The sequence below is a fragment of the Candidatus Villigracilis proximus genome, from assembly GCF_016717045.1.
GTDB lineage: Bacteria > Chloroflexota > Anaerolineae > Anaerolineales > Villigracilaceae > Villigracilis > Villigracilis proximus.
The window spans coordinates 1-115,343 of the sequence record NZ_JADJUO010000002.1; the positions used below are offsets into that span (position 1 = coordinate 1).

The window sequence follows — 115,343 nt, forward strand, 5'->3', positions numbered from 1 at the left end:
CCTCTCCCCACGACAAACAAGGAACACAATGATCCCCAATCAATGGTACGGCATTCTCGAATCGAACGAAGTCAAAAAAGGGAAACCTATCGGCTTCACGCGCATGGGCGAAAAAATGGTCGCCTGGCGGAATCGCAGTGGACAGGACAGTGATGAGCGATCTGTGTCCGCATCGCGGCGTGGCATTGAGTGCGGGAAAACTGGTGGATGATTGCATCCAGTGTCCCTTCCACGGTTTTGAATATGATACTTCGGAGATTGCCGATTCATTCCAGCGAATGGAAAAAACGCAGAGCCGCCCAAAGCCATGCACGTCAAGCCCTATGTGACCCGCGAAGCTCACGATATTATTTTCCTCTGGTGGGGCGAGCCGCGCGCGAACGAAAATTATCCGCCTTTGCCGTGGTTCGAGAACATCAGCGCGGACATGGTCTACTCGACCATTCGCAACCATTGGAAGAATCATTACGCGCGAGCCATCGAGAATCAACTCGATGTAGTTCACCTGCCTTTTGTCCACTACAACACCATCGGCAGCGGAAACCGCGCACTGGTCAATGGTCCCGTTGCGAAGGAAATACAATTCGCCGCTGGCAGTTACCGTCTTGACGTGTGGGTGGATAATAAATCTGATCACGGTCAAAAGCCGATCAAGCCGTCTGACATGCCAGAACCTACACGGCGCCCGCTGATCCAGTTCTACTTTCCTAATCTATGGCAAAACTGGCTCTCAAATGATTTCCTTGTTTTCCTGATCTTCGTCCCGATCGATAACGAAAACACCATGATGTACCTGCGTCAATATCACAAAATGCGGATTCCCATTTTGCGCCAGTTATTTGAATTTTTCGGCGGACTTGGAAACCTGTATATTCTCAATCAAGACAAACGCGTGGTCATCACCCAGCGTCCATCGCGTCCTGATCTGGATATCGGTGAAATCCTGATCCCGGGCGATCATCCCATCGTGATGTATCGCAAACGCAGAAGAACGCTCATTGAGGAAGCACAGGCCAGATAAGAACAAGAAAACAAAACCAAAAAAGAAAACCTCGAAAGGGGGGTTGGGGAAGAAAGGGGGGGGGGGAGAGACGGGTTAGGGGGGAGGAAGAAAATGGGGGGGGGGGGGGGGTGGGGGGGTTTAGTCCCCAGGCCCCCCCCCCCCCCGGGCATACGCCCGCGTTGGGGGAGGGGGGTGGGGTGCAACCCCCCCCCCAACACCGAACGGCCACCCCGAAAACCCCTTTTTCCGCGGCCGCCGGGGGTTGGTGGGCCCCCCGGCCCCCCCCCCCCCCCGCGCCCACCGGGACCCCGGCGCCGGGGGGGGCGGGGGGGGGGGCGCGGGCGCGGGCGGGCGGGGGCGGGGGCCGGGGGGGGGTTTGGTGTTGTGTGGCGGGGGGGGGGGGGGGGGGCGGGGGGGGGGGGGCGCCGGGGCGGCCGGGCGTCTGCCCCCCGCGCCGCCGGGGGGGTGTTTTGGGGGGGGGGGGGGGGGGGGGCCCCGACCCGGTGGCCCGGGGCGGCCCCCGCGGGTTTTTTTTTTCGGGGGGGGGGTGGGGGGGGGGGGCGGGGCCGGCCGCGGGGGCGGCCCCTGGGGTGTTTCCGCGGGGGGGGGCGGGGCGGCTTTTTGGCTTTCGCGGCGGGTTATGTTTGGAGCATAGCCTTCTAGGTTGCGGACTTCGCTCCGATTTATGTTTGCCATGCAAAAATATTCACGACAACTTTTTACAGGCATTAAGTGTTATAAGCATGGTTGTCTAAACTTATCGTTGTTCCCATGGAGAAGCTATGTTATCGAATACATCGCGTTTACTGACTTATCTCTGCGCTGCCCTGTATGGAATTCTGGGAATGCTTTTATTTTTATTCCCCGAACAACTCGCGCCCGTCTTCGCCTGGAAGGTCACCGGCTTTATGACCATCACCATCGGCGGCTGGTGCTTGGGCAATGCCTGGCTGGCGTATATCGCCGCCCGCCGCTGGGACTGGCAGCGAGTCTATACTCAACTCATTTATTTATGGCTGTTCGGCATCGGGGAATTGCTTGTATTGTTTTTCTTCCGCGATAAGTTAAGACTCGAACATCCCATTGCATGGTTGTATTTCATCACACTCATCGTCAACACACTCGCCGCGTTCATTGGCATCTTTGATTATCTTCGCATTCGTCCATCCAATCAGTTGATCGGCGCAGGCCTCACAAAAGCTCAAAGTATGTTTGCCGTTGCATTTGTGATCTTCGTCGGCTTTCTCGGCTTGTATGGATTAATCGCACAGATCGGCGCACCCGGCACAAACGCGGGCATCTTTCCTGAAGTCATGTCTCTGTTCACCTTGCGCAGTTTCGGCGTTTTCTATTTTTCACTCGCGCTGGCGACCATCCCCTATTTTTGGGATAGAAGCCTGAACTCCATTCTGAGTCACGCCTTTGCCGCCTATGCATTAATTTTCTTCATTACCACCGCCGCTTTTATTTACATCGACCTCTTCAATTTTTCCGAGCGCCCGGGCGGGCTGGCTTATTTCGGCGCATATCTGGTCGTGGGCATCCCGTTACTTTTTGTCTTCTATAAATACGGCACAGGCAAATAATTTCAAGAACAGCCTTTGAGGAAAACTCGGAGGCTGTTTTATTATCGGCTAAAATGGATATATGACTCGCTGGCTTGACCCTCATCCTGTAGAAATCCCCGCTTCATTCTCAACCCTCAACCTGCCTCCGTTTATCGCGCAGATCCTGCTCCGACGGGGAATCAGCACACCCGAAGCAGCCGAAGCGTTCTTACATCCCGATGCGATTCCTTCCACGCCCTTTCCGAATATAGAACCCGCAGTGGAACGCATCCAATTGGCGATCCACAATCAGGAAAAAATTTGCGTCTGGGGTGATTTCGATGTGGACGGACAGACTTCCACGGCGCTGTTGGTGCAGGCATTCCAAGCGCTCGGCGCGGACGTTGTCTATTACATTCCAATTCGCGGCAAAGAGAGTCACGGCGTGCATGTCGACTCGCTCAAGCCGATCCTCGATCACGGCGCGACGTTGATCGTCACCTGTGACACAGGCATCACCGCCCACGAAGCCGTGGACTATGCCAACTCGCGCGGCGTGGACGTGGTCATCACCGATCATCATGATCTGGGCGAAACACTTCCAAATGCAGTTGCGATCATCAATCCCAAATTATTGCCAAAGGATCATCTGCTCGCAAATCTGGCGGGCGTTGGGGTGGCGTATAAATTAGCAGAAACTTTGTTGGACCGTAGACCATTGACCGTGGACCATGAAGCACCGTCCGCCGTCCACGGTCTACGGTCAGATGCGTTACTCGATCTCGTCGCTCTCGGTCTTATCGCCGATATTGCCTTGCTGAAAGGTGAAACCCGTTCGCTGGCACAAAAAGGGATTCAAGCCTTACGCGAAACCAAACGGCTTGGCATAAAAGTGATCGCTGAGTTATCGTCCACGCAACTCGAAACGCTGACCGAGGAAACGATCGGTTTTACCTTTGCGCCGCGCTTAAATGCGCTTGGCAGATTGGGCGATGCAAATCCGGCGGTTGAATTATTACTCACTCAAGATCCGGCGCGCGCGCGCCTGCTGGCCGCGCAAATTGAAGGATTGAATTCGCAGCGCAGATTATTGACAAGCAATGTTTATCTGGCCGCAGAAGCACAATTGAAAGCCAACCCCGATCTGTTGACTGAACCCGTGATCGTATTGTCACATCCCAACTGGCCGGGCGGCGTGGTGGGCATTGTCGCCAACAAACTCGTTGACCGCTATCACAAACCGGCGATCCTTAAAACGAATCCGAAGACGGGATTATGCGCGGGTCGGCGCGTTCCATTGAAGGGCTGCACATCACAGAAGCCATCGCCACCCAAAAAGAACTCCTGCGCGGATTCGGCGGACATCCCATGGCGGCCGGCATGTCTTTTGATGCCGATAAATTAATTGAATTCCGCAGAGGACTTGGAAAAGCGATCGAAAAACAGATGGGTACGATCGTGCGCGAAGAAGCCGCTTTGCAAATTGATGCATGGCTTGACTTAAACGAACTCAATCTTGAACTGGCAAATTCGCTGGAAATGCTCGCGCCTTTCGGGGCGGGAAACCCCGCGTTGACATTGGCCACGCGCAATGTGAGCTTAAAGTCTATTTCAACCATTGGAAAGACAAAAGAACATCTGCGTTTGACAATCGAAGATGAAGGCGGGAATGTTCAAAGCATTTTATGGTGGGGCGGCGCGGGCGAGGAAAAACCCGAAGAGGGCAGCAAGTTCGATATTTCCTATTCATTGCGAGCCAGTTCCTATCGCGGACAAAAGCAAGTCACAGTGCAATTTGAAGAATTCAGGATCGTTGAAGAAAAGCCTGTTGAAGTTCGGAAATCAAAAATCGAAATTAAAGATATGCGTTTGGAGTCAGCCAGCTTGCTGGCGAAACTACAGAAGCAAGCTCCTGCACTCCAAATTTGGGCCGAAGGCGCGGAGAAATCAAAAGGCAGATCACGTTTTGATCTACAACAAGTGGATGATTTTTTAATTTATACAACTCCCCCATCGCCGGTTGAATTGCGAAGGGCGTTGGAGATCGTTAAGCCAAAAACAATTTCAGTGTTTGCCATTCCGCCTGCGGAGGAAAAACCCGAAGAGTATCTTAATCGTCTGGCGGGTTTGTGCAAATATACGCTCAATAATTATGAAGGAAGAACGACGCTTGGCAAACTCGCGGCGGCCATGGCTTCACGCGAGAGCGCCATTGAATTTGGCCTGCAATGGCTTGCAGCCGCCGGACATGCATCTGTCAGCGTGGAAGATGATGCCGTGATTCTCTCTGCCGAAAAGCCGGAGGCGAACCCGTATTTACAGAAGGAGTTATATCTGGCCTTGCGCGGTATCCTCAACGAAATATCAGCTTATCGCAAATATTTTGCGACCGTGGAGGATGTGGCTGGTTTATTTGAGGTGCATTAAAAAAAGGAGAAGAGGGCATGACGAAGCCTGAGATCATTTCCTGGTTACTCGAAGGCGACCCTTCGATCCGCTGGCAGGTGCAACGGGATTTATTAAATGCCCGCCCTGCAAAGTATGAATTGGAGCGCAGGAAAATTGCAAAGGAAGGCTGGGGGAAGCGTCTGCTTGACCTGCAAGACTCCAGCGGACTTTGGGGCGGCGGGATCTATGGCCCGAAGTGGATATCCACCACGTATACCATGCTGACCTTGCGCCTGCTCGGGTTGCAGACGAATCATCCACAGGCTAAACAGGCGTGCAAAATTTTTCTTGATGAAGGTTTTTATACAGACGGGGGAATCAATTTCTTTTCATATTCATTGAAATACAGTGAAACTTGTGTCACGAGCATGATCCTCGCGTTGCTGGCCTATTTCCGATATCCCGATGAGCGCATCCATGCGATTGCTTCATTTGTGGTCGGCGAACAAATGTCCGACGGCGGCTGGAACTGCGAATCACCCAAGGGCGCGACACATTCATCATTCCATACAACGATCCAGCGCTGGAGGGATTATATGAATATGAGTGTCTCTTCCCGGAAAAGAAAAAGCAAATCAGCAAAGTCCGCGCCCGTGGACATGAATTCCTGCTGGCGCATCGCCTGTACAAATCGCACCGCACAGGCAAGGTCTTCGACTCAAAGATGACGACCATGCCCTTCCCGCCGCGCTGGAAATATGACTTCATCCGCGCACTGGATTACCTCCGCAGTTGTGACGCGCCGCGCGACGAACGCATGTCCGACGCAATTGAATTACTGCAAATGAAACAAAAAAAGATGGAACCTGGCCGATGAACAGCGGCATGACGGGAGTAAAATATTTCGATCTTGAAAAAGCTGGTCAACCCAGCAGGTGGAATACGTTAAGGGCGTTGCGGATTCTAAATTGGTGGGATAAAAAAATACCAGTTGAGATGGCCGCACCTATTTCTCGAAGTCAATAAAATCATCCACACCAAACTGGCCTTCATAATAGGTCAATAGTGTTTCGGTTTTGCGCAAAAACTCAGAGTCGCGCCCTTCTGGTTCTGTTCCCTTAGACTCCAAAATCTCTTTATGGGTAATCAAACGCTCACGAAAGCTAAGCGCAGACGAAGCCGGCAAAAGCGGCTAGATCTCGCGGATTAAACTCAGAGTCTCCCGAATTGTGGATAATGCTTCGGGCAATGCAATATCATTATCAAGAAGTCGTTTTAGCACAACACACTTGTAATTCCTGCAAGTACGCGGATAGTTTGGAGATGTATACACCGTGCATATTCCATTCCAAAGCGGGCATGGCTGCGTGAATCCGCGCTGACGGGGGTCATCTCGAATGACAGTCAAGCCGAGAGATTCAGCGGGGTCTAATGCCTGGACGTTAAGTCTCACGGACGCAAAAAGATGACCCGAACAACACAATCCGCAGGACTTGCAGAGAATATTAGAGGGAGATCCGTTAGTATTGGCAGGGTTGGGCATAAGTTTCAGATCCGTTTTTTTATGGTTCGTATCCCTGCAAGGCGAGCGCGACGGCTGCATTCATATGTATTTTTGCACCCTCTTCCCACGCAGACTCGAACTCCTCCGTGCTCATTTTGCTTTTGAGCAGTTCAATGTGCTTATCATAATCGGGGCGGTCAACGGGAGGAATAACTATTCCAAATTTCTTACGCAGGGCATCGGAACAGCCAAACCAGCGCGCAGATTGTACAAAATCATTTTGCAGCAGGAATAATTTGGCAAGGTTGTCAAAGATTTCGGAGAAATGGATATATTCTTGGAGTTTGTTTCTCAGAAACAGCGATCTTTGATAATGCCGGGTCGCGGCGGGGAAGTTGCCTGCCACGCGTTCCACCTCTGCCAACCCATACCAGGAGACGCCTGTATTGTTTTGTCCTCCCACCTTCTCCATTTGGGCGATGCTCTTCTCAAAATAGTTGCGCGCCTCTTCGATTTGTCCTGAATGGAATAACACCAATCCATATCTCCCCATTGTAAACCCGGCAAACTCATCCCATTGCATTTCTTTGAGAGCCTTGAAAAGTGCTTCATAGGTCTGGCGGGATTTTTCCAGTTCTCCTGTTATCAAGGCAAGCCAACCATCATGGACCTGAATATAAATATTCTCCTGAGCCTGATTGCCGCTTTTTGACGAATAGTCATTGGCTTCTTGATAATATTTTTTTGCCAAGTCATACTCTCCCTGCAGGATGGCAATATCCGCCAGATGCCAGAGCGTGTATTTCGCTCTAGGTTCATCCATCAGTTCCCGGTAGGCATACAGATTTGCCTCAAAGTTTTTTTGCGCCCTAACTAAATTTCCGCGGGACAAATCCCTGTAGGACAGGGCACCTGAATGCTGTAAGGCGAATCGGTCATAGCCAAGCTTGAAAAAAATGTCCCGCGCCTGCGAATCCATCTCGTCGCATTTTTCCAGATTGCCGTTATTCATATTTAAATCTGCCAACGCGCTGAGCGCCCAAGCGACGTCCGCTTCATTGCCAGCCGCTCGCGCTCCATCCAACAGTTTCACCGCGTTCTCTTCGGCAGCCTTGGGGTTGTTACCTGTCATGAACAGTCCGGTTAGCAAACCAAATGCGTGCCATGATCCCGCCGGAAAATTGAGTTCCTGCAATAATCTGGTTGCTTTGTGGCATATCTCCATTGCGAAAGGCTCGGTAAGAAAATTTAATTTTACGCCACCCATCAATTCAATCTTTAGCGCAAGCAGTAAGCCATATCCAGCTGTTCGGCACAGGATTTCATCCTTTTCCACCAGCAGTACGACTTCGTTGAGATAATTGACTGCCTCGGAGGCTAGTCCGCGGTGTAACCAGTAAAAGTTCAGCGCGTTGCAGATGCGCATGGCACAATTGCCATCGCCAATCTCGACCGCCCACCACAATGCCGCACGGATATTCTCTTGCTCAGCATCCAGCCTCCTAAGCCAAGTCTCCCCGTTGTTCTTGAACAGTTCAGGCTCAACCTGTTCCACCAATTTGACAAACGCCTTACAGTGACGATTGCGCATTTCCACGCCATCACCAGATTCAAACAGCTTCTCACGCGCATATTGGCGGATGGTTTCGAGGATACGATAACGTGTATTCCCATTTTCTTCTTCAACTGCGACCAGTGACTTATCAACCAGATGACCAAGCATATCGAGAATATCCAGCGCATCCAGTTTTTCATCGCCGCAGATTTGCTCTGCCAGTTCAAGAGTCCAGCCGCCGGAGAAGACCGCCAGGCGACGCAGCAATAATTTTTCAAGATCTGTCAGCAAGTCATAAGACCAGTCGATCAGTGCGCGGAGAGTCTGCTGGCGGGGTAAGGCAGTGCGGCTGCCACCGGTCAACAAGCGGAAGCGATCATCGAGGCGGGACATGATCTGCTCGACCGACATGCTCTTGGCGCGCGCAGCGGCGAGTTCCAACGCCAGAGGAATCCCATCGAGGCGGTAGCAGACTTGAGCGATGGCAGATGCGTTTTCCTTTGTCACGGCGAAACGTGGAGAGACCAGCAATACGCGGTCAATGAAAAGTCTCACAGATTCGTATTGGGTCAGTTGGTTGAATTCAGGCAGGTTCTTTGGATTCGGCGCTGAAAGGGAAGGCACGTGCCATGAGACTTCTCTGCTCACACCCAATGATTCGCGGCTGCTTGCCAGTATCTTTACGTTCGGCACTGACTTCAAAATCGCTTGCGATATTTTCGCACATGCTTCGATCAGGTGTTCGCAGTTGTCCAAAATAAGGAGTAGATTCTTTGCACGCAGATATTCTTCCAATGTTTCCTGCGCGGTTTTGCCTTTTTGTTCGCTAACAGACATGGCGGAAAGGATTGTTTGCGGCACGAGCTCAGGATCGGAGAGGGAGGCAAGTTCAATGAACCAAACACCATGCGGATACGCATCCAGCACATCGGCCGCCAGTTGCAATGAGAGCCGTGATTTGCCCGTTCCTCCGGGACCGACGAGAGTCACAAGACGATGTGAATTGAGTTCCTCTTTAACTTCAGCAATTTCCTTTTCGCGCCCGATGAAGCTGGTCAACTGTGCGGGTAAGTTGTTGGGAATGGCGCTCAATGTTTTCAAAGGCGGGAAATCACGCATCAGGCCGGGCACTTCCACCTGCCAGAGATGTTCCGTGTTGAGCAATCCCTTCAAGCGTTGTTCGCCCATATCACGCAAGGTAACGGCTGGCGGAAGTTCGCCGCGCGTCAATTCTGCGCTGGCGTTGGAGAGCAATATCTGGCCGCCATGCCCCGCCGACATGACGCGATTGACACGCGCCAGAGCCGAGTATCCGGTATAACCACCTGATGCATCATCAACATTCCCAACCTGGGCCGCTCCGGTGTTGATCCCCATGCGGACTTTGATCGGCGCAGGATCCCATGCTTCGGCTTGCAGCATTTGCTGAGCAGAAAACGCCGCTTTCAGAGCATCGGGCGCGGTATGGAATGCGGCGCAAAACTCATCGCCCACGATCTGAAAGACATAGCCATTATTAGATTCAATAGCACTGCGCAAAATTTCATGGTGACGATTGCGCAAGGTTTCCCACTGATCTGGATAGGCTTGTGCGATTCCAGTGCTGCCTTCGATATCAGTGAACATAAAGGTTACAGTGCCGGTTGGAAGAGTATTCATATGATTTCCACTGCCTATAATGAGTGATATAAAAAATCGAAACCGCTAAAAATATCTACCCTGATTGTGACAAGAGTACACATATTTATAAAAAGACCCTGACGGTTTTTAAAAACCTTCAAGGTCTGACAGCAATTACATTGGCAACCCCAACTCCATCAACTTCTCTTTCGTCGGCCAGCCCTTCTCATCCCAACCGCGGACTTTGTAAAACTCGGGCAGCATCTTATCGAGCTCCACGACCTTGCCTTTGGCGGGGCCATCGGGCAGCGGCTCGTGCAACATACGGTGCGGAAGTGTATCTTCGGTGGAGCCAGCCTTGAGCAGGAACATGCGCTCCAGGTTATACACGCGCTCGGCGGCTTTCAATGCTTCTTCGGGTGTATATCCCGCGCCCGTGGATAAGTTCATCATCTCGGCGAGTCTTTCGGGAAGAATCATGCGGTCTTTGTTGAAGGCGTAACGAATGGCAACGAAGACACACAAACCAGACGAGTCCATCAACGCAAACGAATCTTCAAAATGTTTGACGAGTTCAGGCTTGCCTTCGGTGGTCAGCGGATTCTCTTTGACAGGCACACCGAAGACTTCTTCGTACGCCACGTCACCTTCCATGTGTGACGCGCCTTTATTCGATGTGGCATACAGCAAGCCCATGCCCTGCGAGCCGCGCGGATCGTAGCCGGGGAATTCCTGCTTGCGTGTGGTGACTGCAATTTCAGGATGACCATATTTTTCCGCGAGGCGGTAACTGCCCTGCGCGAGGTCTTTTCCAAAGCCTTTGTTATACGCCATCAACTTGATCATTTCGATCATCGCATCATGGTCGCCAAACTTCAACGGCATGCCAATGATCTCTTCAGAAATATATCCCTTCTCATACATTTCCATCGCGGCGGCGATCGTCATGCCGGTTGTGATGGTGTCCATGCCATATTCGTTGCACAGATAATTCGCTTTGAGCAGCGCGGCGAGGTCGCTCACACCGCAGCCCGTTCCCAGCGACGAAATCGTTTCATACTCGGGGCCTTCGCCCTTGCCCTTATATTTTCCGTCGGGCACTTCGGTCAAACGTCCGCACGAAAGCGGACAGCGATAACAAGGCGTGTGGCGGATCAAATATTGATTCTTGAGCGCATCGCCATCAATATTATTCACATGCTCAAACGTGCCTTGCAAAAAATTCCGTGTCGGCAAAATACCAAGCGTGTTGGTCACCTGCGGCACATACGACGTTCCGTAAATGCGCATGTTCGAACCCTTCTTCACATCCGCGCCCACATTCTTGGACGTATCCACGCTCAACGCGCATCCCTTCGGGGTTGTACAGCGGCGGGTTTTTATTTCCCATCGCCACAACCGCTTTGAGATTCTTGCTGCCCATCACCGCACCAACTCCAGAACGAGCCGCCGCGCGATGTTTGTCATTCATGATCGCCGCCATCAACGCGAGGTTCTCCCCCGCAGGGCCAATACATGCGACTCTCGCATCAGCAGATGTTTCTGCCTTTAGGATATCTGTGGTCTCATGCGTATCCTTCCCCCAAACATGCGCCGCAGACCTAACCTCAACCTGATCCTCGTTTACGTAGAGATATACCGGCTCTGACGATTTTCCCTCAAAGATGAACATGTCGAATCCCGTGCGTTTCATCCATGTCGGGAATTCACCGCCCGAATTGGAATGCGCCAATGCACCCGTTAACGGGGACTTGGTGACGACCATATAGCGGTTCCCCGTCGGCGCGGGAGTCGCGGTCAATGGGCCAGTGGCGAAGATCAACTTATTCTCCGGCGAAAGCGGATCAGTCATCGGGTCCATTTCTTTGTACAAATAATGGATCGCCCATCCGCGCCCGCCGAGGTAATCACGCGCGATCTTCGGGTCAACATCTTCAGTAGTGACTTTATGGGTGGTGAGGTTTACTCGTAAAATTCTGAGGTGCCAGCCGTACATGGGAAACTCCTGTTGGGGAAAGGATGAATTAGGAATGATGAAGGATGAAAGAAGAAAGAGGAAAGAATTCCTTTGTGTTCCTTCGTTCCTTTGTGGTGAAAAAGATTATCCGCCAGCGATCGCGGAAAATGCTGTGACCATGTCACCTTCAATGAGCGGCGTATTCATATCCACAGTCAGGCCGTTCAACACAATCACGCTTTCATCGTTAAGGGGAATGTCAAAACGCGAGATCGCCTCATAGACTGTTGTCCCAGCGGGGACATCCAACTCCACCACACCGTGCTTTGCTTCGGGCGGCAGGACTTCACGATAGTTGGCGATCAGTTTAACGTGGATCATCATTTGTGGATTCTAGCACGAAAGGAGATAAAATAATAATTATGAAAAGACAACTCCCCTATCATGGCTCATGTTTCGTCTGCGGAACGGATAACCCGCACGGTATTGGCATCACCATGTTCATAGATGACGATGGTATTCTCACTTCTGAGTTTACATTGAATGAAGCGCATCAAGGTCCGCCGGGATATTCACACGGCGGCGCGTCTGCAGCGATTTTAGATGAAGCTATGGGACTCGTCGTTTGGGCCGCAGGGCACAAAGTGGTGGCAGTTAATCTGGAGATCAACTACCGCAAACCGCTTCCACTGATGCAGCCGCTGATCGTCGAAACACGTATCACCAAAATCGATGGGCGGAAAATATTCTCGACAGGCGAAATCAAACTCGCAGATTCAACTGTCGCCGTGAGTGGAAGCGGAATCTACGTCTCCGCGCCGCATCTATTTGAACAAGTCAGATTGAAAAGGGAGACTTCATGAAAACCATCGGACTGATCGGCGGGATGAGCTGGGAATCATCCATCGAGTATTATCGCATCATCAATGAAACAGCGAAGGAAAAGCTGGGCGGGCTGCATTCTGCAAAAAGTTTAATGGTCACTGTTGATTTTGCTGAGATCGAAAAATTACAACACGAAGACCGCTGGGATGAAGCCGCGCAGATTCTAATAAAGTGCGCGCAAGACCTCGAACGCGGCGGCGCAGATTTTATTGTGCTGTGTACCAACACCATGCACAAACTCGCAGACCAGATCATTGCCAATGTCAATATTCCATTTTTGCACATTGCAGATGCAACCGCGCAAAAAATTACAGCGGCAGGCATCAAGAAAATTGGCCTACTTGGCACGCGCTTTACAATGGAACATGATTTTTACAAAGGCCGTTTGATCCAAAATTTCGGACTGAATGTACTGATTCCAAACGAAGCAGACCGCGAGATTGTCCATCGTGTGATCTATGATGAGCTGGTTCAAGGCAGAATCGTGGATAGTTCACGCGAAGAATATAAACGCATTATAAAATCGCTCATCACACAGGGCGCACAGGGAATTATTCTTGGATGCACTGAAATTGAATTGCTCGTCAAACAGGAAGACAGCACAGCGCCGCTCTTTCCAACCACAAGCATTCACGCAATCGCCGCCGTTGAATATGCATTGAAGCAAACATGAAAATAAATATTTTTATATTTCTTGGGTTGCTATTAAGTGCCTGTATTACCTCGCCTACATCAGTACCAACGGTCACCGCCAGCGCGCCATTTGTGCTCAAGTCGGCAGATAACCCATACGCCCCCAAAACGGAAGATGCCAATCTGCAAATTGGCGGCGTGGAATTAACTTCACTCAACCTTTCGGAACAGGTGGAAAACACTCCTGTCCGCGTGGAATTAAGATTCACAGGCTCCCTGCCGCGCGCCTGCAATGAATTACGCATTGACGTAGGCACACCAAACGACGAATATCAAATCCTTGTCACAGTCTATAGTCTGGTGGATATAAAAATAGAATGTGAAAATGTATTCCAGCAATTTGAAGCATCTGTGTTATTGGGCGTCTACTCGGCAGGCAGATATACAGTTTGGGTCAATGGCGGTCTGGTCGGGGATTTTGTAACTTATTAGTTCTTCGGGAACTTTCCCGTCATCCATTCGTTATCTATATATGGGCTGCACAGCCTTTAATTTCAACTTACGCAAAAATATAAATGGGACTGCGGGCTTCAAGTCCGCGATCAAAAAAATTAACCTTCTCGAAGAAAATTGCGTAAGGCGGGTTAATCATTCATTCTTTTGGAGAAATACATGAAACAGATGTCCTTCATCGCACTGACCCTTCTGCTGATCCTCACAGCCTGTACGCCCACCGCAACCGAAGTCCCCACGCCTGCCGCGGTAAACACAAACCCCGAGCGCGGTAACGCCTATCTTGATTCAGCTGAGCTGCTCATCATGGAAAGTTTCCCGCTTCAATTTACCCTCGCGCTGAAAGGTAATCTTCCAACATCCTGTCATGAGTTAAAAGTGGATGTCAGCCTGCCTGACACCGAAAACAAAATTTTAGTGGATGTGTATTCACTCACACAGCCTGATCTGATCTGCGCACAAATGCTGGCTCCATTTGAAAAAAATATCCCACTCGGAAGTTTCCCCGCCGGGCATTACTTTCTCTGGGTCAACGGAGAACTGCTCACCGAATTCGACGCCTAACAAAATTGGACGCAGATCACTTCGCGCAGAAAACGCTGATCTCAGTTTTTATCTGCGTGAATCAGCGTTCATCTGCGTCCACCAAAAAAGATTCATTCTTCCCTGCTGACCGCGCCCACTCTGGCATTTGTCAACTTCACCAGATCATCCACCCGTAATTGAATATCCAGTCCGCGCTGACCGCCTGAGATATAAATTTTCTCAAACCGCTGCGCGGCAGAATCGATCACCACTTGAAATCCTTTATGGATCAATGCCAGCGGAGAAATTCCCCCCGCCTGCAAACCGGTCAACTGCTCGGCTTCACGCTCAGTCGGCAAATGCACTTTCTTTTCACCTAAAAACGCCGCCAGCAGCTTCAAGTCCACCTCACGCGGGCCGGGCACAAGCGCCAGCACAGGCTTCTTTTTTTCGCGTACGATCACGATCGTCTTAAAAACCTCTTCGGCAGAAACGCCCATAAAATCAGCAGCTTCCACAGCGCCAAGTTTTTCAAACGGCAGCTCATGCGCGGCATAAAACACCTTGTGCGCATCTAAAAATCTGGTTACATTATTTGTGACAGTCATCTTTTATAAAATCCTGTACAATTATAAACACAAAGCGGATAAAGTACCGCGCTTCATTCTTAACTTCAACCTGTTCCCCGTCAAAAGAAATGCTCCACACCCAGACAATCACCACCCAATCCCCACCCAAGCACAGGAGGCTGTAAATGATAAGCACAGACGTACTCTCGCAATTTGGACTATTTCAAGGACTGCCCGAATCGCTGATGACAGAGATCGCCGCCATCAGCAGCGAAGTTTCTGCCAAACAAGGTGACTTTATTTTTCGCGAAGGTGAAAAGCAGACAAACTTCATTTCCTCTTAAACGGAAGTATTGCCTTGCGCGTCAAATTAACCTCACGCCCCGACACAGTCACCGTTTCATTTATCTCAACCCCCTTTCAAAGTTTCGGGTGGTCAGGCGTGGTTCCACCTTATCACTACACCTCCAGCGCCGAATGTGACGAAGATTCAAAACTATTTATTATTCCCTCCGAACCATTCATGAAGCTTCTTGAGAAAAATCCTGAATCCGGATTCAAGATCATGCAGCGCATCACAATCATCATCGCAGACCGGCTGCGAAACAGCCATCAAGCACTTCTGAAAACCATCTAAACACAAAATTACCGCAGAGACTGTGGAAGTCCAGCAGCTCTGCGGTAATCTTTTAAGACAAAGCACTGCCAGGCATCGGGAAATAAATCAGCATCACACCCTCCCTCGCAATTTGCACAACAAGCGGTAAAATAAATCATGAAATCAACAAACACCGCCATCCCTCTCGAAAAGCTATTTGAACAACTGCCAGAAAACTACACCGTCGCAGACCGCGAATTGGTGCAGCGTGCCTATCGAGTGGCGGAGGAAGCGCATCGCGAACAAAAGCGTCACTCAGGGGAACCTTATATCAATCACTGCATCTCCGTGGCCGGCATATTATCCGAGCTAAAAGTACCGCCGGAGGTCATCGCCGCTGGACTGCTGCACGACACAGTCGAAGATACCACCGTCACCCTGGCCGATATCCGCCGCGACTTCGGCGACACCGTAAAAATTCTCGTGGACGGCGTAACAAAACTCACCCATCTGCCGCGTGTCTCACGCGGAGATTCTCACGCTGAAAACGGCACAAACGGACAGGAAACCGAAGACATCGTCATCGCGCCCGCCCTGCTCGGACGCAAGGAAGATATCGTCTCAGAAACATTGCGCAAGACCTTCCTGGCCATGGGTGAAGATGTACGCGTGATCTTCATCAAACTGGCCGACCGGCTGCACAATATGCGCACGCTCAGTCACATGCCGGAGCATAAACGCAAACGCATCGCGCAGGAAACCCTCGATATTTTCGCCCCGCTCGCAAACAGACTCGGCATCTGGCAGATCAAATGGGAGTTGGAAGACCTCGGCTTTCGCTACGTCAACCCTGAAAAATATAAAGAGATCGCAGAGTTATTAACCGAAAAAAGACCAGACCGTGAAGCCCAGCTTGAAGCCATTAAAGAAAATCTAGTAAAACTGCTCGAAAAAAATAACATCAAAGCTGAAGTCAGCGGCCGCCCCAAACACATCTACTCAATTTATAAAAAAATGCAAAAGAAGGATAAGCCCTTCGACATGGTGCGTGATGTGCGTGCCGTACGCTTGATCGTGCCGGATGTCCCATCCTGCTACGCGGCATTGGGAGTCATCCACACCACATGGCGCCCCATTCCCGGCGAATTTGATGATTACATCGCCGCGCCAAAAGATAACTTTTACCAATCCCTGCATACTGCGGTCATCTACGATGATAAACGCCCGGTCGAAGTACAGATCCGCACCCATGAAATGCACCTCAATGCCGAATATGGAATTGCCGCGCACTGGCGTTATAAAGAAGGCACAAAACATTCAGACAAGAATTACGAGAGCCGTATCAACTCACTGCGTTCGATGATGGAATGGCGGTCAGATGTAAACGACGCGGCGGAATTTGTCGAATCGATGCAAAGCGATGTATTCAAAGACCGCGTCTACATCTTCACCCCGCGTGGTGACATCATCGACCTGCCAGCCGGCTCCACCCCGATCGACTTCGCCTATCACGTCCACACAGACATTGGACATTGCTGCCGGGGCGCGCGCGTGAATGGAAAACTTGTCCCATTGTATCAAGAGTTGAAGACCGGCGATCAAGTTGAAGTATTGACAGCGAAGCGTGGCGCACCCAGCCGCGACTGGCTAAATCTAAATCTTGTGTTGGTACGCACACAGCGTGCCCGTTCAAAGATCAAGGTCTGGTTCAAGAAACAGGAAGATGAGCAGAACCTCTCACAGGGTCGCAGCACACTTGAACGCGAACTTCAGCGGCTCGGACTGACTGATATCAATTTTGAAAATATGGCGCGTGATCTCGAATTCAAAACACCGGATGAAATGTTCATTGCGCTTGGCAATGGCGATCTTTCCGTCAGCAAGATCATCAAGCAATTCTCACAACAGGAGGAAGCCAGCGATATTTTTGAGGTCAATCCATCTGCCGCGCCGGCCACTTCAACAAACGCCATCGAGGTGGTGGGGCTTAAAGGAATGCTCTCCACCATGGCACGCTGCTGCAACCCCATGCCCGGCGACCAGGTGGTCGGTTTCATCACCCGTGGACGCGGCGCAACCATTCACCGCCAGGATTGCCCCAACATCCTGCAAACCAAAGACCGCGAACGTCTGCTGCAAGTGGGCTGGGGACATGTGGAACGCACCTATCCCGTGCCGATCAAGATCAAAGCATACGACCGTCAGGGGCTGGTCAGCGATATTTCAAATTTACTTTCAGATGAAAGCATCAACATCGCCGATGTAAAAGTGAACGTCAACCGCAGCATGGCAGACCTGAGACTCATTATCGAAGTCAAAGACCTCACCCAGCTCAGCCGCATTCTGACCCGCATTGAAAATCTACCCAACGTGATGGAAGCACACAGAACCAATCCCGGTTAATTCCGTTGCGGCAAAATTAATCTCCAACATAACTAAGGTATAATCTCGGCGCTTCAGCCATGTTATCTGTCACCGAAGCGCGCGAGCGCATCCTCTCTGTTTTTCAAACGACCGCATCAGAAACCATTTCACTGATCGAAAGTTCTGGCCGCATATTGGCAGTGGACATTGCCGCGGCAAACGACCTCCCCCTTTTCAACAACTCAGCCATGGATGGATTCGCCATCCGCAGCGTGGACTCATCCAACGCCGCGCCCGCATCTCCCTTAACCTTGAGCGTGGTCGCAGACATCCCCGCCGGATCAGCCGGCGCGCATTATGACAGGCGCACAAGTCCCGCAGGCGCTGACGCTGTCATCCCCGTCGAACATACCGATTTTAATGAACGCTCAGCAGGGCAGCCCGCGCCGCAACATGTGACATTCACCCGCATTGTAAAAACTGGCGAGAACATCCGTTTGCGCGGAACAGATCTACCAGCGGGAAATATGGTTTTGAAAAAAGGACATTTCCTTAAGCCGCAGGATTTGGGATTGCTCGCCATGCTTGGCATTGCGAATATACAAGTTTATAAAAAACCACGCATTGCCTTGCTTTCCACCGGTGACGAATTGTTAAAAGTAGACGAGCCATTAACTGCCGGCAAGATCCACGACTCAAACTCCTATGCACTGGCCGCTTTGATCGAAAGCGCAAACGCAGAAGTTATCTATCTGGGCATCGCAAATGACACCCGCGAATCTGTTAAGTCATTATTACAAAAAGCCATCGCTGAAAATGTCGATTTGATCGTCTCTTCAGCAGGTGTAAGTGTGTGCGCATTTGACTTTGTACAAGACCTCATTGAATCCAACGGCAGCTTGAATTTTTGGCGTGTCAATATGCGACCCGGAAAACCGCTTGCGTTTGGTGAATACAACGGCAAGCCATTCATTGGATTGCCGGGTAACCCTGTTTCAGCCTTTGTTGGGTTTGAGGTCTTTGTGCGTCCCGTGCTTGAAAAGCTGAGCGGCCGATCAGACAGAAGCAAACCCACAGTTAAAGTAAGATGCGGCGAAGAAATCGAGTCTGATGGTCGTGAAAGTTATCTGCGGGCAAAAATTCGCAATGAGAATGGCATCCACACTGCAACATTAACCGGCAATCAAGGCTCAGGAAATTTACTCTCGTTGGTGCAGGCGGATGCTTTACTAATCATCCCCGCTGGTGTAAAATGCGTGCCTGTTGGCCAGGAAGTGGATGCAATACTATTATGAGGAAAAATGGATAAGTGGCTCTATCGCGCATCAATTGCGCTTGTGATCGTAGGTTTGCTTGTTTCAATTTACATGACCATCTACAAAGTCACATCCAACAACTCGATGTGCCTTGGTTCTGGTGATTGCTCCACAGTAAATGCCAGCATCTATTCTGAAGTGAATGGAATTCCAGTGGCTGTGATCGGTGTGCTGGGGTATCTGGCAATTCTTGTCGTTCACTATTTTGAGAATCGAAACCGGTTCTTCAAAGAAAACAGCACGTTAATGATCTTCGGCATGGCGCTGACAGGATTTCTTTTCACCGTCTGGCTGATCTATGTTGAGATCGCACTACTGAAAGCGCTCTGTCCGTTTTGTCTTACATCACAGGCCGCAATGACCCTTATTTTTATCATTGCTGTCATTCGCCTGATAAAACAACCCAACTCTTAGGAGGAAGCCAAATGCCCCGTATTAAATGTCACTATGCAGATTGTGTGTTCGTTGATGAAGGTTATTGTTCCGCCGCGGCCGTGGAGATCGACCCAGATACCGGATGCGCCACCTATTCCCCCACCGATGATGCCGCCGCGAAAGTGGACGAGTTCGACGACGAAGATGAAACCGAAGAATGGGATGAAGAAGAAGGCGACGAAGAAGACGATGACTGGCTTGATGACGAAGACGAGTTTTAGCATCCCGCTTCTTTTTAACTAAAAATTGAATCTAAAAACTAAAAGCCTTCTCTGCGCGAGAAGGCTTTTTTTAATCTAAATCCACTTATTTCAAAAGGATCAACTCGTGATTTGATATAACAACACACCCGCCGCGACAGCCAAATTAAGCGAGCTGACCCGTCCCTGCATGGGCAGGGATACAGTCACATCACAGGCGGCAGTTTGTTCGGGGGATAATCCCTTTTGTTCGTTGCCGAGCATTAATATCCACGGGGTTTGCGGGACGAGGGTTTTATAATTCACATCGGCTTTGGCAGATGTGCCGATCAATTGATACTTTCCCGCACGTGACCATTCAATAAATTTATCAAAGGAAGTTTGAATCACTGGCTTCCAAAATAATGTACCCATGCTGGCGCGGATCACGCTGGGATGATACAACTCCACGCCGCCATCCAGCAGGAAAAGCGCATCCGCACCGACTGCGTCCATTGAGCGCAGAATGGTGCCCACATTGCCCGGGTCTTGCGGAGCGACCAACGCCACCGCGCGCGTTACCGGCTTTGCATCTTTAAGCAACCCCTTCTTTTGATGCACCATAGCGATAATCCCCTGCGGATTTTCCTTATCAGCCAGAGTTTCCATCACTTGCGCAGTGACAGGCTGAGGCTTGAAAGAGAAGCGGGTAATCAGATCATGCGCAAAGGGACTGGTCAACACGCCGGATGAATACAGGATGGTTTCAACGTCCCAACCGGCTTCCACGGCCTCACCGACATGATGAATCCCTTCCACAAGAAATAGGCCGGTTTCATTTCGTATTTTCTTCTGGCGCAAAGCGCGCGCCTGTTTAATTAATGGGTTACTCGGACTGGTTATTAATGGCTTTTGCATATCCCCATTGTAAATGATTATTGCTGAATCTCGTCAACCAGCCAAAAGATTTTAACCGTCCACAGAGAGCACGGAGAAAAGAAAATCTTTGGCAAGAATTTTTCCAGCCAATACTTTTATCCATTTTCTACACGTGATAAGATGAACTTATTCCGCTTAGTTTAATAGGTATCAATCATAAGGAACAACCATGAGCACACTTACACAAAAAACATCACGGATTAATTACTGGAAATTCGCGCTTTGGCTGGCGATCTTTACTGTGTTCTACAATATCGCCGAAGGATTAATTTCCATCTTCTTTGGCATCAGCGATGAAGCCTTGACCCTCTTCGGCTTCGGCGTGGACTCGTTCATTGAGGTGATGTCTGGCATTGGGATTCTCGCCATGGTCATCCGTATTCAGCGCAATCCTGATGCGCCACGCTCAGGTTTTGAGATCACAGCCTTGCGTGTGACCGGCACCTCTTTTTATCTTCTAGGCATTGGGCTTGGTGCAAGCGCCATCTATAATTTATTCACCGCCCATAAACCAGAAACGACACTGCCCGGTCTGATCATTTCCATCATTTCGATCGGGGTGATGTGGCTGTTGGTGGCAGGCAAGCGCAAAGTGGGGCGTGCGCTTAACTCCGTTCCGATTCTTGCAGATGCAAATTGCACACTGGTCTGTATTTACATGTCTGTCATTCTGCTAATTTCCAGCCTCGTCTATGAATTGACAGGATTTGGTTTCGTAGACAGCATTGGCGCATTAGGCTTGATCTATTTCTCGGTCAAAGAAGGGCGCGAGGCTTTTGATAAAGCCAAAGGCATTGAGTGTGACTGCGAAGACGAGAATTGCAAAGACTAAATAACTCTGTCCTTCGACTTCGCCTCGCATTGTCCCGATGCAGTTGCGGGAGGATGCCTACTTGCTGCAGATCGGCCTTCGCTCGCATTGTCCCTGATGCAGTTGCGAGAGGATGTCCTTCGACTACGCCGCGAAGATCGCGCGGCTCCGCTCACACTGTCCCGATGCAGTTGCGGGAGGATGCATAGGCGAGGGTCGTTTATAATTACTTCATGAAATATTTTCAAAGATTGACGTATATACTTTTTCTTTTTCTAACTGCATGTCAATCGTTCACTTCTTCGATCACGATCATGGACGGAGATCAAACATATCAAGTCGATTCCAGCAACAAGGATTTGATTCCTTTACTAACACAAGCCAGTGTCATCCTTGGGATCAATGACCGGATATTGGTCAACGGAATTGAAACACCGCTCGATCAAACCGCCCCGACTGCTGATTCGCTTACGATCCAAATTCGCCGCGCTGTGACATTAACTCTCGACACGCCTGGCGGATCGCAAACGATCTCAACCTCCGCGCTGACAGTGGGACAGGCATTAAGCGAAGCAGGTTTTACGTTAACTCAAAATGATCTGGTCGCTCCATCTGCTGAGACACCCATTACACAGGCAATGACAGTCACATTTAGACCCGCGCGCGACCTGACAATTCTTGTCGGTGAGAACGCGGTGAATATCCGCTCGGCTGCGGAGACGGTTGGCGAGGCACTTGCCGAAGCTGGGATTCCGCTCATTGGTTTTGACACCAGCTCCCCGCTTGAGAGCGAAGCGCTTCCGTCTGATGGTCAGATCCGCGTGGTACGAGTCTATGAATCCGTGAGCGTGGCATTGGAGCCCATCCCATTTCAAGTGGAAGTTACTGATTCAGTGGATGTCGCATTTGGAGAAGAGGAAATCATTCAGCCCGGCGTGGAAGGCATCGCGATGGTGCGCACGCGCATCCGCTATGAAGATGGAAAAGAAGTAAGCCGCACGACCGAAGGTGAAACTGTGATGCGCCAACCGCGAAATCGCATTGTGGCAAGCGGATCAAAAATTGTGCTGGCTCCAGTTGGCGGTGACATTCCATACGAATATTGGTACGCGACAGAAATGTACGCTTCGGTGTATTCGCCCTGCGCTTCGGGCACAGGCGGCTGCTCTTATGGAACTGCAAGCGGTGCGCGTGCAGGTCAGGGCATTGTAGCTGTGGATTATTCGATCTATAGTTATCTGGCAGGTATGCAAGTTTATGTTCCGGGCTATGGGATTGCCACCATCGGCGACACAGGCGGCGGACCGATCATCGAAACCGCTTTCGGCGTACCGCGCACAAAATGGATCGATCTAGGATTCAACGAAGGCGAGCTGCGAAACATGACCGGCTGGGTTACTGTTTATTTTCTTGCCCCCGCACCGGCTGAGATTCCTTATTTTTTGAAATAATCATTCAAAAAAAACTTCTGAAAGATTATTTTATTTCCAAAAGATTTCAGAAGTTTGAGACAATGTATGACACCATCACAAAAAAAGATCATCACCACACTTTCAATCATAGCCTTCGTGCTTTTTCTCGCAGTAGGACTTTACGCATTCCAAAATTATCAAGTCTTTGCCAAACAGCCACTTGGTCCCGGTCTTCCATTTTCAGAATTACAACTCCCGCCTACATGGACTCCCACTGTTGGCACTCCCGCCGGCATGGTCACGCTTGTTCCCACGATCTCGATTCCAGCCACCAACACCCCCCAACCCATGTGCGGCGGACCGTACATTATGAACATCGTTGCAGTTGGCGCAGACTCTCGTTCGGTTAATTATCAATACGGACTGAGCGATGCGATCCGTCTGGTGCGCGTTGATTTTGTAACTCCCAAAATAACCGTGCTCGAATTTCCGCGTGACTTATGGGTAAAGATTCCGCATATCTCCGATAATCTAAATGGCATAGACGAAGGAAAATTAAATCAGGCTTATTTATTCGGCCAACCCGGTGACGGCTTTCATTATTGGGATGACCCGAGCGCCGGCCCGGGCTTGCTTTCACTAACTCTCAATCTTAACTTTGGCGTGCAGGCCGATCACTATGTGGCGGTCAACATGCGCACCTTCGTAAAAATTGTCAACGCAGTGGATGGAATTGACATCGATGTTAAAGACAAGACCATGTCGCACAATACAGACTTGCCAGTGGGTGTAAATCATCTGAATGGCGATCAGGCACTTAAAGTGGCTCGCAATCGTCAGGAAGGCGGCTTTCAACGCGCCAACAATCAAAACATTGTTCTGTGCGCGCTGCGAAAAAAAATAGCGAGTCCAAATGTAGTGACACAAATCCCCGAGTTGATCGAATCCTTTCGAGATAACATCCTGACCGATTTCACACCCGAACAACTTACCCAACTGGCCTGTCTTGGCACAAGAATGCCCACAGAAAATATTGTCTTCGCCAGTTTCCCCGAAGAAATTTTCACGCCCACCCGTCACATTCCCGATGTCTATGGCAACAATCCCAACGGAACCTTTATCTGGGATGTAGACTTCAACATTATTCGAGATTACGTCACACGCTTTCACGCAGGCACATGGCCTGAACCCAAGATCAACATCCCCACTACAGAAGAAGAGACCGAGGTCGTTTGCGAATGAGTCAATTTAGCTCCATCCCCACGCTTGATGCAATTGCGGTACTCAAGCGTTTCCATATCCGCGCTGATAAAAGTCTCGGTCAAAATTTTTTACAGGATTCATCCGCGTTGGAAAAGATCGCCCTTGCCGCAGAGATTCAGGCGGATGACTGCGTCCTGGAAATTGGTCCCGGCCTCGGAAGTTTAACCCGCTATCTGGCTGTCTCTGCCAAAGAAGTGACAGCGATCGAACTGGACCGTGACATGCTTGCCCCACTAAAGGCAGTTCTCACGCCTTATCAGAACGTGCGCGTGATCCACGGCGATATTCTTAAAACTTCCGTTTCAGAAGTCATCAACACACCCGATTATCTGGTGGCCGCGAATATTCCATACTACATTACGTCCGCTGTGATCCGGCATCTGCTCGAAAGCAATCCAAAGCCGCGCCGTATCGTACTTACCATTCAAAAAGAAGTTGCCGAACGCATCTGCGCCAAGGCCGGTGATCTAAGTCTGCTGGCTTTAAGTGTACAAGTCTACGGAAAACCAAGCCTCGCAGCCATCATCCCCGCTGAAGCCTTTCACCCCGCCCCCAAAGTAGACTCGGCCATTTTACGGATTGATATTTATAAAGAGCCGCTCATTCCCAACGATCTGCTAAAAACTTTCTTTGACCTTATCAAAGCCGGGTTTAGCCAAAAACGAAAAACACTGCGCAACTCACTATCTTCAGGAATGCATGTCTCCACAAAAGATTCAGAAGCCCTGCTCACTTCCGCAAATATAGATTACATGCGCCGGGCAGAGACTCTCTCCATTGAAGAGTGGAAGGGAATGTGCGAGATATTGAAAAAGTAAAACATTGAATAAACATGAAAAAAGCCTCGCGGAAATTATTCCGCGAGGCTTTTCAATCCTAAATCTAAAATCCTAAATCAGAAATTGATTTAGGTTCCTTCTTCCCAGGAATTCAAGTAGTGCAACTGCTCATCTGTGAGCATATCAATATGAATGCCCATGGAAAGCAATTTGAGGCGGGCGATTTCATTGTCGATATCGGTTGGGACGGAATAAACTTTCTTCTCCAACTTGTCTGCATTCTTGGCCATATATTCAGCAGACAAAGCCTGATTGGCGAAGGACATATCCATCACGGAGGCAGGGTGACCTTCAGCAGAAGCGAGGTTGATCAAGCGGCCTTCGCCGAGGATGTTGATCTTGCGGCCATCTTTGGTGGTGTACTGTTCAACGAACGGGCGGACGAGGTTGGGCTCACCCACGCTCATTGCAGCGAGGGAAGGAATGTTAATCTCAACATTGAAGTGACCGGAGTTGGCAACAATTGCGCCGTCTTTCATCACTTCAAAGTGATGCTTATCCAACACGTTGATATCGCCGGTAACGGTGCAGAAGATGTCGCCGATCTTGGAGGCCTCGGTCATTGGCATGACCTGGAAACCGTCCATAACGGCTTCGAGAGCCTTCATTGGATCGATCTCGGTCACAATGACCTGAGAGCCCATACCGCGTGCGCGGGAAGCGAGACCACGTCCGCACCAGCCGTAGCCAGCGACGACGAAGTTCTTGCCTGCCAACAACACATTGGTGGCGCGGATGATGCCGTCCACAGTGGATTGGCCGGTGCCGTAGCGATTATCAAAGAGATGCTTGGTCAACGCATCGTTCACAGCGATGACAGGGAATTTCAAAACTTTGTCAGCTTCCATCGCCTTCAAGCGAATAACGCCCGTGGTGGTCTCTTCGGTGCCGCCGATGACGTTCGCGAGCATTTGCGTGCGTTGTTCAGCGGTTAAGCCCTGAGCCCATGAAGCAAGGGAAGGCTCAAGTTTTTCGAAGCGTCCCATTTCGATGAAGAACAGGGAGGAAACGAGGTCAGCGCCATCATCCTGGGTCATGTGGGGCATGTGCTCCAACGCGGCGCGGATGTGTTTGAAATAAGTAACCTTGTCTTCGCCTTTGATCGCATATACAGGGATTTCGTACTGACTGACCAAAGCGGCAGCCACATCATCCTGTGTGGAAAGCGGATTTGAAGCAGTGAGGACGATGTCTGCGCCGCCTTCCTGAAGGGTGATCATCAGGTTCGCGGTTTCGGTGGTCACATGCAAACAACAGGAAAGGCGCAATCCCTTAAGGGGTTTTTCTTTCTTAAAACGTTCGCGAATGGAACGAAGAACGGGCATTTCGCGTTCAGCCCAATCAATACGGCGGCGGCCACCTTCGGCCTGAGCCAGATCTTTTACATCATAGTTATCCATTTATTTCTCCTTTAGTTATGCTTCAGATCACGGATTTCCAATCCGCAACATTTTTAATTCTAAGGCTTGAGGATTTATAAACCCACACACCAAAATTTCTATTTTAATAATACGTCCAGTTTTCCAGCATCATCAAAATGCTTGCGGAACCGTTTGACAAAATCTTCCTTGGTATAGGAATGATTCTGAGTGCCGCGCTGTTCAAGGCAGTATACCGCAGAGAGTGAACCGATCTCGCCGCACAACTTCCAATCGAAGCCGTGAGAATAGCCAGCGAGGAATCCGCCGCGGAAGGCATCGCCTACGCCGGTGGGATCAACGATCTGATCTTCAGGAACAGTCGGGATGTGAACCGCGTCACCGCCCACATACAAGTCAGCGCCGTCTTTGCCGCGTGTGATGACCAACACTTGCACGTGCTCAAGGATCTGATCAAGGCTCCAGCCTGTTTTCTTGGAGATCAAGCCGAATTCATAATCATTACAAAAAAGGAAGTATGCACCTTCCATATCGCGCGCAAGTTCTGCACCTTCAAGGCGTAAAACCTGCTGGCTTGGATCATACAAATATTTGATGCCCAATTCGCGGCATTCGGCCGGGAATTTCATCATCGCATCTGGTGCACTGGGCGAAACAATGACAAGGTCAGGTTTGCTATCAAGATCTTTCAGAGATTGAGTGGCAGAGTGCGCCATTGCCCCAGGGTAGAAAGATGCAATTTGAGCAGAATCAGTATCGGTCGTGGCAAAGAACGAGGCGGTGAAAAGTCCGGGGACAACTTTCATCAGGTCAGTATCCACGCCTTTTGCATCGAGCCAGGCACGATAGTCACCAAAGTCTTCGCCAACGGTAGCCATCACACGCGGCTTTTCGCCAAGCAAAGCCATGGTATATGCAATATTCGGCGCAATGCCGCCGCGCTGCTTGGACATGGATTCAACCAAAAACGAAAGGCTGATCGAAGCCAGCCGTTCGGGAAGAATTTGTTCCTTGAACAAACCGGGAAATGTCATTAAGTAATCGTAAGCAACCGAACCAGTTAGTAATATGTCCAACGTGGACCTCCAAAAATTACGCAGGAAAAAGCGCACTCGCAGGAGTGCGCCCTGATTTATCGAACAGCCAAAAGTTTATCATGGCGCTTTGTGAATGTAAAGTTTTCAACCTATCAGTTTTCTAAGCGCTCTGTTTTACAACTTTTGTTAAATTGACATCAAACGGCGGATACACGACTCCGTTTTCGGTGACGATGCCGCTCAGCAACCGGTTCGGGGTGACGTCGAAAGCTGGGTTGCGCGCTTTGGCATTTTTCGGCGCGATGGGTTCGCCGTGAAACTGAATGCCGAGCACTTCATCTGTGTTGCGTTCTTCAATAGGAATCAAACCACCGTGCGCGAGAGACAGGTCAATAGTTGGTGTGGGGACAACTGCATAAGCCGGGACGTTGTTATCATGCGCGGCGAGTGAAAGCATATATGTGCCGATCTTATTGGCAACATCACCATTCGCGGCGACGCGGTCTGCGCCAAAGAATACTTTTTGCGCCTGACCTGATTTCAAGAAATGGCCCGACATATTATCGGTAATGATCTCATAGGAAATTCCGTATTGTTCCAATTCCCAGGCGGTAAGGCGCGCGCCCTGCAAGCGTGGACGGGTCTCATCCACCAGGACGTGAATCTTCTTGCCTTGCTCATGCGCAGTGCGAATCACACCCAAGGCGGTGCCCCAATCCACTGCGGCAAGCGCGCCGGTGTTGCAATGATGAATAATGGTGTCGCCGTCATTGATCAAGGCTGCGCCATATTCAGCCATGCGCTTGTTGATCTCAACATCTTCATTTGCGATCTTTTGCGCTTCTGCCAATACATACTGACGCAGGTCATCAGCCGAGAGTGAATCTTTTACAGTTTCGGCGTTACGCATAACCCGATCCACGGCCCAGGCAAGATTTACCGCAGTTGGGCGGGCAGACTTCAAAACGGCAGAAGCTGCCTGTAGATCGGCAAACAGTTTATCGGTCGAAGAGGATGCGGATTCATATCCGGCAAGCGCGAGGCCAAACGCGGCGGCGGCTCCAATGGCGGGCGCGCCGCGTACCACCATATCCGTGATCGCATGTGCCACATCTTTATGTTTTCGAATGGCAACCAATTCAAGGCGGGCAGGCAAAATGCGCTGGTCGATCATCTTCAGTTCGTTATTATCCCAAAATACAGTTCGCATATTTTTTAACCTTTTAAAAATTGGTCACGCATCGCAATGAGTTTTTCCTGCGCTTCAAGCGGAACTCGTTTTACAGTACCCAGCATTTTTGCGCGCCAATATACTTCAGAGACATGCTCGATACGTTCCAGATGGATCAAGGCTTCGTCAAGATTTTTTCCGTAGGTCAGGCTGCCATGCTGACGCAGCAGCAGTGCGTTGTACTCTTTTAAGAATGGCCGAATGACCACCGCATCTTCATGTGAAGCAGGGGTGGCGTAATCTGTAATGGGAACTTCGCCCAATGTTAATAAAACTTCAGGGAGCACATCAATCGGGAATTCAAGACCGGCCACGGTCAGCGTGGTGGCGAAGAGAGGATGCGCATGGACAACAGCATGTACATCTTCACGACTTTTATAGACTTCAAGATGCATGGGTGTTTCAGATGACGGTTTGCGGTCTGCGCGCGCCGAGATCAGATTGCCTTCGATATCGACCACGATCAGATCGTCGGTGCTCAAACGTCCTTTTGAAAGACCTGAAGGTGTAATCAGAATCAAACCATCATCCATACGAATGGAAATATTGCCGTCGTTCGAGGTCATCAAATGACGTTCATAAGCAATACGGCCGCATTCCACGATCGCAAGGCGCAGGTCAGATTCACCTGCTGAGAAGGGGAAATTTAACATGGGGATCGGCTATTCCTTTATGGAAGTCCAAAGTTCATCGTAAAGTGAAAGCGCATTCCCAAGGTCTTGCACCTCATGCCCATTCGCAAAAACATCTGCGGGGGTGTTGGTTACCGGGGAATTCATGTAGGCTTCGTAAACTTCTGTATGATTTTCTTTTGCAAAATCCAGCGCGGCTTGATTTGGGTTGGTGTATGGATAATCAACCAGAGTCAACCAGAATGTATCGCCTTGCATGAGATAGTTGAACCACGCATAGCTGATGTCAGGATGCGGTGCGCTGGCGGGAATTCCCATGCCATCATAGAAGATGATCGAACCTTCCTCGGGGAAGACATATTTGAAGGCGGGGTTTTCCTGTTGAGCCAGAAATGCTTCGCCATTCCATACAATGCCGAGATCCACATCACCGGCCAACAGCGGATTCTTCGGGCTGTCACTGTCAAAGACACGGATATTCGGCATCAGCTCGCGCAGTTTTTGTTCGGCTTCCTTCAACTGCGCTTCATCGGTCGAATTGACATCATAGCCGAGTGTGAGCAAGGTCATGCCAATAATGACGCGGTTATCGTCCACGGCTACGATGCGGCCTTCATATTCCTTGTTCCACAAGTCAGCCCATGAAGCCGGCGGATCGGTGACAGTTTCGCTGTTGTACACAATGGCTTGTGTTCCCATTTGGTACGGCACTACATAATCAGCGGTCTCGCCATAGGCGTTGACCAGGTCTGCGTTTAAATTTTTATTATTCGGCAATTTGCCTTGATCCAGTTTCTGCAAAAGTTCTTCACGGATCAAAACACCAATCATATAGTCGCTGGGATGTACCACATCATACGGGTTTACATTTTCACCAAAAGACATCTTTGTATAAAGTTCTTCATTGGATGAAAAATAGTCAACATTTACTTCAACATCATATACGAGTCCGAAGCAGTCGATGATATCGGCTGGCACATATTCTGTCCATGTAAAGATGTTGATCTCTTTGCTTTCAAACTCCACCCGCGGACTTGGCTCAGGGCAGACAAACCCGGTGGATGTTACCTTTGTTGCTGATTCTTCCTGCTTCGCCGAACAACCGATCACGGCGATCAACATAAAGACGACCAAAATCAACCGACTGAAATGATAAATTTTGTGCTGTATGTTCAATTTCGTTTCCTCTTTTATTTTTGAAATTTAAAACCATGTCACCGCTTGATATATAAATTTATGATTTATGCGGCACCCCGTAATATATCACACAGAATCCGAATTTAACCCCGCTTGACGCACCTGTCTTTTACCAGTATAAAAACAGGATGAAATACACACGACCCTCGACTCGTTTCGCATCAAAATTCCGCATCATTCTTGGACTTTGGCTTGTTGCTGCGATAACAGCCTGTTCCATCATCCCGGGTCTGCCCACCATCCCCCCCGGCTGGACAGTGACCCCAAGCATATCCCCCACGCCCGAAGCAACCTTCACCCCTACGATCACGCCCACTCCGCTGCCCACGGCACGCGTAGGCGTTGGTGACCACGCCTTTTTTAACGGTGACTATGAAAGCGCTCTGATTTCCTATCAAACCGCGTTTCAAGACTCGCCTGATGTCCTGGTGCAAGCCGCCGCGAAATGGGGAGAGGCGCGTGTGCATTTTTCTGAAGAACGCTATGAAGACACGCTCACTTCAATTCAAACACTTATCACAGAGTATCCGCAATCTACACATCTTGGGCAGGCGCACTTCCTGCAAGGTTTGGCGTATTACCGCTTGAACAATTATCAAGCCGCAGCAGATGCCTGGCAGACCTATCTCATCCTGCGTCCGGGATATTTGGATTCCTACGTACAGGAATTACGTGGCGACGCGCTCTTTGAAGCGCAAAACTATAACGACGCGCTGCCTGCATATACAGCCGCGCTGCAAGCCGCAGGGTTGGGTGACGGCATCGTACTTGATCTGAAAGTCGCATCGACACAAACAGAATTGGGCAATTACGACACGGCGCTGGCACGATACGATGGAATCACAGCCCGCGCGCCAAACGATTACATCAAAGCGCAAGTGGCGTATGAGTCAGGGCTGGTGTATCAGGCTCTCGGTCGCAGTGATGAAGCGTTGGGTAAATTCCGGCTGGCCGTGGAAGATTATCCGCTTTCGTATTACGCATATCTCAGTCTGCTGGCATTGCTCGAAGCAGGCGCAGAAGTGGACGAACTCGATCGCGGTCTGGTGGACTACTTTGCCGGCGAATATGATGTAGCGATCTCTGCCTTTGACCGATACCTCGCGGCAAATCCTGTCAATGATGGCACAGCACATTATTATCGTGCGCTCGCTTTACGCGACAAGGGAGATTACAACAGCGCAACAACCGGCTTGGCTGTATTTATTTCAGGCTATCAGACTCATCCAAGATGGGGTGACGCGTGGGGCGAAAAAGCGTTTATCGAATGGTACAACCAGGGTTCATATACGATCGCCGCAAAAACACTTTTGGATTTTGTAACCGCTGTGCCAAATAGCGAACTTTCTGTGGAATATTTAATGAGCGCGGCGCGCATTTACGAACGTGATGCGCAATATCCGCAGGCGCTGGAAACCTGGGCGCGTGTGGCAAATGAATATCCGGGCACGGAGCAGGCATCCACGGCTGTCTTTTTGATGGGCATCGTTTATTATCGCAACGGTGAGACTGTCGCCGCGTTGGATGCATTCAATCGCAGCCTGACACTTTCTTCGCTGGCTGTCGATCAAGCACGCGGATATTTGTGGCTGGGAAAGGCTCAGCAAAAACTTGGCAACGACGAAGATGCATTAAATGCGTGGCGCAAAGCGCAAACTTTTGATCCGGGTGGATATTATAGCGAACGCGCCCGTGACCTGTTAATAGACCGAACTCCCTTTACCCCGCCGACATCCACCAACCTCGCACCAAATCTGATATCCGAACGAAAAGACGCCGACTCATGGATTCGATTAACCTTCAATCTTTCAGCAGAAACAGACCTCAGCGGACTGGGGCCGCTGGCGGCTGATCCGCGCATCATCCGTGGGACAGAGTTGTGGGAGATCGGTCTTTACGAAGATGCACGTCTTGAATTTGAAAACCTACGTGCAGAAATAAATAATGACGCCGTGAGCACCTATCGATTAACGAACTACATGCTCGATATCGGCTTATATCGTTCCGCCATTTTTGCGGCACGTCAGATCCTGACATTGGCCGGACTGGACGATCACACCGAGTCAATGATGGCTCCGCCTTATTTTAGTCACGTACGTTATGGATTGTATTATTCCGACCTTGTACTGCCTGATGCGCAAACAAATGAATTAGACCCGTTGTTTATCTTCAGTGTGATCCGGCAGGAAAGTCTCTTTGAGGGGTTTGTTGTCTCAAACGCGGGCGCACGCGGATTAATGCAGATCGTCCCATCTACAGGCGCGCAGATCGTCTCTGAGCTTGTCTGGCCTTTTAACTATGACGAAAAAGATTTATACCGCCCCGATGTAAGCGTGGCCTTTGGCACACATTATCTGGGAAAGAATCGCAACTTGCTGGATGGCGATCTATACGCAACACTGGCCGCGTACAACGCCGGACCCGGCAGCGCATTACTCTGGAAAGAACTTGCAGGGAACGACCCCGACCTATTCCTGGAATCAGTGCGCTTTGAAGAAACGCGAAATTACATCCGCAATATTTATGAGATCTATGTAATTTACAGACGGCTGTATGGTTTGGCTGAGTAATTAACGCAAGTTGCCGCCATATCAAGAAATCCAAAACCCTAGCCGCAAATCTCACTAATTTGCACTGATTTTTGTTGATGCGCAAAAATCCGTGTAATTTGTGACAAAAACGGGTCTAATAAGATGAAGCAATTTCAAGGTAGCAACTTGAGTTAACTTAAGAAACACAAAAGGGTAAAGGATCAAAAAATTCCTTTACCCTTTTGTTATCTGTAAAAAATATTAATCCATATGCGCAACGACGCGGTGATGCACGGTTTCCACATCCATATCCAGGACAGAGACCAGTTTATCCCGGCCATTTTCACCTGCTACAATTTCCACGCGCGATTTTGGCACACCAAGAACTTCCGCGAGAAAACCCAGTAACTCAGAATTCTCTTTTTCATCCGCCGGGTCTGTGGCAAGATGCACCTTGATCGTGCCATCATCCAACACGCCCATGATCTGATTACGGCTGGCACGCGGAGTAACGCGGACGGCGATGGCGGATCCACGTTTGCCATCATGAAAGTCATATTTTCTAGACATGCTTCACCTCAACTTATTGCAATAAAAATAGTGGTCAAAATCCAGGCTAAAAACTGGACTGCGAGAATTAATACCAAAGGGCTGAAATCAAGTGTGCCAGCCATTGGCAATACGCGTCTGATCGGAGCTAAAAAAGGATCTACAATACGATCAAGAGCCTCACGTACAGGGTGATAAGGTGCAAGAAAAAAAGAAAAAAGAGATGACGCAATTACGACCCAAATGAATAACTGAGAAACCACTTCAATGAACGTAATCAATAATGAAAAATTCATCCAGCCTCCGTTTTATATTGACGCGGACCAACAATGGCCGTGCCCACCCTGACCAAAGTTGCGCCCTCCTGTACTGCCACTTTGAAATCTGTGCTGGTACCCATGGAAAGTTCTGAAAAATTAACATGCGGAAATTGCAAGATCAAGTATTCCTGCAAGCGCTTCAACTTTTGAAAATAAGGCCGCGAAAATTCTGCGGTTCCACCCAGCGGAGGCATTGCCATTAAACCGCAGACCTGCAAATTCGGCAGCGTGATCACTGCGGCAAGCTCATCCAACAGCACAGGCCAGCGCGCTTCGTCCCACGCAGACCAGCCAGATTTACTATCCTCACCACCCACATTGAACTCCAAAAACGTCTGCAATGTGCGGCCTGCCGCGCCGCAAAACCGATCCAGCCGTGAAGCAAGTTTCAAGCTGTCTAAAGAATGTAATAAGTTAAAGTTCTCTGCCACAAGCTGCGCTTTACGGCTCTGCACATGACCGATCATGTGCCATTCTACCGCAGAAAATTCACGCAGAGATTGAAGTTTCATAACACCCTCTTCCGGGTAATTTTCACCAAGGATGTGCGCGCCTGCCTCAATCGCCGCACGCGCTACTTCAAGGGGCTGCGCCTTTGTAACCACAACCAGTTTAACTTCCCCGGGATCGCGGCCTGCCGCACGGGCAGCGCTTGCGATCTCATCTAAAGTTTGCAAATATCTTTCACGGATGGATGACATTAATTCGCTCATGGATTTATTTTACCCCGCTTCCCGCTTCGCGCCCCGCCTATGCCTGGAGCGCCATTAATGCGCCAAATCTGCCCGTTTTGCCTTTTTCTGCCCGATGTGAAAACCAATCATCAAGATGACAGGCCGTACATAAGCCTGCAACCTGAATCTGTTCCACCCCGGCGTTTCGCAATTGGATGGTATTCGACTCCCACAAATCCAAGTAAGTGCGTCCGTCTCTGATCTGGATAACGCGCTCTGCATCCTGTTTATGTTTTTCCTGAAATTGCGAGATGACTTCCGCGCCCACTTCGTAATGATCCACGCCAATCGATGGGCCGATGCCCGCGACAATATTCTCCGGCTGACAACCGTAACGTGATCGCATTCCATCCACAGCAGATTTCACAACGCCGCGCACGGTTCCCAGCCAGCCAGCGTGTGCAATCCCGATCACCTGTGTCACAGGGTCGTGAAATAAAATAGGCACGCAATCGCCAAAACGCATATAGAGTGACACCTGAGGGTTGTCGGTAAAAATAATATCGGCTTTGGCAGATGGCTCTGTCAGCAGGCGCGGGGCGTCAGCGTAGACAATGTCTGTGCCGTGAACCAGCCAAACGTCATGGATGGATGCGGGGTCACGTCGCATGGTATCAAATACGCGCAGGCGATTCTGCGCTACATGAGCGGGGTCATCTCCCACCGATCCGCCAAGGTTTAGGGAATGCCAGGGCGCAAGACTCACACCGCCGCGGCGGGTAAAAACTCCCTGCATCACTGAATTGGAAAAAATATCAAAGCTATAAAAGCGAAGCCCATTGCGTTCGTGAAACGGCATTATTGCGAAGCCTCATGCACGGCAAATTTTTTAATGTAATACTGACGGGTCTCACTCATGGATTCTTCAATATTGGGATATGCAAACCAGGCGGTAGCCAGCCCAAACAACGCGCCAGTGAATGCGCGCAGGAACGGCGTACTTTCACGATAGGGAATAATGGATGCCAGCCATGCCCAGTCGAATTGGCTAAGAAGCTGCGAGAAACCATCCAGCCCGATCGGCCCGATGCCGATCAAAAGCCATAATGCCCAATGCAATGATTTAACGCGGCGGCCGGTGAGGCCAAAGACAATGCCGAATAAAAGAATGGCCAGGTAGATCGCCACATCACGTTCGAAAAGCGCCACCTTGTACCCAACCGTTTCATCGCCAATATAAGCGCGCGATTCAAAACGAGTGAAACTATACGGGTCATCAAGATTGACAATGCCCGTTGCCTGCTCAAATGTTTTTACGCCGGCAACATTCGCTTCTGCCAGCGGATAGTAAGCCTGCTCGCCATATAGAAAAAATGAGCGAAATCCAAATTGATGGCAAAGCGGACTATAGATTCGGTAAATGGCTTTGGCGGGTAATTCTGCGCCCATCTTCATCAAAGTCGGCGCGAGAAATGGCAGACCAACATAGAACAACATAAACAAGTTCAGCAAAAGCAGATACCGCTTTGCGATCCAAAATGAAACCCGGTCTCCAGTATTCACATTCTTCCCTTTCTTAATTCGCATTTGGTATTCAGGATCGCCTAATTTTTCTAGTTGATTTTTTCTGTCAAAAGCCGCGCCGAGATTCATTTGTAAATTCTGAGGTGTAATCGGGGCTTTCAAACGATAGGGTCCAACTTCAATGACCGGAATAATCTGTCCATAATTGGCGATCAGCGCCGGGTCAAGGTCAATATCCACTTCAACCAGCCGGTGCGGATATTTAGACTGTAATTCATTCAACTGCTCTTTTACTTCATCACACAACTTGCAATCTTTGCGGGTGTAGAGGGTCACATTCAGCATAATTTATCCTGTTAAATAAATTTCGGAAGTCTTTTATGCGACTCTCTGCTTGAGTGTCTTAAGACAGACTTCCGAAATTCGTAAGTGTTTTATATCCCGAAATCAAACCAGAAGAATTGACCCTGTTGGGCAATTAATTCAAAAGCGCCTGTAAAAAGCATGATACCGATAACGACAAGGATCACGCCCATTACAATTTCAACATAGCGCATGGTTTTGCTATATTTCTTCAAAATGGTTGTCACCCAGCCAATACCCAGCGCGGCAATCAGAAAAGGAATTGCCAGTCCTATTGAGTATGCTGAAAGAAGCATTGCGCCGAGGGAAATGGAACCGCCATTGATCGCCAGGGTCAGAATTGCACCCAACACCGGCCCAACACAAGGAGACCAGCCTGCCGAGAACAAGACACCCATCAAAGCAGACGAAAGATAGCCCCACTTTGGGTCTGGCGCCTGCTCTACACGCTTATCATAAGCCAGAAAAGGCAAGTGAAATACACCGATCATGTGCAAACCGAAGACGATCACAACAATACCGCCGATCTTTGCCAGCCATTCACGCACGTCATAGAGCAAGCCGCCCGCAAAAGCAGCCGCCACGCCCAATAATACAAACACTACACTAAACCCAAAGACAAAGGCCAGACCGTGGCTAAATGTGACCCAACGATTGGATTTACCGCCCACGGCATCGGGAGAGCCAGCCGCAAGTCCGCCAAGATAGCCTACATAAGCAGGGACAAGCGAAAATACACATGGCGAAAGGAAAGATGCCAACCCTGCCAGTAGGGCAAGTCCAACCGATATTTGCGAAATTTCCATTCAACACCTCAAAAATATTAAACCTTTTACTTAAATCATCTCAGCTTAGATGATAATTTAACTTTCGGTTACTGTCACTGTTGTGCCATGATCGGGCCAGGTCATTCGTGCTTCACTTTGCAAAAGCGGAATATAGGGAGTGGTCCAGCGGAAGATCCACTTGGCATCTTCAGGTTTGACATTGATACAGCCGTGTGAGCGTCTCTCGCCGAAATCGTTATGCCAGAACGCGCCATGAATGGCAATGCCCTCGCCCGAGATAACGGTAGACCAGGGAACCCCCGGTGTGGAATAACCAGAAGCGGAACCGCCGCCGCTCATATTTAGAGAAACGATTTTCCAGTGTGTATTCAAGTCACCCACCGGAGTAGCGTAACTATCCGTTGAAACCCCAAACGCGTCAAAAATTGCGCCGCTGGAAATGCGGCAGAAGAAAACTTCATTATTCCCTTCAAAACAGGAAAGCGTTTGATAAGTAAGGCTTGCAACAATTCTCTTTTCAGCAGGGTCAAGGTCAGGGCTGATCGGCGAAACTTCTGCATCCGTCAGCACCTTCAAACCTGCGCCGTCCATCCAGAACAGATCGCCAAAGCCATAGCCGTGTCCGGGATTTTCGTTCCAGCGATATTCTGTGAATCCATTATTCTGACGGATCTGATCGATCCAGATCACCTGCCCATAATAAACACGCGGCGGGAAATTATATGAGATCAAACTTTGGATCCACGGAGAATAAGGCGCGCCTTCAAGCGCCATATTAATGTAAGGAACGGTTACCTCCGCCCAAAATCCGGGCTGCCCTGCTGGCATTTCTGTAATTGGAATATTGGGTAAATTTCTAGTGGGCTGAATGCGCGAAGCCCAAATGTACCCTTGCGGTGTCTCAAGGAATTTCTGGTTTGTTAACCCTACCGCATTGCCGATCACTTCACGCCCCCACTCGATCAAATTATCATCATAAAATGTAGTGACCGCCGTCGCCTGTAAAGGATCATTGGATGGACGATTCCTCACATCGGTCATACCCAGCACACGCCCAATAATTTCGCTGGCCGGGAACTGCGGCAATCGTTTTGGGGTGTATAAGGTTTCAAAGTCAAAAGGCTTGAATGCCATTGCACCCAAGCCAACTCCTGCAACTTTTAGAAAATCACGACGGGAAAAATTATTTTTCATACTTCATACCTTTGCTAAAATAGAATTATTTTTCAAGGATACCTGCAAACAAAAAGAGCGTCAACAGCCTTGTGAGAATGGATTAATCTTTGAGATAGGCTTCCAGTGCACGCAAACAATTCGAACTCAACTTGTGACCGACCTCATCCTCGCAATAGGTCACCTGTGCGCCAGCCTGTTCAAGAATTTCAATCGAAGCACGCGCACGGTCTACCGGAATCAATTGATCCTGTGTGCCGTGCGCCACAAAAATATTTTTCCCGCTCAGCGGCTTTTTTTCAACAAGCTCTTCAAGACCCGCGGGCACAAACCCAGCCAGCACACCCATCTTGCGGATTCTGTGCGGATAGAGCATCCCCATCAAATTAACCATCGCAGCGCCCTGACTGAATCCTATCAAATCAAATTGCAGCGCATCCACCTTAACGGATGCAGAATACTCGTCAATGAGCTGGATCAGCGCTTCAGCGGCGGGTAAAAGCATCTCGAGGCTGGGCCTGCCATGCGTTAAAGGTTGAGACGGGCGCCAGGAAAATCCGCTTGAATCAGCGGCGTGAGGCGCGCGCGGTGCCATCATCCAATAACTGGGAGAGAGTCCGCGTGTGAAAATCCACATGGAATTTTCATCGCCCGTCCAGCCGTGCAGGAGAACCAATAGTTTCGGTGCAGCAGATTGCGAAGCGCGCACACGCATCGTCCGCCCGTTAAATTCAATGAGTTCAGATTTAATCACGGCCGGCACGTTTCACGATCCAATCAGAAAGATTAAGCAGAAGAAGGATCAGCCCGATCGGAACAAATGCGCCAGCCATGCAAAGCAGGCCCATCATTGCCGCGCCGAAACCATAGATCAACCAGATCAAACCATCGCCGACAATAAATAATAAAAGAAGTGCGCCAGCAACAAGCCGCACATTGGTATCTTTCATATAACTGCGTACATCACGACTCAACGTTTACCTCCAAAAAATATTTTGTTTACACGTCTCGTCCATGAGACTGCTTTCTTTAATTCAGGTAACACAGCTTCCACCGCATCTTCACCCAGCATCGCCACATCTTTCACGACCACCTTATCCAGCAGATCCAAGTGATGCACATTCGGGCGGATGATGACATCAGGCGCATCAGATTCAAGCCGGTAATGTGCCACCGCGCGGCTGCTCAAATCTACGGCACGCATGAAGATATCAAACGCCTGCGCTACATGCAAACGATAGATACGGTCGGTAATTTGCTTCGGCAGCATGGTTATCCACAGCCGTAACAGCGCATGGAATTTTTAGATCATCAAAAGTCTTATCACCGAGAATCGTATCCAATAATTTACGCACGCCAGAGAGACCCAGCAAAGAAGGTCCTTCATTCGAGTCTCGCGCATACAAACTACCTTGATCGGTTGACGTAAAAACTTCTTCGATCTCGTCTGGTGTGCGGCCCGCCGCGTATAAAATAGCGACCAGCCCGCCAAAACTTGTCCCGGCTACTGAGCGTATTTTGTATCCTTCTTTTTCAAGACGGCGAATTACGCCAATGTGAGCATTGCCTTTGGCCCCGCCTCCGCCTAATGCCAGTGTAATATCCATGATTTTTTTATACCCTTCCATAATTTAGACAGTGTGAACAAAAGAGATTATACCTTGCGGAAATTTAGAGGCTGTTTAATAAGTCTGTTTTTTGACCACAAAGCCACGAAGACTCAAAGAAAAAAAACTTCGTGGCTTTGTGGTTAAGTTATTAGACTTTATCGGTAATAAGCAAAGAACCTTTTTTTGGGCGCTCGCGAAACGAAACGCTGATTTTCGCTGATTCAAAAGAGAAAAATCTGCGTTTTCTGCGTGTATCAGCGTCCCAATTTAATTTCCGATAAAGTCTATTAAACAGTCTCTTAGCAACTCTCATCTCAAAAAATGGTTCCAAAATGAGTATTCTGCGGACTGCGATAAAAGTTTTCAGGGGGGGCAGTTTGATTTAATTTATCAATTCGGGTCGCGGATCAACCAAACGGCCACTCCCCCGCCAACAAACGCGGCGATAATCAATATTCCGACCAACAGCCTTGAAGATGCTGAATTCGATGCAGGAATTATTTCTTCCGCTGGAGTTGGGGAGGGAGAGGAAATCTGAGTTGAGAGAGGTAAAACCGAAAGTGCTGTGGGAGTATTCTCAACGAAAAGTTCGGGAGTGGAAAGCGGCATCGGTGTAGAAATTGCAGGAGCAGATTGCGTGGCACCTTTTAGCACCAGCAATTCCTGTCCCTGATAAACGACAAGATCTTCACCCAGATTATTGAGCGCCTGAATATTCTTGATCGTTGTGCCGTATTCAATCGCGACGCTCCATAAAGTTTGACCATACTGCACCTTATGAAAAACATCCCCATCGGCACGCGCTGTGCTGATCATCACCGGAACCATAAATTGGCTGATGCCAGAGGAATTTCCACCTTCTGAAGCAGGGACACTGGTCAGGATCACCGTTGCATCGGTTTGCATTTGACCTGAGCCTGTAGCAGCGGCGCAATCGAGCGCGTAATAATATCCGCCGGAGGATTGGGAGATGCCCGCGCCGATGTGTGTGAAATTCTGCGAGAGCATGGTGTTCATGTGATCGGCATCCTGCCATGCAGAGGGGACGCCATTCCATACCAGCGGATTGCCGCTGCTCAAAATATTCTCGGCGCGAAATCCGCCAAGCGATAGATCACCTGCCAGCGGAAACCCGAGAGTCAATAATTGCTGGGTATAACTTACACCACCCGGGCGCGAATGTGTGACCTGCCCGGTGGATGCCATGTAATCGGCTTGTGACTGGGAAGATTGCATCAACACCGGATGAACGCTCAGCGGCTGCAAACCATACGACAAACGCAGATTATTGACCGCGTCGATCAACTGTGACGGAGAGTTGATACTCTGTTGAGGTAGTTGTGGCTGCGCTTTGGCATTGCCGAGTGGAAGAACGCTAAACACGGCAAACAAAACAAAGTAAATAAAAAAACAGATGCGGCGCTGCAACATAAATTATTTACTGCACAGTAAACGTTGCAACGAGCGTTGCGCCAAACAATGTGGGACCTTCAGACAATCGCCAATAATTGGTGTAGGTTCCATTGTCTCTGGGTGCGGTCATGGAAACGGATAACTCCGTCCAACTGCCAACCGGAACTCTTTTTTGGATCTTCACATCCTTGCTTTCATAATATTCACCACCTGTTAAAACAAGGGTGTACTGATACATCCAGTCGCAGGTTCCTGTGTTTTCGACCTTCCAGGTTTTGGTGACGTAATCGCCCGGCGCAACAATTGTCCCTGCGGGAATGGTGACATCCCGAACAAAAGCCAGATTATTGCAGCCGACTGCCAGTGAGTTTGAATCCACGGTTGGCGTAGACAGAGTGCCAGTTGCGGTGATGCTCCCGACTGGCACGGGTGAATAGTAAATAAATGTTGGGGTTAACGTGGGTGCAAATGTGGCCGTGGGATAAATAACGGTGGGACTGGGAAATGGTGTGTATGTGGGCGTAAAGGTTGGGGTTGACGGGGTATACATGGCGGTCTGTGTGCCGAAGAAAGATGCGACCATTGAACCTACGGCTGAGGTCATCAAAACTTCGTTGCTTTGGGTGGGGGCCGCTGCGCCGGTGCAGGCCGCTAAAATTAACGCGAGCAAAGTTAAAATAAGTGTACTGGATAAATATTTTTTTCATTCGAGTCTCCTGAATAAATTCTCTTTAAGGACACAAAGTCACCAGGGAAGTTCAAAAGAAATTCAAGGGTGGTTTGTTAAGGCTGTGTTTAAATCTAACACAAAATCACATATCCGATGTAGATGGGATTCATACGTTCAGAATGAGAGATTGCTCATTTTTTGTCGAGCAGGCTGGTTAATGCGTTCAGCAGATGATCCACATCTCGTTTGGAGTTGTAACCTTGAATCGAAATGCGGATTAATTTCATGCCCTTCCACTCGATCACAGGGATTTCGATACGATGCTCATCGTACAAACGCGCCTTAAGCGCGACGAGGTCAGTATCCACTGGCAGCGGGGCGGCTGTTAGTTGGGCGAACCAGTTTTCAGTTAAAGAATGAAGCGGAGCAAGGCCGGTTAAGTTGCAAATGCGGGTTTGAGCATCCACTGCCAATTCGTGGCAGGCGGCCTGCACAGTGTCCCATTTATGTTTGGTTTGAAATTCAATCGCGGCCGGGACAGTTAAAAATGCGGCGAGGTCACGCGTGCCCCACCATTCGTGATGATCAATAAAGATGGAGCCGCTCGGGGCTTCGGATTCGTACCCCCACGAGACGACCAGTGGTTTGAGCAGATGCTGCATTTCAGGCCGCGCATATAAAAAGCCGGCGCCTTTCGGGGCGCACAGCCACTTGTGCAAATTGCCGCCGTAAAAATCCGCGCCGAGGGAATCGAGATCCAGCGCAAGTTGACCGGGGACATGCGCGCCGTCAATGATGGTGATGATGCCTGCCGCGCGCGCACGTTTGATAATTTCATCCAGCGGAAAAATTACGGCGGTCGGCGAGGTGATGTGACTGAGAAAAATAATCCGTGTGCGCGGCGTGACGCCCGACCAAAACGAGTCGATAAACGCGGCGTGAGACTCTAAAGAAACAGGCTGATTGATGTAAGTGAAACCGCGTTCTTTTGCCAGAAAGCGCCAGGTGCGATCCATTGCGCCATATTCATGATCGCTGGTGAGGACTTCGTCGCCCGCGCCCAACTCAAGCGAGCGCGCCACGATATTCATGGAGATCGTCACATTTTGAGTGTAGACCAGATTATCGGCATGGGTACCCAAGATATATCCCCAGCGCCGCGCGCGACTCAGCCATTAAGCCGGTGAAGCGTCTGCCTAAAAATTCAACGGGCTGTCTTTCAAGTTCCATTTGCCAGTTTTGATATTCATGAAAGACCGATTTTGGCGTTGCACCGAAGGAGCCGTGATTGAGGAAGGTGACTGAGGGGTCGAGCAAAAAAAGTTTACGCAGGTTATACATTTTTATTCCTTGATAAGAGTAATATTTTCGGACGAGGATAATCGAAGCGCAGAGTGAAGTCAACGTATAAAAAATCGAATCCGCAATTTTATGAACAATGACAAAATCAGGATAAAAATAACGGGGTATATTTTCACAACAAGCCTATAATTTGAACATCTGATTTTTTTCAAGGCTCATGGAAAGGAAGGGTAAGATGCATATTTCCAGTTCGGTTGAGGCAAAAAATCTTTGGCAAGGGGACTCTGGAAGCGCCTCTCGCATTTCGCGGCGTAGACGAAATCACAGCCAGTATCGGAACGCCGTTTCAATGGGCTGACGGAGAAATGTTGGGCGGCAATTGGAAACCGCCCGTCGGCGGCAATCGTTTTTATCTTTTACAACTCGCGTTCACGCTTAGTCCGCGCGGAAATATCAAAGTGACCTCAGCGGATTTTTGCATTTCGCTGAGTCCGCAGGGTGAAAGCCGTGCGCTGGTCTTTGACGCCTTTCCGCGCGAACAGACCGTGGCACTCAATGATTCGGTGACTCTTGGCATTGGTCCCGATTTCAAATTTGGCACCACAGATATGTCTGTGGCAAAAGCTGAAACGACGATTGATGTCGGCACAGTGATCCCCGTTGTGCATGTGGAAGGTTTGCAAGAGTCACGGCTGTGCTGGCGATATACGGTACATGCAAAATATCCCTTGAGCGGAAGCCGCCGAATGCACGCCATCATCAGCCTGCCGCCTGAGATGAAGACCGCGCTGGCTACTTTTGAATTAACTGTAAACGCCGAAGGCAGATATGGTCCGATCCGCGTTTCAACGCCGCAGACGGAACAGTCAAAATTGCGATATGTGGTGGGAAGTGCGTAAGGATAAGGAATAAAGGATGAAGGATAAAAAATGTCAAAATGATCGCGGATTGAAAAAATTCTACTGACGGGCATAAAAGTCGCGAGTCCGCGGAGTTTTAATGGCTTTTTCTCTGCGCCCTCCGCGACTCCGCGGTGAAATTGAATAAGGTGGCAACTTAGGTTATTTGCGATAAATAATTAATTCTAAATTCGTGGATCTTAGTTTTAAATATCAAGGCCAAAGGTCATAATATCTTACAAGCCATGTGTAAATTGCATTGGCAATCGCTTCATCCGTTTTCTCAGCAGGCCCATCTGGTAAAAGAGGCAGATAATTCTCAGGGATGGAAAAACACCAGTTCGTTGTCACCTCGGCCATAAAATTGATCGCATCATCCGCAGGCATACTTCCCAACAAGGCAATTACCTGATTTAATTTTTTCCCCTGATAAACATGTGCTGGAAGACAGAACACTCTTTTCCTCCTTCCTGTACCCAAGTCAGACGGAGATAACAATCTTCGGTCAATACTGCTTCTGAGTGCTTTGAAATATTGATCCCAGGCACGGTCTATATCTGAATGATCTGGTTTATTCTCCCTGTCAAAGTGTGTCCACCCGACCATCATACCTGTGATGAATTGCAACACCGAAGAAGGATGTTTAAACTTTAGAAATTTATCAAGTTCTGCGATCACGTTATCGGCATTTTTTGAGTGCATGAGAAAATTCTCCAAAACCAGAATGCAATCGTAAATCACAAATCCAAAATCATCAATCATAAATCCGCAATCGTTAGTGGTTATAATCATCTTATGCGTTTTAACTTATTTCAACAATCAGATATCCCCGAAAAATATCGTTCCAACTTCTGGCATTTATATTTTGACATTGCCTGGTTTGGCGTATTAAGCGGCACCGCCGTCAACTTTCTTAATGTCTACGTCACACGTCTTGGCGCATCAGGCTTACAGATCGGCCTGCTGACCGCCATGGCCGCAATCGTCAACCTCTTCCTCGCCATCCCCGCCGGCCGCTGGATCGAAAAACGTCACACAGGCCGCGCCGTCTTCTGGTCATCTATCGTCCTCCGTCTCGGCTACGTGCTCTGGATTCCCCTGCCCTGGCTCTTCGACGCGCAAGGTCAGATCTGGGCCTTGATCGTACTCGCCTTCTTCATGGCAATTCCGCTCACACCGCTCGGCGTCGGCTTCAACGCCCTCTTCGCAGAATCCGTCCCCGACCGCTTCCGCGCACAAGTGGCAGGCACGCGCAACGTCACCTTCGCCATCGCATACATGCTCACCTCGTTTGGCGCAGGCTACTTCCTAAAAAGTATGCAGCTTGACATGGGCTACACCATTATTTTTGCGATCGGGGCATTTGGCGCAGCGATGAGTAGTTACCATATTTATCATGTCACACCCTTGGAAGAAACCTCCCCGCTTCAATCCGCGCCGACACCGATCCAACACCCCGGGCAGAATCTCCCCGTGGCATTAAGGCGGCGCTGCGCCTTGATATCTGGCGCACCCCATTCCGGAACGTCTTGCTGGTGCTGTTCGCTTTTCATCTGGCGCATTATATGTCCGCACCGGTTTATCCGATCTTCAATGTGCGCGTCTTAAATCTCAACGACAACAACCTCGGCACAGGCACCGCGCTTTATTACCTTAGCGTTCTGATCGGATCCACTCAATTCAGAAAAGTTGCACATCGCTATGGCAACAAGATCGTCACCGGTTGGAGTGTGGCGGGCATGGCAATTTATCCCTTCATGCTTGCGGTGGCACACACGGTCTGGAATTATTACGTGCTGTCCTTTCTCGGCGGATTCCTCTTCGCCATGGTCAACGGCGCATATATTAATTACATGCTCGAAAAAATTCCATCCGATGACCGTCCCTCGCATCTCGCGTGGTACAGCATTGTCCTCAACGTTGCCATCCTCAGCAGTTCTCTCATGGGTCCCGCCATCGCCGAGATGACCGGCCTCGTCAACGCATTGATCGTCTTCGGCGTGCTGCGCATCCTCGCCGGCATGGCTATTCTCAAATGGGGATAAAGTCTGCTCTGAAAAGCGGTAAAATCAACTTGTGACAGAAAACATTAAAATCATCGCAAGCAATCGCAAAGCCAGCTTTGAATACTTCCTCATGGAAACCTTCGAAGCAGGGCTTGTCCTGCAAGGCTCGGAGATCAAATCCATTCGTGCGGGGCAGATCAGCATCCAGGAATCCTACGTCGATATCCCCAACGGACAGGAAGCCTGGCTCGTCGAAGCGCATATTGCACCCTACGAACAAGCCGGGACTCATTTCAACCACGAGCCCAAACGCAAACGCCGTCTGCTCCTGCATAAAAAGCAAATCCTTGAGTTGTGGAATAACATCCGCATTAAAGGCAATACGGTCGTCCCAACCAAAGTCTACTTCAAAGACGGACGCGCCAAGCTCGAGATCGCCCTCGCCAAAGGCAAAAAAGCCTACGATAAACGTGCTACGATCGCCAAAAGAGATGAAGCGCGCGATAACGAAAGAGCAAGCAGAGTCAGATAACCTGAGACCGTTACCACTAAGGCGCAAAGCCACAAAGACTCTAAGATTTTTTGTGGCTTGGTGTCTTTGAGACTTTGTGGTTAAGTTTCGGGAATGCAAACAAGGAAACCAAAACCATGCCCCCCTCCACTATAGGCGGAATCAACCTGCTTCCCGAACCTGAAAAACGTGCGATCTATGCGCGTTATATTCCCACAGCGCTGCTTGAAAAATATAATATTCCACCCTTAACTTCTGCCGCCGGACACAACCTTCTGCAATTCCGTTTTGCCACCGGCTCCACCGATGTGGAAATGCGTCTCTTTCATGAAGTCAGTTTTCCAGACCCGATCCTATACGCCCACATCACCGACACCATGAACGGACAGATCCACGTCCTGCTTTATATCCTCAACGATCCCGCATCTCCGCGCTTTGATGTGGATAAAATGCCGGATGGCTCTCCGACAAAATTCGGCACGCTGCAAAGAAATATCGAAGCGGAAAAAACAGCCCTCGAAGCGGGTCTGGCTCCCGGTCAGGTGCGACGCGGATTAAGATTGCTGGGTCAGGCGATTGAAGCATTCGAAGTCTTCGTCACAGCACTCGGTCACGACATGTATTTCGTCGAGCCTTTGTATTATCACAACGCAGTCATCTTTGAACGTTATGGATTTTCATATCAAGTGGGCAAACGCCTGATGGACAGCATCCACGCGGGCTTTCAAAGCGGCGGCGATCTATCAGCGCAGCTTGACGGCTCCACGGCATTCCGTCAGCCCGAAGCCGCGAACGGCATTCGCAAACGTTCATGGGCCATCCACGATGGCATTCTCGGTGAACCTTTTACCAACGTGACAATGTACAAACGAGTTGGAAAATCTGCAGGACTTAACACCACACCAGATTGCAAGTGGTAATTTTCAATAACTCACAGCACACAAAAAATGGACAGCGTAAGGTGAATAACAAAAAGAGAGAACTCATAAAGGTTCTCTCTTTTTGTTAAAGCATTTCTTTCAAAGCACAAGCCACTTAAACAAAAAGACCATGTTTTTCACATGGTCTTTTTTGATTAGTAGCGGGGACAGGACTTGAACCTGTGACCTTCGGGTTATGAGCCCGACGAGCTGCCACTGCTCCACCCCGCATCGATGAACAAAGATATTACCATAACCCGCATGAAATCGTCAAGCAATATTTTAATGGAGAGCGGCTAACTTTGCGGGCTAACCACGAAGACATAAAGCTGCGAAAGCACAAAGCAATCTTTGATAATCGTTTTCAAGAAAACCATACGCAAAACACCTTAATGAAAACAGGTATTGATGATTAAAACATTTGTTAAGATTTAGTGTATAATGCAGGAACCTTAATAAAAGGTTGACCTTGTTTTTTGCAATCATTCACCATCTATTAGCAACATCAACCACCACTCACCTACTTATGAAAACAGCCACAATTCTAGTCATCGAAAGCCGCCACGCAGAAATCCCTTCCTTTGCTTCAGATTTGCAAAGAAGGGATTTGATGTTCAACTGGCACAAAACGGAAGCAAAGCCGTTGCGCGCCTTAAAGAAGTAAGCCCAAGCCTTGTTGTGATCAATGCAGCATCCTTGCGCAGTACCGGCTTGCGCATCTGTCAATCCATTCGCGAGAAAGATCCGAAACTTCCGATCATTCTTATTTTGGAAAATGATAATGAAGTCAGCAAAGATGCTGCAGACGCAGTGCTTGCATTACCTTTCACTGTGCAAAAATTGGTCAATCGCATCAATCCGCTTTTGCCCGGTGACGGGAAAAATGTTTTGCATGTTGGCCCCATTCGTCTTGACCTTGAAAAACGCCGCGTGCGCTGTCTTGGAAAAAGCACAAAGCTCACCCCGCGCCTTGTAACTCTTTTACATTTGCTCATGGACAAACATGGTGAAGTTGTAGAACGCGAACCCCTCTTCAAAAAAGCATGGGAAACCAACTACACAGGCGATACCCGCACACTGGATGTCCACATCTCATGGCTGCGCCGCGCCATTGAGCTTGACCCTGATAATCCAAAATTACTAAAGACCATTCGCGGCGTCGGCTACCGCCTGGATATTTAACTGATATTGTTTTCCCTGAACTGTCACCAATCGGATGCACGCCTTGCGTGTACGTCCGATTTTTATTTTTAACTCAAGAGGAAGTTCCCCGCTTCTTACGTGACGCTGAGCCTGCGCGACACTCTTGAACAGATTTCCATCCCAATCAGAATCCACCTCCCAAAAATCCACATCGAGAGATGTTTCCAGGCGGACAGAATCTTCAGAGACATGTACCTTGATATTCTTTGCCGTCTGCGAAACAGCAAGTGCAATAGATGAATCATGCTCCAGTGAAAAGACGGCAGTGGTTTCTGAGACCCTTCCTCGGGCAGTATGCAGGGCGCGCAGAGGTGCATTACAGGTAATAAATTTTTCTCCCGTCTTTGCAGCGACAAGCGCTGTGGTACCAGACCCGCAAAAGAAATCAGCCACGAGATCACCTTTATTTGATGAAGCGCGGATAATACGTTCAAGTAAAGCTTCAGGTTTTTGAGTTGGATAGCCGGTACGTTCATTATGCAAACGCGCCACAACTGGAAAATACCACCAATCTTCTGGAACTTTTCCGCGCTCCAGATCCGGCACTTTGCCAAACCCGGCCTTGCTTGATGATTTAAACGTAGTGATCGTATTCGGGCTGTATGGCTCGCGGACATCATCCGCATTAAATGTGTAATCCTTGCTTTTTGCGTAAGACAGAATCGTATCGTGTTTGCGATTAAATGCGCTTTTGATCGGAGAAGGCCCGTGGTATGCCCAAATAATCTCATTAATGAACACACCTTCAGAGCCAAAAAGCTCATCAAGGATCAAACGTGCGTAAGCATCAGCATGCCAATCTAAATGGAGATATAGCGTACCGTTCGGGGAAAGCAAACGAACCATTAACGCGAGGCGTTCATATAAGAATTGCAGATACGCATCAAGGTCATCCCAGGAATCATGATACCCCTCAACCAGTTTCCATTTTGATGGATCACGAGAATCTTCTCCACGGCCAACACGCGCCGAAAATTTTCGGTTGGTGAAAAATGGAGGGTCGGCATAGATCAGATCGATGCGGCCTTCGTATTCAGGAAGAAGCCCGGCCATGACAGCCAGGTTATCACCGAGAATTAACCGTCCATCGGGACGTGCCTTGGGATAGCCGCGCCCATTCGGGTAGAGGATTGTGTCTTGGGTAAGAGAAGCAGGCTCGGGCGGGGTGAGATGCTTCCCCTTCCAGTTAAGTATCGGCATGGGGAGTTGTCAAATGTTTGAGATGATGAGTCGGCACGTGAGGAGGAAATCCAAAAAAAGAGTTAATAATGAATTTCAACATTTGTACCGCGTCCGCGGTGATTGGAGATCGCGTCTGCGGAGTGAGTAGGCTGCGCCCAGCGGAAAACCCAGTTGGCTTCATCACTGCGCATATTGATGCAGCCGTGACTCATGGGTGTGCCAAAATTTTCATGCCAGTATGTGCCGTGAAATGCGTGACCAACAGGTGTAAAGAAAGTTGACCACGGCACGCCGGGCAATACATATCCATCTGCGTCTGCGAGCAGGTTGCCATTTTGAGCAATGCTAAAATAACTGTTGCCCATGTGTTTGGCCGGGACTTTATCCATCACATTGAATAAACCATTTGGCGTTGTTGTGGAAATTCCATTTGCGCCGCTCTGTCCGCCGCCGGGAATGCCGGAGGAAATATTGGTTTGAAAAACAGCCTTGCCATATTCATAGGCGACCATTTTTTGTGTGGTGAGATTCACTTCGATCAATTTATCGTCAAAGGGAACTTCAGGTGTGATCGGCTCCATGTAACTGGACGGTAAAACACGCATGTGAATGGCCGGCACAAAATACGGAACATTTGAATCCAACTCGTCAAAAACGCGATACCACGGGCCGCTGTAATCAGCCATCTTGGGGCCTTCTTCCACCCTGTCCACCCAGTGGATCGAGCCGTAATACATCGGCGGAGTAAGCGCTTCCCAACCGCGCGCTTTTGAAAAACGATAGGGCGTGGTAAATGGAACTGTGAGTTCGGTTAATAGTCTTTTTCCAGCTGGAACTTCCTGCGGGGTCTGGTAAATAGTCTTTACACGATGTAAGCGGCCGCGATGCAAATAACCGCCCCACACCCGATACCAAACGGGATTATATTTTGGTTCATCAGCAATTTTTTCTTCGTACACATGTACAAGATCATCGCGATACCAGGTCAACTCAACCCGGCTGTCATCGGTTGGTTGTTTGCGCACGGGCATTTCAGTGGTGGCAATGCGCACTACAAAACTATCGTCAAAGCTGGTCAAACCGGGCAGGAAAGGTGAAAAGGCCAGTCCGCCAAGTGTGATGCCGCCAAGTTTTAAAAAATCGCGTCTTGAAAATTTTGAATTCATATTAAAATTGTACACCATAATCTTTAAGCTGTAATGAGAATATTCGATGCAGGCTATGGCTTTTCCGAAGTACCTGACACACCAGCCTGCGTTGAGAAACCTGCCGCCATGATACAAAAGACTGCCTCGCTTGAACGGCAAGGCAGTCTGGTATTCATTTTTATGTATGCTTTATTTACGCTTCCACTGATTCCACGATCATATCCTTGAGCAATATCTCAAGCGCCATGGTATGGCCGCATCGTCTGTTGGTAATGAAAAACTCACAGTCGCAATTAAAAACACCGTTGTTGTAGGAAACATGATGTTCGCTATTATCGCCGTGAAAATTAAGGTCAAATTGATTGAAGTGGAAGCGGTGCCGATCCTCTGCATATCGTTTTGCTTTTTCTACCTTGCCTATTAATCCTGAATCCATTGTATTGATCTCCTTTTTGCGAGAATATAAAAAAATACACGCGGAGACATCCGCGTGTATTTAGTCAACAAACCTGGGTACTTCATGAAATAATCGCATATGGGCATTACCTCGATGTGATGAGTATAGTACTTTTCAAAATGCGAGTCAATAACAAATGGCAGATTGTCAGGAAGTCGTATGGGAACTGTAGGTTGCGGCTAACCTACACGCATCTCACTTAAGCTGTTATCTGATTCTACTTAATCAAACGCTTCCCCGCCCAAACACTAACCAACGTTACCACGGCGCTGAGCGTGGTTCCCCAAGCCATATCCACAACAGTCATCAGTATCGGCCAGCCTGATAGTGTGGCATGATTAGTCAGATCATACGTTGCGTACGTGACAAAACCAAATATCGCACCGCGTACTACAGTTTTAGGCATGGACTCTGAATTCATTCCGGGTTCAATCACAAAGAAAACCATGCCAAAAACAAAGATCAAATAAAAATACCCGCTGCGAAAAAATTCGGCAGATCGGCCATGAGATGACCGATCTGTGACCGATAAAACTGTGGGGCTGCAAGTCCCAGCCATAATGAGTCCACGGCAAGGAAGATCATAAAAGTGAGAATGTAAAGTTTGAGTTTCACAAGTCGCTTATTTTTTTCTACCCGCAACCGTGCTCTTTTTAACAGTCTTCTTTACTGTTGTTTTCTTTGCCGCAGGTTTCTTGATAACGAGTTTCTTGGGCGCAACCTTTTTTATAACCTTCTTGACCGGCTTTGCCTTTACAGCAACTCTCTTTTCAGGGCTGACTTTAACTTTTGCAGCAACCTTTTTTGTCACAGGTTTCTTTGCTTTGGGCTGCGACTTCTTCACCGGTGCTTTCTTTTTCGCGGCAGCCACCTGCTTCTTCTTTCCTTTTTCCTTGGTTGTTTTCACTACAGGTTTGCGGACAGCGCGTTTCTTCTTGGCTGGTATTTTCTCTTCAATTTCAACTTCTTCTACAACGTTAAATAATTTCTTCCACTCATCCTGCATGGATGAGACACCTGCGCCGTTTAATTGATCGCAAATTATCTTCCATTCGCTGTCGCCTACAAAACGCCAATCCATGAAGGCGTGGCATTGATAGGCGCCCAGTTCAACATACATGCCCTTATCCCAGATTTCCTTGCAGGAGCGGATGTATTCCAACTGGGTGACGTAATCCTTGAAGATGACATGTCCAACACGCGGCAGGCCAAGTCCATCGGCGATGTTTTTGCGGATCGTTTTGCCGGAAGATTTTTCAATAAAAGCGGCGGAGGTTTTGATCCAGCCACGGGTATTGGAAAATTTATTGTGATAGATCACCAGTCCGCGCTCATCGTTAAAGCGATTGGAATAAGCGAAGACTTCTTCGTCCACGCTGCCATTAGGGGAATAAAAGTCAAAGAGCAAAAACTGTTCAACGTCAGCGAACAGGTAGCGGCGGTGAAGAAGCGGGAAGATGCGCCATTCGTGACCACGGATGAGTCCGTCATTTGGGGTTTCATCCATGCGTGCGCGGCGGAATTCCATCCCATATTTTTCAGAGAAACCTTCCACTTGTCCGTGGCCGAACATGGGCAAACCGGGCAAGGTGGAGAGAAGCGTGCAGATGCCAAAATATTTATCGCCATTGCCGAATTGTTCAACCGCAGTTTTTTCATCGGGATTGTTCATGAAGTTGACATACCGCTTGAGGATCTGCGGATCAAATTCAAGTGTGTTCTTGATGGCAAGGCGATATTTGGCGTTGTCTTCATCGCGCAACATGTGCATGAAAGCAGAGTTATAAACGCGGTGCATACCCAGCGTGCGGACGAAATACCCTTCCATCATCCAGAAAGCTTCTGCCAGTAAAAGTGTGTCAGGAACTTCTCTGGAAACACGGTCAACCACTTCACGCCAAAATTCTTCGGGAACTTTTTCATCAAATTCCGGTTTGGTCATGCCATATTGTGAGCGGGAAGGAATCGCTCCGCCGGCACCGGGTTCGGGGAACCACAAGCGTTGAACGTGCCGCTTGGCGAGAGTCATGGCTGCGTCAAATCGAATGACGGGGAAATTGCGGGCGACATGCAAGATGACTTGAATGACCGCTTCACGCACAACGGGATTGGTGTAATCCAATTGAGCGGTATCGTTCCAGGGGAAGGATGTGCCGTCATTGCCGTGATAGATATAACGCACATCACCTGTTTGCTGATCGCGGCGTTGAAAAACAACGGAAGCATCGGTCTTATCGTAGTAATGATCTTCGAGATAAATCCCTACGCGCGAATCATCTGATAGATTTTCGGATTTGAAAGAGTATGATGGATAGGGAGAAAACGAAGAGGACAAAAACCAATCGGGATGTTCCGCGACCCAGGTTGAATCAATTCCCATGTGATTGGGAACCATGTCGGCGGAGAGACGGATGCCTCGCCCCCAGGCGCGGGTACGGAGACTATTCAGCGCATCCCAACCGCCGAGGTCGGAGGCAATGTCGTAAGAATAAAGGGAATAGGCTGAGGCAACCGCATCTTTTTGTCCCATGCGTTGTTTGATGCGCTGGGATGCGCGGCTGCGTTCCCAAAGACCGATCAACCACAGGCCGGTGAATCCGCGCGAGGCGAGTAAATCCAATTCTTCATCGGGGATCTGGTCGAGGGTGGTTATGTCACGTTGATATTTTTTTAGAGAGCTGCGCCAGCCAGACGTAGGTGTTCTTGGCGAGCAAAACAAGGCGCGGCATCCATTCCTTGTCCATGCTGTAACGTTCGTATTCTGCGTATTCATGGCCGCCAAAAGTCGGCACATGGGTTTCCGCTTTCTGCGAGTCAATTGGACCATGACCCGTGCGGATAATGTCTTCGCGCAAATAGTCCAATCCACGCAGGACATGGATGGAAAATGTCTCGCCGAGCAGGTATCCCCATTTTTCGATAATAAAACGTAACTGACCTTCCAAAGAATCGGGAGAAGCTTTGATCGGCGCTTGAAGAAGTTCTGTAAGCGTTTCTCCCAGCCCGGCCTCCCCGCTTCCAAAGCCCGGTTGACGGGAATAGAAAGTTAATAAGGACTGCAAAAATTCCTTGTAAGCGGAGCCCTTCATTACGGATTCGTCAAATAAATCCTTATAGCGATTCAAGGCCGGATTATTGTTTGAATTATTAACCAATAACATTTCTTCGATGGGCTGCGCGCACACCGCGTCCGAAATCACCGACACTGGGGCTTTGGTGGAGAGATATACGCCCGCAGTTGTCTCGCCGCGAAAAACCGACAGAGGCGGAAATTCCTCGGTAAATTTACTGAGTGTCAGATCATATTTTGAGCCAAGACTGGATTGCAATAATCCCATGGCGCGGCCCATGACACCGGTATACCTGCTATAAAAATGCTTGAAGAGGATATGGTACGCCTCATCAAGCAGGGAAAGTGCATATAGGTCAGTGGCAGATACGGGTTCGGGTCGAAGCGCTGACATTTGGGTGGCAAAGGCGCGGGCGGCAGCCAGATCTGAAAAGATCACGTGCCCGTCCGGGCGAAAGAAATCCACAGAGAAATTATATTTGAGACGGGAGGCTCGGGTAATTAGCATAACAACAATGATAACCGATTAACTATTTTTTTCGGGTAAAATCCTGACTTGTACATATGAATACATCGCTGACTCAATTCGTTTTATTACTCCTGCTTGCCGCATTGTATCTGCCGGTAATTTTTTTTGCAGTACAACGCCGCGATGACGGGCATGGAGCCGCAGCCTGGCTGGTGGCTGTATATGCATTGCTGGCAATGGTCATCAATGTGGCTGAAGCCGCCTGGCGCAACGGGGAAACCTCACAAAGCGGCAACATATTATTTCAAGAATTACAAATTTATGTCGCGTTGACTCTCATCGCCGTCTTGATGATCACGCTGCAAACTTTTCTTAAACGTGAAATGTGGTGGGGCTGGGTTGGGCTGTGGACGATCTGGGCGCTCGGCCTTGCATTGATCCTGACAAACGCGATCAATCTGCCCGATATTCTTTGGACAAACGGCAATCTCACCTTACAACGCACACGGCTTGGCCCAGCCTGGGCAACTTTAGGCTGGCTTATTTTTGCAATCAGCCTGATCATTAATATTGCAAACGCGCACAGGGATGCACGCCAGCAGTTATTCCGTAATCGTTTAAATTATTGGTGGCCTGTCATCTTCCTGATGTTCGTCAACGACATTTTACTTTTCTCCAATATCTTAATTTTAGGGCAGCCCATTCGTCTTGCAATTGCCGTCATGATGGCTTATGTGGTTGGCACACATCACCTGCCAGACCTTAGATTGATTCTGCGGCGCGTGCTGGCGTACATACTGATCGCTGTCATTATTGTTGGGTTTTATCTCGGCGGATATTTATTATTACAATCTGCATTCAAAAACAATATTAACTTCAATCCGTTATTTATCGGCGCATTCATGGCATTATTGGTTGCCCTGCTTTTTGCGCCGTTATTATCACTGGCCTCGCGCACCATGAACATCTTGATGAAAGGCGATCAATACGATGCAAGCCGCACCATTCATCAATACAGTGAAAGCATCAGCAACATCCTTGACATGGATCGTCTCGCAAGTATTGCAGTCGGCATCATTCTGGAAGCCATGCAAATCGAGCGCGGATTTCTTTTTCTCGTGGATTCAGACCGCGAAGCAGATGGTCACAGAACTTTCAGACTCCGCTCAGCGCGCAGCCCCGAAGAACGGCAAATGATCGCAGCTGAATTGGATGAAAACGGACTGATCGCCGCCTATCTGATTCGGGAACAACGCCCGCTTCTTCAATATGACCTCGACCTGCTTCCGGCGTTTCAGGCAGCATCTCCCATTGAGCGGACCTGGTTTAACCAACTGCAAGCAGAAGTTTACATTCCCATCTTTGCCAAACGCCAGTGGATCGGACTTTTGGCCTTTGGTAGAAAACTAAGCGGCAACCGTTACAGCAAGGAAGATCTTGTCACTTTGAGTTCACATGCCAGCCAGACGGCCGTGGCATTGGAAAACGCCCGCCTTGTAGATAACTTGATGCGTTTAAATAATGAATTGCGCTATGCGCGCCGCGCACTGGAAAAAAATAACCGCGACCTCGAACGTATCGATCAGGCCAAATCAGACTTTATCAGTATCGCATCACACGAACTTCGCACACCGCTGACTGTCATCAAAGGCTACAGCGAAATGCTGATGGAAGATTCCAGCCTCGACCCGAACTTCAAGTTCATCATGGAAAAGATTCACGATGGCACGATCCGCTTGCACGAAGTTATGGACTCGATGTTTGACATCGCACAAATTGATGCCCGCTCGCTTAAACCGCATATCCAGCCGGTCGAATTAGGTCATTTGATCCAGGAAATTTGTATTGAACAAGCCAGCTCGATCAAGGAACGCAAACAATCACTTACCATCAACCTCCCCACATTGCCGCATGTCAAAGCGGACCCGAACCTATTGCGCAAATTATTCCATCATCTTTTACGCAATGCAATTAAATTTACTGACAACAATGGAAAGATCACTATCACAGGGCATGGCATTCCTGCAATCCTTGATCTGCCGCAAGGCGGTGTTGAGTTGATCTTTAGCGATACCGGCGTGGGCGTGGACCCGAACTTCCGCGAGATCATCTTCACCAAATTCTATCAACCCGGCGAATTGGGCAAACACTCCACCAGCAAGACCCGCTTCAAAGGCGGCGGCGCAGGGTTGGGACTCGCTCTCGCCAAAGGCATCGTCGAAGCGCACGGCGGACGTATCTATGTGGAAAGTCCCGGCTACGATGAGATCAATTTCCCGGGCAGTCAGTTCCATGTGATTCTGCCGCTCAGCAAACTTGAAGAGAACGAACAGCAAAAAGTTAGTGCGCCTTTGAGTTTTCAGGTTTAGAGTAATAAGTAATAAGGGAAAATATGAAAGAGAGGATACTTACGTTCCTCTCTTTTTGATTCTGTATCATGCAATTTAATTTCGGAATAAGCGGCTTGATAACGCGGTGACCAACCCAACGATCAACAATGTAAATTTAATCGTGGCGCAAAATGCGGCAATCTGCGGATAAGGCGAAGCAGCGCCGTTGATCAATTCTTTCCACAGCGCATAATTTTCAACTGCATCAAATAAGGCGGCGGCAAATGCGCCCCAACCCATCCATGCGGCAAAGGTATGATAAAACCCGGTCTTGTTGCTGCTGGCGAGTAAAAGCCCTAATGAAAGAGCAAGCGCGTACGTGGGCATGAAAAGATAATCGAAGCCAAGGCCAAACGCGGCATATAGGCGTGCATTTGCATCCCACGAATCGATCATGGATTGGGCGGTGTTCACATCACGCGCCAGTTCAAATGAGACAATTCCGCTCGGCGCGGCGGGCGTACGTAAAAATGGTTCGGCCGTGCTAAAGACGCCGAAGATCAAAACAGTTAACGCGAAGAATGTGTAAAACATTGGTTTTCGTACATACTGCGGAATGAATTCGAGTGGGTGCTGCATAAAACCTCCATATCGAAAGTCAAAGAATCAAGACTGCGCAATACAAACCGTTGAAATGTATGCACAGTATATCTCCAAACTTAATGAGAAAGTCGCTTGCGGCGCTGATTCTGTTTGGGCTGTAAGAGCAGGCTCAACGTTAAGAGTGAAGCGGGGGTTTCATCCAAAATGAAAATGCAAGGCGAAAAAATTAATCCTCCGTGCTATACTAGGTTTATTCTATTTCATTGAGGCAATATGACTGAAAAAACTCATCAAGAAATGTTGGCAAAATACGCAGAAGCAATCGTAAAAGTTGGTTTAAATATTCGCGCTGGACAGCGTTTGATCATCAATAATATGGCTGTGCGCGGTGTGCCGCATCAGTTTGCGCCATTGGTGCGCGAAGTGGCAAAAGCTGCTTATGGTGCGGGCGCAAAATACGTGGAAGTGATCTGGGGCGATGAAGAAATGATGCGCCTGCGCGCCCAACATGCGCCGCGCGACTCTTTTGATGAATACCCAACCCACATGGTTGATGCGGTTATGGGCATGATCAATAATGGAGATGCCCTGCTTTCCATCGCCGGCACGAACCCCGACCTGCTTGGCGGGCTTGACCCTGAGATCGTTGGCATGATGCAAACCAGACATTTAAATGCCGCCAGCAAAATCAGCGAGCGAGTGACAACCAACGCCATTAACTGGTGCGTGGTTGCAGCAGCTGGTGAGGAATGGGCGAAGAAAATTTTCCCTGATCTATCTGTTGAAAAAGCGCAGGAAAAATTATGGCAAGCTATTTTTGAAACCACGCGCATTGATCAGCCCGATCCGATCGCGGCCTGGGAAAAACATATTATATTTTTGCGTGAACGCGCCCGATATTTACAATCCAAACAATTTACCGCGTTGCATTACACTGCCCCCGGCACAGACTTTACCCTCGGCCTGCCCAATGGACATCTATGGATCAGCGCTCAATCGATGGCACAGAATGGAATTGCCTTCACAGCCAACATGCCAACCGAAGAAGTATTCACTCTGCCTGACCGCAACCGCGCCGACGGCGTTGTGTCTTCAACTTTCCCATTGAGCTATGGCGGAACGTTGATCGAAGATTTCCAAGTCACATTTGAAAACGGACGCATTGTAAAGGTCAATGCGAAGAAGGGCGAAGCCGCTTTGCAAAAACTGGTGGATACAGATGAAGGCTCACATCGTCTCGGTGAAGTGGCGCTCGTACCGGCCAGTTCCCCCATCGCCAAACGCGGACATCTTTTCTACAACACTTTATTTGACGAGAACGCATCCTGCCATATCGCCATTGGACGCGCCTACCGCTTCACTCTGACGGGTGGAGAGGAGTTAAACGACGAGGAGTTTATCGCCGCTGGTGGAAACGTGAGCCTCAATCATGTAGACTTCATGATCGGCTCTCCACAAATGGATATTGACGGCGTGCTTAAAGACGGAACGCATGGACCGGTGATGCGACAATGCGAGGGGGCATTGAAAAATTAGTCACACAATTCCTTTCAGGATATAATTTCTGAAAGGAATTTTTTTATTAACATAAAGAGGCCGCATGAACGAACAGGAATTTGACAGAATGCTGACGAAGTACGCCGACGTGGTTGTGAAAGTCGGTTTGAATCTGCGCAAAGGACAGAAGTTGTCCATCCGCGCGATCATTGAGGATGCGCCTTTCGTTCGAAAAGTAGCGGAAAGCGCATACAAGGCCGGCGCAAAATATGTGGATGTATTATGGAATGACGAACGCATCTCGCGCATCCGCTTTGAACATGCTGACCCTGAAACATTAAGTGAAGTCCCAAACTGGCTGTTATCGCGGTATGAGGATCATTATCAAAACGGCGAAGCAGAACTTGCAGTTTATTCCACAGACCCCGATTTACTGGCGGGCATCGACCCGGAGTTGATCGCAAAAGAAAGAACGGCGCGCGCTAAAAAATTTGAACCCCTGCGAAAGTACGAGAATGTTTCGAATTGTGCGTGGTCGCCACTGCATCACCTGCCTGGGCCAGAAAAGTATTCCCCGGGCTTTCGACCGAAGATGCACAGGCAAAATTATGGGAAGCCATCTTCAACTCCTGCCGCGTTGACTTGCCGGACCCCGTGCAGGCATGGTATGACCACAGGGATAATTTGATCAAATACAAAAATTATCTTTCTGCAAAACATTACTCTGCCTTACATTACAAAGCACCCGGCACAGACCTGACAATCGGTCTGCCTGAAAAACATGTCTGGCAGGGTGCGGAAGCATCCTTCAAAAATGGGATCACTTGCATCGTGAATATTCCCACCGAAGAAGTATTCACTTTGCCGGATAAGGACAAAGTCAACGGTGTGGTGAGTGCAACCCGTCCACTTAATTTGATGGGTGCCATGATCGAAGATTTCAGCCTGACCTTTGAAAATGGACGCGCAGTAAAAGTCACAGCGAAAAAAGGCGAAAGCGATCTGCGTAAATTAATAGAGACCGATGAAAATGCGTGTCGTTTGGGTGAAGCTGCACTTGTTCCCAATAGCTCGCCCATCAGTCAGCGTGGACATCTTTTCTACAACACCCTGTTTGACGAAAACGCCTCGTGTCACATTGCACTCGGAAATGCCTACCGCGACACAATTGCAGGCGGCGAAGATATGACCGATGAAGAATTCCAGTCACATGGCGGAAACAAGAGCTTGATCCACACGGACTTTATGATCGGCTCGGCAGAAATGGACATTGACGGCATCAAAAAAGACGGTACACGTGAGCCTGTTATGCGTCAGGGTGAATGGGCAATTGATCTATAGGACTTGAACATCAAAACAAACCCGATGGAGATAAATTCCATCGGGTTTGTTTTTTAGCACGTTATAATGGGGAAATGCCTGCAAAAAAAACTTCCTCCCCCGAACTTAGTAATGAAATCCTGGTGGCAGAATATGAATACATCGCCAACTCAGCCAGCCAGGCCAATGAAGACCGCGCACGAGTCGCTTCATTTTATCTGGTAGCCGTTGGTTCTCTGGTGGCGGCACTCTTTAGCACTCAGATATTCGATACCAGTACGAACTTCGCCACGCTTAGTATTCTATTCAGCGGATTATTTTTTGTGCTCACCCTGCTCGGCGGGCTGACCGTGATCCAGCTCGCCCGTCTGCGGGCCGCATGGTACGAATCCATACAGGCGCTGAATCAGATCAAGGAATACGCGATCAATAAGGACAATGAACTTGCTGACGCATTTTTATGGCGCAACAAAAGCATGCCCCCGCTTTACAAGGTCAACAGTGTCTCGTATCAACAGACCCTTGAAGTTGCGATCTTAAGCGGATTAACCTTCGGCGCAGCGATCTACTTCTTCCAGATCGGAGTCGGTTATTACTGCACTTCCTGCAACTGGGCTTACACCATCAGCGGCGCGCTGCTCGGCTTCATTTCTCAACTTTATATTTACAAGCGCTTTTTATTACACAATGTCAAGGAAAAACATCATGCCCCGCAATTATGAGAATCAACCGCCTACAACCTTTCAACGCAGACCCCACCTAACAAAAGATGATGTCTGGATCCGCGCCTTTCTCAAGGAAGCACAGGTGGGGCATTTCGCGACCGCAGCAGATGGGCAGCCTTTCCTTAATCCAAGCACCTTCTGGTACGATGAGGAAAATCATCAGATCGTCTTTCATTCCAATGTTGCGGGGCGGGTCCGCTCGAATATTGAGGCCAATCCAAAGGTCAGTATGGAAGCGAGCGAACTAGGAAAAATGCTGCCATCGAATGTTGCGATTGAGTTCTCGCTTCAATTTCGCAGCGTCGTACTCTTTGGGACAGCGCGCATCGTGACCGATCCTGAAGAAGCGAAAAAGTTATTGTATGGGCTGATCGGTAAATATTTCCCCACGATGACCGTGGACAAGGAATATCGCGGCATCACGGAAAAAGAATTGCGTGCCACATCCATTTACGCGGTTGCGATCGAATCCTGGAGTGGAAAAGAGAACTGGGCAGAACGGGCGGACCAATCAGATGAATGGCCTGCATTAAGTGAAGAATGGTTTAAGTAGAATCACAACCGCCTGCAAAAAATACAGGCGGTTGTTTTTTTTAATCTTCTTCTACTGTAAATGTCGAAAAAATGCCCAAATTTTTAACGCGAATTACACGAATTGACGAATTTCTCGAATTATTTTTGAAAAGAAATTCGTGTTGAGGGTTTGTACGATAGAGAATTAATCTTTATGCTTGTAATGGACATCTGAAAGCGAGCGCAATCTTTCAGCTGCGACTTCAGGGGTAATATCACGCTGAGGCATGGCGAGCATTTCATATCCCACCATAAATTTGCGGACGGTGGACGAGCGCAACAGTGGCGGGTAAAAAATGCGCGTGCAAGACCCATTCAGGGTGCGGCTGTCCATCGGCGGGGCTTGGTGGAATCCCATTGAGTAGGGGAAGGAAATCTCAAACAGATTGTCGTATCGGGTAGTGACCTGCTTGAAGACTTCAGCCAAAGCAGAGATTTCAGTTGAAGATAATTCCTTCAATGATGCGGATGGACGATGCGCGGTGACCAACACTTCAAACGGCCAGACTGCCCAATATGGGACAAGCGCTGTGAAATGGTCATTGGAAAATAAAATGCGATCTTTGCGTTTGTGTTCTTCCTGCACGTAGTCCACCAAAAGCGGACGGTTATTCTGTTTGAAATATTCCGTTTGTGTGGCGAGTTCTTTGACGATCTCATTTGGCAGTTGAGACTGTGCCCAAAGCTGGCTGTGCGGGTGCGGATTGGAACATCCCATCATGGCGCCTTTGTTCTCGAAGACTTGCACATAATGAATGTAATCTTCTGCGGCCATATATGCGGAATGTTTGGCCCAGGTGGAGAGGACATTTTCAACAGATGGCAGATCCAGCTCGGGTAAGGTTAGATCGTGTCGGGGAGAAAAACAAACCACCAGACAATGTCCCTGCTCGGGAGCAGAAACAAGTAACGGGTGGGAAGATGCGGGACCTTCATCCTCTATAGGATTGGAAAGCAGGGCTGCAAAGTCATTTTCAAAAGCAAATGTGCCGGTGTAATCAGGGTTGAAGACTCCGCCGGCGCGTTCGTTACGCGGACAAAGATAACAAGTTGGGTCATAGGTCGGAAGCGTTTCGGGTGAAAGTTTTTCGACCTGCCCAAGCCAGGGGCGTTTGGCGCGGTGCGGCGAGACGAGCACCCACTCTCCTGTGAGGGCGTTATAGCGGCGATGCGGATTATTTAACATGGTGATTCCTTTTTAGAAAATGATTTCGATCCATTCAAGGATTTCGTTTTTACGTGTTTGTTGAAGCGCGATTTGCAACTTGTTATTTGAGCATGTGACTTGCGTTTCAAATTGACGTCCGCTGAAATAATGCTCGATGAGTTTTGCGGTTTGATGCAGCGTTATATGTTTGATCGTGCAGACTCCATCTCCAAACGGGACAATGCCCAGACGATGCGATTCGGCGATACTTGAGTCTGTCATGGATGCGACGACCAGCATGGTATCAGTATCGAGAATATCTTTGTAGGTTTTGATGGCGGGCTTGCCATCGAAGCGATGTGTGCGCAATGCGATGAGGACGGTTTTATCATCTTCGATGCGCTCCCAGGATGGGGAAAACCCTGCACGCAAACCACCCTGCCATTTTACATCGATTGGATAGGTATTAAAGTCCGCTTGCTTGCGCAGGATGGCAGAAAGCCCATTGAATTTTGCGATGATCTCATCTGTTGGGTTGTCGCTATTTTCATCACCGTCAAAGCAATGCAGCGAGCCAAGTGTGCCGGAAGGCGCGGAGTCAAACCAGATATCCAGTGCAGATTCCCAATCATAGCCGGAGGAACTGTACGTTGGCATACCGAGTTCACCGCACAGGCTACTGAAGAAAATACGGCGATTGGTTTCAAGATCGTAATCCCCGATGCAGTAGACAAGGTCATCGGGGCTGTGTAAATCGTAATAGTCGATCAGTAAGGGAGAAAGACCATAATACATAATTACGAGATCGGGGTTTTCCTGTTTCATCGCACCGACCACAACTTCCAAGCCTTTTTGGAGCAGACGTTCGCCTGCCCAATTCAAGTCGGCGGGAGCGGCGATGTCCAGAGATGGCAGTTCATAGCCAAAATCAAACTTGATCAGGTCGGGATTGTAGCGGCGGATAAATTCTGTGGCGCGTTCGCTTAACACGTTTTGGACAATGGGCTGAGTCACATCAAAAATTCCATAGCGTGAGGTTTGATGTGCAAGCCAGAGAGGTTTACCTTCGGGAGTTTGCAATAGATTCGATTCGTCCAATCCCAAAGTGGATGGATCCTGACAGCGCAGGAAAGCCGCCCATAGGCCGATATAAAAGCCTTGCTTGCAGATATTTTCAAGCAGGGATTCAAATTGCGGGAAGCGGGTTTCATCATGCTTTAACTCACCGTAGTGACCTTCCCATTTATCGTCAATCACAAAGGTGCGGGCTTTCATGCCTGAGCGCTGAAATTTATTAAAGATGTCTTTGACGATTTCTTCTGTCAATGCTTCGGGTTTCATGGCGAGAGATGACTCTACTCCCCAGGTGTTGTATTGTGGTGAAAGTAAAACATCTTTTTTCTTTTGCGTCAGGGATGCGTTTTTGGGTGAAATGATCTTTTCACGCCGCAAGATTTTGTAGTAATTGCGAATGGCTTCATGATATTGTGTGCCGAATGTGATCAAAAAAGAAAAGCCAAGTTTTAGAGTCCCCGGAGTCTTTATATGTTTCCAAATATCACTACGCAGATTTAAGACCGGACTTAATGCAATCTCGCGGATATCGAGTCTGAAATCACCTTGCGGTAATTCAGCGAGTCCCCAACAAGCGGCGCCTGATTGTAATTTTTTTGCGCCAATCGCATTCCATTGATCTGAAGTATTGAATGTGCAAAAGTAATGCGCGGGCAATCCCCACTGCTGCGTGAGTCCGGGGCCACGCATGGCGCCGGAGCCAAGAATGGTGGTGACGGATAATCTGGAATGCAAATCCACGATGGGACTGATGCTGGAACTCATGCAAAGTCCCGGCACAACTGCGTAATGGCTGTACATAGATGGCTTATAAGAGTCGCCGTCAATCTCGGGGAAATAGACGATCTGGATAATATCCTGCGCTTCGGAGGATTCGTAGTGTAACTGTTCGAGGGAGATAAAGTCTATTTTGAAGAGCCAGCTCACAGTTAGGTGTGATGCGCTTTTTTCCGCGTGGTATGTGATCGAGATGCGGTCATCTTTGATTTCGAAGGTGCGGTTTGGGAGTTGTAATTCCGCTTGATCGTTCGTGGTGATGATCAGCGGTTGATGGCGTGCGCGAGAGATCAGGCGGTTTTCTGAATCATACAAATGGAAAAAGTCGGTCTGCGCGTCCCAGGCCCATGTGTAAATTGGGGAAGAAACCTGGATTTTTTGCTGATTTACTTGAATTTTGACTGTCATACTACCCAAATCCTCATAAATTGCCTATTGACAAAGTGTTATCGTTCTTGTAAACTAATGTTACCGGTCACGTGAACGGTCACATTATACCAAACCCCTCCCCTAAAAATGTCAACTTCCCACCCAACCATTCGTGATGTCGCTCGGCTCGCTGGTGTTTCACACCAGACCGTTTCGCGTGTCATCAATGGGAGCGAGGATGTTTTGCCGGAAACCCGTGCAACTGTGGAAGCTGCCATTGCTGAGATGGGCTACCGCCCCAATGCGATCGCGCGTTCGATGGCACGCGGTCAGACTCACACTCTGGCCTGTATCTCTCCGAATTTGACTGACTACACGTTTGCGAGTGTGATCGAAGGTGCCGAGGTGGAAGCGCGTCAGCATGATTATTTCATCCTTTCGTCTTCTGCATCTGACCCGGAAGCATTCCGCGCACTGGTGGATGAATTGGTGGGACATCGCCGCGTGGACGGGTTGATCGTGATCAACCCATATTCCGATGAACGTTTTGAATATATTCCCAAAGATTTTCCGCTGGTGTTCGTGGGCGCGAGCGCTCATGAAAAAAATGTCTGCTCGGTTTCTTTGGACGATGAAAAAGTGGCATACGAAGCCACACAACATTTAATAACTCTCGGTCATACAAAGATCGCTTTGGTGACTGGTCCGATGGAAGAAGATTGTTCGCGCGACCGCACAGATGGCTACCGCCGCGCCTTGCAGGAAGCGGGAATCGCTTTCGAGGAATCGATGGTGATCGAAGGTGATTGGTCTGCGACTTCTGGACAAAGCGCGCTTCTTTCTTTGATCGAGCAGGGTCGGGTTCCATCAGCAGTTTTCGCCCAGAATGACCGCATGGCCATGGGTGTGCTGCGCGCCGCGCGGGATGCGAATATTAAAGTCCCATCTCAACTGGCAGTCATCGGCGTGGACGATATGCCTTTGTCTTCATACTTTGATCCGCCACTCACCACCATGCAGCAGGACATGCCGCGCATCGGGCAGGAAGCCACCCGCATGTTACTGGAAATTATCAAAAAGAAGAATCCAACCGTGCATGATATGAAATTATCTGCACAGTTGATCGTTCGACGATCCACATCTGAAAAAGGAGGTGATTGAAAACAGCCCATTCTCAAAATTCCCATCAAATCACTTTGTAGACCTATCTTTTTAAATATTTCCAAGGAGAAGAATAAATGAAGAAGAATTTTCTTTTTAAGGTGATTAGCGTTTTGGTAATTGCCTCATTCGCTTTAGCCGCTTGCGGTTCCCCTGCAACCGAAGCACCTGTCGCAACTGAAGCTGCAATGACCGAAGCCCCTGCCACCGAAGCCGCAATGACCGAAGCCCCTGCCATGGAAGATGTTGCCATTCGCTGGCGCACCCGCCCTGACAATCAGGAAGAAATTGATGTTTACAGCCAGATCAGCACTGACCTCGATGGCGAACTTGATGGCATTACCCTTACCTACGAACCCGGTGGTTCAGAAGGCGCCAACTATCAGGATCAATTGAAGGCTGAAATTGCCGCCGGTACCGCCCCCGATGTATTCTGGATCCCCGGAACCGATGTTGCCGATTTCGCAACCCGTGGTTTGATCTTGAATGCCGCCGACCTCGCTGCTGCCACACCTGATTTCAGCGTTGACGATTTCTACGCCGGCCCAATGTTCCACCTCACCTACAATCCCGAGACCGGCGCTGCTGGCGCTGACTCTGGTGCAGTTTGGGGTATTCCTCGTGACGTGTCCACCTTCGCTTTGTATCTGAACATGGACTTGATCAACGAAGCCGGCGCTCCAGATCCTCGTGAACTCGCCGCCAATGGCGAATGGACCTGGGATGCTTTCCTCGATGTTGCCCAGAAGACACGCGCCCTCGGCTCTGACATCTACGGCTACGGCGCGAGCGCCTGGTGGGGTCCTTACGGTGTTTGGTTGAATGCTTCCGGCGGCGGCTTCTTTACCGAAGATCGCTCTGCCTGTGCCCTCAACACTCCTGAGTCCCTCGCTGGTCTCGATTTCCAACGCTCACTCTATCAGGACTATGATGTCGCCACACCTTACGGCGAAGATCCTGAACCCACATTCCGCGCTGGCAAAGTTGCCATGTTCCAGAATGGCCGTTGGGCCACCCCCGGCGTCCGCACTGTGGACTTCGAATGGGATGTCGTTCAATTGCCTGATGGCCCAAGCGGCACCGCTGGTAACTGGTTGTTCTGGGGCGCTTATGCGATCAACGCCAACACCGAACATCCTGAAGAAGCCTGGGCTCTTGCTCAAGCTTTGACCACCGCCCAGACTCAGGGCAAGATCTCTGCTCTCGGCGCAAACATCCCCAGCCGCGTAAGCCAGGAAGCACTCGATTCCTTCCTGACCTTCACACCTCCTGCCAACAATCAAGCCTTCCTGAACGGTATTGCAGCTGATGCAAACCCGACCGCTGAAGGTCCTTTGTGGGCTGGTTCCTGGCCTGAGTTCGACAAGGTCATGGGTCCTGCCATTCAGGGCGTGTTGACTGGCGCAACGACTGTTGAAGACTTCGGCACAACCATCTGCGACGAAGCCAACAAAGTCTTTACCCAATAATTACCCTGCAATAAAAAAGGGACAGGCAGAATTCTGCCTGTCCCTCCCTTGTTTATTATTCACCCTGCGATATCCCCAAGATACAAATTCCGGTTTGTGTTTTCGTGATCCTGTAGTGTCATTGGCCCGCTGATTCAACCCCACAAAGAGGTGAACATGACCACTCATCTGCCAACCGATCCCAGAACAGAATATCTCCTGCGCATCAGCATAGTTTGGCGCGGACTGTTCACCCTGCTCTCCGCAGCAGGCGCAATCTTCCTATGGACAGGCACTCTGTTGCCAGACTCTCCCCTCTGGCAAAAAATTATCATCACCGTTACGCTGGTGGCAGCTTCCATATTAAGCGGGATCGGCGCCGTTCAAATTTCACGCCGCAACCACAGCGGAAGAATGATCTCGCTCGTGGTGGATTATCTTGCGTTTGTGATCTGTGTCGTCGCAGCCTTAACCATCGGCGAGGTCTTCATCGGCATTGATGCACTGGCCGAAACCTTCACCAGCGGACTTCCCTATTTGGGCATCGTGGCTCTTGGTTATTTCCTCGGCGTACTCGATGAATACTTCCCGCAAAAGCAGCAAAATTCTGAAACCAGTTTAAAGGCCGCAAGTCGTTGGGTCATGCTTGGCGGCTTTGCTTTGTTCCTGCTTCAAGTTGGCGCGATCAATGGCATTTTATATTTTCTGGGCAAACTTGCTCAACCCGCCGGTATTGTCAGTGTGGCTGGCGTGATAATTTTTGGCCTCTCCCTGTGGGCAATGGGCAGAGCAGCCACGGCGCAGGCCTTGCACGTCAAGACCAATCACGAACAAATTTTAAACGGCTGGCTTTTCCTCTCGCCAAACCTGCTTGGCTTCCTCATCTTTTTTGCAGGTCCGCTTGTGCTTTCATTTTATTTTTCATTCACCGATTCAGACGCCTTCAACACACCAAACTGGGTCGGCTTCGCAAATTACGCAAAGATCCTTAACGTCCGCTTTGCACTGTTGACATCTCCCGATCAACTGGCACGTGACGTTGTAAACATTAAAGTCTACGACGAAGTTGGACGCTTCATTTTTGGGACCCGCGGGATTCTTTTTGCCGCCGCCGATAAATTTTTCTGGCTGGCGTTACGCAACACACTGACCTTTGTGCTGTTTGCGGTTCCATTGAGCGTGATCCCCGCTTTGATATTATCGAACGTCCTGAACAGCAAATTACCCGGCATGAAGTTCTACCGTGCCATTTATTTCATGCCAAGCATCGCCGCAGTCGTTGGCATCTCACTTGTATGGCAGTGGCTCTACAATGCGACCGTTGGCTATATTAACTATTTCATCACCCTCGGCATAGACTTTTGGAACAACCTCTTCAACCTCGCGATCGTTGATCCGAAAATCCAATGGGTATCCGATGAAAAGACAGCTCTGCTCGCAGTCGTATTAATTGCCGCCTGGCAAACCATGGGATTCAACACCGTGCTCTTTCTGGCGGGCCTGCAAAACATTCCCGGCGAACTGTACGAAGCCGCCACAGTGGACGGCGCAGGCGCATGGGACAAATTCTGGAGCATCACGCTCCCCATGCTCGCCCCAACAACTTTTTATGTCGTGTCCACCACCACCATTCAAGCCATGCAGGTCTTTGAGCAGGTCTTCATTTTGATGAATCCAGCCGAGGGACCGAATAACTCGACCATCACATTGGTACTTTACTTATATCGCAGCGGCTTCCAGAATTTCCAACAGGGCTACGCATCTGCAATTGCGTGGGTCTTATTCATTGTGATCTTCGGTCTGACGTTGATCCAATTCCAACGTCAGCGCAAATCAAGCATTTATGAAAGCTAAACAGGAGCCGTCATGAAAATCCAATCCTATCGCTTTCTGCAATTTCTCAATAAATTCATCACTTATTTTGTGCTGACCTTTTTTGCACTGGTGATGATCTTCCCCTTCGCATACATGCTCACCACCTCCTTCAAGATTCCAGCGGACACGTTCCGCTATCCGCCGCGCATGTTACCGCGCGATCCTGAGACGATCGTCGTAACCGGTTACGATGAACCGCTTCCGCTCTACTTTGTGGATGTGGACGGCACACAGAAGGAATATGCGCTCGCAAAAAGCAATATCAAAGTTGGGACATACGCCCCCGCTGATAATCTCACCTCCACCGTTGAGCGCTATCTAACAGAGGTGAAACCGACTGGCGGAGCGACGAACCAGCAAAAAGTGGAAGTGAACGGAGAGCAGGAAAAACTCTTCGATGTCGAAGTGGACGGTCAGGTCGTCCCGATGATTCTCGTCAGCCAGACAACTGTCGGCGAATTCATTGATCCGCAAAATCCTGAGAACAAGATCTTTCAAAACGTGCGTCTAAGTACACCCGTGGAAACTCTTGGCGGACATCCCGAGAACTACATTGAAGTCATTGAGTTGAACAACATGGCGCGCGCACTGACAAATACCGCACTGGTCACCATCCTCGTGGTACTTGGACAATTGGTCACATCGGTGGTCGGCGGATATGCGTTTGCGCGCTTGAAATTCCCCGGGCGCGATACCGTGTTTGTCTTCTATCTTGGAACGATCATGATTCCCTTCGTCATGCTCATCGTCCCGTTGTATCAATTGATGGTGCTCATCGGCTGGACAGACCGGCTCGCAGCCCTCATCATCCCGTGGATATTCACCGCCTACGGAACCTTCCTCATGCGTCAGCATTTCATCACCTTCCCCAAGGAAATTGAAGAAGCCGCATTGTTGGATGGCGCATCACGCTTGCAAATCCTGACGCAGATTCTCATCCCTGCCAGTGTGCCAGCCTTGGCGACCCAAGCCACATTCACATTTTTATACGCGTGGAATTCATTCATCTGGCCGCTGGTTATCATCAACGTCGGCAATGAAAAGAATCATGTACTCACCCTTGCGCTCAACGTCTTGCGCGGACGTGCATCCGACACACCCAATTTAATTTTGGCAGGCGCGGCGATTGCCATCATTCCGCCCTTGATCGTCTTTATCCTCGGTCAGCGTTTCTTTGTTGAAAGTGTGGCAAGCAGCGGTGTCAAAGGCTAATTGCGAAAGGGCAATATGCAGAATCCCGCGCTTCACAATCCGCAGCTCGAAGGCGGCCCATTCTTTTGGGAAGCGGGACCTGTAGGTGTATTACTCTCCCACGGATACACTGCTACAACTGCTGAAGTACGATTGTTGGCAAAACGCCTGCATGAAAAAGGTTATACCGTTGCCGGTCCACTTTTGGCAGGACACGGGACTCAGTCTGCAGACTTGAATCACGTCAGTTGGCGTGACTGGGTGGCTAGCGCGGAAAAAACGTACGAGCAACTTATAACTCGCTGCAAGCGGATCTTCATCGGTGGACAATCCATGGGCGGGGTGGTTGCTTTGCAGCTTGCCAGTCAACACCCAGAGGCGGCAGGGCTGTTGCTTTATGCCCCAGCCATCAAGTTGACCATGACAACCCTGGATAAAATCAAGTTGTACGCAGGCTCGTTGTTTATGTCAGAAGTGGCGCGCGAATCTTGGATGGATCCGACAAGTGGCAGGGCTACCCGGGCTTACCGCTCAAAGGTGCGCTTCAATTACTGCAAATGCAAGGCGCAGTGCGACAACGCCTGCCGCTGATAAAGCAGCCAGTCATTGTTTTTCAGGGACGCAAAGACACAACTGTAGATGCAACGGCTGGTAATATTATTTTGCAGGGTGTCAATTCAACATATACAGAACATCATTGGATGGAACGATCCTCTCACGCCATCACAATCGATTGCGAACTGGATACGGTCGCAGATTTGACTGTGCGTTTTATGGAAAAGGTATTGCAGTCTCAATAGCAAAATTGTTAGGAATGATATCAAAGGCTGATAAAAGTTTATAATGTAGCACCGCCAGCCCCAAACGGCTGGCGGTTTCAAAAAAAATATAAAAGACAGACTCTGAAGGTTTAAAAAAAGTAGGGTCTTCCAGCAATTATTTTACATTCAAGGAGAAAGTGCATCATGTTACAAAAGAAAGACGGCCGATACGAGGTATATGGCAACCCCATTTCAGAACGCCAAACCCGCGCAGCAGACCAATGGAAGGCCATGCTGGCAAAGAAGTTCAATTACGACCCCAACGAAAAATTCAATCTCACGGTTGAAGACCATCCCTATGATTCAGGTATCTTTGGACTCAAGAACATCGTCCGCGACGGAAATGGAAAACCACTAGACAAAAAGAACGGCGTCATCGTCAGCACCATCCGCATGGGATTTGGTCATTACCGCATCGCCATGGCGGGTGTCTCTGCCGCGAAGGCAATGGGCTTCACTCCGTACTGGCTTGACCTGCTCGGCATCCCCGGCATCAGCACAGACGTGATCAACTGGTGCAATACCAACTACAGCAAATATTCGCGCATCTCACAGCGTTATCCGTGGTTCGATAAATACGTGTGGGAATCTCTCACCACGGGCGAACCAACTCTCCCCGGGTTGGACGCGCTCTTCAATTACATGACCAGCACCTGGCCGTGGCGCTTCCTCAAGACCGAAGTCAAAGATTACAAGATGAGCGAATTGTTCAATAATCTTTACGGCGCGCTTCCATCTGATATGCCCACGCTCACCTCGCACATGTGGACAGCGATGGGCGCTGTCGCGGGCGGCATGACCAACGTGGTCGATATGATGTTCGATAACTGGCCGATGGCTTTCCAACTTACCGAAGGTGCCAAGCACGCGGTTCAATCTCCGTCAGGCTATTATGGCTTCCGTGCCATGCGTGGATTCGACGATAAAGGCAAAGTCCTCAAGCCCGTTCCGCAGGACGCGCTCTTCTTCACCGGCCATCACGTTGACCATGAACTCGTTGAGAACATCGAAGTTGATTGCGCTGACCGCGTCACACGTATGAATGCAAAAGAGCCGCGCCGCTTCCTCGTCACCATGGGCGGCGCAGGCGCGCAGCGCGAACTCTTCAAAGCCATCATCGAGCACGCCATCCCGATGATCGAAAAAGACCAGATCGCGCTCTTCATCAACCTCGGCGATCACAAAGACAATTGGGTTTGGTTGCAGGAACAACTTGCTCAACACAAAGACCTGATCAACACCCACTTCACCTGGGAAGACACCAAAGAATTCACAGACAGCATCCGCAAGAAGCCCGCGCACGGCCTGCACATCTTCCTGCACGACAACACCTTCCACGCGGTCTACGCCACCAACTATCTCATGCGCGTCATGGACGTGATGATCACCAAACCCAGCGAACTCGCTTTCTATCCCGTCCCCAAAATTTTCAACGCCCGCGTCGGCGGACATGAAATGTGGGGCGCGATCCGCGGCGCAGAGATCGGCGACAGCACCGTCGAAACCCGCACCATCCCGCAAACCCTGCAAGCCATCGACCTGCTCACCGAAGCCGATGACCTGCTCGCCATGTTCTGCGATTGCATCGTCAAGAACAAAAGCATCGGCATCTACGACGGCGCGTACAAGAGCGTCGAACTCGCCACGGGCAAGAAATTCACCAGATAACCCCGACCGCAATTAATAGACGGTGGACAATAAAATATTTTCCACCGTCCATTAATTTAACGCCCCGTTATTTCCCCACAGATGCGCGAGCGTAATACTTCCTTTCTTTATTCATATCTAAAACTGCGCCGGAATAAACTTACGAAAGCAGTACAATTGCTCCATCCCAACACAATTGGAATCGGAGTTTTCTAATGGACATCACTTTCCCTGATTCATATCACGACTCCCGCGCACGCTTCATTCGTGACGTGGAATTGATTCGCGCCAAATGGCCTGAGACTACGCTGGAAACGCATCCCCTAAAAGCATCGCCCGATGTCAGCATTGACTATGCCTGGGCACAGCCGCGCAAAAAAGAGAATCTGATCGTCATCTCTACCGCGCTGCATGGCATCGAAGGTTATGTCGGTTCGGTCATGCTCAAAATTTTCATGGACGAATTCGCGCCGCTTCTTGATCATGAAAATACCGGCTTGCTGCTGATCCATACCATTAATCCGCTGGGCATGAAAAATCGCCGGCGCTACAACGAAAACAACGTGGACTTAAACCGCAATTTCGTTTGGGATGAAACATTCAGCCCCGAAACAAATCCTGATTACGAGCCGTTGATTCCGCTTTTGAATCCGGCGCGGCCGATCGGTTTTCTGCCGGCCAGTGAGGCGGCATTTATCTCACGCCTGATCGCACGCATTATCAAGCTGGGAATTTTACGCATTCGCCAAGGCATGTTAAGCGGACAGTACCGTCACGCGCGCGGTGTGCAATTTGGCGGGCAGGCCACACAAGAAAGCACATCCCTCGTGCGCGGACTCTTCGAGCAGGCATTATCAGAGTATGATCAGGTCATTCATTTGGACATGCACACGGGGTACGGTCCGCGCTATCAGATGAGTTTTGTTAACTCGCAGCGGGAACAGGCGTCGGCGGAGGAATTGAAGCGGCGGTTTAATTATCCCCTGATCGTTTCAGCCAATCCATCCGAGTTTTATACTGTGACAGGCGATATTACAGAATATTTTTATCAACTGCGCGACGAAAAATATCCATCCAAAAAAATATTTGCAACCTGTTTTGAGTTCGGCACCTTTGGCGATTCACTCCTTGCGCAGATCCGCAGTATGCGCATTACAATTTTGGAAAATCGCCTGCACCAACACGGCGCAAAGTCAGATGCGATCAAAGAGTCAGTCAAAAAGGAATATGGCGAGTTGTTCTTTCCAGCCGAAATCAAATGGCGCGAAAAAGCATTGCAGGATTGCAGGCAGGCCATGAGCGGAGTTTTCAAAGATTTCAAGTTGATTTAGCAACCATCGCTGGTTTCAAACGTAAGATAATATGGAGGCAAACATGCCAGAAAATTTTCGAACTGAAGAATTCAAAGTGGAAGGTGAAAAAATACTCGGCAAGATCAAAGAGTTGATTCACGAAGGAAATATCCGCAAGGTAATCATCAAAGATAAAGATGGTAAAACACTGATGGAAATCCCGATGACCTTTAGCGTGGTGGGCGTACTCATCGCACCGCAGCTCGCTGCCATCGGCGCCATTGCCGCATTGTTAACCGAGGCAACCATCGTTGTTGAAAAAGCAGAGTAGACATGAACGTTTTTAAGTTTGTGTTTTGGGCGGCGATCATCGCGGAAATGGTGATCCGCGCACCGATCAGCAAACAACAACGCAAGGAAACCAAATCTGAGCAGCGAGTAAGCACACAGGAAAAAGTTATGCTGGGTTTGTTATTTCTTGGCATGTTCTTCCTGCCCCTGTTCTATTCCGCAACAAACTGGCTGGACTTTGCAAATTATTCGCTGCCAGTTTGGGCAGGCTGGCTGGGTGTGTTATTAATGGGATTGGCCTTGCTGGTTTTCTGGCGCTCGCATAAAGACCTGGGATTAAACTGGTCGCCTACACTTGAGATCCGCACCGAGCACAAACTCATCACGAGCGGCATCTTCGGTTACATCCGTCACCCGATGTATGCATCACAGTGGATCTGGGTCATCGCCCAGCCTTTGCTTCTGCAAAACTGGATCGCAGGGTTCGCCAACCTGCTGGTGTTCATCTTTTTCTACGCCATGCGCGTCCGCGCGGAGGAACAAATGATGCTGGATACATTTGGAGATGAATACCGCGAATATATGAAGAAGACGGGTGCTGTATTTCCAAAAGGAAGATAATTCAATGAACCGCGACTTTCAAATCGCCAACAAAATCTCGCGCGAGAAAATGAGCGCGCTCATTGAAAGCATGAGTGACGATCAGCTTGGCTCTGTCCACCGTGGCTGGTTGGACAATTGCATCCACACTCGCCCACATTGCCTTTTGGGACAATCGCATTTTGTATCTACTGAATCACTGGAAGGAAAACGGAATCGCGCCCTCACCCTACGATGTGGACGCGATCAACGAAGCACAGAAACCGTTTTTGCTGGCGTTATCCCCGCGTGTTGCCGCCACACTGGCCCTGCAATCCGCCGAAGCCATAGACACTGCAATCGAAAAGACAACTGATGAATATGTTGAAAAGATATTGGCAGCAAAAGTGCAATTCAAGTTTGAGAGGCATGTCCATCGGGAATATCATTTCAAAGAAATTGAAGAAGCGTTGAGAAAATAAAGGAGATAACGCGAATGGCGTAGGTGAAGTCGATCGGCCATGAGTGGTTATAAAAAATGCCCACAAATAAGGCGATCTTCTATTCTTTACCGTCGTACGAATTTCACAATACTTAGAAGGACGCTGAAAAAGGTTTTGTACAGTAGAGAAATTTAATATTACTTCCTCACTCACACCCAATCCCGCCCCATTTGGCAGGGACATTTTTGCGCCGTCGTATTTTAGCCCCGTGTACGGATCGTTCTTGATCAACAGCGGACCATCCAGATCGGCATAGTCACACAGCGGAGCGAGGTGCGCGGCAGCAGTCACACCCACCGACGACTCGACCATGCAACTTAACATGATCTGCATGTCATGCGCCCGCGCCGTGTGGATCATCCGCAGGGCTTCGCGAATCCCCTCACTTTTCATGGTCTTCACCACCACGCCGTCAATCGCACCGGCAAGTTTGGCAACATCATGTGAGTTCTTCGCGGTCTCATCAGCAAAGATCGGCGTCTTGATCTTCTGTGCTTTCAGTTTTTCCTTGAGCCAGAAATATCCTTCCACATCGTCCACAGCCAGCGGCTGCTCGATAAATTCAACTTCATAGTCAGCCAAACGTGGAATGATCTGCAAAGCCTGTTCACGACTCCAGCCTGCATTCGCATCCACGCGCAGTTTGGCGTTTGTAGATTTGCGAATTGCCGCGACCATTTCCTCGTCGCGTTCACTTCCCAATTTGATCTTAAGTACTGGGTGACCCGAAGCCTTGGCCTGTTCGGCCATGACCGCAGGCTCGTCCATGCCGATCGTGAAGGAGGTCAACGGCAGGTTGTTTGGATTCAAGCCGAATAATTTATATAAAGGCTGACCCAGTTTCTTGCCCCACAGATCATGCAGTGCTTCATCAATGGCAGAACGCGCGGCACGTGAACCGGCAGGCCGGCGCGCAAGGATATTGTCCATATCAAACAGGTCGTCGCCCAGATCAGGCACAGATTTAAGATAGGCAATAATTCCATCCTGCGTCTCGCCGTAATACGGCACAGCCGCCGCCTCGCCTACGCCATCATCCAAATAGACAAGCACATTAAAGCGCTGGTCACTCGCACCATGCGCCACGCGGAAAGTAGTTCTCAGGTCAAGTGTGCTCGGTTCCCAAGTTAAGTTTTTTTTTTTTTTAGTTTTTGTTTTTTTAGTTTTAAGTTTTTAGTTTTAGTTTTTAGTTTTTAGTTTTCAACCAACAACATAAATTATTTTTCACTTCTCACTTTTTACTTTCATCCTTCATCCCTCATCCTTATCTTTATCCCTCCCCCCGTCTTTCCATAAAATCCAAAACTTTCGCCAGCCACTCATCGCGGCGGTCCTTATGAACATTGTGTTCCGTCTTTTCGGGAATCCACATTTCAGCATTGGGAATATTCTCTGCGATATATTGTCCATGCCTGTCTGGAGCATTGACCGTGTCTTCTGCGCCCATGATAACCAGCACAGGCTTTGTCACCTGCGCAAGATCAGCGGGCGTGTAATTTGGCTCGGAGATAATTTCCTTCATTGTCATTTGAAGCAGATCGCGCCAGTAGTCCTGTCCATTCACTTCACCGTGCAGCATGATCATCTCATTCATCCACTCGGGCACTTCGTTCTTCACACGTTCCGGGTCAAAGACCACAGGTTCGCGCTCGATCAAGTATTGAGTCACGAACGCATTCGCAGCCTGTGGAATACAAGTCTGAATCACATCCGGGTGCTCCATCAAGGTCACCAGCGCCACATTCCCGCCATTGCTATGGCCAATGACATGCGCGCGCTCATATCCCAGCGCGCGGATAAACGCCGCAGTATCATTGGCAAGCTCTTTAAATGAATAGGTCATATTGGGATTGTTCGAGTGACCATGTCCACGGCAATCGGGCACAAGCACCTTATAGTGTTTGGCCAACTCCGGGGCGATGTCGCCCCAATCTGTCGGGCCGTCAATTGTCGAACCGTGGATCAGCAAAACGGGCGCACGATCCGGTTTGTCATCCCCAAAGGTTTCGTAAAAAATATTCGCATTGTTTATGGTTATATTTGGCATAGCGCAATCTTAACACAAATCGTGTAAAATCAATCCATGAGCACACCCATCCAAAATAAATTAAATGAACTTGCATCGCAATGCGATAATCGCACCTCTGTTTTCGAAGTGGAAGTGACCGCACTAAAAGGCTCGACACTTACTTTATGCGGACGTGTCTACGATCAGTCTCAGGTGGATGAACTGCACCGCATCTTTCCCGACCTGCATCTTGATACTGCTTCGATCCACATTCTCAACCGTGGAGATTCCCCCCGTCTGCGTGTGGCGACGAATTTAACCGGCTTGTACGAAAAGCCAACCTTCGGTATGCCGCTCTCCAGCGAATTATATTTTGGCACCGAGTTGGATATATTGGAAGAAAAGGGGCGCTGGGTATTGACCCGTCAAGCAGACGGATATCTGGGCTGGGCTTACAAGCCGTATCTTTCAAGTGACACAGGCAGCGCGGCCACCCACCTTGTCATTGCACCAGTGATCGAAGTGCGCGCAGAACCTGATCTCAACAGCGAAGTCATCACCCGTGTAATGAGCGGAACGGGCATCGTCCTGCACGAAACGCGCGGCGAGTGGACTCAGATCATCGCCAACAAAACCGGCTGGGTTCCATCTTCAGCCTTGCGTGCTGTGACGGAGATTCCGCAAACGCTCGAAACGCGCCGCGCAAGCATGGTACAGGATGCAATGCGGATGATCGGCATTCCTTATCTTTGGGGCGGCACAAGCGGCAACGGCATTGACTGTTCAGGCTTTGCCCGTCTGCTGCATCACTGGAACGGAGTCGAAATTCCACGCGATGCAGATATGCAATCTGCGGCGGCGAAACGTGTGGAACCGCCCTTCGAGATCGGCGATCTGCTCTTCTTCGGTGAAGGAGACAGCAACCGCCATGTGACTCATGTGGGCACGAGTCTCGGCGGCTGGAAGATGATCCACTCTTCACGCGGACAGAATGGCGTTTATATTGATGATGTGCAAAAGAAGGAATCTTTGCTTGAGATCTTCATGCACGCGGGGACCTTCCTGCGATAACCATGAAATCATTTCGCAAAGAACTTTGGTTCCACCTCCCCACCCGCCGCGGATTTGTAAATATCACTCCGCAGATTGAAGCCTGTTTGCAGGAAAGCGGCATTCAAGAAGAGTTTTGTCTTGTGAATGCAAGTCCGGCACAATTCCAGACTTCGTAGCGATAGGCAGTTTTCTAACCTCACCAGAAATTTTTCCAGCCAAACTATTAATTGTGAAGCATCCTTGGGTAATTTCAATTCGAATTTTTAGCAATTCGAGATTGCGACGCTTCGTCTGAAAGTCAGCATTTTCTTTCCCAACAAAAACATCCTGAGCAAATTCAATCAAATCCTGAATTGTGCTATCCGTTAAACGCGTAATGCTCAACTCATCTTGCAAAGTTACTCGGCGCTGGCATAAGGCATCATATCTCATATTAACTTCGTTCATATTCTGCTCAAGACTTTTTGCCACTAACCCAGCGGCACATTGCCGATTGAGGCAGGGCAGCCACCACGCCAGGACTACGAATACCAACGAAATGGCACAGCCAATATTTTTATGGCGGTTGAACCTTTGATTGGCAAACGCAAAACTTTCGTAACCGATCAACGCACCAAGCAGGATTTTGCAGAGTTATTACGTTACCTATCTGACGATGAATATCCTGATGTAGAAAAGATTGTATTGGTCACGGATAATCTCAACACGCATTCGCCTGCTTGTCTGTATGAACGTTTTGAGCCCGCTGAAGCCAGACGCTTAGCGCAAAGATTTGAATGGCATTACATGCGAGAACATGGTTCTTGGTTGAGCATGGCTGAAATTGAATTGAGCATCCTCAGCCGTCAGTGTACAAATCGCAGGATCGCCAACAAGAAAACCCTCACTGCTGAGGTCGCTGCCTGGGAGAAAGACCGTAACAATTTCAAGGTGCAGATCAATTGGCAATTCAAACCTGATAATGCTCGCATTAAACTTAAGCGGCTTTATCCTGTTACTGTTATAAAATAATCAAGTTAGTCGAACACTAGTCTTGAGTCGGTGACCCCGCAAAAATTGGTAATCAACCCGTGGTAGTGACTGGCTCCCTTCAGATTGAATTGCTCATTGTAGAACAAAGCCCTATTGGGCACGCGTCAACCCAAAACCTTCAGTTCATACCCCTGCCCCATTGGGACAATGTTATCCGCCTACACAATCTGCCTCAATGACAATACTTATCTTAACCAGTTCACCCAAGCTGATACGATTGGCGTTGACCTACACTAACCCTTATAAAAACTTTTCCTCCACTTGCCTTACACGAAAAGCACGTCCGATTGTGTGTATCCCTGCCCATGTGGATATTTTTCTGACCCACAAAAGCCCTGTACGTGTGCTCCTGCTGTCGTTACCAGATATCAAAAACGGATTTCCGGTCCCCTACTCGACCGTATTGACATCCATATCGAAGTTCCGCGAGTGGATTATGAAAAACTTAGTAGTAATCGAGTTGGGGAAACGAGCGAATCAATTCGTCAAAGAGTACAAGCTGCGCGAGATATTCAAAACAAACGCTTTTCAAATGGGGAAGCAAAGACATCATTGCAACGCAGATATGCGCGTCAGGAGGTAAGGCAATTTTTTCAGTTGCAGGCCGAAGGTCAGAGTTTGATGCGCTCGGCGATGAGTCAACTGAACTTATCCGCACGTGCCTATCATCGCATCCTCAAACTATCCCGTACGATTGCAGACTTAGCAGGGAGTGAAGAAATACAGTCCGCGCATTTAGCGGAGGCACTGCAATATCGACCGAAGATCATGATGTAAACAGTAGCAATTCCCACACTACCTATGGTGGCTTCAAAATATAAATCGTCAACAGTTTAACAACAATACATATTAATCCAAGAATACTTGCAGCAAATCAAAACTGCTCTCTATTATTCATTCAGGTCTCTAGAAATTAAAACAGCAGAAGGTGGAGGCAGTCAACTGCCTCCACCTTCTGCTGTTAAGACCTACTCGTATCGAAATCTCATTACGCCAATTGAAAAGAAAATCACCACAAACCCAAGCAAGACTCCTGCTGCGGGAAGGATATCAATCAATCCGCCGCCGCGCAGGACAAGTGTAAGCAATCCTTGCATCGCCCAGGTGGTAGGTAGGATCTTGACAATGGTTTGTACAACAGCGGGAAATAACTCCAGCGGATACCAACAGCCGCCCATGAGAGCCATGATCATGCCCATCATGATACTTAGTCCGCTGGCTTGACCTTCGGTTTTGACGAAGGTTCCCATTGTGGTCCCAATTGCGCCTGCTGCCAATGCCGCTGCGGTCAAAATGACGAACAGCGCCAATGGGTCACGTCCCCAACTTAATTTCATAGCGAAGATGCCAAACTTGATTAGCAAGGACATTTGAATCAGCGCCATCAAAACCTGACCTGCAATGGTTCCCAAAAGGAAGGTAGCTTTGCTGGTTGGAGTTGTCAAAACGCGGCGTAAGGTTCCCTGCTGTCTTTCGTATGCAAACAAAGCCGAGATGCCAAACAGCGGAATGAATACCCGCGTGCCACCAGCCCCTGCAACAGGATAGAAAATCATCCAACGAAAATCCAAGTGGCAGGCTTCCGCTGATGCAAACCCGTTCGGCATGATCCGCCTGCGTCCAAACATCGCGCAAAAAGTTTTGGCATTCGTCTGCGCACACGCCTGCGCCGCGCTCGTTGATTACAGTTGCGTCTTTATCATTTTCCACCAAAATGACACAGGTACGGGTTTCGCTTTTCATCCGTGTCCAATACGCGGACAGCCCTTCGCGCTCCGCCAATTCTGCCAGCAGGTTTCCCGTGTGACCGCCGAGCAATCCCATGCAGAAAGGCGAGCCGCCCAACGCATAAATCGTCCGCGCCACGTTGAGACCTTTGCCGCCCGCCGCCATCAAGGTTTTTTGGGCGCGGTGGACTTCTCCCACACGCAGCGCGTCCACAAGCAGGGTGCGGTCAATGGCGGGGTTGGACGTAACGCATAGAATCATAAAAACTTCAGCGCTTCTTCGAGCGTCGGTTGCGCCGCCGTGCCGCCTGCCGCCTGCGTGGAGAGCGCCCCGCACACGCACGCCAACCGCAGCGACTTTTCCAATCCCCAATCGTTCAAGTAGCCATAGATAAAGCCCGCGTCGAACGTATCGCCTGCGCCAACCGTGTCAACAACTTTTACTGGAATACTACTCATTTGGATTTTCTGACTCTGAGAGATTCCCAACGCCCCAGCCTTTCCCAACTTAATCGCCGCCGCCTCCACCTTGAGCCTGTTCGCAGCTTCGTCGGCATTTTCCGCCGCTGTGAGCGACGTCGCTTCGGCTTCGTTGGGCAGGAAGACATTCGTCACGGCGAGCAGGTCATCGAAGCCGCGCCAATGCTCGGATGGGTCGTAATTGGTGTCAAGTGAAGTGGTCAGCCCAAGTGAACGGGCGCGTTTGAACAATGCGAGCAAATCGGGTTGGAGTTTGGTTTGCAGGAAGTAACTCGCCACATGCAAATGACGCGTTTGCGCCAACAAAATATCAGAGACGTCCGTTGCCTGTAGTTCAGCGATCAAGCCGAGGTGAGTCAGAATCGCGCGGTCTCCCTGAGAGTAGTCGAAGGGCTGATTCAGAATCACGCTCAAGCCCGTCGATTCTGTTTGAGAGACGATGACATTCCCAATATCCACGCCGCGTTTTTGCATTGCATCCAGCATGAAGCGCCCGGAAGACGTCATCACCGCATTTGCCGATGAATGCAACTTTCAGCCCCAGCCGTGCCACGCCGCATGCAAAGATGACGGAGGATGAACCGATGGCAAGGGTTGCTGAATCAACCAGTTTTTCAACCTGTCCAAATTCAGGCGTGACGTTGCCAGAGAGGATGAGGTCGGGATTGATTTCGCCAGCGACGAGGATGTCGAAAGGTTTCATAGTCGGGTGGTCAAGTAGTCGAAAGTCAAAGGTCGAATGTCAGTAGGTTTTGTGCCAATCGAACGGCGCGTCTGCCGAGTAGAAATCGGTGTAGGGTTTGGCGAGGGCATTGCAAAGGGAGGTGAGACGGGTGAGACGCTCAATTGCAGTTGCACGTAAGAATGTGTTGCGTGTTTCATGATTCATCGTCACGGCTTCCTTCCACACTGCGCGTCCAACTGCGATTCCGCTGGCGCCCGCGTTGCAGGCAACGACGACTTGTTGCAGGAAGGTTTCGTACTCCACTGCGGCGGAGAGCAAAATCCACGGGATGTCGGTGACGGATGAGATTTCTTCGCAGGCTTCGCGCCACAGGGCTTGGTTGGTCTCTGCGATGTCGAGCGGAAATTCCGCTTTGAGCACATCCGCGCCGAAGGGGACTAGTCGTTTGGCGCTTTCCACCACCACATATCTTTTTTCTTCGGAGGAAAGTTTTTGGTCTGTAAGCGAATACGAGAGCGGCTCGAGCATGAAAGCGAGGTCATGCGTTTTACATTCTTCCGCGATGTGCGCTGTGAAGTCTTCGGTCTCTTGTGCGGTGGGCGAATCGGGATGGTAGTAGACAAGCAGTTTGATGGCAGACGCGCCCATGCGTTTTGCTTTTTCCACGCTCCAGCCTGGGATGATTTGGGCCTTGCGGGCGGTGGAATCGCCGCCATAGCCCGTGGATTCAACTGCCACCACCAAGCCGACATGGTTGGGGACGACGCCTGCCGCAACGGCTTGGGCGGCGGAGACTTCCGGGTCGAGCAGAACCGCCGTCCCGTAGGAGGCGAGCGCGGAAGTCACGTCCAGTTTGAAGCGGCTTAGTTCAGCGTCATCCACAAAGGCGGGGTTGGCTTTGCGAAGATTCTGGCGATGGTCGAGGGCGAGCGCGGTGAAGGTTCCGCGAGAGGAAGCGATTTGTTGAAGTCCGCGTAGTTTTCCGATGGTGATGGGTTTCATGTTGAAGGTTCCAGGGTTCAGGTCTTAACAAAATTGCGGCAAATATTTTCGATTGGTTTCGAGCATATCGTCCAATACTTTTTCCGCGTTTGGCAGAGCGGGTCCCAGCGGATGGACGAGCAAGGCTTGGTAGGCGGTGTTGCGGTCGCCTGTAACGGCGGCTTGGGCAGTGAGAATCTCATAGGATTTGACCGCCGCCAGCAGACCAAAGGCAAAGGGCGGAAGCGGCGCGGCAGGGATGGGCGTGATTCCACTGCGGCGGACGGTGGCGGGGAGTTCCAACACCCAACTCGGATCCCATTCTTTGATTGCGCCGTTGTTGCGGACGTTGACTACATGCGTCTCGCCCAAATCGTTGAAATGGGACGCCAGCAATTGCGTGGCAACAGTGGAGTAATACGCGCCGCCGCGTTTCATCAAATCGGCGGGCGGCTCCGTCAGGGATGGGTCGGCGTATTGATGCAGGAGTTCGGCTTCCACTTGCATTACTTCTTCGGCGCGGGATGGCGGATATTTTTTTTGCTCCGCAAGTTTCTTTTCGGTGTGATAGAAATATTGCAGGTAGTAATTGGGAATCATGCGTGTACTGGCGATGAGCGCCGACTCCCATTCGGGATGTTCCTCTTGAGCGGCGTCTTGCAAGTAGGATTCCAAAACTTGTGCCCAGACATCTTCCCCGTCCAGCGTGAGACCGTAATGCCAGGTGAGATGATTCAAGCCGAGCGTTTTGAGTTCCACACGGGCGGGGTCAATGGGTTCGGGGGAATTGTTTTGCAGGAGTTCCAGAAAAGACATCTTTGCATTGTAGGGAGCGTTGCACACGCCCACGCTTTGCACGTCGGGCGCGTAGCGGTTGAGCGCTTCAGTGACCAGCCCCGATGGGTTGGTGAAGTTGACCAGCAACGCGCCCGCTGCCGTTTCGCGGATGTCTTTGGCAATGTCAAGCATGACGGGGATGGTTCTCAGCGCCTTCGCCATGCCGCCAATGCCTGTGGTTTCCTGCCCGATCAACCCATGACGCAAACCGAGATATTCATCTTCGCGGCGGGCTTGCATTTGTCCCACGCGGAACTGGGTGCAAACGTAGGATGCGCCCGCAATCGCTTCACGTTGGTTGGTGGATAAGACGATTTTGAACGGCGCGCCTTTTGCCTGTACCATGCGCTGGGCAAAGCCGCCCACGACGTCCAGCCGTTCCTTGTCAATATCCATCAGCCAGAGTTCACTGGCGGGAAGTTGCGCGGTGCGGGCTAGAAAGCCGTTGATGAGTTCGGGGGTGTACGTCGAGCCGCCGCCGATGACGGTGATTTTCATATTGATTCTCCTGCTTTTCAACCACAAAGGGTCACGAAGGGTCACAAAGTTTTTTTTCCTTCGTGACCCTTTGTCTCCTTTGTGGTGATTGTTTTTTACGCCAATTCCACCACTGCCGTGAGATTCTCTGGCAGGTCTGGATTCAAGCCCTTTGCCACGGAGCGCTCGAAGGCGATGAGTTGCCCCACAGGCAGATACAGCGGACTGCGGGTGATTTCGCTCAAGCCTGAAGCCAGTTCCACATCCGCGCTTGATTCGGCGATGGAGAGAGTCCGCCCGCCGAGTAAACGCATATCCTTCAGCACGGCTTCTTCCTGTTCGCGCTGCGCGTCCGAGAGCAGACCCATCACCAACGCAGATGGGGTAATCATGGACTTGGGTCCATGCCGATACTCCAGAAAATGGAAGGGTTCGCTGTGGGTCAGCGTCATCTCCTTCATCTTCAGGTTCACTTCGCAAGCCAGCCCGTAGCGCAAGCCAGAGCCGAGAAAATAAAAGCGGTCAAGCGAGAGGTCAGTGCCGAGTTCTTGCGCCAGCGGTTCGTAACGGGTAAGCAGTTTCTCTGCCAACGCGGGCAGGGATTGCAGTTCCCGCCACAGGTCATCGCGCCCACTGGCAAAGACGGCGAGAGTCAGCGTGGCAAGGTAGAGCGTGGAAAAAGCGCGGGTCTGAGCGACGGAAGTTTCCTGTCCCGCCGTGACCAGCAGGTTGAAATCGCCAACAGTGGGCAGTTCCGCTTCGGGGTAGCAGGAGACGGTGGCGGTTTTGCCGCCGAAGGCGCGGGTGGCGCGGACGGTCTCGGTGGTGGTTCCCGAACGACTGACGGAAATCAGCAGCGGACGGGACGAGGCGGGAATCAACGCGGGGTTGAGCCAGGTCTCGGAGCCAGGCAGGGCGCGGGCGGGGAGTTTCGTCAACTCCTGCCAGACCGCCGCAGCGGCGAGCGGCATGTAATACATCGAGCCGCAGCCCGTAAGAATGATTGAGTCAAAATTCCCTGTGCCGAAAAACTCCAGCCATTCGTCTTTGCGCCGCGTCAGCATGTCGAGCGTCCCCGCCCATGCCTGCGGCTGTGATTTGATTTCGTTGTAGGTGTGATAGTTTGTTGGTTTCATGGTTGATTAGTCTCGTAGTTGGTTAGTCTTCTGGTTCACTGAACACTGATTACTTGTCATTGTCGAGCCACGAATGCCTGCGGTTCTTCTTTCTGTTTCCACCCCGCACGGATTCGGTTGAGCGTCTCGCCCCAGGGTTTGATTCCGCTCAGGGCGTCGGCGGCTTCCACGGAGCAGGCACCAACTGCCAGCGCGGCTTGAAGCGTCTTGGCGGGGGACATATCCCGCAAAAAGGCGGAGAGAAATCCCGCAATGGTGGCGTCGCCTGAACCTGTCGTCCCCGCCACATCCACTTGATAGCAGGGCTGCCAGGCTTCGTAATTGCTCCAGGCGGTGAAGTACGTCGGGCGGACTTTGCCCAAGCCTTGCAACACTTCAGCAGACCCAACGCGCAAATACAAGCCGCGCTCACCCAGTTTGATAACGATAATCTTCGCGCCCAGCACCAACAATCATCACTGACTTCATGCAGAAGTTCTGGCGAGAGCGGCGCCTGCGAATCTTTGCCGAGCATATAGAGAATTTCATCGAGACTCGGCAGGAAGATGTCCACCTGCGGGAGCGTGGCTTGCAGGATGGCTTTCCAGTTTGCGCGTCCCGCCGCTGAGTTGGGATCGGGCAGCGCCATATCGAGCGACGTGGTTAGCCCTAACGTTTTGACGCGGCGAAAGAGTTTCGCCAGTTCTGCGCCGTTGTCCGCAAACATGCGTGCCATGAGCGGTGGATACCCAAAGTGAAAAAGACGCACATTTTGAATATCTTCATCGCGCACGTCGGCGGCAGTGAAATCATCGTTCGAGCCTGGGTGATGAAGAATACAGCGGTCAACCCCAGGCGGGCTGATGATGATGGAATAGGAGGTGCTGGTTTCGGCGGACGCGCTGATCCCATCCACAAGCGCGGGAGCGTGGTCGGCAATCATCTGTTTGACCGTGCGCCCAAGTGGGTCAGCGCCGACTTTGGCAAGCAGGCGCGTGTCAATCCCCAGCCGATGAAGCGCCAGCCCCGTGTTCGAGACCGTCCCGCCCGTCGAGACCTGCGCCGCGCCGATGTCCACCAGTTTGCCTGGCTGGAGAATGGCGTTGAACGCCCCGTCCGTATGGCGCAAGGCTGGGGATGATGTCGAGGCAGATGTGTCCTGCAATGATGGCGTCTGGCATAGTGGTTCCTTATAAAGAAAGCTTATTCTCGAATTCAATCACCTGCCCGTCGAGACGCAAAACGCCGCGCACACGGTTGGGTAGATGAATTTCGCAATGCCAACCGTCTGTCTCACGGCGGAAGGCAACGCGGGTTTCGCCTTGCGGGTGGATGAGAACGCCTTCGGCGCGGGTCAAATCGCCGAGGTGTGGGGTGATTTCTACGCGGGCGAATTCTGGCTCAAGCGGACGAATGCCCAGAACAGTGGCAAAATAGTGATAGAGCGGGTGAGAACTCCAGGCGTGGCAGTCAGAACGACTCGGCTCAAGCCCTTCAAGCGGGGTCTTTAGCCCGATTTCCACCATCTCGGTGTGCCAACGGCGCAGTTGAACGTGAATCAGGTCATCCAGGTTGAGCAGGCGGTAGGCTTCGAGCAGGTAATGTAAAAAGAAATAACTGGCTCGGTGTAATTTCGCGTGGCGCAACCCGCTTGCGATGCGGGTGAGTTGCTCTGGCGGCAGATGACGGCTGAGGATGGCAAATGTCTGCGGATGTTCCGAATAGGATGTATGGGCGAGGTCATCGGAAAAAAGTCCGCTGGCTTCATCCCAAAAAGCGGATTGCCCCGCCCGCGCCAATTCTGCGCCCCAGCGCGTGTAATGCACGGCGAATTCTTTTTCTCCGAGGTGGGCTTCGAGCTCTGCCGCCATGTTTAAGGCGTAGACCAATTGCCAGTGGAGCGTGGCGCTCACGCCAGTGATGGCGTTGGGCGGAATGCCGCCTTCGTTGCCCCAACTGTCTGTCCAATCCATGAAGTTCCAGCCTTCGGGGGCGTGGAGTAAACCGTCTGCGCTAACATGGCGGCGAAAGGCTTCCAGCGTGGATCGCATTCCAGAGAGCAGAGTCCGCACCAAGTTAGGGTTGACGCGCCAGTGGGCGTAGTCCCAGAGCATTCCAATCCAATATAGGGAGAAGGGGGCAATAATCGCGGGGTAGCGGCTGGGATATTCTGCCTGTAGGAAACCATCGGGCTGGCGCGAAGCGTCCAACAGGCGCAGGGCTTTGCGAGTCAGGCGGTCATCATGCGTCATCACGGCATGGCAAAGGGATTGCAAGCGCGTGTCCCCGATGAATTGCGATTCTTCGTAATAGGGGCAGTCAAAAAATATTTCGCCAGCGTTCATCTGCAAGCCGCGAATCAGGAGCGGCAGGGCGGAAGTCAGGCGCGGGTCGTCGCAGTCGAAGCGGCTTGTCATTTCCAGCGGGTAGCGGGATTCTTCCAAAGTCAGTTTGTGCAGGGTGACAGGTTTATCAGCGGCGGCGATGACCAATTCAACGTACCGCCCTGCCTGCCACCAGAGCGGAGCATGGCGGGCGTTGGCTTTGCCATCCAGCAAAAATTCATCCGCCACCGTCAGTAGAAATTTTCCTGCCAGTTCGTCACGATGACCTTTGGCGTGGTTTTCCCAATCGGGAGTCAGGCGCGGCGACTCTGCCCACCCAAGTCGGATGAGAGTCCCTTGCCCGCCAGAGACGGTCAGTTCGGGGTAGGCGGTGAGATAATTTTGCAAGTCAAAAATAACGCGGCGGATGGCATGCGGCGGAAGGGTGATTTCGGTTTTGCCCGCCGCAAAGGCGGACCAGTTTTCGCCCGATTCATTTTTTCCGTCGGCGGGCAAAGGGATGTTTTGGACTTCGGCGGAAGGCGGGACAGTGACCGAACGCAGAGCGCCCAACGGAAAGGGAGCGCTCATCATGGGCGGGAGAGCGGCGGGCTGCAGGCGGCGCTGGCGAAACATCAACCAGTCTTGAATCTGGTCGCGGGCGCGGGTGACGCGGCGGGCAGGTTGCCAATCGAATTCGTCCAAACTTTCGGCATTGGGAAATGGGCGCGAAAAGCGGAACCGCCGTCCTCGTGAATAGGAATCAACGAGATTCGGTTGTTCCAAAAGTTCCCAACCATGCAGAGAAGCCGTTTCCCAATTTCCCAACCCCGTGCTGAGGGGGAGATATTCTCCTTCAACTGCGAACAAAAATCCAGGTTGAATGCTCATTTGCGGGCTTGGGGCGAATCTTCCCAAAGACCAGACCACTGCCCAGAGGGTGCGCGCGCCTGGGGCAAGTTTCAAATCATACGATTCGTAAAACCAGTGAAGCGGTTCGCCGCGCTCCGAACCGCGCCCCAACCGTTCATTGTCGAGAAACAAAATATAACGCTCATCCGCGCTGACGTGACAGCGCAACTGAACAGGCGCGTCAAACTCCACCCGCAAACGGTAGACAGTAAAAAAGGGAGTCTGCCCTGCGGCGGGACAATCCACCCACCAAGCCTGCCACGCGGTTTGTTCATTCCATGCAGCGGCAGGGTCGGGGGCGAAAGGGGAAATTTCGGGAAAAACGCGCAACGGACTATCCAATCAAATGCTTCACAATCAGCATATCCAACTCTTCGTAATCGCGGGCGACGCGGAGTTCTTCCACTTTTGCCACATCAAGCGAGCGGGCGAGTTCAACCAGGCGCAGGAAAGAAGGCGCGGCTGTTACGGAGATGTTTGGTGGATAATTCTTTCGGCTGAGTCCGCAAGGCTTTCACATCCAAGCCAATGAACTCGCCGTTCTGTCCGTAGCCCGCGCGTTCGAGAACCCAAACCTGATTGAAGGCGCGGCGGATGTCCACGGCTCCGAAAGATTTGTCTTCATCGAACTTGAGTCCGTTCTGGTCATTGAGATGGACAGACCAAAGTTTCTTGTGGTACAGCGCGTACGCCATTTCATCAGACGGGTCAAGCCCCGCCAGAATGGCGTGCGCCGATTCGATCAGCGTCCCCACGCGGCTGGGGTCAACCGTCAGGCTGGCGAGACCGAGAAAATGTCCCGTCGTTGGCACGTAGGCGTTATCCATCGGCTCGTTGGGTTTCATCTCACCCAAAATGCGGATGTCCTTGTCGTATTCCAGCACTGCGTTCATCCACTCGACCAATCGCGCCACCGAAGCGATGGGGTCTTTTGCTTCGCGCAGGTATGTCCCTTCGCGGGCGGGCCATAGCACCAAATCTTTTGTGCCCATCAGACGGGCAATATCAATAGCGCGTTTTGTGCGTTCGAGTGCATATTGTCGCGCTTCAGGGGAGTTGGATGTAATTGCGCCATCAATCGTCAGCGGGTGTTCCCACAAGCGTGGGGCGATGAACTCTGCCGCCAGTCCGCGCTCGTCGAGACGGGCGCGCATGGCTTTGGCTTCGGCTTCCTGCTGACTCCAGGACTCGTCTGCATTCGAGACCACATCGTCATCGTGGAACTGCACGCCGTCAAAACCAAGTTGTTTGTAGAATTCCAGTTTTTCGGCAAAGGAAAACTCATCGCGCACGGGCGGACCAAACGGGTCTGCGCCTGTGTGAATGTTCCAGGGACCAAAGGAAAAGCGGTAATTCATGGAAAACTCCTTTTGAATGAAGAATGCGGAATGAAGAATGATGAATGCAGAATTTATCCAGCCAATCCTGCTACTTGCATACTTGATTGCTGGTGATTAAGATAATCTTCCAACTTGGGCTGGATTTTTACGGGATGGATAACCTGCTCGACAATTTGACGTGTCCCCGCGCAGCCCAGCCTTTCAAATAACATATCGAACTGCGCTTCCCACGCCGCCGATAACTGGTCTTTGACATCCGTCGGCAGATTCCACGCTGATTCTTTGAACGGCGCCAGCGCGTGCATTTGCGTGTTGTGATGGAATTGTTCGTTGGTCATATCAGGCTTGCGCTCGGCGGCAAGGTGTTCGTCCAGCCAGGCAAACATTTCGTTCTTCATTTCGACGGGAATATTTTTATAGAACGTGCTCATGAATGCCGTAGCAAGATGGACTTCGATTGCGCCGTGTGTGACGAATTGATTGAAGTGTTCAGGCGGCAGCGTGGACGCACCATGTTGAACCGCACCGCCCATGCCGTATTCATCCCGCGCAATTTGACCTAAATTTTTCAGCGTGTCAAAATCAATATTGACCTTCGCCATCGAACCATCGGGCAATGGGATCCCGCCATGTGCCGTGCCTGTGTGAATGCTGACCTTGCTCAAGCCAGGCTGGTTGGACGCAAACCGTTCGATGAACTGGCTCATGTAAGCGCGGAGTTCTTCAACTGTCGAGACATGCCCGCCTACTTCGCCAATCTCACCGCCGATGGAGACGGTCACGCCCTGCGGCTGGAGTTTACGAACATGCGCCGCCAATTCTGCGGACAGGGTGGCGTTCACGGTTTGCTGTTCCATCACCATGGGTTTGGATAAATCCACCAATGTGCTGGTATCTACATCTATGTTGTAGAAACCCGCCGCCAACGCTTCGGCAATCAGGTTCTCCACTGCCGCTTTTTCCTGCTCCAATGGCAGGCTGGCGGAGATTTGAAAATGGTCGCCCTGCAAAAATAGCGCGCCGCGATATCCTTCCGCAATGGCGGCGGCGAGTATGCTGGCGGCGTATTCGGCCAACGTCTGATTCGTCCAACCGAGTTCGACTCGGGCGAGTTCAAAAATCATCGCGGCAGCGTCCACTTTGTGGGCGGAGCGGAAGGCGGCACGGGCGCAGTCGAAGGGCAGGGCGCGCAGGTTGAAAGCGGGAGTTGTCCAGACGTGGGAAAAGGCTTCTCGTCCGCGAGCCAGGTACAGGTCATGGATGGAAGCGGGGACGATGTCCAACGCCAGCGGCGGCGCGAATCAAATATCTGGCTTGCGCGGCGTGTTCGCTGCCATCCAATGCCGAGAGCCGTGCCAGTTTGCCGATGTTGGCACGCAGGATGGATTCATTTTCCACGAGGACGGTTTCACCATCCAACGACAAACCATAATCGGTCAGATTCATTCTTCTTTTTTCTCTTCGTCGGGATTCATTGCTTTGCGGAATGCGCTTATGCCAGAGCCAAGTTCACCCGCAATTTTGCCAATGCGCCCCACACCAAAGAGCAATATGACGATGACGAGAATGATGATTAATTCAGTGGAGCCGAATCGAATGGGCATGGGAACTCCTTTATTTTTCAATATCAACCCGCCGTTTGGTTTCGGCAGATTTCAAAATCGCGTCGCAAATGATTGCGTTGCGATAGCCATCTTCAAACGTCGCGCCAAGCGGGGCAACATCTTTATCGTTGACAATGCAATCGAGCAGGTGCGCCATTTCATGCACGAAGGTATGCTCCCAGCCGATGATATGTCCGTGGGGCCACCAATTTGAAATCCAGGGATGAAGCGACTCGGTGACAGACACGCTGCGGAAGCCTTGCGTCTCGGCGGGGTCATCCACAAAGTAGACTTGCAGTTCGTTGAGTTGCTGCAAGTCAAAACGGATACTGCCGCGCTCGCCGTTGATTTCAAAACTGTTGCGGTTGCGATTGCCCGTTGCAAAACGCGACGCTTCGATGGTTCCAATCGCGCCGTTATGGAATTCGACCAGTGAAGCATAGGCGTCATCCACTGTGACTTTCCCGTGTCCTTCTCCAGCGGGGAGCCTGCGTTCGGGTACGAAGGTGCGGGTGAGGGCGCTGACGGTTTTCACTTCGCCGAGCAGGTAACGCGCCAGGTCAATGGTGTGTGCGCCTAAATCGCCGAGCGCGCCACTGCCCGAAAGTTTTTTGTCCATGCGCCAGACGAAGGGCAGGTCGTAATGCGGCAAAAGCCATTCCTGCAAATACACGGCACGGAAGTGATAAATGCGTCCGAGTTTGCCGCTCTGAATCAGTTCCCGCGCCAGGCGCACGGCAGGCACAAAGCGGTAATTGAATCCAACCATGTGTTTGACGCCCGCCTTCGTCACCGCGTCGAGCATGGATTTGGCTTCTTCGGCATTCCGCGCCAGCGGTTTTTCACAGATAACATGCTTGCCCATCTGCGCGGCGAGAATCGTCGGCGCGGCGTGGATGTCGTTGGAGCCGCCGTTGTCAAAGAGTTGGACGCGTTCATCTTCGAGCATTTTGTGCCAGTCGGTGTAATGCGATTCGTACCCGTACCGTTGAGCGGCTTCTGCAACTTGAGATTCTTCCAACCCACAGATGGCGGCGAGACGCGGTATGGCGGGCGGCGGATACATCATGTAGGGGATGGTTTTGAAGGCGTTGGTGTGCGCCTTGCCCATGAAGGCGTAACCGAGCATTCCGATCCCGATTTCGGGAATGGGCTTGTCAGAGCCTGCAGCGGTCATTTGGGTGAAAGATGTTTTGGTCATGGGTTTCCTTTTTTCAACCACGAAGGGGCACAACGGTACACAAAGGGTTTTCCTTTGTGCCCCTTCGTCTCCTTTGTGGTTAATGAATTTACGTCAGTGCATTCAAAACCTTGTTCAAACCTTCGAGCGTGTTTTCCACGTCTTCATTCGTCATCAGCGGATTGACATCCAAATGAACGGCGCGGCTCAACAAATCGAGAGTCTTGGGGCAGGCGGCGGGGGAGTAATCGGGTTCGCGTTTGGCGAAACTCCACGGGGCATTGGCGGACGTCCAGGCGCGTTTGGCGGTGATGGGCGTCCAGTGGACATAAGTGTGATAGTCGGTCTGTTCAGGATGATAGAGTGTCGCAGCGCTGATATTTTCCGCTTCGAGCGCGGCGGCGACTTTGCCTGCGATGTCTGAATTTTCAACGTAGAAGACCAGCGCGATGGCGGTATCACCTTGCGGGTCGTGAATGGCGCGGAATGTCAAGCCCTTGCGTTGGGCGATATCCGCCAAACCTTGCTTGAGCATTTGTTTGCGCTGACGCATTTGGTCAAGCAGATTATCGCGCTTGCGGAGTTGCATAAGCGAGACCGCCGCCAACAGTTCGGGCATACGGAAGTTTGCGCCCCATAGCATTTCTTCGGGAACGAATCCGTTTCGCAGTCCGCCGATGACATCGTGGAACATCACGGCGCGTTTCCAGACGTTTTCATCATCCGTGATGATCATGCCGCCTTCACCCGCCGTGATGATTTTGTTGAATTGCAAACTGAAACAACCCACATCGCCAAACGAGCCAAGCGCCTTGCCGTTGAGCGAACCGCCGTTCGCCTGCGCCGTATCTTCGATGACTTTCAGGTTATGTTTTTTTGCCACTGCGAGAATCGCGTCCATATTGGCAGGCGCGCCGCGCATGTGAACGGGCATGATGGCTTTGGTGTATGCGGAGATTTTTGATTCAATTTCGGCGGGGTCAAGGGTAAGAGAGTTGTCCACTTCAGAGACGATGGGAATGCCGCCGACAGCCAACACCGCCGAAGCGGACGCGATCCACGTGTAGGCGGGGACAATGACTTCATCCCCCGCACCAATGCCGATTCCCTGCAAACCGCACATCAGCGCGGCTGTGCCAGATGTCACGCCGAGGGCGTAACGGGCGCTTGCACGTTTGGCAAATTCCCCTTCCAGTTGGGCGGCTTTCGATTCGCCAGGGTTGGGCCCGTAGTAGCGGAAGAGGCGTTTGGCGCGCAAGGTTTCAAGAACGGCGGCTTCTTCTTCCGCATCTATGCTGTTACCGCCAGGGTATATCGAATGAGGCGGGTTGGGGCAGGCGGGGGTTCCACCTTCGATGGCGAGTTTTTGGGTCATGCGTTCTCCAGTCTTTTCCAAACACAAAGGACCTTAGGGCGCAAGCCTTTCCCAACTCTGTCTGGTCCTGGTTAATGTTCTTACAAACATCATTCCAAGCCAAATGTCTTCAGAAATTCGTAACTGAGTTTCAGGCTCTCGAACGGGTCGCGGCGGCATTCGTCCTGCTCGACGACGAACCACTCCACGCCGTTTCATGGCAGGCAGGGATGATTTCATTCCAGTTCAGGTTGCCTTGTCCCACTTCGGCGAAGATGGGCGCCCACATATCAACCGTGAAATCTTTGAGATGGACGGAGTTCATGCGTCCCGCCACTTTGCGAATCCAGGCGACAGGGTCGCCGCCGCCCATTTGAATCCAGTGTGTGTCAATCTCCACGCCGAGGTGATGAGAAGCGGTGGCTTCAAAAATCCATTCGAGAGCGGGGCGTCCATCGAAGCGGGTGAACTCGTAGTTGTGGTTGTGGTAGCTGATGGTGAAGCCCGCCGCCCTAACTTTTTCGCAGAGCGGGGAGGCTTCGTCAATGAAGCGTTGAAAACCTGCGCGTCCCTGTTGGGCATACGCTTGGGGCATCATCACGAGGATAATATTTTTCGTGCCGAGAATGCGGCATTGTTCGAGGCAGATTTCCAGGTTGGTAAGAAGCGGCTCGAAGTCAAAATGAATCGCGGAGACTTGCAAGCCCGCGTCATCCAGCATGGATTTGATTTCGGGCGCGGGGACGTGTTCAAGACTGGAAACTTCCACAAAGCGGTAGCCGATGGCACGAATTTTTTTCAGGCTTTCAGCAACATCTTCGGGTGTTTGCAGGAAGTTTCGGACGGTATACAGTTGAACGCTGATGGCGGGCATGGCTAACTCCATTGGAAAGCGATAGTGTGATATTGATTGCGTTTCTCACGCAAATCGACGTAGGCTTGCTGCGCGGCTTCGGGCTTGCGGACATCCGAAATCAGTTTGGCGGCGGGCAGTTTGCCGCGCGACATCAAATCGAAAACGGCGGCAACATCACGTGGTTGGCGGTCACGCGGCAGCAGGATGGACATTTCGCGGTCGAAGGCAGGCGGGTGCGGGAAGACGTAATCGAAGTCGGTACCGCCCTGCACAAGGAAACGCGCGCCGACGGGGTTAGGAGTGTCGTCCCATGCCAGGTCTTTGGCGGCAGGGATGAACGAACCCGCCACATTGGGCAAGCCCGTCGCGTCCACGAGAATATCCGCACCGTTGGGCAGGAAGCGGCGGAAGCCTTCGACAAGTGAATCGCCTGCGACAAACCCGCGCAAACCGAGCGAATCGGCAAACGCCACCCGCTCTGGCAGTCGGTCGGTGACGATGACTTCCGCGCCGCTGGCGGCATGACATAACGCCGAGAGCATTCCGATGGGACCCAAGCCGACGACGGCGACTTTCTCATGCGGCTGTGGCTTGGAAAGGCGCGTTCCATGAAAGGCAATCGCTGCGAGCCGCCCGATGGACGCTTCCAGTGTGGACAAGTTATCAGGAAGCAGGATCAGGTCACTCTCAGGTGCGAGCGCGTGGGCGATGTGTCCGCCCCAGGTGATGTTCACATCCGCCTTGCCCGTTCCCGTACACCAAACGCGTTGACCGACTTGAAAGCGGCAATCCGCGCCGACGGCGATGATTTTTCCCGTGAGCGAGTAGCCCGCGATGTAGGGGTAGGGCGCGGCTTCGGCGATTGTGCCTGCGAGCAGGCGTCCTTCGGTGCCTGGGCTGATGCAGGTATATTCGGATTGCACGATGACTTCTCCCGCGCCAGGGTCGGGGATGGCGACAGGTTGGAGCGAAACGGTGTGTTGGGCTGTGAAAAGAATGGCTTGGGTTTGCATGGGTATCCTGAGGATGCGGGCGAAGTCCCCCATTTTCCTGCTGTTGAAAATGGGGGCTTCATCAAGGAGAAAAGGAACTATGTTATTTTAGAATTTCCCCCGTGAAATGTCTGTCAGTTTTGTGTCTATGCTTGCAAGATTTGTGCGTTAATGGATGTACGGCTTCAACGTATCCCTTGCAATATAAAAGCCGCGCTTGACCAGATTTTCGTCGCCTTCAAAGGCGCGGTCTTCGTGTTCGATGCTGACCACGTCATCGTAGCGGGCGGCGGTGAGGGCGGCGAAGAATTTGCCCCAATTCATATCTCCCAGCCCAGGTAGGCGCGGAACTTGCCAGCCCATGCCTTGCGAAAGCGCGCCGTGCTGATAAAGCCCTTCGCGGTCAATGTGCAAGTCTTTGGCGTGGACGTGGAAGATGCGGCTTGAAAATTCGCGCACGACACGCTCGTAGTCAATCATTTGCAGGATGAGGTGTGAGGGGTCGAGGTTCAAGCCGAAATGCTCGTCAGGGATGATTTCCCACATCTTGCGCCAGATGGCGGGCGTACTGGCAAGGTTGTTTCCGCCTGGCCATTCATCGTAAGAGAAAAGCATGGGACAGTTTTCGATGGCAATTTTGATTCCGCGCTCTTTGGCAAACTGGACGATGGGCATCCAGACCTTTGCATATTCTTCGAGATTTTGCTCAATGGTCTTGTTCTTGTCCTTGCCGATGAATGTGCCGACGATGGGAACTTCCAGCAGCGCTGCGCCCGCAATGACCTGTTTGAGGTGGGCAATGACCGTTTCGCGGTGTTCGGCTTCGGGGTGGAGTGGATTCGAGTAGTAACCAAGTGATGAAATTTGCAACCCGAATCCGTCCAGCATGGCGCGGATTTCCTTTGCTTTGGCGGGTGTGAGGTCGGTCACGTCAATGTGGGTCACGCCCGCGTAACGGCGGGAGGCTTTTTGCTGGGGCCAGCAGGCGATTTCGATGGCTTGAAATTCGCTTTCCGCGCCCCATTGGGCGGCTTGTTCGAGAGTATTGTTTGGCAGGGCGGCAGTGAAAAATCCGAGTTTCATGGTGACTCCTTGCGACATGAATGTCGCGTTACGGGTTCAAAATTTCGGTGAACAAATCGATCAGCGGTTGGTTGGCGTTTTCGGGGGCAGGCAGGGCGTAGTAGCCTGGTCCCGCGTTTTTGTAGATGAAGTAATTGCCAAAGCGGGAATAGACCCAATACTGTGAGTTGAGGTTGTATTTCTCGAACAATGCAAGCACATCGCGGACGTACTCCAATCCGCCGCGCTGGGGGGCGAAGGCAAAGGGAGAAAGCCCCCACTCGCCGATGTTGACGGGGACGTTCGCGTCGAGATAAAACTGCAAGTTGTAGTCGCCTTCGGGGTCGAGCAGGCGCGTTTCGAGCGATTCGTGGGTGAAGGGGATAAATTCGCCTGCCGCCCAACGCAAGGTAAACCCGCCCGCGCCTTTGATTTCTTCGCCTTTCATCCAACCCTGGATTTGATAGGCGTAGCCCTGCCTAACAGGGAAGATGAGACGCGGCGCGCCAAACGGGACGGGGAAGGAGAGTGAGCCGAATCCGCTTTGGGCAATGACGGTGGTCTCCACTTGAGGTAGCGCTCCACTTTCATCCAGCGGCAGGAAATTCCAGTCGTAGAGCGTGAAGGGCGAATCGGATGGGTAGGTTTGGGCGTCGGGTTCGCGTCCTTCGATTTCGACAGCCATCAAAACAGAGGCGGTTCCATCGGGGGCGTATTCAATCAAGTCAAAGGCGTCGAAGATGAGCCTGCCTTCGTCAGGGGGCAGAAAAACCACTTGCGCGCCGACCATGCCAGAGTCAGGGATAAAGCGTTCGGTTTCGTATTGCGCCCAATCCGAATTACCTGATGGGACGGCGGGGGGAGCGAGCGGGTCGCCCAATTCCAGTTCCCAATCCCAGGGCATGATGGGTGTGAGCGGGTCGCCGTACTGTCCCTGCCAGCCGCGCCGCAAAAATTGGGCGGTGTAGTAATACGGCTCGTAGAAGTGAAAATCGTACATCACGTTTTGGGCGGGGTCGTCAATCAAAAAGGGCGTGGCAGTGGAAAGGTCTTGCTGAATGTCGAGCAGATGATTGGAGTCCACTGTGCGGATGGCAGTCGTTAATTCCTGCGCGTATGCCGTCCATAAATCGTTGCGTTCGTTCGTCCAGGGTTCGTTGAGCAGGTCGAAGGCGGCAATTTGGGTTTCGTCTTTATAGCGGGTTGCAATCTCCACCCACAGGGCTTGCAGGCGATCGCGGTAGTAGGGGTCTTCTTCCCAAAATTGTCCTTCATAATCGGGACCTTGATACTCGCCTTGCGGACGCATCATGCTCAGGATGATGTATACGCGGGCTTCCTTTGCCCAGGCGATTTGCTGATTCAACCAGTCCCAGCCTTCGGGCTTGTCGTAGAGGTAGGGATAATAATCGTGCTCGAAGAGGCGATACCAGATGTTCAGGCGGACGACATTCATGCCCATATCCGCCACGCGGAAATAATCTTCCTGCCTGAAATCTTTGGCGTTGAAGACGGCTTTGGGGTCTTCGCCTGAATCGCCCCAACCGTAGGCGGGGAAGTTGACTCCTGTCAGGCGGATGAGGGTTTGCGATCGCCTATGACCAAATCCCGACCTTTGGCGTGGACAAAGCCTTCAGGCAGGGGCGGCAGTGGCTCTCGCGTGGGGGTGGGTGGGACTTCGGTCGGCAGTTGTGCCGGCGTAGGCGAAACGACTGTAGCGGTGGATGAAATTTCTGTGGGTGCAGCAGGAAGTGCGGTCGTGGAGCTTTGGCAGGCGCTAAAAAGAAAGATGAGCGAGAACAAGCGCTTCATGGGAGGCTCCTTTTATGCAGACTGCCGAAGGTAGTAAACTTCGGCAGTCTGGGGGATACGAATCTACAAGGAAAAGTTTTGGAAGAAGCGCCACATTTCGGTGTTGGCGTCGATGTCGTAGCCTTTGCCTTCGCCAAACCAATCGTGGCCGCCGCCGTGGGCGCGGATGAGCGTCACGCGGGCGCGCGGATGTTCGCCCATATATTCGTAATATTCAAAAATGGGGCCGCTCTTGTCTTTGTGGCGATACAGGTCACGGAAGGGACGACTCACGCACCCGTTGGCTTGATTCCAAAACTGAATCATTTCCTCCACTGAGAGTCTGCCTGCGCGCCCTGCCCACGGGACGGTTGGGTCGGCGTCGCCGTGAATATGCAACATCGGGACGGGACGCCCCCATTGGGCCTTTTCGGCAATTTCGCGGACGAGCAATCCCGCTGACGAAGCAAACGCCGCCGCCCTGTCGCTGATTTCGCAAGCGAGACGCTGGGTCATCGCCCCGCCGTTGGAATGTCCACTGATGTAGATGCGGCGCGGGTCGATGTTGTAGTCGGCAACCAAAATATTGAGCAGGTTGTCGAAGAAGGCGACGTCGTCTACATGAGGGTTGAGTTCCGCGCCGACGTTCCAGGCATGGTCATCGGTTGGGACAGAGTTGGGATAGACGGCAATAAAGCCGAAGCGGTCAGAGAGGTTATCGAAGCCGTGCAGTTGGCTGGCTTCGGCTTCCAGTCCGTGCAGGAACATAACCAGTGGCACAGGTTGGGCGGGGTGATTGCCTTCGGGCAGGTGGATAAAATAATCGCGTAAAAAACCTTGCAGGGGAAAGTTCAATCGAAAGTTATTTGGCAATCCCGAAGCAACGGATTCGGCTTGAAATTGATACGCCCCGATGTCGGGGTTTTCTATGGGGCGGGGATGTCCGTTGTAGTCGTCGGTCAAACCTTCGAAACGGAGTCCAGCCGCGAGCGCGGGGGAAGCGCTCAAGGGGCGGAAATTTCCACGGGCGGCGTCCACAAGTTTCGGGTCAGCGTGAAGCGGATTCTTCATCTCGCCTGGATGGTCATTGGTTCCAAAGGTCAGGTTGTTTTTGAAGACGGCGCAACTGACGGGGGTATCTTCCCGAAAAGCAATTTGCCAGAGGCGATTTTGGCTGACGATGTTGTTTTGAATCAAAATATTTTCGGCTTCGTAGTTTTCGAGCCAGATGCCGCCGCCTTCATCGCGCGCGCCGTTGTTGACAATGGTGTTGTTGAAGATGCTGATATTGCGAATGGGTTGGTGTTCAACATCGCCATACCAGCCGACCACCACGCCCGTGCGCCCGTTGCGGAAGATGAGGTTGTTGTAGATTTTGATTTCTTCCAGCAAGCCGCCCTCTTCAGAAGCGACGGCGAATCCATCCCAGGCGTTGTCGTGGGCGAGGTTGGCGTAATATTCAATATTGCGGGTCAGGGTGTTCCACGATTCGGCGTAGAAGCCGACACGATTCATGTGGTGGATATCGTTGTGATGTACCTTGCCGTTGGAGGAGCCGTGTTTTATGTCAATGCCTTCACCGCCTTCGCTGCCAGGTCCGCCATGATGGACGTGATTATGACTCACTTCAAACTCATCCGTGCCAGCGACGGTGAGGCACTCCTGCCCGCCGTCGTTGCAGGCGAGTTCGATTTCGTTGCCTGTGACGATCACTTTGTAACTGCGCCACACGCCAATGCCTGATGCAACCGTGTTGCAGGTATAGTTGCCTTCGACGAGGATGTTGTCGGAATCTTTGACGAGAATGCCCGAATTATCGCGGTTGGGTCCCGCATTGATGACGCGCAATCCCCTTGACGATGATATGCGAACGTTCTTCGATTTGGAACAAGCCGCCCATTTGCAAAGGATGCCCGATGTGCGCGCCAACCCAATCGTGGGTGGGATGCGGTTTGCGCGGCGCTTTGGGTGTGTCGGAGGGCAGTTGAATCTCCGCGCCGTTGAGGGTGACAACTTCGCCAGGGTAGGCGGCGTAGGTGATGGGCTTGCCTTCTTCCCCTGAACGCTGGGGGCGTACCCATTCAGCATATTCGCCTGTGCGGATGAGGACGGTTTCGCCGGCTTGCAGGGTTTCGGCGGCATATTGGATGGTGCGCCAGGGTTGGGCTTCGGTTCCAGGGTTGGTATCGGAGCCAGTTGGAGAAACGTAGAAGGTGTCAGGTGTCATGGGTCAGGTCTCAGGGTGGAAGGTGGAAGGTTACAGGTTGCAAGATACGAGTTACGAGATACGAATCACCAATCTCTAATCTCTATTCTCTATTCTCTATTCATCCCTTCACCGAGCCGAGTTTAATGCCCGTGACGAAGTAGCGTTGCAGGAAGGGGTAAAGTACCATGATGGGGATGGTGGTAACGAAAATCATTGCGCCGCGCAGGGAGCGCTGGGAGAGCATGTCAATTTTGGTTAAGTCCATGTTCAGGTTGGAACTGTTCAGGTCAACCACCACGGTTCGCAGGTAGGTTTGGAGGGGATAGTTGTTGGGGTCGGTCATGAAAATCATGCCGTCGAACCAGGCGTTCCAGTGCCAGACAGCGGCAAAGAGAGTCAGGGTTGCTAGGGCGGGGATGGAAAGCGGAACGTAAATCTTCCACAAAATCTGCCAGTGGGTTGCGCCGTCCAGCAGGGCGGCTTCTTCCAGTTCCTGTGGGATTTCCTTGAAAAAGTTCAGCAACAGGATGACGCTCCAGACGGAAACGCCAGGCACAATCAACGCCCAGATGGTGTTGATCAAACCCAGATTGCGGATGACCATGAAGAAGGGAATCAAGCCGCCGTCGAAAAGCATGGTGAAGACGAGAATCCACATGAAGAAGTTGCGTCCCTTGAATTGCCGCGCAGTTTTGGAGAGCGGGTAGGCGGTGATGATGGTGAGAAACTGGCTGATAACGACGCCCAAGACCGTGCGCTCAGTCGAAATCCAGAATGCGCGATAGATGGCGGACGATTTGAAAATGACAAAGTAGTTTTCCAGCGTAAAGTTGATGGGCCAAAAGGTGACATATCCACCCATGACCGCCGAGTTATCGCTGAGCGAAATCGCCAGAAGGTTAAGCATGGGCGCGAGCGAAATGAAACTCAACACGGCGATGAAGGCATAGTTGAAAATGTCGAACAGGGTGTTGCGCCAGTCTTTTTCTTGAATCATGGCACGCGCTCCTAGAAGATTTTGTAGCCAGCGTATTTATCCGCCAGCCTGTAGGAAATGACAATGAGAATGAATCCGATGATGGACTTGAACAAGCCCGCCGCCGCCGCAACCCCGTATTTTGCGTCAATCAGTCCCATGCGATAGACGTAGGTGTCAATGATGTCGCCTGTCTGATAGACGGTGGGATTATAGAGATTGAAGATTTGGTCGAAACCGCCCTGCAAAATATCGCCCAGACTGAGACAAGCCATCAGGATAATGATGGGCAGGATGGTTGGAATGGAAATGTAAAGAACCCGCTGAAAACGGCTTGCGCCGTCAATGGCGGCGGCTTCGTAAAGACCAGGGTCAACACTGGTCAGCGCAGCCATATAGATAATCATGCCCCAGCCCGCTTCCTTCCACAGACTGGTGAGAATAACGGTCGGGCGGAACCAGTCATTGTTGCCGAGAAAGATAATCGGTTCCATACCAAGCCCTTCCTGCGCCTTGCCAACCAGCCCCATGGGCGAGAGAATTTCCATCAAGATACCGCCCAGCACCACCCACGAAAGAAAGTGCGGCATATACAAAAAATTCTGCATGGTGCGTTTGAACCACATCACGCGAAGTTCATTGAACAGAAGCGCCAGCATGATGGCGGCAATTTGTCCGCTGACCAATTTGGAGACGGCGATGATGAGCGTGTTGGCACTGACGCGCGGGAAGGTGGCAGAGTTGTACAAACGCATGAAGTTTGCCATCCCCACCCAGGGTGAACCGTCGAATCCCAGCCCAGGGTTGAACTTTTGAAACGCCATCACCACGCCATACATCGGATAATAGGCAAAAATGGCAAACAGAATCAGCGTGGGCAGGAGCATGGCATAGAGAATCCAATTCCGCTGGAGGTAGGCTTTGAATTTGGGGGTGAAAAACTCTGGTGAGCGCATGGGCATTCCCTTTGAAAATAATGGGATAAACCGCCCCGCAGTCCTAACAAAACCTGCGGGGCGGCAAGACGTACCTATTCTAACGACTTACTGAACCGACTGCCACCACTCGTTCACTTCGGCGGTAATCTGTTCGCCACCAGCAGCTTTCCAGTTGGCGATGTATTCATCATAGGCTTCGAGCGGTTTCTGCCCTGTGATGATGGAGAGACAGACTTCGGTCTCCTGGTCTACCAAGTCTGACCAGACTTCTTCCATGGTGGGGGTGGGTTGACCTTTGAACTGATCGAGCAAGCCTTCTTCCTGGCTCTTGGCGATAATGAAGACCTTGGCTTCGTGGCGCAGAACTCAGACGGGGTCGGCAAACTGAGCCGACTGGAAGGCGTCGCGCTGGTCTTCGGGGATTTCCTTCCATGCGGTCAGGTCGTGATTCATCATCTCGCCCAGAATGCTTGGGCTGTGATAGCCGCCCGAGCGGGTTCCAAGCGGACCCACCGCCCAGAAGGACCATTCCGCGTCGGTCGGTTCATAAGCGCCATCCGTGATATTGTAGTTGATGCCATCCCAGCCATGCATACGCGAGCCGACGGTTTCTTCCAATTCGATGCGCCAGTTGGTCAGTTCAATCCACTCTTTGGCGTGTTCAAAAGTCTTGGGACAACAGAAGCGTCCCACCCAAGGCGATTCGGTCTGCTTGAAACGTCCCTTGGGTCCAGCGGGAACGTCTAGGAAGAGCCATTCCGCGCCTGTGTCGCTGACCGAAGCGCGGTTGGCGCCCCAGACGGCGTTGAACTGCAAGCCGCAGCGTCCCGAAGCCAGGTCGGGGGTCAGTTCGTCAGGACCAATCGCATAAAAGTCTTTGCGGAAAACGCCATCGGCGTACCATTGGTTCAGGAGGGCAAGCACTTCTTTGACAGCGGGTTTGATACCGTCATACTCCAGCGAGCCATCCGCTGCCTTGCTCCATCCGAAAGAACCCCAATTCATGCTGATGCCGTAGCCGCACCAGAGCGGATCAATGCTGCCATACCAAGACTTGCGGAATTCCTTATTGGCAAGCAAGCCATAGGTATCGGGACCGCCCAATTTGGCTTCGGCAAAGGCGATGGCGGTGTCATGAACGTCCTGCCAGGTTTCGGGGGCTTTCAATCCGAGTTTATCGAGCCAATCTTTGCGTACCCACAGGATGACATCATCGTGACCCGCGTCTTGAACATGCGGAATGCCATAGCGTTTGCCGTTGACGGTGACATGTCGCCAGGCTTCCTTGCCTGCGGCTTCCACGGTGGCTTTCCACTTCGGGCTGGCGTACTGGTCCCAAATGGGGCCGATGTCAAGCAGCATATCAGCTTCCACCATCTGAACGAAAATATCATCGGGGACATCCTGCAGGATGTCAGGCAGGTCGTTGGCAGCCATTGCCAGGTTGAACTTCTGCGCCTGCTCATCGGATTCAACCCACGTAATTTTGTTGACAAAGTTGACGCCGAACAGGGCAGCCATCGAGCGCGTCCAAACATTGTTATCCAGATCATCGCCTTCGGGCAGGAAGGCAACTTCCGAGTCGGTGGGGCGGGCGGTGGTGATGGTGATGGGTTCTACCAGCGGATATTGTCCAGGCACATCGGGCAGGGCGGTTGTCCAGCCTTTGGGGTTATCGGGACTGCCGGGCAGGGGAACGCCCGCCGCATTGAGCAAGTCAGCGGCTTTCTTGGGCAGGACAGGGGCTTCGGTTGCCACCACGGCTGCTTCGGTGGGCATGGGCGTTTCGGTCAGTTTTGGCGCGCAGGCGGCAAGAGCGGCAGCGCCACCAGCCAAGCCAGTGATGCGCAGAAAATCACGACGTGAAAGTTTTCGAGTTGTCATTTCTTCTCCTTATTTTTTGAATGGTATCAACAGGATGGACATTGAAAAAACTTGACATTAATTTTATCCAACCACCTCCTGCAATAGACTTGAATAATTCCTAACATATTCGGCAACATCAATCAGCGGCGCGATCCAATATTGATCCTGCCGCGCTTTGAGCCATGCGATAAGTTCTTCGTGCGCGGATTTTTCCATGTGAAGCGGATGGGTTTCCTTGCCGATGCCGTGAAAATTAAAGACGATCCATCCGCCGTTTTGAGCGGATTGCTCGATCAGGGCTTTTACTGCGCTGACGGGTCGGGTGGTCACGTCGCCGCTGAAATGACCAATTTGCATTAAGTTGATTCCGTCCGCAGGCTGGGCAATTTTCTCGTTCTGCGGTCCGCGCGCCGCCACAAAGTACGGGCGCAGGAGTTCATCCATTTGGATTTCATTTTCGCCTGAGCCAATGGTGGTGTCGCAGCAGGTGTTGCCGTAGGTGCGTTCGGTTTTTCCATCCAGCAAATGTAGGCAGGTGTTGACCACTTCCATCTCGGCGCGGAAACGGTCTGGGGTGTATTGCGCCCAGTCCATCCAATCCATCACCCAGGGACGTTTGGCAGTTTTACGGCAGGAATGAAAAATGGTGTGGTTGCCCAGTTCATGTCCATTGGCGGCGGCTTCACGCCAGCGCGGAATAATCTCAACGTTGAGATTGTCCAATTCCAAATAGAATGTGGCGCGCAAGCCCGCTTCGGTCAATGATGGAGCTGTGTAACTTGCCTGAATCGGTAAGCCATCATCGTAAGTCAACGAGACAGCGCATTGTTTATTGTCCAACCAGCGGAAGGCGTTTTCAGACATGTTGTTCCTTTTTTGATGTCAATGCGAGACGGCGCACTCCTGCCGAAGCCATCTCATTTTTAATGGTTCAATTTTTCTCGAAATAAAGCGACTAAAACTTGATTGGCATGTTCATCGGCTGGGTATTCGCCGCGATTGTCGTACAGGGCAAAATCTGCCGCGCCTGAATACACCCAGTATTGCGAGTTGATGTTGTATTTTTGTATAAGTCCAGACGGTCAGCCAGCATTTGCCGTCCGCCGCGCCCGCCTTTGAAGGCGTGGGGCGAAAGCCCGTACTCGCCGATATTCACAGGGACATTTTTATCCATGTAAAACTGCAAGCCGTATTCGCCCAGTAATCTTTCTTCGATGGTCTTATTGATGAAAGGAACAAAGAAGTCGCCTTTGTTGTATTCCAGCGTCAGAAATTCCAACCCGCCGCTGATGGCATACGTGCAGCTCTGTTTGACGGGGAAGGCGAGCATTTCGCATTTGAAATGATTCGGGGAGGAACCTGCCCAGGATTTTTTGGCAACAGGAAACGGGTCGTCAGAAACGGAAGCGGAAACAGGCAGCGGCGCAGACTCAGGTCGGGCGGGTTCATCCACCACCTGGACACGAATCAAAAGGTGACGAGTCCCATCTGCTTCGATTTCGTGGATGGTGAATTCATCCAGTCCATCCAGCGTTTTTGCCAGCGGCATGAGACCCGCGACATGGTCGTCTATCACTTTGAACGCCGCGCCGCAAGGTTGACCTTCGCGCCATGTCCACGGCAGGATGGGGGTTTGCGGGTCGCCGTAGCGCCCTTGAAAACCATAGCGCCAGAACTGGGTGGAATAGCGCCAGGGTTCGTAGCAGTGAAAATCGTACATTAGGTTGTCGTCGGGTAGGGAAAAGGGAATCATGGTGGCGACATCCTGCTCGACATCCAGCATGTGATTTTTATCCACGCTGCGAATGGCTTCCACCAATTCCCGCGCATACGTTACCCAAAGTTGGTTGCGGTTGTTGGTGAAGGGTTCATTGAACAGACTGAACGCCGCGATTTGCGTTTCATTGCGATAACGGCGGGCAATCTCCACCCACAGGGCTTTGAGCCGCTCGCGGGGTTCGGGGTTTTCCCAAAAGTCACCGTCATAGCCTGGAGCCTGATAGCCGCCCTGGGGCGCATGAATATCTGGCATGAGATAGACCCCCGCTGCGCGCGCCGCGTTGACTTGTTCATCCAACCAGTCCCAGCCTTCGGCGTCGTAGTGATAAGGATTTTCGTCCCGCTCGAATAAAAGGTAGGACATGTTCAGGCGCACAACATTCATGCCCAGCCCAGCCACGCGCCGATAATCTTCGGCGCGGAAGTTATGTGCGCCCAAAATTTCCTGGCGGGTATAGCCTGAGCGTTTCCAGCCGTAGGCGGGGAAGTTGATTCCCGTCAAGCGGATGGTTTCCGTGCCGCGCATGAGCAAACGTCCGCTGGCGCGGATGAAATCTTTGGGAGCAGGGTCAGAGTGTTTTTTCATAGGACGATTACTGATACCAGTGTAATTTGGTTTGAGAAGGGGTTCTGTCAGTTTGGTGACGGGGGTTGATAATTTTGTGCTAGGGTGGGTCAAAGGTCACAGACGGAAGGCGGCGGCTTTGATTTGCATTTCTATCCGCGCCGATTGAATGGCGTTTGCCGACATGCCTGCCTGTTCCATGCCTAGCACCACCGCGCCGACAACGGGCGGGGCTTGCATGTTCAGGTATGTGGCTTTGGGGATGACGCTGTCCACTTTGGCGGTAACCAAGCTTTTGAGCGAAGGCGTGCCGCGAAACAACCCGCCGATGAGAATCACATCGGGCGATGAATGCGCCACGTTGATTTGACGCGCTACGGCAATGACCATTTCACCCAGTTCATCGCCTGCCCATTTGAGCAAGTCCAGCGCAACTTTATCACCCTGCGCGGCGCACTCAAAAATCAGCGGCGCGGAATCGGCGGCGAGCAGGTAGCTTTTTTCGCTCAAGCCTTCAATCAAATCAGCCAGATTTTTCGCGCCTGTCTTTTTGATGAAGGCTTGCGTCAGGGCGGTAGCCTGTCCGCGTCCCGTCCACTCGTAGGCAACTAGGTGCGTAGCGCGGTCAACCAGTTCGGAGCCGCCCGCGTACTCGCCGAGTTCATCGCCATAGCCTGTGACCCGTCCATACTCGCCGCGTTGGTTGCGTCCCCAACAGTTGCAGCCCGTCCCCGCCACAAGTGAAATCCCCCAGCCATGACGGGCGTTTGCCAACAATCCCAGAACTGAATCGTTGACAATTTCGCGCGGGGCTTTCAGGTCAATGGCGGCCTCAATCGCTTGCAAGGTCTTTGCCTTTTGCGAGTCCCAATCGTAGCCCGCCACGCCAAAGCCCGCGCCGCTGATTTGTTTGACCGTCAGTTTAGCTTGCGTCAGGGCTTGCTCCACAGCCTGATTCACTACGCCGCCAAATTTTTCATAACCAATCAGACCAGGATTTCCGCGCCCTGCCCTGCCCAGTGATAGGATTTCGCCGCGGTCACTGGCAATCATTGCATGGGTCTTGGTGGCGCCTACGTCCACGCCAAGAAAGTATTTTGTCATTTTGATAACTCCAGCATTTGCCCAAACGTAATCAGATTAATTCCATTGTCTTTAATTTTTCCAAGTATCAGTGGATGGAGCAGTAAGGAGAGTTCCACCGCACGCTGGCTGTTGTAACTGCTGATCTGTTTGAGCGACTCGTCTGCCAGTGCGGGGTGACTCATTAACTCGGTCACGCCTTCCTTGAGATTTTCAAGAGAATGTTGCAATATTTCCAGAGTGACTTTTTCATCGTAAAAATAGCCCACAAAATCATCAGGGAAAAGAACGCGTGCGTTCTTCGTCTGTTTACGCGGACTGAGTCCAGCGGGCCAATCTTTAGGCAGAGTCACATAATCTCCAGGCATGGATTGAGTAATTTCCCAAAACGGCAGGCGCACGGCGCAATGATATTCCGCCGCCAGTTCGAGCATGGCTTCAAAAAACGGATAGGTGATATACGACGAATTGTGATGACTATCCAAATGGTCAGGCTTTTTGCCAGCCATCTGAATGAAGCGTTCGATTTGTGCCCGCCACTCGGCTTTGACTTCCGCCGCGGGGATGGACGCCGCCTGCTCGCGCAAAACTGATTCGCGCGGAAAACGTATCCCGTCCGAAAGGCGCATTAGCGCAGGCAATTTCTCTGGCTGTAAAAGTGGTATCCCAGCCGTCAGAGTGAGATGAACGCCCAATCCCAAATTGGGGCATTGCTCCGCAGCCATCTCCAGTGCGGGTCGGGCGTCGGGCATGTTCATCATCGTCGTCGTGGACGTGAGAATTCCTTCCAGGTGCGCCTTGCGAATCCCTGCTGAAACCGAAGGGTGCAGTCCGTAATCATCTGCGTTTACAATCAAATATTTCATAATTTCCTTTGCTCTTCCAACGTCACCCGCCGCGCGCGCCAGCGATATTTTTTTGCTGGTCGGCATACAACTCACGCACGCGGGCTTCGTCGCCTTCAAAACCGCACTTGACGCAGTAAAACATTACGCCTTCGCGCAATAAAACTACATCGTTCTCACGCGCAAAACAAACGGGGCAGCGCAAAATTATATTTTCTCGATGTTCAGCCATGTCCGCATCACCTTCCCAGCCCGCAGCGCGCCGTTCAACGTCAGCGTGAAATATGGGCTGAACAAATACCCTTCCATCACCGCGCCCGACTCACAGGTCCCTTCAGCTTGCAGGCTAATTTTTGTCTGGATTTGTGGGATCTGCGCCGCGACAGCCGTTACCGCTTCCGAGCGGATTTCGCGGCTGCGATATTCGTAACGCATCTCTTCTGATGTTTTGCCTGATACTGTTAAAATGACATTTCTCAAATCTTCGGGATATTCCGTCAGCCCCCAACACGCCTTGACATATTCCTGCGCCCGCACATCTTCGCCTTCGAGCAATTTGCGCTCGATGAGAATTTTGCCGCCTCCCAAAAAGCGGTATGTGGTTTCGATGGACACACGCGTCCCGTCCGAGAAAGTCAAAGTGGCGGGAGTCAAACGCAGGGCGGTTTCACTTTCAGCGCGGGTCACTTCCGCCACCTTCACGCGCACGTTTGCCAAATCCAGCGTTTCGTCCTTGTGCGTGACAAGCAAAGTTGTGCGCGAACCATCGGCATAGTGATATGAATTGCCCGTGCGGTGCTGGGACTGAATCAAATACGGGTACGAGCCGTACCAGAGCGCCTTTGCGTCTGCGCCTGTATGTGATTCGATTTGGGCGGCATACGGGCGCAAGTCGCCAATCGAGCCGCCTTGTGTAGGGTCAATCAATATACGGGTGAATGAATCGAGATACCAGAAATAATGCTTGCCCGTACCATAGAGCATTTCCTTTGCAAGCGCAACCTGTGGCTTGCCGATGGGTATGTTATCCCGATACCACGCGGCGAACTCGCTCATCTTCATATCGGTTGCCTGCCCCAGTTTTCGCAACTCAACAAAGTATTCCAAAAATTCGCGGTACAGCCCTTGCGTCACATCGTCTGTATCCTGAATACTAGAGTCGTTCGACATCCATGCGGGTCCCACGAAAATATGGACGTAGGCAAAACCATCGTTGAAGTCCGCTTGCAGGCGGTGCTGGTCGACCAGATTGTACATGTACGGGTTGTTCATGCCGTCATTCGCCATCGCCCGCTGGACGTTGGCGGGGTGCGTGGCAAAAAAGTCATTGCGCCCTTCGTAGGAGAGAACCAGGTCACGGCTCAGATGCGGCACGGCGACAATCCCCAGCGAGTCGGCTTCATTTTGCGCAGGGCGCAGCGAGTGCGTTCTGGACGGATACCACGGCGCCCATGGCATCCCTTCGCTGAACAGATACCATGAATTGTTACAACCGTGATAAACGCGCACGCCTTCTTCAAAACAACCCGCCACCGCAATCTGAATCGACGGCGCGAGTTCCTTGAGAATCCGCAGCGACTCAGCGTCAAGGTGGTACGAACCCACAGAAACAGGGTCAACCCCAAAGGTGGCTTTGAAGCGGGTCAGTACCTGTTCGATGATTCGGCGCTTCTCGTCATCTGCATACAACCAGATGAACGGCTCGTGCCTTCCATCAGCGGAGTCGGCGGCGGGGGGCAGGTTCATGAACCAGACGCCCAACTCGTCGCCGAAGTCGTTGGCGTAGGTCTTCAACTCGGCGACCGTTTCTTCATCGCACAGCGATTGGTAATCCACGAGTAGGGTCACTTTAAGTCCCAAGTCGTGCGCCATGCGCTGCTGCAAAGCAAACGAAGCGCGTTGGGAAGGGTTTTCGGCGGGGCGGTGCAGGAGATTGAAATAGAGCATGGAGTTTTCCGTTTTGCTTTTGTGTGGCGCGACTGGAAAGTTGCGACACTGCCAGCATATCATTGGGCGCAAAACGGCTCTGTCAGTTTTGTGACTGGTTTTGTGGTTTTTGGGAAGGGTTTTTTCTACTCGAATCCGCAAGCTTCGAGCGTTTTTCTTTGTTTCAAAATTTGTTCACTAATTCCAATACTTCCCCATAAACCAACTCCCCCGCTTCATCTTCAGACATCTCATCCAAATCTGGCACAGACCAGTAGATGACCTTCTCCGCAAACTCAGGGAACTGCTCCGCCAGCATCGGCGCGTGATCACGCTGGTAGAGCGCAATCACCATATCCGATTCGCGCAGTTCGTCCGCTGTCACCCGCTGGGGAAATTCATCCACGCGGCGCGGCGAAATTCCATAGCGAGTCAACACGCGCAAGGCAAACTTCGAGAAACTGCCGACGTTGCCGTTGTTTTCAAATGAAGTTGACAACCCGCGTGAAAACGCCCGTGCAGTTAATCCCTGCTTTTCGACAAAGTGATTGAACATCTCTTCCGCCATGCGACTGCGGTAGTAATTGCCTGTGCAGAGAAAAAGGATTTTGGAATGGGGTATAATTTTTTACCACAAAGTGTCACAAAGGGGCACGAAGGAAAATCTTTTAAACCTTTGTGCTCCTTCGTGGTTAAACGGTTTTACCCATTCGCCTTCTGATACACTCTGGGCGAAACCCCCACCACCTGTCGAAAGACCTGACAAAAATAGCTGACATTCTGAAAGCCCACCGAAAACGCCACATCGGTCACATTGATTCTACCTTCTGCCAACAGCGTCCGCGCGCGGTGAATGCGGTAACGGTTGAGATAATCCTGGAACGAAATCCCCGCTTCCTTGTGAAAACTGCGCGAGAAATAGCCCGCGCTCACACCCACATAACGCGCCACATCTTCACGCGAAAGCGGCTCGTCATAATGCTCCTGAATGTACGCAATCGACTTGCGCATCAGCGCCCGCATATCGCCCGAAAGCCCATCCTGACTGCGCGAGAGCGCCTTGCGCAATTGTGCCAGCACTTCGTCCGTCCGCAGCAAACCTTTGTTCAGCACCGCTTCCACCCGCCCGCGCAGACGCGCCATGTCCGCTTCTGAAAGCGCCTGCCCCGTCAGAATAATCACAGGGATGGAGCGCGTTGTCTCCTGCTTCTGCATTGTCTCCAGCACGCGAAAACCGTCCATGCCGGGCATCCCCAAATCGAGCATCACCAAATCGGGCGGCTGGCGGCGCATCCGTTCCAGTGCGTCTTCGCCGTTTTCGGCAGTCGCCACCTTCGCAAACGGAATCTGCTCGCGAATGAGTTGCGCGTGCATCTCCAACAACATCGGTTCATCATCCACTAATAGGATGGATGACTCTTTCGGGCTTGACGCTGCCAACGGAGCGGATTCCATGCCCAAGCCTTGACTCTGCTCGACGGGCAGCGATTCCACCGCGCCGAGAATGGGTACGCTAAAGAAAAACTCTGAGCCACGCTGCGAGTCTGACCGTACCCCAATCTCGCCCCCGTGCATATCCACCAGACGTTTGCAAAGCGCAAGCCCAATGCCCATGCCCGCGAAGCGTTGCTCCTGCGTGCGGCTCGACTGGTAGAACTCGCCGAAAATCATCTTCTGTTCTTCGAGCGGAACGCCCGCGCCCGTATCGCGCACCGATACTAGCACATCGCCCACCCGCGCCGATAGCATCACCATCACTCCGCCCGCAGACGTAAATTTGACCGCGTTGGTGAGCAGGTTCAGGACAATCTGCCGCAGCCGCGCCGAATCTCCCCAAACGGCGGGCAGGCTCGGGGGAGTCTGAAGCGTCCACGCCAAGCCCTTTTCAGCGGCGAGCTGTTTTCCAATCTCCAAAACAGGTTGCAAGGTTTGATTCAAATCCAATGGCTCGCGGGTGAGTTTGAGTTGCCCGATATCGTCGCGGGTCAAATCCAGCACGTCGCGGATGAGCGCGTCGAGGTGGCGGGCGCTGCCGTGAATTCGTTGCAGGGATGGGCTATCCTGCCCGTCATGCAAGAGCCGCTCGCTATCGGTGACGATGATTCTCAGCGGCGTTTGCAGCTCATGGCTGACGGTGGAAAGGAAGCGGCTCTTCATCTGCCCCGCTTCTTCGGCGGCTTTCAGACCATCGAGCGCGCCCTGATACAACCGAGCCAGACGCAACGCCACTTTGATTTGCTGGGTAATCGCCCCATAAGATTCGAGATGTTCCGTGTCGAACACGGCGTAACCTGAAAGCTGAGCTTCGCCGCCCAATGGGAGCAAGGTCAGCGCGAAGGGTTTGTCGGCGCGGTACACGCCTTTGGGCGGAAACTCCTGCGGTTGGTTGCGAAGCGAATGTTTTTTCTCGCCCAACACCACCTGAAAATCGCTGCTCTCTGGCAGTCCGTCCATATCCGTGCGGAAAAAAGCCAGCGAAAGATGGTGAATGTCCATCTCTGGCAAACTCTCGGCAAGGATGTCATAGACCTGCTGTTCGTTCAACGCGGTCAGCAGGCGCGAACTGAGCAAGCCCATCTGGTTGGCGCGTGTGCGCTGGTTTTCGAGATACTCGCGGCGCTGATGTTGAATGGCTTCGGCAACCGTCTCGCGGGCTTCGGCAATCAGGAACTCGATAAAGCGGATTTGCGATTCGGGCAGTTTGTATTCCCGCATCCAATCCTGCAAGCGCACAATCGCCCAACGCCACGCATACACGTCATCCTTGATGAAAACGATAAAGCGCAGCACGTCATCCAGCGCGGCACGGAAGGGGCAGGCTCATTGGTTTTATTGCGCGGACAAAGCCCATCGCCAACCTGTCGCATAATCCCAGGGCTTCGTCTTCTTTTAAATACAATGCAAATGGCAGGATGGCACGAGTCATCTCGTCTGCCAGGGAATGCGGTTCCAGCAGGCTGGCAGATTTCAGGTTGACTTGAGGCGCGTCCGCGCGCCAATCCTGTTTGGC

117 protein-coding genes, 1 tRNA gene and 6 pseudogenes (1 of these 124 running past the window's edge) are annotated in these 115,343 nt (G+C 51.0%); 48 read left to right on the plus strand and 76 right to left on the minus strand.

What is annotated here, in order from left to right; genetic code table 11:
* The 8 genes from IPL71_RS03240 to IPL71_RS03270 all read left to right on the plus strand — a co-directional run.
* Positions 1–211 (plus strand): Rieske (2Fe-2S) protein (locus tag IPL71_RS03240; protein WP_514130739.1); only part of this gene is annotated, 211 nt, incomplete at its 5' end.
* Positions 153–329: a Rieske 2Fe-2S domain-containing protein gene (locus IPL71_RS25740; RefSeq protein ID WP_514130738.1), complete on the plus strand. Its 177-nt coding sequence runs from the start codon at positions 153–155 to the stop codon at positions 327–329. The genes IPL71_RS03240 and IPL71_RS25740, both read left to right, overlap by 59 nt.
* Positions 308–1,021 (plus strand): SRPBCC family protein, encoded by a 714-nt coding sequence (locus IPL71_RS03245; protein WP_345318823.1) that lies wholly within the window; start codon positions 308–310, stop codon positions 1,019–1,021. Before IPL71_RS25740 ends, IPL71_RS03245 begins: the two co-directional genes overlap by 22 nt.
* Before the next feature lie 764 nt (positions 1,022–1,785).
* Positions 1,786–2,589: a hypothetical protein gene (locus IPL71_RS03250; protein WP_345318825.1), complete on the plus strand. Its 804-nt coding sequence runs from the start codon at positions 1,786–1,788 to the stop codon at positions 2,587–2,589.
* Positions 2,590–2,650: 61 nt separating this feature from the next.
* Positions 2,651–3,955, plus strand: a complete 1,305-nt coding sequence (locus IPL71_RS03255) for a single-stranded-DNA-specific exonuclease RecJ (RefSeq protein ID WP_345318827.1) — start codon at positions 2,651–2,653, stop codon at positions 3,953–3,955.
* Positions 3,862–4,977 (plus strand): single-stranded-DNA-specific exonuclease RecJ family protein, encoded by a 1,116-nt coding sequence (locus IPL71_RS03260; RefSeq protein WP_345319114.1) that lies wholly within the window; start codon positions 3,862–3,864, stop codon positions 4,975–4,977. The genes IPL71_RS03255 and IPL71_RS03260 overlap by 94 nt, the downstream gene beginning before the upstream one ends.
* A 17-nt stretch (positions 4,978–4,994) precedes the next feature.
* Positions 4,995–5,666 (plus strand): prenyltransferase/squalene oxidase repeat-containing protein, encoded by a 672-nt coding sequence (locus IPL71_RS03265; RefSeq protein ID WP_345318829.1) that lies wholly within the window; start codon positions 4,995–4,997, stop codon positions 5,664–5,666.
* A 5-nt stretch (positions 5,667–5,671) separates the two neighbouring features.
* A complete protein-coding gene (locus IPL71_RS03270) occupies positions 5,672–5,815 on the plus strand; it encodes a hypothetical protein (protein WP_345318831.1) in 144 nt (47 codons plus the stop codon).
* Between the two features lie 315 nt (positions 5,816–6,130).
* Here the strand turns inward: IPL71_RS03270 and IPL71_RS03275 are convergent, their stop codons facing one another.
* The 5 genes from IPL71_RS03275 to IPL71_RS03295 all read right to left on the minus strand — a co-directional run bounded on the left by IPL71_RS03275 (position 6,131) and on the right by IPL71_RS03295 (position 11,958).
* Positions 6,131–6,391: a hypothetical protein gene (locus IPL71_RS03275; protein WP_345318833.1), complete on the minus strand. Its 261-nt coding sequence runs from the start codon at positions 6,389–6,391 to the stop codon at positions 6,131–6,133.
* A gap of 109 nt (positions 6,392–6,500) precedes the next feature.
* On the minus strand, positions 6,501–9,656 hold the full coding sequence (locus IPL71_RS03280; protein ID WP_345318835.1) for a tetratricopeptide repeat protein: 3,156 nt from the start codon (positions 9,654–9,656) through the stop codon (positions 6,501–6,503).
* 135 nt (positions 9,657–9,791) lie between these two features.
* On the minus strand, positions 9,792–10,907 hold the full coding sequence (locus IPL71_RS03285; RefSeq protein ID WP_345318837.1) for an aldehyde ferredoxin oxidoreductase C-terminal domain-containing protein: 1,116 nt from the start codon (positions 10,905–10,907) through the stop codon (positions 9,792–9,794).
* Positions 10,819–11,613: an aldehyde ferredoxin oxidoreductase N-terminal domain-containing protein gene (locus tag IPL71_RS03290; RefSeq protein ID WP_345318839.1), complete on the minus strand. Its 795-nt coding sequence runs from the start codon at positions 11,611–11,613 to the stop codon at positions 10,819–10,821. The genes IPL71_RS03285 and IPL71_RS03290 overlap by 89 nt, the downstream gene beginning before the upstream one ends.
* Before the next feature lie 105 nt (positions 11,614–11,718).
* Positions 11,719–11,958 (minus strand): MoaD/ThiS family protein, encoded by a 240-nt coding sequence (locus IPL71_RS03295; protein ID WP_345318841.1) that lies wholly within the window; start codon positions 11,956–11,958, stop codon positions 11,719–11,721.
* A gap of 38 nt (positions 11,959–11,996) precedes the next feature.
* Between IPL71_RS03295 and IPL71_RS03300 the strand changes: the two genes are divergently transcribed.
* The 4 genes from IPL71_RS03300 to IPL71_RS03315 all read left to right on the plus strand — a co-directional run bounded on the left by IPL71_RS03300 (position 11,997) and on the right by IPL71_RS03315 (position 14,169).
* Complete coding sequence (locus IPL71_RS03300) at positions 11,997–12,437, plus strand: PaaI family thioesterase (RefSeq protein ID WP_345318843.1); 441 nt, start codon at positions 11,997–11,999, stop codon at positions 12,435–12,437.
* Positions 12,434–13,132, plus strand: coding sequence for an aspartate/glutamate racemase family protein (locus IPL71_RS03305; protein WP_345318845.1), 699 nt, complete (start codon positions 12,434–12,436; stop codon positions 13,130–13,132). The genes IPL71_RS03300 and IPL71_RS03305 overlap by 4 nt, the downstream gene beginning before the upstream one ends.
* Positions 13,129–13,584, plus strand: a complete 456-nt coding sequence (locus tag IPL71_RS03310) for a hypothetical protein (protein ID WP_345318847.1) — start codon at positions 13,129–13,131, stop codon at positions 13,582–13,584. Before IPL71_RS03305 ends, IPL71_RS03310 begins: the two co-directional genes overlap by 4 nt.
* Before the next feature lie 180 nt (positions 13,585–13,764).
* Positions 13,765–14,169: a hypothetical protein gene (locus tag IPL71_RS03315; RefSeq protein ID WP_345318849.1), complete on the plus strand. Its 405-nt coding sequence runs from the start codon at positions 13,765–13,767 to the stop codon at positions 14,167–14,169.
* A 92-nt stretch (positions 14,170–14,261) separates the two neighbouring features.
* On the opposite strand, the gene IPL71_RS03320 is transcribed toward IPL71_RS03315, so the two are convergent.
* Positions 14,262–14,738, minus strand: a complete 477-nt coding sequence (locus IPL71_RS03320; RefSeq protein WP_345318851.1) for an aminoacyl-tRNA deacylase — start codon at positions 14,736–14,738, stop codon at positions 14,262–14,264.
* Between the two features lie 146 nt (positions 14,739–14,884).
* On the opposite strand from IPL71_RS03320, the gene IPL71_RS03325 reads away from it, so the two are divergent.
* The 6 genes from IPL71_RS03325 to IPL71_RS03350 all read left to right on the plus strand — a co-directional run bounded on the left by IPL71_RS03325 (position 14,885) and on the right by IPL71_RS03350 (position 19,633).
* The gene (locus tag IPL71_RS03325; protein ID WP_345318853.1) at positions 14,885–15,043 is read left to right on the plus strand and encodes a cyclic nucleotide-binding domain-containing protein; all 159 of its coding nucleotides are present in this window, start codon (positions 14,885–14,887) and stop codon (positions 15,041–15,043) included.
* 14 nt (positions 15,044–15,057) lie between these two features.
* Complete coding sequence (locus tag IPL71_RS03330) at positions 15,058–15,336, plus strand: cyclic nucleotide-binding domain-containing protein (protein WP_345318855.1); 279 nt, start codon at positions 15,058–15,060, stop codon at positions 15,334–15,336.
* 138 nt (positions 15,337–15,474) lie between these two features.
* Positions 15,475–17,700, plus strand: coding sequence for a RelA/SpoT family protein (locus tag IPL71_RS03335; protein WP_345318857.1), 2,226 nt, complete (start codon positions 15,475–15,477; stop codon positions 17,698–17,700).
* Positions 17,701–17,759: 59 nt separating this feature from the next.
* Entirely contained in the window at positions 17,760–18,956 is a 1,197-nt protein-coding gene (locus IPL71_RS03340; RefSeq protein ID WP_345318859.1) for a molybdopterin molybdotransferase MoeA, read from the plus strand.
* A 6-nt stretch (positions 18,957–18,962) separates the two neighbouring features.
* Entirely contained in the window at positions 18,963–19,391 is a 429-nt protein-coding gene (locus IPL71_RS03345; RefSeq protein ID WP_345318860.1) for a vitamin K epoxide reductase family protein, read from the plus strand.
* An 11-nt stretch (positions 19,392–19,402) separates the two neighbouring features.
* Complete coding sequence (locus IPL71_RS03350) at positions 19,403–19,633, plus strand: hypothetical protein (protein ID WP_345318862.1); 231 nt, start codon at positions 19,403–19,405, stop codon at positions 19,631–19,633.
* 99 nt (positions 19,634–19,732) lie between these two features.
* Here IPL71_RS03350 and IPL71_RS03355 read toward each other — a convergent pair whose 3' ends face one another.
* Positions 19,733–20,509, minus strand: a complete 777-nt coding sequence (locus IPL71_RS03355; protein WP_345318864.1) for a TrmH family RNA methyltransferase — start codon at positions 20,507–20,509, stop codon at positions 19,733–19,735.
* A gap of 190 nt (positions 20,510–20,699) precedes the next feature.
* On the opposite strand from IPL71_RS03355, the gene IPL71_RS03360 reads away from it, so the two are divergent.
* The 4 genes from IPL71_RS03360 (at position 20,700) to rsmA (ending at position 24,834) form a co-directional block, all read left to right on the plus strand.
* Positions 20,700–21,362, plus strand: a complete 663-nt coding sequence (locus IPL71_RS03360; RefSeq protein WP_345318866.1) for a cation efflux transmembrane domain-containing protein — start codon at positions 20,700–20,702, stop codon at positions 21,360–21,362.
* Between the two features lie 293 nt (positions 21,363–21,655).
* Positions 21,656–22,792 (plus strand): resuscitation-promoting factor, encoded by a 1,137-nt coding sequence (locus tag IPL71_RS03365; protein ID WP_345318868.1) that lies wholly within the window; start codon positions 21,656–21,658, stop codon positions 22,790–22,792.
* A 66-nt stretch (positions 22,793–22,858) separates the two neighbouring features.
* Positions 22,859–23,995, plus strand: coding sequence for an LCP family protein (locus tag IPL71_RS03370; RefSeq protein WP_345318870.1), 1,137 nt, complete (start codon positions 22,859–22,861; stop codon positions 23,993–23,995).
* Positions 23,992–24,834, plus strand: coding sequence for a 16S rRNA (adenine(1518)-N(6)/adenine(1519)-N(6))-dimethyltransferase RsmA (rsmA, locus tag IPL71_RS03375; RefSeq protein WP_345318873.1), 843 nt, complete (start codon positions 23,992–23,994; stop codon positions 24,832–24,834). The genes IPL71_RS03370 and rsmA overlap by 4 nt, the downstream gene beginning before the upstream one ends.
* Positions 24,835–24,923: 89 nt before the next feature.
* Here the strand turns inward: rsmA and ahcY are convergent, their stop codons facing one another.
* From ahcY to IPL71_RS03400, 5 genes are all read right to left on the minus strand, one after another.
* Complete coding sequence (gene ahcY, locus IPL71_RS03380) at positions 24,924–26,255, minus strand: adenosylhomocysteinase (RefSeq protein ID WP_345318875.1); 1,332 nt, start codon at positions 26,253–26,255, stop codon at positions 24,924–24,926.
* Positions 26,256–26,353: 98 nt separating this feature from the next.
* Positions 26,354–27,310: a carbohydrate kinase family protein gene (locus IPL71_RS03385; protein WP_345318877.1), complete on the minus strand. Its 957-nt coding sequence runs from the start codon at positions 27,308–27,310 to the stop codon at positions 26,354–26,356.
* A gap of 121 nt (positions 27,311–27,431) precedes the next feature.
* The gene (gene mtnA / locus IPL71_RS03390; protein WP_345318879.1) at positions 27,432–28,481 is read right to left on the minus strand and encodes an S-methyl-5-thioribose-1-phosphate isomerase; all 1,050 of its coding nucleotides are present in this window, start codon (positions 28,479–28,481) and stop codon (positions 27,432–27,434) included.
* A gap of 5 nt (positions 28,482–28,486) precedes the next feature.
* Positions 28,487–29,155 carry a class II aldolase/adducin family protein gene (locus IPL71_RS03395; protein WP_345318880.1) on the minus strand — a complete coding sequence of 223 codons (669 nt, stop codon included), beginning with the start codon at positions 29,153–29,155 and terminating at the stop codon, positions 28,487–28,489.
* Between the two features lie 9 nt (positions 29,156–29,164).
* Positions 29,165–30,310 (minus strand): ABC transporter substrate-binding protein, encoded by a 1,146-nt coding sequence (locus IPL71_RS03400; protein ID WP_345318882.1) that lies wholly within the window; start codon positions 30,308–30,310, stop codon positions 29,165–29,167.
* Between the two features lie 149 nt (positions 30,311–30,459).
* Between IPL71_RS03400 and IPL71_RS03405 the strand changes: the two genes are divergently transcribed.
* Positions 30,460–32,901 carry a tetratricopeptide repeat protein gene (locus IPL71_RS03405; protein ID WP_345318884.1) on the plus strand — a complete coding sequence of 814 codons (2,442 nt, stop codon included), beginning with the start codon at positions 30,460–30,462 and terminating at the stop codon, positions 32,899–32,901.
* A gap of 222 nt (positions 32,902–33,123) precedes the next feature.
* Here IPL71_RS03405 and IPL71_RS03410 read toward each other — a convergent pair whose 3' ends face one another.
* The 14 genes and pseudogenes from IPL71_RS03410 to IPL71_RS03475 all read right to left on the minus strand — a co-directional run bounded on the left by IPL71_RS03410 (position 33,124) and on the right by IPL71_RS03475 (position 43,287).
* Entirely contained in the window at positions 33,124–33,432 is a 309-nt protein-coding gene (locus tag IPL71_RS03410; RefSeq protein ID WP_345318886.1) for a DUF167 domain-containing protein, read from the minus strand.
* An 8-nt stretch (positions 33,433–33,440) separates the two neighbouring features.
* On the minus strand, positions 33,441–33,707 hold the full coding sequence (locus tag IPL71_RS03415; protein ID WP_345318887.1) for a YggT family protein: 267 nt from the start codon (positions 33,705–33,707) through the stop codon (positions 33,441–33,443).
* On the minus strand, positions 33,704–34,444 hold the full coding sequence (locus IPL71_RS03420; protein ID WP_345318889.1) for a YggS family pyridoxal phosphate-dependent enzyme: 741 nt from the start codon (positions 34,442–34,444) through the stop codon (positions 33,704–33,706). Before IPL71_RS03420 ends, IPL71_RS03415 begins: the two co-directional genes overlap by 4 nt.
* 37 nt (positions 34,445–34,481) lie before the next feature.
* The gene (pgeF, locus tag IPL71_RS03425) at positions 34,482–35,264 is read right to left on the minus strand and encodes a peptidoglycan editing factor PgeF (RefSeq protein WP_345318891.1); all 783 of its coding nucleotides are present in this window, start codon (positions 35,262–35,264) and stop codon (positions 34,482–34,484) included.
* The gene (locus IPL71_RS03430) at positions 35,264–36,274 is read right to left on the minus strand and encodes a glutaredoxin family protein (protein ID WP_345318893.1); all 1,011 of its coding nucleotides are present in this window, start codon (positions 36,272–36,274) and stop codon (positions 35,264–35,266) included. The genes pgeF and IPL71_RS03430 overlap by 1 nt, the downstream gene beginning before the upstream one ends.
* 89 nt (positions 36,275–36,363) lie before the next feature.
* Complete coding sequence (locus tag IPL71_RS03435; protein ID WP_345318895.1) at positions 36,364–37,098, minus strand: cytochrome c biogenesis CcdA family protein; 735 nt, start codon at positions 37,096–37,098, stop codon at positions 36,364–36,366.
* A gap of 57 nt (positions 37,099–37,155) precedes the next feature.
* Positions 37,156–38,274: a L,D-transpeptidase gene (locus tag IPL71_RS03440; protein WP_345318897.1), complete on the minus strand. Its 1,119-nt coding sequence runs from the start codon at positions 38,272–38,274 to the stop codon at positions 37,156–37,158.
* 82 nt (positions 38,275–38,356) lie between these two features.
* Positions 38,357–39,007 carry an alpha/beta hydrolase gene (locus IPL71_RS03445; RefSeq protein WP_345318899.1) on the minus strand — a complete coding sequence of 217 codons (651 nt, stop codon included), beginning with the start codon at positions 39,005–39,007 and terminating at the stop codon, positions 38,357–38,359.
* Positions 39,000–39,203 carry a hypothetical protein gene (locus tag IPL71_RS03450; RefSeq protein ID WP_345318901.1) on the minus strand — a complete coding sequence of 68 codons (204 nt, stop codon included), beginning with the start codon at positions 39,201–39,203 and terminating at the stop codon, positions 39,000–39,002. The genes IPL71_RS03445 and IPL71_RS03450 overlap by 8 nt, the downstream gene beginning before the upstream one ends.
* Positions 39,204–39,223: 20 nt before the next feature.
* Positions 39,224–39,523: a hypothetical protein gene (locus IPL71_RS03455; RefSeq protein WP_345318903.1), complete on the minus strand. Its 300-nt coding sequence runs from the start codon at positions 39,521–39,523 to the stop codon at positions 39,224–39,226.
* Positions 39,465–39,860, minus strand: a complete 396-nt coding sequence (locus IPL71_RS03460) for a patatin-like phospholipase family protein (protein ID WP_345318905.1) — start codon at positions 39,858–39,860, stop codon at positions 39,465–39,467. The genes IPL71_RS03455 and IPL71_RS03460 overlap by 59 nt, the downstream gene beginning before the upstream one ends.
* 393 nt (positions 39,861–40,253) lie before the next feature.
* Complete coding sequence (locus IPL71_RS03465; protein ID WP_345318906.1) at positions 40,254–41,294, minus strand: CAP domain-containing protein; 1,041 nt, start codon at positions 41,292–41,294, stop codon at positions 40,254–40,256.
* Positions 41,295–41,301: 7 nt separating this feature from the next.
* Positions 41,302–41,946, minus strand: coding sequence for an NBR1-Ig-like domain-containing protein (locus IPL71_RS03470; RefSeq protein WP_345318908.1), 645 nt, complete (start codon positions 41,944–41,946; stop codon positions 41,302–41,304).
* Between the two features lie 191 nt (positions 41,947–42,137).
* A pseudogene (locus IPL71_RS03475) lies at positions 42,138–43,287 on the minus strand (aminotransferase class V-fold PLP-dependent enzyme).
* Between the two features lie 215 nt (positions 43,288–43,502).
* Between IPL71_RS03475 and IPL71_RS03480 the strand changes: the two are divergent.
* A complete protein-coding gene (locus IPL71_RS03480) occupies positions 43,503–44,147 on the plus strand; it encodes a hypothetical protein (RefSeq protein ID WP_345318909.1) in 645 nt (214 codons plus the stop codon).
* A 213-nt stretch (positions 44,148–44,360) separates the two neighbouring features.
* Here the strand turns inward: IPL71_RS03480 and IPL71_RS03485 are convergent, their stop codons facing one another.
* Complete coding sequence (locus IPL71_RS03485) at positions 44,361–44,849, minus strand: hypothetical protein (RefSeq protein ID WP_345318912.1); 489 nt, start codon at positions 44,847–44,849, stop codon at positions 44,361–44,363.
* 93 nt (positions 44,850–44,942) lie between these two features.
* Between IPL71_RS03485 and IPL71_RS03490 the strand changes: the two genes are divergently transcribed.
* The 4 genes from IPL71_RS03490 (at position 44,943) to IPL71_RS03505 (ending at position 47,584) form a co-directional block, all read left to right on the plus strand.
* On the plus strand, positions 44,943–45,755 hold the full coding sequence (locus IPL71_RS03490; protein ID WP_345318914.1) for an MFS transporter: 813 nt from the start codon (positions 44,943–44,945) through the stop codon (positions 45,753–45,755).
* The gene (locus tag IPL71_RS03495; RefSeq protein ID WP_345318916.1) at positions 45,713–46,192 is read left to right on the plus strand and encodes an MFS transporter; all 480 of its coding nucleotides are present in this window, start codon (positions 45,713–45,715) and stop codon (positions 46,190–46,192) included. Before IPL71_RS03490 ends, IPL71_RS03495 begins: the two co-directional genes overlap by 43 nt.
* A 31-nt stretch (positions 46,193–46,223) precedes the next feature.
* Positions 46,224–46,685, plus strand: coding sequence for an SsrA-binding protein SmpB (gene smpB / locus IPL71_RS03500; RefSeq protein ID WP_345318918.1), 462 nt, complete (start codon positions 46,224–46,226; stop codon positions 46,683–46,685).
* Between the two features lie 116 nt (positions 46,686–46,801).
* A complete protein-coding gene (locus IPL71_RS03505; protein WP_345318920.1) occupies positions 46,802–47,584 on the plus strand; it encodes a hypothetical protein in 783 nt (260 codons plus the stop codon).
* A 159-nt stretch (positions 47,585–47,743) separates the two neighbouring features.
* Here the strand turns inward: IPL71_RS03505 and IPL71_RS03510 are convergent.
* Positions 47,744–47,815: transfer RNA gene (locus tag IPL71_RS03510), tRNA-Met, on the minus strand.
* A 273-nt stretch (positions 47,816–48,088) separates the two neighbouring features.
* Between IPL71_RS03510 and IPL71_RS03515 the strand changes: the two genes are divergently transcribed.
* Positions 48,089–48,766 (plus strand): response regulator transcription factor, encoded by a 678-nt coding sequence (locus tag IPL71_RS03515; RefSeq protein ID WP_345319116.1) that lies wholly within the window; start codon positions 48,089–48,091, stop codon positions 48,764–48,766.
* Here IPL71_RS03515 and IPL71_RS03520 read toward each other — a convergent pair.
* The 6 genes and pseudogenes from IPL71_RS03520 to IPL71_RS03550 all read right to left on the minus strand — a co-directional run bounded on the left by IPL71_RS03520 (position 48,725) and on the right by IPL71_RS03550 (position 55,152).
* Positions 48,725–49,987 (minus strand): DNA-methyltransferase, encoded by a 1,263-nt coding sequence (locus IPL71_RS03520; RefSeq protein WP_345318922.1) that lies wholly within the window; start codon positions 49,985–49,987, stop codon positions 48,725–48,727. The two genes, IPL71_RS03515 and IPL71_RS03520, sit on opposite strands and share 42 nt — an antisense overlap.
* Positions 49,988–50,049: 62 nt before the next feature.
* Positions 50,050–51,135, minus strand: coding sequence for a L,D-transpeptidase (locus IPL71_RS03525; RefSeq protein WP_345318924.1), 1,086 nt, complete (start codon positions 51,133–51,135; stop codon positions 50,050–50,052).
* Positions 51,136–51,310: 175 nt separating this feature from the next.
* The gene (locus IPL71_RS03530; RefSeq protein ID WP_345318926.1) at positions 51,311–51,553 is read right to left on the minus strand and encodes a hypothetical protein; all 243 of its coding nucleotides are present in this window, start codon (positions 51,551–51,553) and stop codon (positions 51,311–51,313) included.
* 238 nt (positions 51,554–51,791) lie between these two features.
* Positions 51,792–52,159 (minus strand): annotated as a pseudogene (locus tag IPL71_RS25745) (DUF2177 family protein).
* Between the two features lie 37 nt (positions 52,160–52,196).
* Positions 52,197–54,347, minus strand: a complete 2,151-nt coding sequence (locus IPL71_RS03545) for an alpha-amylase family glycosyl hydrolase (protein WP_345318930.1) — start codon at positions 54,345–54,347, stop codon at positions 52,197–52,199.
* Positions 54,229–55,152, minus strand: a complete 924-nt coding sequence (locus IPL71_RS03550) for a hypothetical protein (protein ID WP_345318932.1) — start codon at positions 55,150–55,152, stop codon at positions 54,229–54,231. The genes IPL71_RS03545 and IPL71_RS03550 overlap by 119 nt, the downstream gene beginning before the upstream one ends.
* Before the next feature lie 56 nt (positions 55,153–55,208).
* Between IPL71_RS03550 and IPL71_RS03555 the strand changes: the two genes are divergently transcribed.
* Positions 55,209–57,482 (plus strand): sensor histidine kinase, encoded by a 2,274-nt coding sequence (locus IPL71_RS03555; protein WP_345318935.1) that lies wholly within the window; start codon positions 55,209–55,211, stop codon positions 57,480–57,482.
* Between the two features lie 75 nt (positions 57,483–57,557).
* On the opposite strand, the gene IPL71_RS03560 is transcribed toward IPL71_RS03555, so the two are convergent.
* Positions 57,558–58,082 carry a hypothetical protein gene (locus IPL71_RS03560; protein WP_345318937.1) on the minus strand — a complete coding sequence of 175 codons (525 nt, stop codon included), beginning with the start codon at positions 58,080–58,082 and terminating at the stop codon, positions 57,558–57,560.
* 237 nt (positions 58,083–58,319) lie between these two features.
* On the opposite strand from IPL71_RS03560, the gene IPL71_RS03565 reads away from it, so the two are divergent.
* The 4 genes and pseudogenes from IPL71_RS03565 (at position 58,320) to IPL71_RS03580 (ending at position 62,141) form a co-directional block, all read left to right on the plus strand.
* Entirely contained in the window at positions 58,320–59,582 is a 1,263-nt protein-coding gene (locus IPL71_RS03565; protein WP_345318939.1) for an aminopeptidase, read from the plus strand.
* An 88-nt stretch (positions 59,583–59,670) separates the two neighbouring features.
* A pseudogene (locus IPL71_RS03570) lies at positions 59,671–60,884 on the plus strand (aminopeptidase).
* A gap of 74 nt (positions 60,885–60,958) precedes the next feature.
* Positions 60,959–61,585, plus strand: coding sequence for a hypothetical protein (locus IPL71_RS03575; RefSeq protein ID WP_345318941.1), 627 nt, complete (start codon positions 60,959–60,961; stop codon positions 61,583–61,585).
* Positions 61,569–62,141 carry a pyridoxamine 5'-phosphate oxidase family protein gene (locus IPL71_RS03580; RefSeq protein ID WP_345318943.1) on the plus strand — a complete coding sequence of 191 codons (573 nt, stop codon included), beginning with the start codon at positions 61,569–61,571 and terminating at the stop codon, positions 62,139–62,141. Before IPL71_RS03575 ends, IPL71_RS03580 begins: the two co-directional genes overlap by 17 nt.
* Before the next feature lie 165 nt (positions 62,142–62,306).
* Here IPL71_RS03580 and IPL71_RS03585 read toward each other — a convergent pair whose 3' ends face one another.
* Both IPL71_RS03585 and IPL71_RS03590 read right to left on the minus strand, forming a co-directional pair.
* Complete coding sequence (locus tag IPL71_RS03585; protein ID WP_345318945.1) at positions 62,307–63,347, minus strand: UDP-glucose--hexose-1-phosphate uridylyltransferase; 1,041 nt, start codon at positions 63,345–63,347, stop codon at positions 62,307–62,309.
* A 12-nt stretch (positions 63,348–63,359) separates the two neighbouring features.
* Positions 63,360–65,567 (minus strand): TIM-barrel domain-containing protein, encoded by a 2,208-nt coding sequence (locus tag IPL71_RS03590; RefSeq protein ID WP_345318947.1) that lies wholly within the window; start codon positions 65,565–65,567, stop codon positions 63,360–63,362.
* A 108-nt stretch (positions 65,568–65,675) separates the two neighbouring features.
* Here IPL71_RS03590 and IPL71_RS03595 point away from each other — a divergent pair, with 108 nt between their 5' ends.
* The 10 genes from IPL71_RS03595 to IPL71_RS03640 all read left to right on the plus strand — a co-directional run bounded on the left by IPL71_RS03595 (position 65,676) and on the right by IPL71_RS03640 (position 75,875).
* Positions 65,676–66,689 (plus strand): LacI family DNA-binding transcriptional regulator, encoded by a 1,014-nt coding sequence (locus IPL71_RS03595; protein ID WP_345318948.1) that lies wholly within the window; start codon positions 65,676–65,678, stop codon positions 66,687–66,689.
* 77 nt (positions 66,690–66,766) lie between these two features.
* Positions 66,767–68,158 carry an ABC transporter substrate-binding protein gene (locus IPL71_RS03600; protein ID WP_345318949.1) on the plus strand — a complete coding sequence of 464 codons (1,392 nt, stop codon included), beginning with the start codon at positions 66,767–66,769 and terminating at the stop codon, positions 68,156–68,158.
* Positions 68,159–68,314: 156 nt separating this feature from the next.
* Entirely contained in the window at positions 68,315–69,991 is a 1,677-nt protein-coding gene (locus tag IPL71_RS03605; protein WP_345318951.1) for a carbohydrate ABC transporter permease, read from the plus strand.
* Between the two features lie 12 nt (positions 69,992–70,003).
* Positions 70,004–71,224, plus strand: a complete 1,221-nt coding sequence (locus IPL71_RS03610) for a carbohydrate ABC transporter permease (RefSeq protein ID WP_345318953.1) — start codon at positions 70,004–70,006, stop codon at positions 71,222–71,224.
* On the plus strand, positions 71,225–71,794 hold the full coding sequence (locus IPL71_RS03615) for an alpha/beta hydrolase (RefSeq protein WP_345318955.1): 570 nt from the start codon (positions 71,225–71,227) through the stop codon (positions 71,792–71,794).
* Positions 71,773–72,003 carry an alpha/beta hydrolase gene (locus IPL71_RS03620; protein WP_345318957.1) on the plus strand — a complete coding sequence of 77 codons (231 nt, stop codon included), beginning with the start codon at positions 71,773–71,775 and terminating at the stop codon, positions 72,001–72,003. Before IPL71_RS03615 ends, IPL71_RS03620 begins: the two co-directional genes overlap by 22 nt.
* 165 nt (positions 72,004–72,168) lie before the next feature.
* Positions 72,169–73,692, plus strand: a complete 1,524-nt coding sequence (locus IPL71_RS03625; RefSeq protein ID WP_345318959.1) for a DUF6938 domain-containing protein — start codon at positions 72,169–72,171, stop codon at positions 73,690–73,692.
* 194 nt (positions 73,693–73,886) lie between these two features.
* Positions 73,887–75,002, plus strand: coding sequence for a M14 family metallopeptidase (locus IPL71_RS03630; RefSeq protein ID WP_345318961.1), 1,116 nt, complete (start codon positions 73,887–73,889; stop codon positions 75,000–75,002).
* 43 nt (positions 75,003–75,045) lie between these two features.
* Positions 75,046–75,294 carry a DUF4342 domain-containing protein gene (locus IPL71_RS03635; protein ID WP_345318964.1) on the plus strand — a complete coding sequence of 83 codons (249 nt, stop codon included), beginning with the start codon at positions 75,046–75,048 and terminating at the stop codon, positions 75,292–75,294.
* A gap of 2 nt (positions 75,295–75,296) precedes the next feature.
* Positions 75,297–75,875, plus strand: coding sequence for a protein-S-isoprenylcysteine O-methyltransferase (locus tag IPL71_RS03640; RefSeq protein WP_345318966.1), 579 nt, complete (start codon positions 75,297–75,299; stop codon positions 75,873–75,875).
* Position 75,876: 1 nt separating this feature from the next.
* On the opposite strand, the gene IPL71_RS03645 is transcribed toward IPL71_RS03640, so the two are convergent.
* From IPL71_RS03645 to IPL71_RS03655, 3 genes are all read right to left on the minus strand, one after another.
* The gene (locus tag IPL71_RS03645; RefSeq protein ID WP_345318968.1) at positions 75,877–76,035 is read right to left on the minus strand and encodes a hypothetical protein; all 159 of its coding nucleotides are present in this window, start codon (positions 76,033–76,035) and stop codon (positions 75,877–75,879) included.
* Between the two features lie 97 nt (positions 76,036–76,132).
* Positions 76,133–77,422 carry a dipeptide epimerase gene (locus IPL71_RS03650; RefSeq protein WP_345318970.1) on the minus strand — a complete coding sequence of 430 codons (1,290 nt, stop codon included), beginning with the start codon at positions 77,420–77,422 and terminating at the stop codon, positions 76,133–76,135.
* 184 nt (positions 77,423–77,606) lie between these two features.
* The gene (locus tag IPL71_RS03655) at positions 77,607–78,383 is read right to left on the minus strand and encodes an alpha/beta fold hydrolase (protein ID WP_345318972.1); all 777 of its coding nucleotides are present in this window, start codon (positions 78,381–78,383) and stop codon (positions 77,607–77,609) included.
* Between the two features lie 36 nt (positions 78,384–78,419).
* On the opposite strand from IPL71_RS03655, the gene IPL71_RS03660 reads away from it, so the two are divergent.
* The 4 genes and pseudogenes from IPL71_RS03660 to IPL71_RS03675 all read left to right on the plus strand — a co-directional run bounded on the left by IPL71_RS03660 (position 78,420) and on the right by IPL71_RS03675 (position 81,206).
* Complete coding sequence (locus IPL71_RS03660) at positions 78,420–79,415, plus strand: C40 family peptidase (RefSeq protein ID WP_345318974.1); 996 nt, start codon at positions 78,420–78,422, stop codon at positions 79,413–79,415.
* Positions 79,416–79,417: 2 nt separating this feature from the next.
* A pseudogene (locus tag IPL71_RS03665) lies at positions 79,418–79,546 on the plus strand (secondary thiamine-phosphate synthase enzyme YjbQ); the annotation flags it as partial.
* A gap of 337 nt (positions 79,547–79,883) precedes the next feature.
* Positions 79,884–80,408 carry a transposase gene (locus IPL71_RS03670; protein WP_345318976.1) on the plus strand — a complete coding sequence of 175 codons (525 nt, stop codon included), beginning with the start codon at positions 79,884–79,886 and terminating at the stop codon, positions 80,406–80,408.
* Positions 80,409–80,720: 312 nt separating this feature from the next.
* Positions 80,721–81,206 (plus strand): magnesium chelatase subunit ChlI family protein, encoded by a 486-nt coding sequence (locus tag IPL71_RS03675; RefSeq protein WP_345318978.1) that lies wholly within the window; start codon positions 80,721–80,723, stop codon positions 81,204–81,206.
* Between the two features lie 191 nt (positions 81,207–81,397).
* Here the strand turns inward: IPL71_RS03675 and IPL71_RS03680 are convergent, their stop codons facing one another.
* From IPL71_RS03680 to IPL71_RS03855, 36 genes and pseudogenes are all read right to left on the minus strand, one after another.
* Positions 81,398–82,057, minus strand: a complete 660-nt coding sequence (locus IPL71_RS03680; RefSeq protein ID WP_345318980.1) for an ABC transporter permease — start codon at positions 82,055–82,057, stop codon at positions 81,398–81,400.
* Positions 82,002–82,418: pseudogene (locus IPL71_RS03685) on the minus strand (PfkB family carbohydrate kinase); the annotation flags it as partial. The pseudogene IPL71_RS03685 and the gene IPL71_RS03680, both read right to left, overlap by 56 nt.
* Positions 82,415–83,089 (minus strand): carbohydrate kinase family protein, encoded by a 675-nt coding sequence (locus tag IPL71_RS03690; RefSeq protein WP_345319119.1) that lies wholly within the window; start codon positions 83,087–83,089, stop codon positions 82,415–82,417. The gene IPL71_RS03690 and the pseudogene IPL71_RS03685, both read right to left, overlap by 4 nt.
* Positions 82,971–83,339, minus strand: coding sequence for a hypothetical protein (locus IPL71_RS03695; RefSeq protein ID WP_345318982.1), 369 nt, complete (start codon positions 83,337–83,339; stop codon positions 82,971–82,973). The genes IPL71_RS03690 and IPL71_RS03695 overlap by 119 nt, the downstream gene beginning before the upstream one ends.
* Before the next feature lie 39 nt (positions 83,340–83,378).
* Positions 83,379–84,323 carry a tagatose 1,6-diphosphate aldolase gene (locus tag IPL71_RS03700; RefSeq protein ID WP_345318983.1) on the minus strand — a complete coding sequence of 315 codons (945 nt, stop codon included), beginning with the start codon at positions 84,321–84,323 and terminating at the stop codon, positions 83,379–83,381.
* Between the two features lie 24 nt (positions 84,324–84,347).
* Positions 84,348–85,637, minus strand: a complete 1,290-nt coding sequence (locus tag IPL71_RS03705) for a 6-phospho-beta-glucosidase (RefSeq protein WP_345318985.1) — start codon at positions 85,635–85,637, stop codon at positions 84,348–84,350.
* A 95-nt stretch (positions 85,638–85,732) separates the two neighbouring features.
* Positions 85,733–86,752 (minus strand): SIS domain-containing protein, encoded by a 1,020-nt coding sequence (locus tag IPL71_RS03710; protein ID WP_345318987.1) that lies wholly within the window; start codon positions 86,750–86,752, stop codon positions 85,733–85,735.
* A gap of 56 nt (positions 86,753–86,808) precedes the next feature.
* Positions 86,809–87,198, minus strand: a complete 390-nt coding sequence (locus IPL71_RS03715) for a PfkB family carbohydrate kinase (RefSeq protein ID WP_345318989.1) — start codon at positions 87,196–87,198, stop codon at positions 86,809–86,811.
* Positions 87,199–87,308: 110 nt separating this feature from the next.
* Positions 87,309–87,809 (minus strand): annotated as a pseudogene (locus IPL71_RS25750) (carbohydrate kinase family protein); the annotation flags it as partial.
* Between the two features lie 112 nt (positions 87,810–87,921).
* A complete protein-coding gene (locus IPL71_RS03725) occupies positions 87,922–90,297 on the minus strand; it encodes an alpha-L-rhamnosidase-related protein (protein ID WP_345318993.1) in 2,376 nt (791 codons plus the stop codon).
* Positions 90,298–90,401: 104 nt separating this feature from the next.
* Entirely contained in the window at positions 90,402–91,325 is a 924-nt protein-coding gene (locus IPL71_RS03730) for a TIM barrel protein (protein WP_345318995.1), read from the minus strand.
* Positions 91,326–91,378: 53 nt separating this feature from the next.
* Entirely contained in the window at positions 91,379–92,590 is a 1,212-nt protein-coding gene (locus tag IPL71_RS03735; RefSeq protein ID WP_345318997.1) for a class II fructose-bisphosphate aldolase, read from the minus strand.
* Entirely contained in the window at positions 92,562–92,753 is a 192-nt protein-coding gene (locus IPL71_RS03740; protein ID WP_345318999.1) for a hypothetical protein, read from the minus strand. Before IPL71_RS03740 ends, IPL71_RS03735 begins: the two co-directional genes overlap by 29 nt.
* The gene (locus IPL71_RS03745; protein ID WP_345319001.1) at positions 92,750–92,911 is read right to left on the minus strand and encodes a twin-arginine translocase TatA/TatE family subunit; all 162 of its coding nucleotides are present in this window, start codon (positions 92,909–92,911) and stop codon (positions 92,750–92,752) included. The genes IPL71_RS03740 and IPL71_RS03745 overlap by 4 nt, the downstream gene beginning before the upstream one ends.
* A gap of 10 nt (positions 92,912–92,921) precedes the next feature.
* Positions 92,922–94,112, minus strand: coding sequence for a Gfo/Idh/MocA family protein (locus IPL71_RS03750; protein WP_345319003.1), 1,191 nt, complete (start codon positions 94,110–94,112; stop codon positions 92,922–92,924).
* Between the two features lie 88 nt (positions 94,113–94,200).
* Positions 94,201–95,466: a DegT/DnrJ/EryC1/StrS family aminotransferase gene (locus tag IPL71_RS03755; protein ID WP_345319005.1), complete on the minus strand. Its 1,266-nt coding sequence runs from the start codon at positions 95,464–95,466 to the stop codon at positions 94,201–94,203.
* Between the two features lie 130 nt (positions 95,467–95,596).
* Positions 95,597–96,319 carry a sugar phosphate isomerase/epimerase family protein gene (locus IPL71_RS03760; RefSeq protein ID WP_345319007.1) on the minus strand — a complete coding sequence of 241 codons (723 nt, stop codon included), beginning with the start codon at positions 96,317–96,319 and terminating at the stop codon, positions 95,597–95,599.
* A gap of 2 nt (positions 96,320–96,321) precedes the next feature.
* Entirely contained in the window at positions 96,322–97,314 is a 993-nt protein-coding gene (locus IPL71_RS03765; protein ID WP_345319009.1) for an alcohol dehydrogenase catalytic domain-containing protein, read from the minus strand.
* Between the two features lie 147 nt (positions 97,315–97,461).
* On the minus strand, positions 97,462–98,376 hold the full coding sequence (locus tag IPL71_RS03770) for a sugar phosphate isomerase/epimerase family protein (RefSeq protein ID WP_345319011.1): 915 nt from the start codon (positions 98,374–98,376) through the stop codon (positions 97,462–97,464).
* A 28-nt stretch (positions 98,377–98,404) separates the two neighbouring features.
* Complete coding sequence (locus IPL71_RS03775) at positions 98,405–99,826, minus strand: glycoside hydrolase family 5 protein (RefSeq protein ID WP_345319013.1); 1,422 nt, start codon at positions 99,824–99,826, stop codon at positions 98,405–98,407.
* 98 nt (positions 99,827–99,924) lie between these two features.
* Positions 99,925–100,167: a hypothetical protein gene (locus tag IPL71_RS03780; RefSeq protein WP_345319015.1), complete on the minus strand. Its 243-nt coding sequence runs from the start codon at positions 100,165–100,167 to the stop codon at positions 99,925–99,927.
* A gap of 63 nt (positions 100,168–100,230) precedes the next feature.
* The gene (locus tag IPL71_RS03785; protein ID WP_345319017.1) at positions 100,231–101,994 is read right to left on the minus strand and encodes an extracellular catalytic domain type 1 short-chain-length polyhydroxyalkanoate depolymerase; all 1,764 of its coding nucleotides are present in this window, start codon (positions 101,992–101,994) and stop codon (positions 100,231–100,233) included.
* Complete coding sequence (locus IPL71_RS03790; protein ID WP_345319019.1) at positions 101,960–102,373, minus strand: right-handed parallel beta-helix repeat-containing protein; 414 nt, start codon at positions 102,371–102,373, stop codon at positions 101,960–101,962. The genes IPL71_RS03785 and IPL71_RS03790 overlap by 35 nt, the downstream gene beginning before the upstream one ends.
* Positions 102,374–102,473: 100 nt before the next feature.
* Positions 102,474–103,352, minus strand: a complete 879-nt coding sequence (locus IPL71_RS03795) for a carbohydrate ABC transporter permease (protein ID WP_345319021.1) — start codon at positions 103,350–103,352, stop codon at positions 102,474–102,476.
* Positions 103,353–103,363: 11 nt separating this feature from the next.
* Positions 103,364–104,287 carry an ABC transporter permease gene (locus tag IPL71_RS03800; protein WP_345319023.1) on the minus strand — a complete coding sequence of 308 codons (924 nt, stop codon included), beginning with the start codon at positions 104,285–104,287 and terminating at the stop codon, positions 103,364–103,366.
* An 87-nt stretch (positions 104,288–104,374) separates the two neighbouring features.
* Complete coding sequence (locus IPL71_RS03805; protein ID WP_345319025.1) at positions 104,375–104,581, minus strand: hypothetical protein; 207 nt, start codon at positions 104,579–104,581, stop codon at positions 104,375–104,377.
* A 54-nt stretch (positions 104,582–104,635) separates the two neighbouring features.
* Entirely contained in the window at positions 104,636–106,153 is a 1,518-nt protein-coding gene (locus IPL71_RS03810; RefSeq protein WP_345319027.1) for an extracellular solute-binding protein, read from the minus strand.
* 63 nt (positions 106,154–106,216) lie between these two features.
* Positions 106,217–106,999 carry a polysaccharide deacetylase family protein gene (locus IPL71_RS03815; RefSeq protein WP_345319029.1) on the minus strand — a complete coding sequence of 261 codons (783 nt, stop codon included), beginning with the start codon at positions 106,997–106,999 and terminating at the stop codon, positions 106,217–106,219.
* A gap of 91 nt (positions 107,000–107,090) precedes the next feature.
* Positions 107,091–108,500: a glycoside hydrolase family 5 protein gene (locus IPL71_RS03820; RefSeq protein ID WP_345319031.1), complete on the minus strand. Its 1,410-nt coding sequence runs from the start codon at positions 108,498–108,500 to the stop codon at positions 107,091–107,093.
* Between the two features lie 96 nt (positions 108,501–108,596).
* Positions 108,597–109,583 (minus strand): N-acetylglucosamine kinase, encoded by a 987-nt coding sequence (locus IPL71_RS03825; RefSeq protein WP_345319032.1) that lies wholly within the window; start codon positions 109,581–109,583, stop codon positions 108,597–108,599.
* A complete protein-coding gene (locus IPL71_RS03830) occupies positions 109,580–110,428 on the minus strand; it encodes a carbohydrate deacetylase (protein WP_345319034.1) in 849 nt (282 codons plus the stop codon). The genes IPL71_RS03825 and IPL71_RS03830 overlap by 4 nt, the downstream gene beginning before the upstream one ends.
* Positions 110,429–110,450: 22 nt before the next feature.
* Positions 110,451–110,639, minus strand: a complete 189-nt coding sequence (locus IPL71_RS03835; protein WP_345319036.1) for a hypothetical protein — start codon at positions 110,637–110,639, stop codon at positions 110,451–110,453.
* Positions 110,615–112,354, minus strand: a complete 1,740-nt coding sequence (locus tag IPL71_RS03840) for a DUF3863 domain-containing protein (protein WP_345319038.1) — start codon at positions 112,352–112,354, stop codon at positions 110,615–110,617. Before IPL71_RS03840 ends, IPL71_RS03835 begins: the two co-directional genes overlap by 25 nt.
* Positions 112,355–112,517: 163 nt before the next feature.
* Positions 112,518–112,958, minus strand: coding sequence for an arsenate-mycothiol transferase ArsC (locus IPL71_RS03845; protein WP_345319121.1), 441 nt, complete (start codon positions 112,956–112,958; stop codon positions 112,518–112,520).
* 77 nt (positions 112,959–113,035) lie between these two features.
* Complete coding sequence (locus IPL71_RS03850) at positions 113,036–115,123, minus strand: ATP-binding protein (RefSeq protein WP_345319040.1); 2,088 nt, start codon at positions 115,121–115,123, stop codon at positions 113,036–113,038.
* 1 nt (position 115,124) lies between these two features.
* Positions 115,125–115,343: the final stretch of a LacI family DNA-binding transcriptional regulator gene (locus tag IPL71_RS03855; protein ID WP_345319042.1), read on the minus strand. It continues 849 nt past the right edge of the window; only the last 219 of its 1,068 coding nucleotides appear in the window; the start codon falls outside the window, past its right edge — the gene reads right to left on this strand; its stop codon occupies positions 115,125–115,127.

Bases quoted from the DNA above. Each gene is read 5' to 3' on its own strand.
- IPL71_RS25740 (WP_514130738.1), top strand. From the start codon at position 153: ATGAGCGATCTGTGTCCGCATCGCGGCGTGGCATTGAGTGCGGGAAAA.
- IPL71_RS03245 (WP_345318823.1), top strand. From the start codon at position 308: ATGCACGTCAAGCCCTATGTGACCCGCGAAGCTCACGATATTATTTTC.
- IPL71_RS03250 (WP_345318825.1), top strand. From the start codon at position 1,786: ATGTTATCGAATACATCGCGTTTACTGACTTATCTCTGCGCTGCCCTG.
- IPL71_RS03255 (WP_345318827.1), top strand. From the start codon at position 2,651: ATGACTCGCTGGCTTGACCCTCATCCTGTAGAAATCCCCGCTTCATTC.
- IPL71_RS03265 (WP_345318829.1), top strand. From the start codon at position 4,995: ATGACGAAGCCTGAGATCATTTCCTGGTTACTCGAAGGCGACCCTTCG.
- IPL71_RS03270 (WP_345318831.1), top strand. From the start codon at position 5,672: ATGCCCTTCCCGCCGCGCTGGAAATATGACTTCATCCGCGCACTGGAT.
- IPL71_RS03280 (WP_345318835.1), bottom strand. From the start codon at position 9,656: ATGAATACTCTTCCAACCGGCACTGTAACCTTTATGTTCACTGATATC.
- IPL71_RS03285 (WP_345318837.1), bottom strand. From the start codon at position 10,907: ATGCGCATTTACGGAACGTCGTATGTGCCGCAGGTGACCAACACGCTT.
- IPL71_RS03290 (WP_345318839.1), bottom strand. From the start codon at position 11,613: ATGTACGGCTGGCACCTCAGAATTTTACGAGTAAACCTCACCACCCAT.
- IPL71_RS03295 (WP_345318841.1), bottom strand. From the start codon at position 11,958: ATGATGATCCACGTTAAACTGATCGCCAACTATCGTGAAGTCCTGCCG.
- IPL71_RS03300 (WP_345318843.1), top strand. From the start codon at position 11,997: ATGAAAAGACAACTCCCCTATCATGGCTCATGTTTCGTCTGCGGAACG.
- IPL71_RS03305 (WP_345318845.1), top strand. From the start codon at position 12,434: ATGAAAACCATCGGACTGATCGGCGGGATGAGCTGGGAATCATCCATC.
- IPL71_RS03310 (WP_345318847.1), top strand. From the start codon at position 13,129: ATGAAAATAAATATTTTTATATTTCTTGGGTTGCTATTAAGTGCCTGT.
- IPL71_RS03315 (WP_345318849.1), top strand. From the start codon at position 13,765: ATGAAACAGATGTCCTTCATCGCACTGACCCTTCTGCTGATCCTCACA.
- IPL71_RS03320 (WP_345318851.1), bottom strand. From the start codon at position 14,738: ATGACTGTCACAAATAATGTAACCAGATTTTTAGATGCGCACAAGGTG.
- IPL71_RS03325 (WP_345318853.1), top strand. From the start codon at position 14,885: ATGATAAGCACAGACGTACTCTCGCAATTTGGACTATTTCAAGGACTG.
- IPL71_RS03335 (WP_345318857.1), top strand. From the start codon at position 15,475: ATGAAATCAACAAACACCGCCATCCCTCTCGAAAAGCTATTTGAACAA.
- IPL71_RS03340 (WP_345318859.1), top strand. From the start codon at position 17,760: ATGTTATCTGTCACCGAAGCGCGCGAGCGCATCCTCTCTGTTTTTCAA.
- IPL71_RS03345 (WP_345318860.1), top strand. From the start codon at position 18,963: ATGGATAAGTGGCTCTATCGCGCATCAATTGCGCTTGTGATCGTAGGT.
- IPL71_RS03350 (WP_345318862.1), top strand. From the start codon at position 19,403: ATGCCCCGTATTAAATGTCACTATGCAGATTGTGTGTTCGTTGATGAA.
- IPL71_RS03355 (WP_345318864.1), bottom strand. From the start codon at position 20,509: ATGCAAAAGCCATTAATAACCAGTCCGAGTAACCCATTAATTAAACAG.
- IPL71_RS03360 (WP_345318866.1), top strand. From the start codon at position 20,700: ATGAGCACACTTACACAAAAAACATCACGGATTAATTACTGGAAATTC.
- IPL71_RS03365 (WP_345318868.1), top strand. From the start codon at position 21,656: ATGGACGGAGATCAAACATATCAAGTCGATTCCAGCAACAAGGATTTG.
- IPL71_RS03370 (WP_345318870.1), top strand. From the start codon at position 22,859: ATGACACCATCACAAAAAAAGATCATCACCACACTTTCAATCATAGCC.
- rsmA (WP_345318873.1), top strand. From the start codon at position 23,992: ATGAGTCAATTTAGCTCCATCCCCACGCTTGATGCAATTGCGGTACTC.
- ahcY (WP_345318875.1), bottom strand. From the start codon at position 26,255: ATGGATAACTATGATGTAAAAGATCTGGCTCAGGCCGAAGGTGGCCGC.
- mtnA (WP_345318879.1), bottom strand. From the start codon at position 28,481: ATGCGAACTGTATTTTGGGATAATAACGAACTGAAGATGATCGACCAG.
- IPL71_RS03395 (WP_345318880.1), bottom strand. From the start codon at position 29,155: ATGTTAAATTTCCCCTTCTCAGCAGGTGAATCTGACCTGCGCCTTGCG.
- IPL71_RS03405 (WP_345318884.1), top strand. From the start codon at position 30,460: ATGAAATACACACGACCCTCGACTCGTTTCGCATCAAAATTCCGCATC.
- IPL71_RS03410 (WP_345318886.1), bottom strand. From the start codon at position 33,432: ATGTCTAGAAAATATGACTTTCATGATGGCAAACGTGGATCCGCCATC.
- IPL71_RS03415 (WP_345318887.1), bottom strand. From the start codon at position 33,707: ATGAATTTTTCATTATTGATTACGTTCATTGAAGTGGTTTCTCAGTTA.
- IPL71_RS03420 (WP_345318889.1), bottom strand. From the start codon at position 34,444: ATGAGCGAATTAATGTCATCCATCCGTGAAAGATATTTGCAAACTTTA.
- pgeF (WP_345318891.1), bottom strand. From the start codon at position 35,264: ATGCCGTTTCACGAACGCAATGGGCTTCGCTTTTATAGCTTTGATATT.
- IPL71_RS03430 (WP_345318893.1), bottom strand. From the start codon at position 36,274: ATGCTGAATGTGACCCTCTACACCCGCAAAGATTGCAAGTTGTGTGAT.
- IPL71_RS03435 (WP_345318895.1), bottom strand. From the start codon at position 37,098: ATGGAAATTTCGCAAATATCGGTTGGACTTGCCCTACTGGCAGGGTTG.
- IPL71_RS03440 (WP_345318897.1), bottom strand. From the start codon at position 38,274: ATGAAAAATAATTTTTCCCGTCGTGATTTTCTAAAAGTTGCAGGAGTT.
- IPL71_RS03450 (WP_345318901.1), bottom strand. From the start codon at position 39,203: ATGAAAGATACCAATGTGCGGCTTGTTGCTGGCGCACTTCTTTTATTA.
- IPL71_RS03455 (WP_345318903.1), bottom strand. From the start codon at position 39,523: ATGCTGCCGAAGCAAATTACCGACCGTATCTATCGTTTGCATGTAGCG.
- IPL71_RS03460 (WP_345318905.1), bottom strand. From the start codon at position 39,860: ATGGATATTACACTGGCATTAGGCGGAGGCGGGGCCAAAGGCAATGCT.
- IPL71_RS03465 (WP_345318906.1), bottom strand. From the start codon at position 41,294: ATGTTGCAGCGCCGCATCTGTTTTTTTATTTACTTTGTTTTGTTTGCC.
- IPL71_RS03485 (WP_345318912.1), bottom strand. From the start codon at position 44,849: ATGCACTCAAAAAATGCCGATAACGTGATCGCAGAACTTGATAAATTT.
- IPL71_RS03490 (WP_345318914.1), top strand. From the start codon at position 44,943: ATGCGTTTTAACTTATTTCAACAATCAGATATCCCCGAAAAATATCGT.
- IPL71_RS03495 (WP_345318916.1), top strand. From the start codon at position 45,713: ATGTCCGCACCGGTTTATCCGATCTTCAATGTGCGCGTCTTAAATCTC.
- IPL71_RS03505 (WP_345318920.1), top strand. From the start codon at position 46,802: ATGCCCCCCTCCACTATAGGCGGAATCAACCTGCTTCCCGAACCTGAA.
- IPL71_RS03520 (WP_345318922.1), bottom strand. From the start codon at position 49,987: ATGCCGATACTTAACTGGAAGGGGAAGCATCTCACCCCGCCCGAGCCT.
- IPL71_RS03525 (WP_345318924.1), bottom strand. From the start codon at position 51,135: ATGAATTCAAAATTTTCAAGACGCGATTTTTTAAAACTTGGCGGCATC.
- IPL71_RS03530 (WP_345318926.1), bottom strand. From the start codon at position 51,553: ATGGATTCAGGATTAATAGGCAAGGTAGAAAAAGCAAAACGATATGCA.
- IPL71_RS03545 (WP_345318930.1), bottom strand. From the start codon at position 54,347: ATGAATACGCAGAATACGAACGTTACAGCATGGACAAGGAATGGATGC.
- IPL71_RS03550 (WP_345318932.1), bottom strand. From the start codon at position 55,152: ATGCTAATTACCCGAGCCTCCCGTCTCAAATATAATTTCTCTGTGGAT.
- IPL71_RS03555 (WP_345318935.1), top strand. From the start codon at position 55,209: ATGAATACATCGCTGACTCAATTCGTTTTATTACTCCTGCTTGCCGCA.
- IPL71_RS03560 (WP_345318937.1), bottom strand. From the start codon at position 58,082: ATGCAGCACCCACTCGAATTCATTCCGCAGTATGTACGAAAACCAATG.
- IPL71_RS03565 (WP_345318939.1), top strand. From the start codon at position 58,320: ATGACTGAAAAAACTCATCAAGAAATGTTGGCAAAATACGCAGAAGCA.
- IPL71_RS03575 (WP_345318941.1), top strand. From the start codon at position 60,959: ATGCCTGCAAAAAAAACTTCCTCCCCCGAACTTAGTAATGAAATCCTG.
- IPL71_RS03580 (WP_345318943.1), top strand. From the start codon at position 61,569: ATGCCCCGCAATTATGAGAATCAACCGCCTACAACCTTTCAACGCAGA.
- IPL71_RS03585 (WP_345318945.1), bottom strand. From the start codon at position 63,347: ATGTTAAATAATCCGCATCGCCGCTATAACGCCCTCACAGGAGAGTGG.
- IPL71_RS03590 (WP_345318947.1), bottom strand. From the start codon at position 65,567: ATGACAGTCAAAATTCAAGTAAATCAGCAAAAAATCCAGGTTTCTTCC.
- IPL71_RS03595 (WP_345318948.1), top strand. From the start codon at position 65,676: ATGTCAACTTCCCACCCAACCATTCGTGATGTCGCTCGGCTCGCTGGT.
- IPL71_RS03600 (WP_345318949.1), top strand. From the start codon at position 66,767: ATGAAGAAGAATTTTCTTTTTAAGGTGATTAGCGTTTTGGTAATTGCC.
- IPL71_RS03605 (WP_345318951.1), top strand. From the start codon at position 68,315: ATGACCACTCATCTGCCAACCGATCCCAGAACAGAATATCTCCTGCGC.
- IPL71_RS03610 (WP_345318953.1), top strand. From the start codon at position 70,004: ATGAAAATCCAATCCTATCGCTTTCTGCAATTTCTCAATAAATTCATC.
- IPL71_RS03625 (WP_345318959.1), top strand. From the start codon at position 72,169: ATGTTACAAAAGAAAGACGGCCGATACGAGGTATATGGCAACCCCATT.
- IPL71_RS03630 (WP_345318961.1), top strand. From the start codon at position 73,887: ATGGACATCACTTTCCCTGATTCATATCACGACTCCCGCGCACGCTTC.
- IPL71_RS03635 (WP_345318964.1), top strand. From the start codon at position 75,046: ATGCCAGAAAATTTTCGAACTGAAGAATTCAAAGTGGAAGGTGAAAAA.
- IPL71_RS03640 (WP_345318966.1), top strand. From the start codon at position 75,297: ATGAACGTTTTTAAGTTTGTGTTTTGGGCGGCGATCATCGCGGAAATG.
- IPL71_RS03645 (WP_345318968.1), bottom strand. From the start codon at position 76,035: ATGCGATTGTCCCAAAAGGCAATGTGGGCGAGTGTGGATGCAATTGTC.
- IPL71_RS03655 (WP_345318972.1), bottom strand. From the start codon at position 78,383: ATGCCAAATATAACCATAAACAATGCGAATATTTTTTACGAAACCTTT.
- IPL71_RS03660 (WP_345318974.1), top strand. From the start codon at position 78,420: ATGAGCACACCCATCCAAAATAAATTAAATGAACTTGCATCGCAATGC.
- IPL71_RS03680 (WP_345318980.1), bottom strand. From the start codon at position 82,057: ATGTTTGGACGCAGGCGGATCATGCCGAACGGGTTTGCATCAGCGGAA.
- IPL71_RS03695 (WP_345318982.1), bottom strand. From the start codon at position 83,339: ATGAAACCTTTCGACATCCTCGTCGCTGGCGAAATCAATCCCGACCTC.
- IPL71_RS03700 (WP_345318983.1), bottom strand. From the start codon at position 84,323: ATGAAACCCATCACCATCGGAAAACTACGCGGACTTCAACAAATCGCT.
- IPL71_RS03705 (WP_345318985.1), bottom strand. From the start codon at position 85,637: ATGAAAATCACCGTCATCGGCGGCGGCTCGACGTACACCCCCGAACTC.
- IPL71_RS03710 (WP_345318987.1), bottom strand. From the start codon at position 86,752: ATGAAACCAACAAACTATCACACCTACAACGAAATCAAATCACAGCCG.
- IPL71_RS03730 (WP_345318995.1), bottom strand. From the start codon at position 91,325: ATGAATTACCGCTTTTCCTTTGGTCCCTGGAACATTCACACAGGCGCA.
- IPL71_RS03740 (WP_345318999.1), bottom strand. From the start codon at position 92,753: ATGAATCTGACCGATTATGGTTTGTCGTTGGATGGTGAAACCGTCCTC.
- IPL71_RS03745 (WP_345319001.1), bottom strand. From the start codon at position 92,911: ATGCCCATTCGATTCGGCTCCACTGAATTAATCATCATTCTCGTCATC.
- IPL71_RS03750 (WP_345319003.1), bottom strand. From the start codon at position 94,112: ATGACCAAAACATCTTTCACCCAAATGACCGCTGCAGGCTCTGACAAG.
- IPL71_RS03755 (WP_345319005.1), bottom strand. From the start codon at position 95,466: ATGACCCAAAAACTCGCCATCGAAGGTGGAACCCCCGCCTGCCCCAAC.
- IPL71_RS03760 (WP_345319007.1), bottom strand. From the start codon at position 96,319: ATGCCCGCCATCAGCGTTCAACTGTATACCGTCCGAAACTTCCTGCAA.
- IPL71_RS03765 (WP_345319009.1), bottom strand. From the start codon at position 97,314: ATGCAAACCCAAGCCATTCTTTTCACAGCCCAACACACCGTTTCGCTC.
- IPL71_RS03770 (WP_345319011.1), bottom strand. From the start codon at position 98,376: ATGAAACTCGGATTTTTCACTGCCGCCCTGCCAAACAATACTCTCGAA.
- IPL71_RS03780 (WP_345319015.1), bottom strand. From the start codon at position 100,167: ATGAAGCGCTTGTTCTCGCTCATCTTTCTTTTTAGCGCCTGCCAAAGC.
- IPL71_RS03790 (WP_345319019.1), bottom strand. From the start codon at position 102,373: ATGACACCTGACACCTTCTACGTTTCTCCAACTGGCTCCGATACCAAC.
- IPL71_RS03795 (WP_345319021.1), bottom strand. From the start codon at position 103,352: ATGATTCAAGAAAAAGACTGGCGCAACACCCTGTTCGACATTTTCAAC.
- IPL71_RS03800 (WP_345319023.1), bottom strand. From the start codon at position 104,287: ATGCGCTCACCAGAGTTTTTCACCCCCAAATTCAAAGCCTACCTCCAG.
- IPL71_RS03810 (WP_345319027.1), bottom strand. From the start codon at position 106,153: ATGACAACTCGAAAACTTTCACGTCGTGATTTTCTGCGCATCACTGGC.
- IPL71_RS03815 (WP_345319029.1), bottom strand. From the start codon at position 106,999: ATGTCTGAAAACGCCTTCCGCTGGTTGGACAATAAACAATGCGCTGTC.
- IPL71_RS03820 (WP_345319031.1), bottom strand. From the start codon at position 108,500: ATGAAAAAACACTCTGACCCTGCTCCCAAAGATTTCATCCGCGCCAGC.
- IPL71_RS03825 (WP_345319032.1), bottom strand. From the start codon at position 109,583: ATGACAAAATACTTTCTTGGCGTGGACGTAGGCGCCACCAAGACCCAT.
- IPL71_RS03830 (WP_345319034.1), bottom strand. From the start codon at position 110,428: ATGAAATATTTGATTGTAAACGCAGATGATTACGGACTGCACCCTTCG.
- IPL71_RS03835 (WP_345319036.1), bottom strand. From the start codon at position 110,639: ATGGCTGAACATCGAGAAAATATAATTTTGCGCTGCCCCGTTTGTTTT.
- IPL71_RS03840 (WP_345319038.1), bottom strand. From the start codon at position 112,354: ATGCTCTATTTCAATCTCCTGCACCGCCCCGCCGAAAACCCTTCCCAA.